This window comes from Enterobacter wuhouensis (assembly GCF_004331265.1).
GTDB lineage: Bacteria > Pseudomonadota > Gammaproteobacteria > Enterobacterales > Enterobacteriaceae > Enterobacter > Enterobacter wuhouensis.
Map to the genome: position 1 here is coordinate 223,686 of NZ_SJOO01000001.1, position 114,495 is coordinate 338,180.

Consider the following 114,495-nt stretch of genomic DNA (forward strand, 5'->3'; position numbering starts at 1 on the left):
TAACGAATGTAGATGTCCGGGGTAACGGGTTCGATAAAGTGGTCGTAATAGGCCAGCACCGCCGGGACAATGCCGCAGGCACCGTTGGTCGGTGCAGTGACAACGCGGCCACCCGCGGCGTTTTCTTCGTTAACCGCCAGGGCGAACATGTTTACCCAGTCAACCACGTTCATCGGATCGTTAGAGAACTTGTCGGTCGTCACCAGCATACGGCGCAGCGCGGAGGCGCGGCGCGGCACGCGCAGCGGACCCGGCAATACGCCTTCGGTATTCATCCCACGATCGATACAGGCGCGCATGGTTTGCCACACGTTTGCAAAATAGTCTTCAATCTCTTTTTTGCTGTGCAGCGCCAGTTCGTTCTGCATCACCATGCCCGAAAGCGACAGGCCGGTCTCTTTGCAAAATGCCAGCATTTCGGCGGCAGACTTAAACGCGTAGGGTACGTTTACGTCATCTGCGCTGTCTTTGCCAAAATGCTCCTCATCAACGATAAAGCCACCGCCGATGGAGTAGTAGGTTTTGCTGTAAATCTCTTTTTCGCCGTTCCAGGCGTGAATGGTCATGCCATTTTCGTGCAGCGGCAGGTTGTCGCTGCGAAAACGCATGCCGTCATCCTGTGGGAAATCCACTTCGCGCTGGCCGTTAGCCAGCAGCAGGCGACCGCGTGTTTCTACGTCGCGGATGAATGCCGGAATGGCATCAATATCAACGGTGTCCGGCATGTTGCCCGCCAGACCCATAATAATGGCGATATCGGTGTGGTGGCCTTTACCCGTTAATGACAGCGAGCCGTAGACATCCACGGCAACGCGGGTAACGCTTTCCAGTAATCCTTTTTCGACCAGATCATCGACGAACTGTTTACCGGCCTTCATCGGCCCTACAGTGTGGGAAGAAGAAGGACCAATCCCCACTTTGAACATGTCGAATATACTAATCACTTTCACACTCCTGACAGGGTTACCGGGGTTCCAGTAACGATGTTATAACTGCGCATAGTGTAAGAGGGAACACCAACCTCGGCTTAACTATTCACATGAATTAAACTAATGGTTAACGATGGTTTTGCTAATAGCGCGACAGCGATCGCAAACCTGACAGAAGAGGGCGGAATGTAAAGTATAGTCAAGGCTTCAGGCCGATTTGCAGAGCCAGCTCACGAATGATGCCCGCCGTCATGCCCCAGACAAAATAATGCTGATACCAGGAAAGCCACACCCGATGATCGTGTCCGCGGCGATGAATATCAAGAGGGTGATAGCGGCTCAGTCGAAGCGCTTCTTCCAGCGGCATTTCAAATACCGCCGACACTTCATCGACGCTGGCGTGATAGTGAAGATTGGGCGGAATAATTCCGACGACGGGCGTAACCTGAAATCCGGTCACGCTGTCGACCGGCGGCAGCACGCCGACGATCTCGACGGATTCGGGTGGAATGGCCACTTCTTCCTGCGCTTCCCGCAGCGCGGCGGCAATCAGCGAGGCGTCGGTGCTGTCCACCGCGCCGCCCGGAAAGGCGACCTGGCCCGCGTGTTTGCGCATATGCGGCGATCGCTGCGTGAGCAGCAGGCCCGGCTGTTCGCGCCGCACCACGGGGATTAGCACCGCCGCCTGCCGCTGATTCAGGGCTTCACGGTTCACCTGGGGACGTAAAAGCTGGAAGCGCGACAGAAAATCATCCAGCGTCAGGTTCTCTTTTTCCACCCGTTAGTTCTCCAGCTGTTGAAGGATACGGTTAACTTTATCAAAGGTTTCCTGATATTCCGCCTCGACCTGGCTATCGGCCACGATGCCGCCGCCCGCTGAGCAGTATAGATTGCCGCCGCTGGCCGTCAGGGTGCGGATGGTGATACTGGTATCCATGGTGCCGCACAGGCTCACGTAGCCGATGCTGCCGCACCAGGCGTTGCGGCGGTGCGGCTCCAGCTCATCGATGATCGCCATCGCCCGCACTTTTGGCGCACCGGTGATAGAGCCGCCCGGGAACGCGGCGCGCAGCAGATCGCAGGCAGTGCGGGACGCAGGCAGACGGGCGGTAATGGTGCTCACCAGATGATGCACCGCCGGGAAGGGCTCCACAACGAACAGCTCGGGAACGCGCACGCTGCCCGGTTCAGCAACGCGTCCGATATCATTGCGCATCAGATCGACAATCATCAAATTCTCCGCGCGGTCTTTCGGTGAGGCCGCCAGCCTTTCTGCCTGCTGACGATCGGCTGCCGGGTCGGCAAGACGCGGCAGGGTGCCTTTGATAGGGCGCGTCTGAATGGTGCCGTCGGCCAGATGGATAAAACGCTCCGGTGACAGGCTCAGAATGGCGCCCTGTTCCAGACGTAAGAATGCGCTGAACGGTGCCTTATTGCTTGCGTTGAGGCGGGTAAACGCCTGCCACTCGTCTCCCCGATAGGCTGCCTGGAAACGCTGGGCAAGGTTCACCTGATAACAGTCGCCGCTTTGCAGGTACGCCTGAACGCGCGAGAATTTTTCTGCATACTCCTGCGCCGTCATGTTGGAGCGCCAGCCTGAGGTTAGCGTGAAGGTCTGTGTCGGCGCAGGCTGTTGCGCCTCAAGCCACGCCAGACGTGCCTGCACGTCATGATGGCTCAGCAGGGAAACCGTTTTTTTCTGATGATCGACAATTAGCGCCCAGTCATACAGCCCCACGGCCATGTCTGGCAGGGAAATATCAGCCTGCGCATGCTCCGGCAGCGTTTCGAAACGGCGACCCAGATCGTAACCAAACAGGCCCAGCGCGCCGCCCTGAAAGGGGAGATCCGGGTTAGGCGTGGCAGATAAGCCCAGCGCATTAATGGCTTGCTGAAGCTGCATCAGCGGATCGTCCGCTAACGACAGGTCATCGGTTGTAAGCGTCTTTAGCGGATCGGCGACCAGAATATCAAACCGGCTGTAGGGGTGATCCGCATGGCCGGAATGGAGCAGCATCGCGTAAGGAAGATGGCTCAGGCGAGCAAACCAGAACGTCGCGGCGTCAGCGCGCCAGGGCAAGGTAATAACAGTGGGGAAGCGTAGGTTCATGTGTGGCATACTACCGGGCAGCGTGAAATAATTAGCGCGAATAATTTAGCAGGAGTTGACGATGTTTGCAGGTTTACCTTCTCTCAGCCATGAACAGCAGCAGAAAGCCGTTGAACGTATCCAGGAGCTGATGTCCCAGGGGATGAGCAGCGGACAGGCGATTACGGTTGTCGCTCAGGAGATTCGCGCCAGTCATTCCGGCGAGCGGATCGTGGCGCGATTCGAAGATGAAGATGAAGATCCGGAAGAGTAATCGGGCTTATACCGCCGCGATAATCTTGATCTCAACCTTATACTCCGGCTTCATCAGCGTGGCCTGTACGGTGCAACGTACAGGCGCGTGACCCGCCACCACCCATGCATCCCAGGCTTTGTTCATCGCCGCAAAATCGTCTTTATTGGCCAGGAAAATCGTCGCATCCAGAATGCGGGATTTGTCGCTGCCCTGTTTTTCCAGCACCGCATCAATTTGCGCCAGGGTATTCGCCGTCTGTTCGAACGCATCCGCGTCCAGGTTTGACGGTACACCGGTGTAGTAAAGCGTCTGATTGTGGATCACAACATCAGACCAGCGGGCCTCGGCGTCAATGCGCACAATTGTCATAAAGGTTTCCTCGTTATTTTGCGTAATCAGGCGGCAAGACTGCCATATTGTTCTCCCGTCGTCACTATTTGGGCTGGCACAGGACGGGTTGGGCTGACATAATCCCTGTGCAAAAATACAGTGAGAGAGCACCGTGGCAGACGATTTTTCCCCTGAAGGTCAATTAGCGCAGGCGATCCCCGGCTTTAAGCCCCGCGAGCCCCAGCGGCAGATGGCGCACGCCGTCGCCGACGCCATCGAAAAGGCCCAGCCGCTGGTGGTCGAAGCCGGCACCGGCACGGGTAAAACGTACGCCTACCTTGCTCCGGCCCTGCGCGCGAAAAAGAAGGTCATCATTTCGACCGGGTCAAAAGCGCTGCAGGACCAGCTCTACAGCCGCGATTTGCCCACGGTGGCAAAGGCGCTGAAGTACAAGGGGCGTCTGGCATTGCTGAAAGGGCGCTCTAACTATCTCTGCCTGGAGCGCCTTGAGCAGCAGGCGCTGGCGGGGGGTGACCTGCCGGTACAAACCCTGAGCGACGTCATCGTCCTTCGGGCCTGGGCGAACCAGACCGAAGAGGGCGATATCAGCACCTGCGCGAGCGTGCCGGAAGACTCTCCCGCCTGGCCGCTGGTCACCAGCACCAACGACAACTGCCTCGGCAGCGACTGCCCGCTGTATAAAGACTGCTTTGTGGTGAAGGCGCGTAAAACCGCCATGGATGCTGACGTCGTGGTGGTTAACCATCACCTGTTCCTCGCTGACATGGTGGTCAAGGACAGCGGCTTCGGCGAGCTGATCCCCGAAGCGGAGGTGATGATCTTCGATGAAGCGCACCAGCTCCCGGATATCGCCAGCCAGTATTTCGGCCAGTCGCTCTCCAGCCGCCAGCTGCAGGACCTGGCGAAAGATTTCACCATTGCCTATCGCACCGAATTAAAAGACACCCAGCAGCTGCAGAAGTGCGCCGACCGTCTGGCGCAAAGCGCGCAGGATTTCCGCCTGCAGCTCGGCGAGCCGGGCTATCGCGGCAACCTGCGCGAGCTGCTGGCAGATAAAAATATCCAGCGCGCGCTGCTGCTGCTGGATGATGCGCTTGAGCTTTGCTACGACGTGGCAAAGCTGTCACTCGGACGCTCCGCGCTGCTGGATGCGGCTTTCGAGCGCGCCACGCTCTACCGCGGGCGGCTCAAGCGGCTGAAAGAAATTAACCAGCCGGGCTTCAGCTACTGGTATGAATGTACCTCCCGCCACTTTACGCTGGCGCTGACGCCGCTCACCGTAGCGGATAAGTTCAAAGAGGTGATGGCGCAAAAGCCCGGCAGCTGGGTCTTTACCTCCGCCACGCTGTCGGTGAATGACGATCTGCACCATTTTACCGAACGTCTGGGCATTGAGCAGGCCGAGTCGCTGCTGCTGCCAAGCCCGTTCGATTATGAAAAACAGGCGCTGCTCTGCGTGCCGCGCAATCTGCCGCTGCCGAACCAGCCGGGCGCGGCGCGTCATCTCGCCGCGATGCTGAAACCGATGATTGAGGCCAACAACGGCCGCTGCTTCATGCTCTGCACCTCCCACGCCATGATGCGCGATCTGGCCGAGCAGTTCCGCGCCACCATGACCCTGCCGGTACTGCTGCAGGGGGAAACCAGCAAAGGCCAGCTGTTACAGCAGTTTGTCTCCGCCGGTAACGCTCTGCTGGTGGCGACCAGCAGCTTCTGGGAAGGCGTAGACGTGCGCGGTGATGCGCTCTCACTGGTCATTATCGACAAACTGCCCTTTACCTCTCCGGACGATCCGCTCCTGAAAGCGCGAATGGAAGATTGCCGCCTGCGCGGGGGCGATCCTTTCGATGAGGTCCAGCTGCCGGATGCGGTGATTACGCTCAAGCAGGGCGTTGGGCGCCTGATCCGCGACGTTACCGATCGCGGCGTGCTGGTTATCTGCGACAACCGCCTGGTGATGCGCCCCTATGGCGCTACGTTCCTGGCAAGCCTGCCGCCGGCCCCCCGCACGCGGGACATTAAACGCGCGGTTCGTTTCCTGGCAAACCCAACGGCGGAGTAATTTGCACCGGAGTGTGCTAAGATGCGCGCCATTTTGTGACTGACCATTGCGAGAGCGCGACAACTGATGCGAATTCTGGCTATTGATACCGCAACAGAGGCCTGTTCCGTTGCCCTGTTGAACGACGGTGCTATCTCTGCTCATTTCGAAGAGTGCCCACGGGAACACACCCAGCGCATTCTGCCGCTGGTGAAAGACATTTTAACCCGCGGCAACGCCTCCTTAACCGATCTCGACGCGCTGGCCTATGGCCGCGGCCCGGGCAGCTTCACGGGCGTCCGCATCGGCATTGGCATTGCGCAGGGGCTGGCGCTGGGCGCTGAGTTGCCGATGATCGGCGTCTCCACCCTGGCGACCATGGCGCAGGGGGCGTGGCGTATGACCGGCGCCACCCGCGTGCTGGCCGCCATTGACGCCCGCATGGGCGAAGTGTACTGGGCCGAATATACCCGTGACGAGCAGGGCGTCTGGCACGGTGAGGAGACCGAAGCGGTGCTCAAACCTGAAGCCGTTACCGAGCGTCTGAAAGCGCTGACTGGCGAATGGGCGACGGTAGGCACGGGCTGGCCTGCCTGGCCGGAGATGGGGAACGACACCGGGCTAACGCTGGTGGGCGGCAACATGCTTCTGCCCGCTGCGGAAGATATGCTCCCGATCGCCTGTCAGCTGCTTGCGGCAGGAAAAACCGTTGCAGTTGAACAGGCTGAGCCAGTTTATTTGCGAAACACGGTCGCCTGGAAGAAACTTCCGGGCCGCGAGTGAATCTCAGTAACAGGAACTGAGAAAAAGGAGTCGCATCATGGCGGTTCAGACTAAAGTTGTACGCCTTTTCATGGCAGGCGTTGTTGCCATAGCGTTGAGCGGGTGCGTCACCGTTCCTGATGCGATAAAGGGCAGTAGCCCTGCGCCACAGCAGGATCTGGTGCGCGTAATGAATGCGCCTGAGCTGTACGTCGGCCAGGAGGCGCGCTTCGGCGGCAAGGTGATCGAGGTGCAAAACCTGCAGGGGAAAACCCGTCTGGAGATTGCAACCGTACCGCTGGACAGCGGCGCGCGGCCTGCTTTGGGTGAAGCCTCCCGCGGACGCATTTATGCGGACGTCAGCGGTTTCCTCGATCCGGTCGATTTTCGCGGACAGCTGGTCACCGTCGTTGGCCCCATTACCGGTTCGGTACAGGGTAAAATCGGCAGTACCCCATACAAATTCATGACCATGCAGGTTAACGGCTACAAGCGCTGGCGTATTGCGCAGCAGATTGTGATGCCGCCGCAGCCGATCGATCCGTGGATGTGGGGCCCACACCCCTACCGCTATGGTTATCCGGGCTGGGGCTGGTATAACCCGGGTCCGGCACAGGTTCAAACGATCGTAACTGAGTAACTTACTGTTATTATTAAGAAAGAGACAGCGGCTCAGCCGCTGTCTCTGTTTTTTTACGGATAAAATGAAAAAAAAGAGTGACGCGCTTCGCAACCTGCAATCTGAACAATTAATAAACTGGTACGCTGAGTTAATATAATGTTAACAAACTGTTTATTAACGGGGCTGTGATGACGACGAACACTCATTTCAGAGGTGATGCATTGAAAAAGGTTTGGCTTAACCGTTATCCCGCAGATGTACCTGCGGAGATCAATCCTGACCGTTATCAATCCCTGGTTGAATTATTTGAACACTCGGTTCGGCGCTATGCTGACCAGCCCGCCTTCGTGAATATGGGCGAGGTGATGACCTTCCGCAAGCTGGAAGAGCGTAGCCGGGCGTTTGCTGCGTATTTACAGGAAGGGCTGGGGCTGCAGAAAGGGGACCGCGTCGCGCTGATGATGCCGAACCTGCTGCAATATCCGGTGGCGCTGTTCGGGATACTGCGCGCGGGCATGATCGTCGTTAACGTCAACCCGCTCTATACCCCGCGCGAGCTGGAGCACCAGCTGAATGATAGCGGCGCGGCGGCGATTGTCATCGTCTCTAACTTTGCCCACACGCTGGAAAAAGTGGTCGACAAAACCCAGGTGAAGCACGTCATCCTGACGCGCATGGGCGATCAGCTTTCCACGGCCAAGGGCACGCTGGTGAACTTCGTCGTCAAATACGTAAAGCGCCTGGTGCCAAAATATCACTTGCCGGATGCCATCTCCTTCCGCCGCGCGCTGCATGCCGGCTACCGCATGCAGTATGTCAAACCGGAGGTGGTTTGTGAGGATCTGGCGTTCCTGCAGTACACCGGCGGAACGACGGGCGTCGCCAAAGGCGCGATGCTTACCCACCGCAACATGCTGGCAAACCTTGAGCAGGTGAACGCCACTTACGGGCCGCTGCTGCATCCGGGCAAAGAGGTGGTGATCACCGCGCTTCCGCTGTACCACATTTTCGCGCTGACCATGAACTGCCTGCTGTTTATTGAGCTGGGCGGTCAAAACGTGCTGATCACTAACCCGCGCGATATTCCGGGGCTGGTTAAAGAGCTGGCGAAATACCCGTTCACCGCGATGACGGGAGTCAATACCCTGTTCAACGCGTTGCTGAACAACAAAGAGTTCCAGCAGCTTGATTTCTCCACGCTGCACCTCTCCGCAGGGGGCGGGATGCCGGTTCAGCAGGCCGTTGCCGAACGCTGGGTCAAGCTCACGGGGCAGTACCTGCTGGAGGGCTATGGCCTGACCGAATGTGCGCCGCTGGTGAGCGTTAACCCGCACGACATCGACTACCACAGCGGCAGCATTGGCCTGCCGGTGCCGTCCACGGAAGCCAAATTGGTGGATGATGACGATAACGAGGTCGCACCGGGCGAGCCCGGCGAACTGTGCGTTAAAGGGCCGCAGGTGATGCTGGGCTACTGGCAGCGTCCTGACGCGACGGACGAGATCGTCAAAGACGGCTGGCTCCACACCGGCGATATCGCGGTGATGGATGAAGAAGGCTTCCTGCGCATCGTTGACCGCAAGAAAGACATGATCCTTGTCTCCGGCTTTAACGTCTATCCGAATGAGATCGAAGACGTGGTCATGCAGCACAGCGGCGTGCTTGAGGTCGCGGCAGTGGGCGTGCCTTCCGGAAGCAGCGGTGAGGCCGTGAAGATTTTTGTGGTCAAGAAAGATCCTTCACTCACCGAAGAAGAGCTGGTAACGTTTTGCCGACGCCAGCTGACGGGCTACAAGGTGCCAAAGCTGGTGGAATTCCGCGATGAGCTGCCGAAATCCAACGTCGGTAAGATATTACGACGAGAATTACGTGACGAAGCCCGTGGCAAAGTAGACAATAAGGCCTAAGTTGCACGTTAATCGCCCAGACGCCGGTTAAGCCGGCGTTTTTTATGGGCGCAAACAAAAGAGAAAACGATTTGAATTACCAGATGATCACGACCAACGACGAGCTGGCTTCGCTGTGCGAGGTGACGCGCGACTATCCTGCCATCGCCCTGGACACCGAGTTTGTCCGTACGAGAACGTATTACCCGCAGCTGGGCCTGATTCAGATGTTCGACGGTAAGCATGTCTCGCTGATCGACCCCCTCGGCATTACCGACTGGACGCCAATGCGTGAACTGCTGCTGGATACGAGCGTCACCAAATACCTGCACGCGGGCAGTGAAGATCTGGAAGTGTTTCTGAATACCTTTGGCATCATGCCGCAGCCGCTGATTGACACGCAGATCCTCGCCGCGTTTAGCGGACGCCCGCTCTCATGGGGCTTTGCCGCCATGGTGGAGGAGTATACCGGCCTGACGCTGGATAAAAGCGAATCCCGTACCGACTGGCTGGCGCGCCCGCTCACGGAGCGTCAGCTCGACTATGCGGCGGCCGACGTCTTCTACCTGTTGCCAATTGCCGGTCAGCTAATGAAAGAAGCGGAAGCGTCCGGCTGGCTGGCTGCCGCGCTGGACGAGTGCCGAATGACCCAGCAGCGCCGTCAGGAACTGGTCGATCCAAAAGACGCCTGGCGCGACATCACTAATGCCTGGCAGCTGCGCACGCGTCAGCTGGCCTGCCTGCAGCTGCTGGCCGACTGGCGGCTGCGTAAGGCCCGCGAGCGCGACCTGGCGGTGAACTTTGTGGTGCGTGAAGAGCACCTTTGGGCCGTTGCGCGCTACATGCCGGGCAGCATGGGTGAGCTGGACAGCATTGGCCTCTCCGGGAGCGAAATCCGTTTCCACGGCAAAACGCTGCTCGCGCTGGTGGCGAAGGCGCAGCAAACCGCGGATGAAGACCTGCCGGAACCGCTGCTGAACCTGATGGATATGCCGGGCTATCGCAAGGCATTTAAAGATATTAAAGCGCTGGTGCAGGAAGTGGCTGCTGAAAGCAAGCTGAGCGCGGAGTTACTGGCCTCGCGTCGCCAGATTAACCAGCTGCTGAACTGGCACTGGAAGCTGAAGCCGCAGAATGGCTTGCCGGAGATGGTAGCAGGGTGGCGCGGTGAACTGATGACTGAACGTCTGAATAAATTACTCGAATCCTACCCGCGTTAAGAAACTGTAGCCCCGGTAAGCGCAGCGCCACCGGGGGATTGCCGGGCGGCGCGATGCTTGCCCGGCCTACAAAATCACAAACGATTAACGCGACTCTTCCGCCTCTGGCAGCGTAACGTTCAGCTCCAGAATCGAAATATCCCCGTCTTTTTGCTCCAGCTGCACGGTGACCATCTCCGGATCAATCTGCACGTACTTACAGATCACTTCCAGAATGTCCTTGCGCAGCTGCGGCAGGTAATGCGGCTCGGCGTCGCTGCGACGACGCTCCGCAACGATAATTTGCAGACGCTCTTTTGCGATGTTGGCGGTGCTTTTTTTCCGCGAGAGAAAAAAGTCCAGTAATGCCATAACTTATCCTCCGAACAGGCGTTTGAGGAAACCTTTCTTCTCTTCTTCAATGAAGCGGAAAGGACGTTCTTCTCCCAGCAGACGGTCAACGGTATCGGCGTAAGCTTTACCTGCATCTGCCATTGTATCCAGAATCACTGGCTCACCCTGGTTAGAGGCGCGCAACACGGACTGATCTTCCGGGATAACGCCAACCAGCTTGATGCGCAGGATTTCGAGCACGTCTTCCATGCTCAACATGTCACCTTTGTTCACGCGACCCGGGTTGTAGCGGGTCAGCAGCAGGTGCTCTTTAATCGGCTCCTGACCATTTTCCGCACGGCGGGATTTGGAGGCGAGGATACCGAGAATGCGGTCTGAGTCACGTACGGACGAGACTTCTGGGTTGGTAGTGATGATTGCTTCATCTGCGAAGTAGAGCGCCATTAGCGCACCGGTTTCGATACCGGCAGGGGAGTCACAAACGATGAAGTCGAATTCCATCTTCTTCAGCTCGTCGAGGACCTTTTCTACGCCTTCGCGGGTCAGGGCATCTTTATCACGCGTCTGAGAGGCCGGAAGAATGAAGAGGTTCTCGGTGCGTTTGTCTTTAATCAGCGCCTGATTAAGCGTAGCATCGCCCTGAATGACGTTAACGAAGTCATACACGACGCGACGTTCACAACCCATGATCAGGTCGAGGTTACGCAGGCCGATATCAAAATCGATAACGACGGTTTTCTTTCCCTTCTGGGCCAAACCAGTAGCGATGGCCGCGCTGGAGGTGGTCTTGCCAACGCCTCCTTTACCCGAAGTAACAACAATAATGCGTGCCATAGAAATTCCTTGTTAAAAAGGGATCAATTCAACGGTTGAACGGTCAACGCGTCATCTGCCAGCAGCAGACGAGCCGCCTTGCCATAAAATTCGGCTGGGATCTTGTCGCTCAGCCAATATTCACCTGCGATGGACACCAGTTCCGCCGTCAGATGAGTACAAAATATTTGTGCTTCCCGATCGCCACTTGCGCCTGCGAGCGCTCGCCCACGCATCATACCGTAAACGTGAATGTTGCCATCCGCAATCAGCTCAGCGCCTGCGCTGACGTGGCTTGTAACAATCAGATCACAGTTTGGCGCATAAATACGCTGACCGGAACGAACCGGCACATCAATCATTCGCGTTTTTGTGACCGACGTAACGTTCTGCACCGGAGGAGGGGGCGTTGGCACGGCTGCAGGCGCCGGACGCGGGGCTTTTTCTTTTCCCTCGGTCAGAAGCGGTAACCCTGCGCGGTCAATTTCTGCTTTCAGCTCAGCATCTTTGCAGCCGCTGATGCCCACAATGCGCAGCCCGGTTGATGACACCGCCTGCTGGAGACGCGTCCAGTTAACCGGAGCATCCAGACCGCTCACATTGACGACAACGGGGGCATGTTTCAGAAAGGCGGGAGCCTGGGCGATTTTGTCTTCTAACGCCTGACGAATAACCTCGGGTTTTGCATCATGCAAATGAACCACTGATAAGGTGAAGCTACTGCCTTTAAGCTCGATGGGCGTGTTTGACATCCTGGCCTTACTCAATTTGCTATTAACCGCAACAAGTCGATGCGATATTCCGAAGAGTATCAGGCATGTTATAGTCAGGAGTATATTGAGGCAAGCAACCACCCATTAATTCAGAGTAAAAACATGTTTTGTGTGATCTACAGAAGTACAAGCCGCGACCAGACCTACCTTTATGTCGAAAAGAAAGACGATTTTTCCCGCGTGCCTGAAGAATTAATGAAAAGTTTTGGCCGTCCTCAGCTGGCGATGCTGCTGCCGCTGGACGGACGTAAGAAACTGGTCAGTGCCGATCTGGATAAAGTGAAAGCCGCATTAACCGAACAGGGCTATTATTTACAGCTTCCGCCACCACCCGAGAATTTATTAAAACAGCATCTTGAGGTGAACGGGAAAAAATAGCTCCGGACACAACACATCAACCGTTTAGGGGTCGACCATGTATCAACATCATAACTGGCAGGGTGCATTACTGGATTATCCCGTGAGTAAAGTGGTTTGCGTCGGCAGCAACTACGCAAAACATATTCAGGAAATGGGCAGCGCGACGCCAGAAGAGCCGGTGCTGTTCATTAAGCCTGAAACCGCGCTGTGCGATATTCGACAGCCGCTGGCGCTGCCGCAAGGGCTGGGCTCCGTTCATCATGAGGTTGAGCTTGCGGTTCTGATTGGTGCGACGCTGCGTCAGGCCTCTGAAGAGCATGTGCAGAAAGCCATTGCCGGCTACGGCGTTGCGCTGGATCTCACGCTGCGCGACGTGCAGGCTAAGATGAAAAAAGCCGGACAGCCGTGGGAAAAAGCCAAGGGCTTCGATAACGCCTGTCCGATTTCTGGTTTTGTGCCGGTAGGCGAGTTTACCGCCGATCCACAGGACACGCCGCTTGCGCTCAAGGTGAACGGTGAGATCCGCCAGCAGGGGACGACTGCCGATATGATCCACAAGATCGTGCCGCTGATCGCCTACATGAGCCGCTTCTTTACCCTTAAGCCGGGTGATGTGATCCTCACCGGTACGCCCGAGGGCGTTGGCCCGCTCAGCGGCGGCGACGAGCTGGAGGTCAGTTTTAACGGCCTGTCGCTGAAAACCCGCGTGCTGTAAAAGCAACTTGCCGCCTGATATGGGCGGCAAAACTTGCATCAACGTGCCAGACTCGTTATAAGGTGCGCTTTCTTTTGACGTGTGGACATCCTGATGAACGACATTCCTTTCTGGCAAAGCAAAACTCTCGACGAAATGACCGACGCGGAGTGGGAATCGTTGTGCGACGGCTGCGGGCAGTGCTGCCTGCATAAGCTGATGGATGAAGATTCCGACGAGATCTATTTCACCAACGTCGCCTGCAAGCAGCTGAACATCAAAACCTGCCAGTGCCGCAACTATGAGCGTCGCTTTGAATATGAGCCGGACTGTATAAAGCTGACCCGCGAAAACCTGCCGACCTTTGAGTGGTTACCGCACACCTGCGCGTATCGCCTGCTGGCGGAAGGAAACGATCTGCCGACATGGCATCCGCTGCTGACGGGATCTAAAGCGGCGATGCACGGTGAGCGTATCTCCGTGCGCCACATCGCGGTGAAAGAGTCCGAGGTGCGGGACTGGGAAGACCACATCATGAATCACCCTAACCGCTGATAATAAAAAACCCGCCGAGGCGGGTTTTTTATTATGCGCTGTTGTGTCGGGTGGCGCTGCGCTTACCCGACCTACAAAACCGTAGGCCCGCGCAAGCGAAGCGCCGCCGGGCAACTTAGCGCCCAAAAAGATCGCGTTTCTTCGGCTTAAACGGCTGGGCAATCAGCACCAGCAGCGCCACGACGAAGTAGGCGACAAAAATGCCCACCAGCCACTGCGGCATCTCCAGCGTCAGGAATTCCCACTGGCGCACGGAGCAGTCGCCGGAGGCGACGAACACCTGCGGCAGCCATTTGTCCAGCGGCAGCCAGCTCGGGAAGCGGGCGGCAAAATCGCAGGTCATAAACGGTGACGGATGCAGCTGCATCATGGTGTGCTGCCAGGACAGCTCAATACCTTTCCAGGCGCTGTACAGCCAGATGGCAATACCGACATAGCGTAACGGTGATTTCGGGGCAATCGCGCCCACCAGACCCGCACCCATGATGCCGAACAGCGCACAGCGTTCGTAGATACACAGCACGCAGGGATTCAGCCCCATGACGTGCTGGAACCACAGTGCGACCATTTCCAGCGCAAAGGCGGTTAGCGCCATTAACAACCACGCTCCACGACCGCGGGAGCACTGGTTCAAAAATCTCAACATAATCATTTCCCTGGAACATGCTTGGAAAGCGCAGTGTAAACCAATTCTTTTTTCGCGCCAGCGCTACCTGACGAAATAAAACGTAATCGGATGTTTATCATGCGAAAAGGCAAACGGGCAGCGAACTGCCCAATTTACCGGGTTCAATGCGCCGCAAGTATACCCGCTTGCATTAACCAGTGCGTATAAGGAATGAGGGTAAATTTGACGCACAACAAGCCAACGATCGTCAGCACCAGCGTATAGGGCAGCGCCATCCACACCATTCTTCCATAAGAAAGCCGTATGAGCGGCGCAAGGGCGGAAGTGAGCAGGAACAGGAACGCGGCCTGGCCGTTTGGCGTCGCGACCGACGGCAGGTTGGTTCCGGTGTTGATCGCGACCGCTAGCAGCTCAAACTGTTGGATGCTGATTACGCCTTGCTCCATTGCCGCCTTCGCCTCGTTGATATACACCGTGCCCACGAAAACGTTATCCGAAATGGACGACAGCAAGCCGTTGAACAGATAAAACAGAGAGAGCTGTGCGTCGGGCGCGGCCTGCAGAACATAGGCAATAATCGGCGCAAACAGGTGCTGATCGATAATCACCGCGACCACGGCAAAAAACACCGCCAGCAGCGCGGTAAACGGCAGGGCTTCGGTAAACGCTTTGCCGATGGCGTGCTCGTCCGTCACGCCGCTAAAGGTGGTGGCGAGAATAATGACCGACAGGCCAATTAACCCCACCTCAGCAAGATGAAAAGCCAGGGCGGCGATAAGCCAGACGCCAATGATCCCCTGAGCAATCAGGCGCAGCGTATCCTGACGGGTGCGCTGACGGCGACTTTGCTCGTCGAATTTGTGCAGCTCTTGCCGCACCGTTTCGGGCAGCGTTGTTCCGTAGCCAAAGGCGCTAAATTTCTCCACCAGAATACAGGTAGTCAGGCCGCAGAGCAGCACAGGTAGGCTGACAGGCGCCATGCGGAGGAAAAACTCGCCGAAATTCCATTCCGCCGCTTTCGCAATGATCAGGTTCTGCGGTTCCCCGACCATCGTCATCACGCCGCCCAGCGCCGTGCCCACGCCCGCGTGCATCATCAGGCTCCGGAGGAAGGCGCGGAACTGCTCCAGCACGTCACGGTTATGTGCATCGACATGGCTGTCATCCTGCAAATCCTCACCGGGGCGAGAAGAGGCTACGCGATGATAAATCCCGTAAAAACCGACGGCGACGCTGATCACCACGGCCACCACCGTCAGGGCATCCAGGAAAGCCGAGAGAAATGCGGCCGCGAGGCAAAAGGCCAGCGACAGGATCGTTTTCGACGGGATGCTCAACAGCAGGCGGGTGAAGATAAACAGCAGCAGCTGCTTCATAAAGTAGATGCCGGCGACCATAAACATCAGCAGCAGGAGCACTTCGAGATTAGACGCCAGCTCGTGCTTAACATGCTCGGCGCTGGTCATACCTATTATCACGGCTTCAAAGGCCAGCAGGCCACCGGGGAGTAACGGGTAGCACTTCAGCGCCATCGCCAGAGTGAAGATAAACTCCGCCACCAGCAGCCATCCGGCAATAAACGGGTCCACGAAAAAAAGGATGGGGTTAACGACCAGGAATACCAGAAGTACCAGTTTGTACCAGTCAGGCGACTGGCCTAAAAAATTGCGCCATAGTGCGCGCCCAAATGAAATTTCCACGACAGACGTCCTTCCCCGTCAGGTGAGACAAAACATCAGTATACGCAAAATCTGGCGGGAGAGGGGCACAAAGCCCGTTTGTAAATTACGCAGAAATGAAACGGCGATCCCTCTTTTCTCTCTCTGCTGCGCTACCTGCGTCTGCACGCCTCTGGTATGATGAGTCCAATTTGCTAAAGCTGTGTAATGGAAATCTCACTATGGTCATTAAGGCGCAGAGCCCGGCGGGTTTCGCGGAAGAGTACATCATTGAAAGCATCTGGAATAATCGTTTCCCCGCGGGGTCTATTCTTCCGGCTGAACGCGAACTCTCTGAACTGATTGGCGTCACTCGCACCACGCTGCGAGAGGTTCTCCAGCGACTGGCGCGCGATGGCTGGTTGACGATTCAGCACGGCAAGCCAACGAAGGTGAACAACTTCTGGGAAACGTCCGGGCTGAATATTCTTGAAACGCTCGCCCGTCTCGACCACGAAAGCGTGCCGCAGCTGATTGATAATCTGCTCTCGGTGCGTACCAACATCGCGACTATCTTTATCCGTACCGCGTTCCGCCAGCATCCGGAAGATGCGCTTGCGGTGCTTGCCAGTGCGAACGAAGTGGAAGATCACGCCGATGCGTTCGCCACCCTCGACTACAACGTTTTTCGCGGTCTGGCGTTTGCCTCCGGCAACCCGATTTATGGCCTGATCCTGAACGGCATGAAAGGGCTGTATACCCGAATTGGTCGTCACTACTTTGCCAATCCGGAGGCCCGCAGCCTGGCGCTCGGTTTTTACCATAAGCTGAGCAAGCTCTGCACCGAGGGTTTACACGACCAGGTCTATGAAACGGTTCGTCGCTACGGCCACGATTCCGGTGAAATTTGGCATCGTATGCAGAAAACCCTGCCGGGCGATTTGGCGATTCAGAGCCGCTAAAGAAAAAACCTCTCATATGAGAGGTTTTTTTCGTCGGGTGGCGGCTACGCCTTACCCGACCTACGGGTCTTGTAGGCCCGGTAAGCGTAGCGCCACCGGGCAAAAAAACTGCACTACAGCGTATTCAACCGCGCCGGGCACCGCTCCAGCAGCTCGACGCTGCCGTCTTCGTTCTGCTGCTCCAGCAGCACGTCAAACCCCCACAGACGATGCACATGCTTCAGCACCTCTTTACGCCCCTTATCCAGCGGCGCGCGGTTGTGCGGAATATAGCGCAGCGTCAGGGAGCGGTCGCCGCGCAGGTCCACGTTCCACACCTGAATGTTCGGCTCAAGGTTGCTCAGGTTGTACTGGGAAGAGAGACGAGAGCGGATCTCGCGGTAGCCCTCTTCGTTGTGGATGGCTGAAATCTCAAGGAAGTTATTTCTGTCATCATCCAGCACGGTGAAGAAGCGGAAGTCACGCATGATTTTCGGCGACATAAACTGGCTGATAAAGCTTTCGTCCTTAAAGTCGCGCATGGCGAAATGCATCGTTTCCAGCCAGTCCGATCCGGCAATGTCCGGGAACCAGTATTTGTCCTCTTCCGTCGGCGACTGGCAGATGCGCTTGATGTCCTGGAACATGGCGAAGCCAAGGGCGTACGGGTTGATGCCGCTATACCACGGGCTGTTATACGCCGGCTGGAACACCACGTTGGTATGGCTGTGCAGGAACTCCATCATGAACCGCTCGGAGACTTTTCCTTCGTCATACAGGTGGTTAAGAATGGTGTAGTGCCAGAAGGTCGCCCAGCCCTCGTTCATCACCTGGGTCTGTTTCTGCGGATAGAAATACTGGCTCACCTTGCGCACGATGCGCAGGATCTCGCGCTGCCACGGCTCAAGCAGCGGCGCGTTTTTCTCCATAAAGTAGAGCAGATTCTCCTGCGGCTCGGATGGATAGCGACGCGCTTCGGCGACCGTTTTCTCCTCCTCACGCTTCGGCAGGGTGCGCCACAGCATGTTCACCTGGCTTTGCAGATACTCCTCGCGGCTTTTCTGACGGGCTTTCTCCTCCTGCAGGGAGATCTTCTGCGGGCGCTTGTAGCGGTCTACGCCGTAGTTCATCAGCGCGTGGCAGGAGTCGAGCAGCTTCTCCACCTCATCAACGCCGTAACGCTCTTCGCAGTCGGTTATGTATTTCCGGGCGAAAATCAGGTAATCGACGATGGAGCTGGCATCCGTCCAGCTGCGGAACAGGTAGTTATTCTTGAAAAACGAGTTGTGTCCGTAGCAGGCGTGCGCCATCACCAGCGCCTGCATGGTAATGGTGTTCTCTTCCATCAGATAGGCGATGCACGGGTTGGAGTTTATGACGATCTCATACGCCAGCCCCTGCTGCCCGTGCTTGTACAAGCGCTCGGTTTCAATGAACTTTTTGCCGAACGACCAGTGGGGATAGTTAATCGGCATCCCCACGCTGGAGTAGGCATCCATCATCTGTTCGGAAGTAATAACTTCGATCTGGTGAGGATAGGTATCCAGACGGTACAGCTTCGCGACACGGTCGATCTCGGCAAGGTAGACATCCAGCAGCTCGAAGGTCCAGTCGGGTCCATCGCTCAGACGTGTGCTGTCCCTGGACATGGAATCAATAGTAGCCATTAGCGCGCCCTCATTGTGGGTGCTCTCTCTGTCTGGAGAGCCTCCTTTCAAGCATAGATCAACGTGTTAAAAAGCGTGCTGTAGCAGAAATTTTTTCTTCGCGATTTTTCATTTTTGATTCGACAAAAAATGCCGCTGGCGCAGGATTTTATGCTGGTTAAAAATGACGCGCAGCACGAGATCGCAAATAAGCACTTTCCCCGTATACAGGGGAAGATGTGAGGTAAGTCACCATAAAAAAGTCGTATGTTGAATAATATTTTCAACTAGGTTATCAATCTGTAATCAGTTGATTGTTCTTTTGCACATTATGGAGTGGCTATGCGTGTTGTCATACTGGGAAGTGGCGTCGTTGGCGTGACCAGCGCCTGGTATTTAAGTCAGGCGGGGCATGAGGTGACGGTTATCGACAGGGAAGCCGGCCCGGCACTGGAAACCAGCGCGGCGAATGCGGGGCAAATCTCACCGGGCTATGCGGCCCCGTGGGCAGCGCCCGGCGTGCCGCTGAAGGCCATCAAGTGGATGTTCCAGCGCCATGCGCCGCTGGCCATCAGCCTGGACGGCACGCAGTTCCAGCTCAGGTGGATGTGGCAGATGCTGCGCAACTGCGACACCCGCCACTATATGGAAAACAAAGGCCGCATGGTGCGCCTGGCGGAATACAGCCGCGACTGCCTGAAGGCCTTACGCACCTCGACCGGCATCGAGTATGAAGGACGCCAGGGAGGCACCCTGCAGCTTTTCCGCACCGAGCAGCAGTATGAAAACGCCACCCGCGATATCGCCGTGCTCGAAGATGCAGGCGTACCTTATCAGCTGCTGGAGGCCAGCCAGCTGGGGCAGGTGGAGCCCGCGCTGGCGGACGTGGCGCACAAGCTGACGGGCGGCCTGCGCCTGCCCAACGACGAAACCGGCGACTGCCAGCTTTTCACCCAGCGACTGGCGCAGATGTGCGAGCGGGCCGGGGTAAAATTCCGCTTCAACACCTCCGTCGACAAGCTCCTGTCGGAAGGCGAAAAAATTTACGGCGTGAAGTGTGGCGAAGAGGTGATCAAGGCCGATGCCTACGTGATGGCGTTCGGCTCTTACTCTACCGCCATGCTGAAGGGCATCCTTGATATTCCGGTCTATCCGCTAAAAGGCTACTCGCTGACCATTCCGGTGAAAGAGGAGAGCGGTGCGCCCGTGTCGACCATTCTTGATGAAACCTACAAAATCGCCATTACCCGCTTCGACAACCGCATCCGCGTGGGCGGGATGGCGGAAATCGTTGGCTTTAACACCGAGCTGCTGCAGCCGCGCCGTGAAACGCTGGAGATGGTGGTGGGCGATCTCTTTCCGCGCGGTGGGTTTGTGGAACAGGCTACGTTCTGGACCGGGCTGCGCCCGATGACGCCGGACGGCACGCCGATTGTCGGGCGCACGCCGTTTAAAAATCTGTGGACCAACACCGGACACGGCACGCTCGGCTGGACCATGGCCTGCGGCTCCGGCCAGCTGTTAAGCGATTTGATTTCGGGGCGCACGCCGGCAATTCCGTTTGACGATTTAAGCGCCGCACGCTATCAATCAGGGTTTACCCCATCGCGTCCACAGCACCTCCACGGCGCGCATAGTTAAGGAGTCGTCATGTCCCGTCCCATTCTGGCCCAGCTGGATCTGCAGGCTCTGAAGGATAACCTGCAGATTGTTCGCCGCGCTGCGCCAGGCTCACGCGTCTGGTCGGTGGTCAAAGCGAACGCCTACGGCCACGGTATCGATCGTATCTGGAGCGCGCTCAGCGCCACCGACGGCTTTGCGCTGCTGAATCTGGAAGAGGCCATACTGCTGCGCGAGCGCGGCTGGAAGGGGCCGATTCTGCTGCTTGAGGGCTTCTTCCACGCCGACGATTTGCCGTTGCTGGATAAGTATCGCCTGACGACCAGCATTCACAGCAACTGGCAGGTTAAAGCCCTGCAGGATGCGAAACTGCAGGCGCCGCTGGATATCTACCTTAAGGTGAACAGCGGCATGAATCGCCTGGGCTTCCAGCCCGAGCGCGTGCATACGGTCTGGCAGCAGCTGCGCGCCCTGAAAAACGTGGGTGAAATGACCCTGATGGCGCACTTTGCCGATGCCGAAAGGCCGGACGGCATTACCGGGGCGATGGTGCGCGTGGAACAGGCGGCGGAAGGGCTGAACTGCCCGCGCTCGCTCTCGAACTCGGCGGCCACGCTGTGGCATCCGGAAGCGCATTACGACTGGGTGCGTCCGGGAATCATTCTTTACGGCGCATCACCTTCCGGGCAGTGGCAGGACGTGGCCAACAGCGGCCTTAAGCCCGTGATGACGCTGCGCAGCGAGATTATCGGCGTGCAGACGCTCAGGGCGGGCGATACCGTAGGCTACGGCAGCCGCTACCGCGCGGCGGGCGAGCAGCGCATCGGCATCGTGGCGGGGGGCTATGCAGACGGTTATCCGCGTATCGCACCGACCGGGACCCCCGTATGGGTGGACGGCGTACGCACGGGCACCGTCGGGACAATCTCGATGGATATGATGGCGATCGATTTAACCCCGTGCCCGCAGGCGGGCATCGGCTCGCCGGTCGAGCTGTGGGGGAATGAGGTCAAAATCGACGAAGTGGCTTCCGCTGCGGGCACGGTTGGGTATGAACTGATGTGCGCCCTGGCACCGAGAGTGCCGGTTGTGACGGTGTAACGAATGGTTGTGTCGGGTGGCGCTAGCGCTTACCCGACCTACGTTCGAGGGTTTTGTAGGCCGGGTAAGGCGAAGCCGCCACCCGGCAAAAAAACTACTCGGTTTCCTCTTCCATCGGCCTGACGCCGACCTTGCGCACCGCGTTATCTTCTTTTTCAGCAACGGTCCAGATCATCCCGGCAAACTCAACCTGGTCGCCCACGACGGGCGCCGCGCCCAGCAGCTGCTGAATGATTTCCCCAAGCGTTTGCTGCCGATCGCGGTACTCCATTCCTTCATCCAGGCCGTAAATTAGCGCCACGTCGGCAAACTTCGCGTTGGCTTCCAGAATAAAATCGCCGAAGAAACGCTGGTCCAGCGCCACGGGTGGAGACTGGCTGAACAGCTTGCCGAGCGCGGGGAGATCGCGCTCGCGGCCAATCACGCACAGGATATCGCCTTCACGCAGGCGGGTGCTGCCGGTCGGATGCAGCAGAACGTTATCGCGGAACAGGGCCGCAATGCGCGTTTCTGCGGGCATATGCAGATCGCGCAGCGAGGCGCCCACGCACCATTTATCGGCGCTCAGCTGATACACAAACTGCTCCCACGGATTCTCCGGGTGAATATCCAGCCCCACGCGAGAAACCGGCCAGCCGACGGGCGGGACCACGACTTTGGCTTTTTTCGCCGCCCATCCCAGAGAGGTTCCCTGGAACAGCAGGGAAACCAGCACCACGAAGAACGCCACGTTGAAGAACAGTCGCGAATTATCCAGACCTGCCATCATCGGGAAAACGGCAAGGATGATCGGCACCGCGCCGCGCAAGCCTACCCAGCTGATAAAGACGCGCTCGCGCAGGTTAAAGCCGCGGAACGGCAGCAGGCCGGCAAATACCGACAGCGGACGCGCAAAGAAGATCATCCACGCCGACAGAATCAGCGCCGGAACGGCGATCGGCAACAGGTCGGATGGCGTCACCAGCAGGCCCAGCACGAGGAACATGCCGATCTGCGCCAGCCAGGCCAGGCCGTCGAAGTTCTGCAAAATAGCGTGGCGGTTGCGAATTGGACGGTTGCCCAGCAGGAAGCCGCACAGATAAACGGCAAGAATACCGCTGCCGTCCAGCGCCGTGGTTACGGCAAATATCAGAATACCGCCGCTCAGGGCCAGCAGGGGATAAAGCCCCGCCGGCAGCGAAATCCGGTTGATCATCTGCTGCAGCAGATAGCCGCCGGCCAGACCGATGATAATGCCCAGCCCGAACTGCTGGAGGATATGCCAGGCAAACATCCAGCTCAGCCCGGTTTCGTGCTGCTGGATCATTTCAATCAGCGTGATGGTGAGAAAGACCGCCATCGGGTCGTTACTACCGGACTCAATCTCAAGCGTAGAGCCCACGCGCTCGTTCAGCCCTTTGCCGCCAAGCAGCGAGAACACGGCTGCCGCATCGGTTGAACCGACAATCGCGCCAATCAGCAGCCCTTCCATCATATCCAGCTTAAACAGCCACGCCGCCATCATCCCCGTCAGCCCCGAGGTAATCAGTACGCCGACGGTTGCCAGCGACAGCGCAGGGCCCAGGGCAACGCGAAAGGAGCTCGCCTGGGTGCGCATCCCGCCGTCCAGCAGGATCACCGCCAGCGCGAGGTTACTCACCATGTAGGCGAAGGGGTAGTTATCGAATGGGATACCGCCAATGCCATCGATGCCGGCCAGCATGCCGATGGCAAGAAAAATAACGAGAATGGGTATGCCGAGACGCGATGAAAAGGAACTCAATAAAATACTAAAGGTTACAAGCACAGAACCCAAAATGAAAAGACTGATTATCGCTGCGGCATCCAATGTTTTCTTACTCCCACCTCAATGTTAACGCTGTTATTAAAACCCTAACATATTAACGACAGAAACAGCGTTTTATTAAGGCGTTTAACGGCTTTTTTATGCCTTTATGACAGGATGACCGCTGATGGTTAACCGACTGCCTGAATTATCATGGTTCAGGCGGGCGTGTGCGCCTAGCGCCAGGGTGACGGTCTGCTGCTCATGGCCAAAATCCAGTCCCGTAATGACGGGGATATCCAGCCTGGAGCGGATAAAATCAATCATCGTTTCTAACGTGTAGCCTGCATCGTAGTCGTTAGGTGCCGAACCGCTAAAGCTGCCCAGGACAATTGCCGACTGGCGCGCCAGTATCCCGGCATGGTAAAGCTGCAGGAGCATACGTTCTACGCGGAACGGATGTTCGTTGATATCCTCCAGCACCAGTATGCCGTCCTCAATCTGCGGCAGCCAGGGCGTGCCAATCAACGACACCAGCATGGCCAGATTGCCGCCCCACAGCTGGCCTTCACATTCCCACTGCGGGCCGCTGCCTTGCCACTCTACGCTGTAGGTAGGGTTTTGCAGCGCCCGCCAGAAATGATCGCAGGTGAAGGCGTCCAGCTCCGGCGCGCCGAAGTTGCCGGCCAGCATTGGCCCGCTAAAGGTGATGACGTTGTGCAGGGCGAGCAGGCCGAGCTGGATCGCGGTGAAATCGCTGTGCCCGCAAATCAGCAGCGGCTCCTGCTGCTGACGCGTGGCCAGCCCTTGCCAGTCGATGCTCTCCAGCAGGCGGCTTGCCCCGTACCCTCCGCGGACGGCCAGCACGATATTGTCGCTACCCTTCAGGTTCGCCAGTGCGTTGATATCATTCAGCCTCTGCGCCTCCGTTCCGGCAAAGCGCTGCTGGCGGCGGGGGATAATTGTCTGATTTTCTACCCGGTGCCCGGATTCCAGTAAGCGCTGAACGCCCCGCTGCGCCGCGTCCTGGTTGATGCAGTAGCCGGACGGCGCGATGAGATGAAACTGAGACATGGCAATTCCTTGCTGAATGAGAAACTAATTGTCTATATCATGCCGCTTATACGCCGCTCGCTTCAAGAGGCGGCGCACCGCGACGATCGGCTATAAGGATAGATGACGTGAAATTGAGATGGTTTGCTTTTTTGGTGGTGTTGCTTGCTGGCTGTAGTTCGAAACATGACTATCAAAACCCGCCCTGGAACCCGGAAGTGCCGGTTAAACGGGCCATGCAGTGGATGCCGATCAGCGAAAAAGCCGGTAAAGCCTGGGGCGTTAGCCCGCGCCTGGTGACGGCAATCATCGCCGTCGAGTCAGGCGGTAACCCAACGCTTGTCAGCAAATCAAACGCGGTGGGGCTGATGCAGCTTAAAGCGTCAACGGCAGGGAAAGAGGTCTATCGCTATATGGGCTGGAGCGGCCAGCCGTCGACCAGCGAGCTGAAAAACCCGGAACGTAACATCTCGATGGGGACCGCCTATCTGAGCATTCTGGAACATGGCGTGCTGAAGGGAATCGACGATCCCGAGGTCATGCAGTACGCGCTGGTGGTGTCTTACGTTAACGGTGCAGGGGCGCTGCTGAGAACCTTCTCGTCGGACCGTAAGGAAGCGATAGAAGAGATTAACGGCATGGATAAAGACGAGTTCTTTGAGCATGTGGTGAAAAACCATCCCGCACCGCAGGCTCCTCGCTACATCTGGAAAGTTCAGAAAGCAATGGATGCCATGTAATGCCGATGTCGGGCGGCGAGCGCGCTGCCCGACGCCGCCTACAGAACCTTGTTTGCCCGTTCCCGAGCTTCTCGTTCCAGAGAGAAAATAATGCGCTGCAGCTCGCGCTCTGCTCCTGGCCCCACGTTCAGAAAGCGGAAGCTCAGGCGCGGCGTGGTGATGGTTTCGTTTTTGCTGTCCACCACTTTACGCTCGCTGATGGCAATCAGCTGCGCATCAAAGTAAAACCGTCCCCAGCCTGCCATATCCAGTTCTATCTGCGTAAAGCGCATGCCTTCTACCAGCCCCTCTGGCTTGGGCGTGTCCATCAGGGCTCCCATACCGCCCAGCGACAGGTCGAAAAGGCGGAAACGGATCTCTTTTTTGTCCGGCATTTTCGCTTTGCAGAAGTAAGCGGGGTGCAGCGGGGCGCTGATGCGGAAGTATTCCCGCCGCTGTACAAACCAAAGGTTATCCGGGAGCGGCGTGACAAAGGCAGGAAGCCCCTGGAATTCGCTCAGCTCCAGCCGGGGCAGAACAAACTCAACCTTCGCGCCGTGGGTCTCGGCCATCACCGAGATTTTTTCAGCCCGCAGGGCGGCACGGTTTTCATATTCCTGGCTGCCCAGGTCGATGACCAGACGGTCCGATGAGGCATCAAGGATCTTGCTGATAAACTGACTGGCAGACCAGCTGATGCGCAGCGGTACCTCTCCCTTTTGCAGGTCGCGTAATACCCCTAATACAGCCAGCGGATTTTGCTTCAGGAACTGCTCACTGTAATTACTCACGCCAGATGGCTCCTCGATGTGTGACAGACTGTCTTTGCGTTATCGGCAATCTGAAATGAAACTTAATACAAACCGATGAGTTTTTTTCAGTGTAGCCGCAATTTAAGTCGGTGAGATAAAACCGGTTTTCCAGCGGTCGCCTATACTTAAGTTACCTGCGCGGGAGGGCTTCTGCGCACGCGTTAAACCTTTATGAGGGCATCGCTATGGGTATCATCGCCTGGATTATCTTTGGTCTAATTGCTGGCGCTATCGCCAAACTCATCATGCCGGGAAATGACGGTGGCGGCTTTATACTGACCTGTGTTCTCGGGGTCGTGGGGGCGGTCGTTGGCGGCTGGCTGGCGACGATGTTTGGACTTGGTGGCAGCATTAGCGGCTTCGACCTGCACAGCTTCCTGGTGGCCGTCGTGGGTGCCATTGTTGTGCTGGTGGTATTCAGATTGCTCAGACGAGCATAAGAACGCGTAAAATGGCCCTCCTGCGAGGGCCGTTTTTTTGTGTACGCTGATGAAATGTGGGCCGGGTAAGGCGCAGCCGCCGCCCGGCAATTTTGCCTATTGCGCCACGCGGTTTGTGGCCGCAGCACCGTCATTCGCCGCTGGCGGATTTTCCGGCACCGTATCGCACGGCTTCTCTTTCGGGCAGACGCGATCCAGCATCTTCAGCGTCACGCCGTTGCTCCAGCCAAATCCATCCTGAAGCGGATATTCCCCGCCGCCACCGCCCGTTCCGGTAGACGAAACGTCGTACTTCTCTACCAGCTTCTGCTGGCGATCGTAGGTGTGCTGAACATTTTTCAGGAAGCGCCAGGTCACGTCCATCGCCACCTTATCCTGACCATAGTTTTGCAACCCTTCAGCCGCAACCCACTGTAGCGGTGCCCAGCCGTTTGGTGCATCCCACTGCTGGCCGCTGTTGACGGTGGTCGTGGAAATACCCCCCGGTTTCAGCAGACGTGAGGCCGTGGCGGATGCCACCTTATCGGCGCGGTTTTGCGCCGCCGCCTTCACGTATAGCGGGAAGAGGGCGGCCGCCGTCAGCGGGTTACGGACCTTTTTGCTCTTCAGATCGTAATCGGCATACCACCCCTCTTTTTCATTCCACAGGTGGGCTTCAATGGCCTTCTGGCGGGCCGCTGCCAGCGCCTCATACCTGCTGGCCCCTGCGGCATCGCCGCCGTCCTGGCTTGCCCGCGCCAGCAGTTTTTCCATCTTAAACATCAGGGCGTTCAAATCCACCGGCACGATGCTGGTCGTACGGATCGTGCCAAGCTTTTGCGGGTCGTCCATCCAGCGGGAGCTAAAGTCCCAGCCGGAGGCGGCAGCCGATCGCAGGTCGCGGTAAATCTCCGCAGCCGGACGGTCTGGATTACTTTTGGCGGTCGTGACGTCATCCAGCCAGGACTCCGGACGCGGCGTATCCCGATCGCCCCAGTAGCGGTTGAGAATGGCGCCGTCATCCAGCTTCACCACGCGTTTACCGACTTGTCCAGGCTGCAGCGCATCCGCACCCTCCATCCAGTAGGCATACTCTTTTTCCATCTGCGGACGATATTTTTTCAGGGCATCGCTGTCGTGTGTTGCCAGCAGCTCGACCATCATTGCGAAAAACGGCGGCTGCGAACGGCTCAGATAGTAGCTTCGGTTGCCGTTAGGGATATGGCCGTAGGTGTCAATTTCATACGCGAAATTGTCCACCATATCGTTAATTTTGTCCCAGTGTCCGCTCTCGGCCAGGCCCAGCATGGTGAAATAACTGTCCCAGTAGTACACCTCGCGAAAGCGTCCGCCGGGCACCACGTAGGGCTTCGGCAACGGCAGGAGAGAATCCCATTTACCGGCTTTATCGGTTGTGCGGGTTAATACCGGCCAAAGCCCGTCAATGTGTTCCCGCAGGCTCTGCCCGGAAGGCGGGGTGTATTTTTCGCCCTCGCCGGGGAGCGTAAAATTCACGTCAACAAAGTGGCGCAAATCAAATCCGGACTGCTTACGCTGCATGCGGTAGTCGGCGAGGATCGTCAGCGGATCGCTCTTCGGCACCGCGTCGGCAAAGGTCTTTTGATCGGGGAAAAGTTTGGCGCTCTGAACATCGTTAAAGAGGGGGCCGAGCAAAATATCAGGTGGATTGGTTTGGCCAGATGCCATCTCTTCAGCATAACCCAATGCGGTAACACCGAGTAGTGCGCCCCCCAGCGCAAGCTGTAAAACGGTGGGGCGTAGTGCACGAGGTCTTATCATCGGTTCGTCTCCTGTCTTCACTGAGCAGCGTGACCGCTGTTGTCAATTACCTGAAAACCTTAGACGAATATGGCCGGCTTCGCGTGTCGAATATCCCATTTTTCGAACAACCGGACAATTTACCGTCCCGATAAGCAGTTGCATCTGTACGGTGAATTTGTCACGAGAATGGATATAAATAAATTATAATCCCCAGAAATAATAAGCGAAGGACAGCCGGGGAATTATGGTGCGCGAAGGGGAGGTAATAATGTGAGATGACCTCCTTTTTAGTCAGTAATTATTCAAGAATTACTCCTTGGCGATCACATAAATTAAAAATCATAATCACAATGGCAAAAAACATAATGGTACGCGCCGCCCCGTTTATACCAAATAGTCACACTCATCGTTTGGGTGTTTATTTTTTATAATCAGGATGGATTCTATGAAATTAAAGAAAACGGTAATTCTGATGAGCGTCCTCTATTCTGGCGCTCTGTTCGCGGCACAATCCTCGACAAGCGTTGAGGAAAAGCTGGCGCAGCTTGAAGCGCAAATTCAGGCGCTGAAGCAACAGCAGGCCAAAACGGTGGTCGTGGAGTCTGAAGAGCCGGTAAAAAAAGACGCGCCGCTAAAGCTGACGCTTTCAGGTTTTGGTGATATTAAATTCTATGGTGACGTTGAATTCAATATGGATGCCGCTAGTAAAACGGGCAGCCTGACGTCTATTAAACAAAGCGCTAATAACGACTGGGCGCCGGGAGATAAAGAGCGCTGGGATATAAACGGACGTATTCTGCTCGGTTTTGACGGCTATCGAAAAATGGATAACGGCAATTTCGCCGGGTTCTCGGTACAGCCGCTGGCCGATCTGTCCGGACAAATGAACCTTGATGATGCCGTATTCTTCTTCGGCACGGAAAATGACTGGGAAATTAAAGTCGGACGCTTCGAAGCCTATGACATGTTCCCGCTTAATCAGGATACCTTCGTTGAATATTCGGGTAATACCGCAGACGATCTCTATAGCGATGGCTACGGCTATATCTATATGCTGAAAGAGGGGCGTGGCCGTAGCGACAGCGGCGGAAACTTCCTGATGAGCAAAACGCTGGACAACTGGTATTTCGAACTCAACACCCTGCTTAAGGACGGCAGCGATCTTTACGTCGATCGGCGTTACCACGGCGTGGAGCTTGAAAACGACAAAAACGTGGCCTACGTGCGCCCGGTGATCTCCTGGCAGGAAGGGGCCTTCTCCACGGCGGTCGCCATGGAGACAAACCTGGTCAACAACGCGTACGGATACCGCGACGATGCGGGGCGATGGGTGGATCAGTCCGAACGCACCGGGTACGGCTTTACCCTGACCTGGGACGGGCTAAAAGACGATCCTGAAGACGGTATTGTCACGAACCTCAATACCGCGTATCTGGATGCGACCGGCGAAACTGACTTCACCGCCGGGATTAACGGCCTGTGGCATAACTTCGAGCTGGGCTATATCTACGCCCACAACGAAATCGACGAGTTCAACGCCTCAACCTTTGATGCTGACTGTGAAAACGACTGCTGGATCGCCGATCCCGGCGAGTATGATATTCACACCATCCATACCTCGTACCTTATCCCTGACATGATGAAGATGAAAAACTTCAACATTTATCTGGGGGCGTATGCCTCATGGGTGAATGCTTCGCCGAAAGAGGGTAAGGATAAAAACGACGATCGCTACGGCGGCCGCGTGCGCTTTAAATACTATTTCTGATGCATCACGCCGGTCAGACCTCTTCCGGGGTCTGACTCACTTCCCGCAATGTACCCGGCGCCTGTCCGATAATACGCTTAAAGGCCCGGCTGAAGGCCGCCAGCGAGCCGTAGCCCAGACGTAAGGCCACGGTTTCGATAGGCTGATGTTCATGGCGAATGTACTGAATCGCCAGGCGCATTCTCAGTTCGCTGAGATATTTCGCCGGCGTTGTGCCCGTCGCCGCGAGAAACCGTTCGGCAAATACGGAACGTGACGTGCCGGCTTCCTTCGCCAGGTCTGCCACGCTCCAGTTCAGTCCCGGCTGCTGGTGCATGGCGTAAATCGCCCGGCTGAGTCTGGGGTCGCGCAACACCTGTACCCAGCCGGTGGCTTTTCCGCATCCTGCCTCCACCCAGCCGCGCACGATCAACGCTGCGACCACGTCGGCAAGGCGGGCAAGGATCCCGGCATAGCCAACCTGACGGGTCATGGATTCTCTCTCCATCGCCGCCAGCAGCGGGTGAATTTCCGGCCAGGTCGACATCAACCGGCTGACCATCATCACCTCCGGCATCGCCTTGATCAGCGGCTGCATGCCACCCAGTTCAAAATCCATGCATCCGCTGAAAATGACGGTGTTGTCACTCTCCGGGCACGGCTCGCAGGTGATGGCGCACACCGAGCTGCAGATAGGCTCACTCGGAAATGCGTTGACCGGCGTGAGGGTGGCCTGTTCGTCGGAAAGCAGGGCATGGGCGTTACCGTTCGGGATAAAGAGCGCATCACCGCCGCTTAACGCAAACGTCGCGCCGCTCTCCGTGCGCAGGATCGCGCTGCCGTGGCTGACGAAGTGAAATTGCGCCTTGCCGGGAGCCTGATGAAACGCAACGCCAAACGGCGCGCTGGCTTCAATCCGGCGATATTTAACGCCTGACAGGCGCATGCCGCGCAACAGCTCGCTGATTAAATCGGGTGACTGAACGGTCATCGACGCAACTCCGGACGAATAATCAATAAGTGGAGATTATATGTCATAGATCGTCCACGGTGAACCCACTATTCTTTTGCGACATTAGTCACATTTTTATAACGGGAGTACAACAGATGAATTCATGTGTCGCGGCGAGAGAGGCTGTAGCGCCCGCAAAACCCGCCTGGCGGGCCGTCTATTCCCTGGGGCTGGGCGTCTTTGGCCTGATTACGGCTGAGTTTTTGCCAGCGAGTTTGCTTACGCCGATGGCGGCCAGCCTGGGCGTAACCGAGGGGATGGCCGGGCAGGCCGTGACCGCGACCGCGCTGGTGGCGCTGGTCACCGGGCTGCTGATTACCTCGGCCACCAAAAGCATCGATCGCCGCTGGGTACTGATGTTCTTCTCGGTGCTGCAGATTATCTCCAGCCTGCTGGTCGCGTTTGCGCCCACGCTGCACGTCCTGCTGATGGGGCGCCTGCTGCTGGGGATCGCCATCGGCGGATTCTGGGCCATGTCGACCGCCACGGCGATGCGGCTGGTGCCTGCCGACAAGGTGCCGAAAGCGCTGGCGGTGATCTTTTCCAGCGTGTCGATTGCAACGGTCGTGGCTGCACCGCTGGGCAGCTATCTGGGCAGCCTGATCGGCTGGCGCAACGTCTTTATTCTCTGCATCGTGCCGAGCATGGTGGCGCTGCTGTGGCAGCTCTGGGTCCTGCCGTCGATGAAGCCCGAAAGCAGCGGTAGCCTGGGCACGCTGTTCCGCGTGCTGCGACGTCCGGGCATGATCGGCGGTATGCTGGCGACCATCCTCATCTTCAGCGGCCACTTTGCCTTCTTCACCTACCTGCGCCCGTTCCTGGAAACGGTCGGGCAGGCGAGCGTGGAGAGCATATCGCTGATCCTGCTAGGCTTTGGCCTCGCGAACTTTGTCGGGACCTCTATCGCCGGACATCTGCTGGCTCGCAGCCTGCGCCTCACGCTGGCGCTGGTGCCGTTCGTAATGGGCGTGCTGGCGCTGACCATGGTGGCGTTTGGTCATCTGGCGATGCTTGATGGGCTGCTGGTCGCGCTGTGGGGCTTTGCCTTCGGCCTGGTGCCGGTGGGGTGGTCTACCTGGCTTGCCACCACGGTTCCTGATGAAGCGGAAAGCGCAGGCGGCCTGCTGGTGGCCTCCATTCAGTTTGCCATCGGTGCCGGAGCGGCAGGCGGCGGGGCGGTGTTCGACCTCAACGGCGCCAGCGGCGTGTTTGCCGGCAGCGGGCTGCTGCTGGTGACCGCAATGGTGATTGTGTTGATGGGCGTGAAGGTGAAGGCGGAGTGAGGAATTTTCCTTTGTGATTGGTAGGCCGGGTAAGCGCAAGCGCCACCCGGCTCCGGTTTACAGTCCTTTATTCTCCATCAGCACCGCCAAATCAACGAGGCGGTTTGAGAATGCCCACTCGTTGTCATACCAGGCCAGGATCTTAACCATGTTGCCGCCAATCACCAGCGTCGACAGGCCATCAATAATGGAAGAGCGCGGATCGCCCTGGTAATCGCTCGACACCAGCGGTTCATCGCTGTAGCCCAGAATACCCTTCAACGGGCCGCTGGCCGCAGCCTGACGGAAGGCGTTGTTCACCTCGTCGGCGGTCACCTCCCGGCTCAGCGTCACGGTCAAATCCACGATGGATACCACGGGAACCGGAACGCGCAGGGAATAGCCGGTCAGCTTGCCGTCCAGGGACGGGATCACTTTCCCCAGCGCCTTAGCGGCACCGCTGGAGTAAGGCACAATCGACAGCGCTGCCGCACGCGCGCCGCGCAGATCTTTCTCCGGCTGGTCGTGCAGCGCCTGGCTGTTGGTGTAGGCGTGCGTGGTGTTCATCAGGCCGTGTTCGATACCAAACTGCTGATGCAGCACCTGCGCCGCCGGAGCCAGCCCGTTGGTCGTGCAGCTTCCGTTACTGACAACGTAATGTTGAGAAGGATCGTACAAATCGTGGTTCACGCCCATCACTACCGTCAGGTCATCATTCTTGCCGGGGGCGGAGATAATCACGCGCTTAGCCCCGCCGCGGGTGATATGCACGGCCGCTTTCTCACGCTCGGTGAAGAAGCCGGTGGCTTCAATCACCACATCGACGCCCGCGTCTCGCCACGGGATATTCGCCGGATCGCGTTCGCTAAATACGGTAATGCGATTGCCGTCAACCTGCAGCGCGCCGTCCGCCGCTTCAACGGGCACCGGCAGCGTGCCGAGCAAAGAGTCATATTTGAGCAGATGGGCGAGGGTTTTGCTGTCCGTCAGATCGTTTATCGCCACAATCTGCAGATCCGCGTTGCCCAGCGCCGCGCGCAGGACGTTACGTCCGATACGGCCGAAACCGTTAATACCGACCTTAACCATAATGCACTCCTTATCTGTGTTGTCTGGAGTCACTGTAGGCTTCGGGATGTGTGGCGTAAATGACAAAAAAGGATCAGATTACGCCATCCTGCGGCAGTGGAAGCGCTGGCGATACTCGCCCGGCGTGAGGTGGAGCTGTTTTTCAAACACGCGGCGCAGGTTGATGCTGGTACCAAACCCGCTTTTCTCCGCAATCGTATCAAGCGGTTCCCGGGTCTGCTCGAGAAGCTGACGGGCGGCAGCGAGGCGAGCCTCGGATACGTAGCGGGCGGGTGAGGCACCGGTTTCACGGGTAAACACGCGGGTGAAGTTGCGCGGGCTCATGGCGACTTTTTCCGCCAGCTTTTCTACGCACAGGTCGGCGGTCAGGTTTTGCAGGATCCAGCCCTGCAGCTCGCTGATAGGGCCGCTTGCGCCAGACTGCTGCAGGTTATAGCGGCTGAACTGCAGCTGACCGCCGGGGCGGCGCAGATACATCACCATATCCTGCGCCACGTCGCGGGCGAGGGAAAATCCATAGTCATCTTCAACCAGCGCCAGCGTCAGGTCAAACCCGGAGCTGACGCCGCCGGAGGTCCAGATGGGGCCATCCTGAATATAGAGCGGTCCCCCCTCCACCCTGATGGACGGGTAGGCGGCCTGCATGGTCTCCAGCAGCCGCCAGTGGGTCGTCGCGCGTCGGCCATCGAGCAGGCCCGTCTGGGCCAGCAGCATCGCGCCGCCGCAGATGGAAGCAACGCGGCGGGCGTGCGGGGCAGCAAGATGCAGCCAGTCCACCACGGCGGTGCTCTCCAGCGCGTTCATGCCGCGCCCGGTAATGATGATGGTATCCAGCGGTTCACGCGGATCAAGCTCCGGCAGGCGGTAGTCCGCGAGCAGGTTCAGGCCAGACTGGCCGTGTATCACCTGATGGGGCTGCGTGGTGGCGATGATAATACGGTAGCAGGGACGCGCGAGGCCTTCCGGGTGCAGCCGGTTGGCCTGCATCAGTATGTCGGCGATACCGGCGGCTTCGAACAGCATGCCGCCGTCAGGAACGATAATCAGGATTTTCTTCATGTCCTGAAAAGTATCTTTATTGCAGAATAAGTCAAGCGGCAGGCGAGGGGGCTGGCTCCTGCGCGTGAACCTTTTTCATTGGAATAACGGCAATAATCACCGCGCCCAGCACCAGGAACCCGGCCACCATGAAGATCCCGGCGTTAAAGTTCCCCGTGACGTCCTTCATCCAGCCCATCAGCAGCGGACCCAGCGCCGCGCCGGTCATCCCCGTGGCGTTAATCACCGCGATACCCACCGCCCGGGCGCGCAGGGAGATATAGCGGTCCGGCGTGGTCCAGAAAATCACCATCGCGGCAAAGGCGCCCGCCGAGGCCATGACGATTCCGGTGAACTGGAGCAGGGGGGTGACGCTGGTGGCGGTCATGATCCAGCCCGCGGCGGCAAACAGGTACGGCAGCAGGGTATGCACTTTACGCTCGTTCAGGCGATCCGAACGCTTGCTCCACCACACCATGGCGACAATGGTGCACACCTGCGGAATAGCGCTGAGAATGCCGATGGTCACGTTGCTGCTGGTTTCGTTAAAGCTGCGCAAAATCAGCGGCGTCCAGACGCTGAGCGCGCTGAGGGTGTTAGTTAAGCAGAAGTAGGCCACGGTGTAGAGGATGATGATTGGCGTGAACAGCTCGCGCGCCAGGCTGCGCTGCGGCAACGCCGACGCGCTTGCCGCCTGTTGCGTTTTCTGCAGCGCGATTTTGTCGGCTTCCAGCATCTCGTGCAGGCAGGCCTTATCGTCCTCGGTTAACCATTTTGCCGTTGAAGGACTGTCATCCAGCCAGAACCACACCACCAGCCCCAGCAGTACGGACGGGAATCCTTCCAGCAGGAACAGCCACTGCCAGCCCTTCAGGTTGAGCAGGCCGTCCATATTCAAAATGTAGCCTGAAGCCAGCGAGCCGAGCGCCATAGTGACCGGCATCGCAATCATAAACAGAGCGTTGGCGCGGGCGCGGTAGTGGGCCGGGAACCAGTAGGTTAAATACAAAAGTAGCCCAGGCAGAAAGCCGGCTTCGGCAATCCCCACCAGCATGCGCAGCACGTACAGGCTGTTTGGTCCGGTGGCGAACATGGTGGCGGTAGAGGCAATGCCCCAGATCACCATCAGGACGGCAATCCAGCGCCGCGCGCCCACGATGCTCAGCATGATGTTGCTCGGAATACCGCAGATGACGTACATCACGTAAAACAGGGTGGTCGCCAGACCAAACATGGTGCTGGTGAGGCCCAGATCTTTACCCATCGTCAGGCCAGCAAAGCCAATGTTGATACGGTCCAGGTAGGAGAACACAAACAGGATGAATAAAAATACGATGAGGCGACGGAACAGTTTCTTAATAACGGCTTGCTGACGCGGATCCAGAGGCGATTGAGCAGGAGGTGCGTTCATGAAAAGCTCCACATTGCGATTATTAGTATGAGCGTGCAGGTCGGCTAAACGTATAGAAAACAGCCAGCCCTATCGTCAATTTATTGTTCAATAAATGATACGTAATTGTTAATTAGATAGCATTTATGAATCATATTGCGATCGGGATCTCTACTCGCTGACGGTAAGTAGCTGAAACCGCTTTCAACGCCCCAATGCTGCTATAGCCGTCACCGCTTCACAGGGTATAATCGCTTCATCTGCCGCCTGTTTTGGTAAGGAAACGCATGAGCACGCAAAAAAAAACCACTGAGGATCGGGACACCGACCCTGCCTTTCATCGCGAGGAGTTTCCGTTTTACTGGATCGTTAACGTCTACGCGCGCTACACGCAAATTATGGAAATCACGCTGAAAAAAGCCCAGCTGGACGTCTCCGGGTTTCGCGTGCTGATGGTGACGCACCAGTACGGTAAGGCCAGCATTTCCCAGATTGCCGAGTACGCCATGGCAAAGATGCCCACCGTGACCAAAATTGTCGGCCGCCTGCGCGATGATGGTCTGGTCACCACCGCCAGCAGCGAACAGGACGCCCGGGTAACGGAGGTGATGCTCACCGACGCCGGACGGCAAAAAGTCGAAGAGGCGATGGCCCAGGCGAGCAAGGTTTTTGAGAAAGGCTTCAAGGGAATGAGCAGCAGCCAGGTGGCAAAAATGAACCTGTCGCTCTCAAAAGTGCTGGATAATCTCAACGAACTTTGACGGCAAAAAGACCGAATAACAAATTTGTGACCCGCGTAGACCTTTCATCTAATTCACTGAAATAACTCAATTTTATCCGACGCGTCGCGATGAGGCTTCATCGCGTACGCTCGCGTCCTCACGACCTCTTTTGCTTTATTTTTCATCACTCTGTGCGATTAACCATGACAATAAAAAGGTTAATGGAGTGTTGCGCATTGGTAAAATTAACGTGAAACATTACTTGAATTTTCATCTAATTCTTCCATGATTGACCTAACGTTAGTCAGGACAAAAAGAGAGCAACGACTCTCGGCCTGAATGTGATTCGTTTTTTCTGGTTAAGGTGTTAATCATGAAGCCAGTCTTAAAGAGCAATGGTTATGTTGAGCAGTTTACCCTCGGTTCGGGCGATCTCAGCTTTGCGGTGAAAGATACGCTCGACGTCGCCGGACATCGCACCCGGGCGGGATGCCCTGCGCTGGCAGCCGCACCCGTTGCAGAACGGCATGCGGACGTTGTCGCCACGCTGCTGGACGCGCGCTGCGTGCTGACCGGCAAAACCACGCTGCACGAGCTGGCCTTCGGCGTGACCGGCATTAACCCGCGCTGCGGTACGCCGGTTAACCCGCTATACCCGGCGCTGATCCCCGGCGGCTCCTCCAGCGGCTCGGCGGCGGTAGTGGCGTCCGGCGAGGTGGACTTTTCTCTCGGCACCGATACCGGCGGCTCGGTGCGCATGCCCGCCGCCTGCTGCGGCGTGATTGGCCTTAAGCCGGGCTACGGCGTGCTAAGCCGTAACGGCGTCATGCCCGAACAAAGTTCGCTTGACTGCGTGGGCGTGTTTGCGGCGCAGGCAGGCGTGCTGCGTCAGGCGATGACGCGCCTGGCAGTCCCCGTTGGGGAACCTCTTACCGAACTCCCTTCGATGGCCTTTGTGCTGGCAGCAGAGCCCGATATCGACGCCTGTCTTCTTGATGTCCTCTCTCTGGCCGGGATTACGCCTGGCGAAGCCACGCTGCCGCTGCTGGAAGACGCGCACCGCGCCGGACTGACGCTGATAAGCCACGAAAACTGGCTGGCGCTGGGGCCGATTCTGGCAAGCAATGCGGTCTCACCCGACGTCGCCTCGCGTATCCGCGCAGGGGCAGACGTCAGCGCAGAGGCGCTGCGGCGCGCCGAGCGCATCCGCACCGACTTTACCGCTCAGGTGGACGCGCTGCTTGCCGAGAACCCGCTGCTGGCGCTGGCAACGCTGCCGGAACTGCCGCCAACGCTGCGGGAGGCGGAAGATCCGCTGAGCGTGGTTAACCTGACGCGCCTGGTGCGGCCGTTCAACCTGAGCGGCCACCCTGCAGTTACCTTACCCGTCGGCGAAATCGACGGTCGTCCGGTCGCCCTGCAGCTTATCGCCCGCAAAGGGAACGACGGCTTGCTGGTGCAGGCTGCCGAATGGCTTAGCCAGCGACGACGTCACTAGCCCTCACATTTCTTTTTTTAGCCTGATGACTCAGTGAGTTCGACTCATTGCGGCCTCGCTCGTCCCAGGCGCGCCGCAGAAAACTATCTGGAGGATGCTATGTCTGCCGTACATGTCCGTGAGGAGCTGGTTCCGCTGCTGGGTGATGTAGCTACCCGCAGCCACGAATTTGAGCATCAGCGTCATATTTCTGACGATGTCATTTCCCGCTTTAAGCAGGTCGGGGTGTACCGCGCGCTGGTTCCCAAACTGTACGGCGGAGACGAATGCTCCCCGGCGCAGTTTTGTGAACTGATCGAACAAATCTCGACCGCCGACGGTTCGGCGGGCTGGGTGGCAAGCTTCGGCATGAGCCCGTTTTATCTCGGCGCGCTGCCGCCGGATACCCTCAGGGAGCTGTATCGCGACGGGCCTGACGTGGTGTTTGCGGGCGGCATCTTCCCGACGCAAAAAGCGCGGCAGGCAGACGGCGGGTATCGCGTGAGCGGCCGCTGGAGCTTCGCCAGCGGCAGCATGGGGGCATCGGTGCTCGGCGTCGGCATTTTGCCGGAAGGTGACCAGCCGTTACCCCGCATGGCGGTGCTTCCGCGCGCCAGCGTGCAGATTGACCCGGTGTGGGACACCGTCGGCCTGGCCGGCACCGGCAGCCACGATCTGGTTGTCGACGATGCCTTCGTGCCCCACGAGTGGACCTTCGTGCGCGGCGGATCGCTGAACCTTGAGGGGCCGCTCTACCGTTATCCGGTGCTGTCCCTCGCCACGCAGGTGCTGTCCGTTGTCGCGCTTGGCGTGGCGCGCGCCGCGCTCAATGAAATCTACGCTATCGCCCATCGCCAGCAGTCGGTCACCGGCGCGCCGCGCCTCGCGGAGCGACCGCAGGCGCAGATGCAAATCGCCCACAGCGAAGCCGAACTGCGCTCCGCCCGCGCCTGGTTCTATGACGCCATCGACGAGGTCTGGCAGTGCCTGCTGGCGGGGGACGATCCGAGCTGCGAGCAGATCAACGCCCTGCGCCTCTCGTCCACCCACGTGACCCGCGTGGCCGCCGAGGTGGCGCGTCAGGCGCTGGCGCTGAACGGGATGGGCGGTGTCACCATGACCAGCCCGCTGCAGCGCTACGTGCGCGACACGATGGTGATTACCCAACACGCCTTTATGGGCGACCTCTCGTACCTCAACGCCGGGACGGTCTTTTTTGGCGGCAAACCGCTGCCAGGTTACCTGTGATGTTTAACCCAAGGAGCAAAAGATGAGCCAGCTACCAACCTTACGCGTGCTGTTTTGCATCGGCGTAAACCAGAACTTTTTTGACGCAGGCCAGGCCGAAGCCAAACAGGTGTGGGCCGCATTCGGCGTGATGATGAAGGGCATTGAAGAGACGCAGGGCATCCGCGTCATCGGCAACATGGACGATGACCAGCTGATGGTCGGGCCGTCCACCGCCGCGCCGTGGACCACCTACGTGCTGGTCGACGCCGAGCGTCTGGAAAACGTGGCCGCCGTGTGCAATCTGTTCCGCACCACGCCCGTGGGCGACGGCGGCAGCAGGCTGTGGAAGTACTGCAAAATCGAGGCCCGCGTGGGTCGCGAACTGATTATTCAGAGCTAGCCATGAACGCCCTGGATGCGCTGCGCTTGCAGCAGCTTGAAGATTGCCAGGCCGCCCGCGTCTGCATCAGCGACTACATGCGCCTGTGCGACAGCCTCGACGCTCCCGAAACCGTGCGGGCGATTGGCGCGCTGTTTACCGCTGACGCCTGTTGGGAAGGGGTGGGTGAGCCCTACGCTTCGCGGCTCGGTCGGCATCAGGGGCGAGAGGCCATCGAAGCGATGATGGCGGGCTATGTTCGCCAGCCCGCGCATTTTGCCCTCAACGCCCATTTTCTCTGCTCGGAGGCCCTGCGGCACGCGCCGGACGGGCAGCTCAAAGGCCGCTGGCTGATGCTGCAAACCTCGGCCTTTAGCGCCGGCGGCGCGCACCTGAACGCGGCAGAAATTTGCGTCACCTTTGTCCGCGGCGAAAACGGAATGGCGATGGACCACTTCACCACCCGCAATCTGTTCAGCAGGCCGGTCGATCGCTGGCACGCCGCGGATGCCTTACCCGTACCGGATAAAACATGACTGGCAGGAGACTGGATATGCAATGCGACCACCTCATTAACGTAAAAAATATCGATACCGTGCCGGCACGTTCAGAGATTGCCGCGCTGGTGAAGCACGACCGCGTGCACACCTCGCTCTACACCTCGGACGACCTGTTCCAGCTGGAGCTGGACCGGATCTTCGGCAAGACCTGGGTCTGGGTGGCGCACGCCAGCGAGATCCCTGAAACCGGCAGCTTTAAAACGACCGAGATCGGCACGCAGCCGGTGATTGTGGTGCGGGACCGTAAAGGCACCGTCCATACGCTGCTGAACCGCTGCCGCCACCGGGCGGCAACCGTCTGCGAACACCGCAGCGGCAAAACCAACAGCTTTGTTTGCCCGTATCACGGCTGGGGCTACGCGCTGGACGGCAGCCTTCGCGGCGTGCCGCATCCGGAAAGCTATGCCGACCAGCTGGAAAAAGGCGAGCTGGGGCTGGTATCCCTGCGCACCGAGCAGTACGCGGGCATGATCTTCGCCACCTTTAACGACCAGATTGAGCCGCTGGAGGATTTCCTCGGCGCGGCGAAAAAATGGATGGATCTGTTCATGAAGCAGGGGGCGGGCTACCCGATCAAAACCGGGCCAGCGCACCGCTTTCGCTTCCCCGGCAACTGGAAAATCCAGCTGGAAAATACCACCGACGGGTATCACTTCCCGGTGGTTCACCGCTCGTTTTTAAGCTCCGTCGATAAGCAAACCGAAGAGATGCTCAACTTCGTGGACGGCAGCGGCTACGTCGAAGACCTGGGCAACGGCCACAGCGTGATGGTGATGATCCCCGAGCTGGTGGATCTGGAGGCCAACCTCGATGCGCCGATCCCGGAACGCTTCAGCGAGCTGGCCGACGCGCTGCGCGCCGAGCACGACGAAGCGCAGGTGCGCCGCATCGTGCGCGCGGTCGGCGGTTCCGGCTTTAACCTCAACATCTTCCCGAATATCGCCTGTTCAATGGCCTTCTTCCGCGTCCTCCAGCCGGTGTCCGTCAGTGAAACCGAAATTCACCACGCGGTAATCACGATGGACGGCGGGCCGGACGTGGCTAACCAGGCGCGCCTGCGCCTGCACGAGCACTTTCAGGGGCCGATGGGCTTCGGCACGCCGGACGACTCCGAGGCCTGGGAGCGCGTTCAGCGCGGAGCCACGTCGGGGGAGGATCTCTGGATCATGCTCAACCGCGGGCTGGCGGGGGATTACCGCACCGACGACGGACTGCGCAGCGACGTCAGCGCCGAAACCGGGATGCGCGCCGCCTACCGGCAGTGGAAAAAGCTCATGATGGAGAACGAACAATGATGACGTCAGATTCTGCACTCTTTACCGCGATGGCGGTGGTCAACCTGGAGGGCGATCTGCTCGACCAGGGCGAGTTCAACGCCTGGCTGGATCTGTGGCAGCGCGACGGCCTGTACGTCGTGCCTATCGACCCGGCTGAAACCGATTTTAAAAACACCCTCAACTACGCCTGCGACGACCACCACATGCGCGAGAAGCGGGTGACGCGCCTGTACAGCGGCGAATCCATCTCCACCACGCCGCGCGCCCGCACGCTGCGCACGCTGTCGCGCTTTCGCGTGCTGGAGGCGAATGACAACACGATTGTGGTGCGCGGGGCGCAGTCCCTGTGGGAGCACCGCAAAGGCCACAGCCGCCACTACGCGGCGGATATCACCTGGCATCTGCGGCAGCAGGGCGAGCGCTGGCTGATCCAGCAAAAAGTGATCCGCCTGGTGAACAGCGACGATGTGCTGCACAGCATCGGCTACATCCTTTGAGGAAATACGCATGACGCAAACCGTATTAGTGACCGGGGCGGCGGCCGGTCTCGGCAAGGTTATTGCCGCCAGCCTTCTGGAGCAGGGTTTTCAGGTGGTGCTGACCGACGTCGACGCCGCGCGCGCGCAGCAGGCTGCGGACGAGCTGGATAACGGCAGCGTGCTGGCGCTGGGGCTGGATATCCGCCAGCCGCAGGATTTCGACCGCGCGCTGGACGCCACCGTTGCCCGGTTCGGCAGCCTTGACGTGCTGGTGAACAATGCCGCGCTCACCCTCGCCACGCCGGTGATGGAGATCGGGGTCGACGAATTCGACCGGGTGCTTTCCACCAACCTGCGCGGCACCTTTGTCGGCTGCCAGACGATGGGGCGCTATTTCGCCAGCCGCGGCTATGGCCGAATCATCAACCTGGCCTCGCTCGCCGGACAAAACGGCGGCACGGCATCAGGTGCGCACTATGCGGCCTCTAAGGGCGGCATTTTAACGCTCACCAAGGTCTTTGCCCGCGAGCTGGCTAAATCCGGCGTGACGGTTAACGCCGTTGCGCCTGGGCCGATGGATCTGCCGGTGGTGCATACCCTGGTGCCGGAAGAAAAAATGGCCGGACTGCTGGCGATGATCCCGGTGGGCAAGCTCGGCGAAGCGGAATTTATCGCGCAGGCCGTGGCGCTGCTGGCTTCACCTCAGGCGTCGTTTGTCACCGGGGCGACCTGGGACATCAACGGCGGCCTGTTTATGCGCTAAGGAGCCCCCATGCTGACTTTGCAGATTATCAGGCGTGAGCTGCAGGGCGATGTTGTCCTGCTGACGCTGGCGCACGCTGAAGGGTTGCCGCTTCCGGCGTTCAGCGCCGGAGCGCATATCGACCTGCATCTTGCCGACGATTTGGTTCGCCCGTACTCCCTGTGCGGCGACCCGCAGGACCGCCATCACTACCGGCTGGGCATACTGAAAGAGGGAGGCTCAAAGGGCGGATCCTTGGCCGTACACGCTCTGCAGGAAGGGGATGCGATTGCCGTTAGCGAACCGCGCAACCTGTTTGCGCTGGACGCGGGCGCGGCGCATACCCTGCTGATCGGCGGCGGGATCGGCATCACCCCGATGCTGTCGATGGCCGCCGAGCTTCATGCTGCCGGGCGCAGCTTTGCGCTGCACTACTGCGCCCGTTCGCGCGCGCAGGCGGCCTTTGCTTCACACCTGGACGCGTCGCCGTATTCGCCCCATCTGCACTTCAGCGATGAGCAGCGCATGGATCTTGCCGCCGTGCTGCGCGACGTGCCGCCCAACACCCATGTGTACGTGTGCGGCCCGTCGCGGCTGATGGAGGCGGTCAACGCGCAGGCGTTAGCCAGCGGCTATGCGCCGGAGCAGATCCACCAGGAGTGCTTCAGCGCCGAGGTCGAAACCGGCGGGGAAGCCTTTGAGGTGGTCGCTGCCGCGAGCGGCATCACCGTGACGGTGCTGGAAAACCAGACCATCGTCGAGGCGCTGGCGCTGGCCGGGCTAAAGGTCAACGTCTCCTGCAAACAGGGGATCTGCGGCAGCTGCCTGACTGACGTAATCGAAGGTGAGCCGGATCACCGCGATCGCTACCTCACCGACGAAGAGAAGGCCGAAGGCGACCAGATGTTGCTCTGCTGCTCCCGCGCGAAGTGCGGGCGTTTAGTCATCGATCTGTAAGGGGACTCCCATGACACTGCAAACTGAATTTCGTAATGCGATGGCCCAGCTCGGCAGCGCCGTGTCGGTGATCACCACCGACGGCCCGGCGGGCAAGTTCGGCTTTACCGCTTCTGCCGTCTGTAGCGTGACCGACCAGCCGCCAACCCTGCTGGTCTGCATGAACCGCAACTCCTACGCGCACGAACACTTTCGCCGCAACGGCGTGCTGTGCGTGAACGTCCTCTCCAGCCACCATCAGGCGCTGTCGGGGGTCTTTGCCAACGCCAGCCTGCGGTCTGAGGAGCGCTTTCTTCACGACAGCTGGCAGGTGATGAACAGCGGCGCGCCGGTGCTCAGCTCGTCCGTCGCCAGCTTCGACTGCCTGATTGCCGACTGCCACGAGGTCGGCAGCCACTCGGTCTTTTACTGCCAGGTACAGGCCATTCGCATCAGCGAGCAGCCGCGCGGGCTGGTCTACTTCAACCGTCGTTACCATGCCGTCGGGCATGACATTGAGGCGTAGCTTTTTTCCTGACCACAGGGGTAATGCGTAATGAGCAATGTCGTCACAGAACAAAAAATCACCGCGAAGGTGGGTCAGGATGCCAGCCAGATGCGCAGGCTGGTGATTGCCTCCGTGCTGGGGAATGCGCTCGAGTGGTATGACTTTTTCCTCTACGGCACCGCCGCGGCGCTGGTGTTTGGGCCGCTGTTCTTCCCGGTCGGGGGCGATCCGCTGCAGGGCACGCTGCTGGCGTTTTCCGGTTTCGCGGTGGGCTTTTTGGCCCGTCCGCTGGGCGGCATCGTCTTCGGCCACATCGGGGACAGATACAGCCGCAAGATGACGCTGATCATGACCCTGACGCTGATGGGCGCCACGACCTTCGTCATTGGCCTGCTGCCGACCTATGCGCAGATCGGATTCTGGGCGCCGCTGACGCTCATCATCCTGCGCTTCTTGCAGGGCGTGGCCTCCGGCGGCGAGTGGGGCGGCGGGGTGCTGATGCTGAGCGAGAACGCCCCGGCTTCGCGTCGTGGCTACTACACCGCCTGGAGCCAGATGGGCGTCTCCGGCGGGTTTGTCCTCTCGGCGTTTGCCTTTTACCTGGTGCAGCAGCTGCCGGAATCCGATTTTATGCGCTGGGGCTGGCGCGTGCCGTTCCTGCTGAGCATCGTCATCTTTTTAGTGGGCGTCTATATCCGCAAAAACATCCGCGAGAGCAGGGCGTTCACCGAGGCGAGGCCGGAAGAGAAGCACGAGAAAATTCCGCTGCTGATCCTGGTACGCGACCACCCGAAAGCGCTCCTGCAGGCTATCGCCCTGCGCCTGCCGGAGAACGGCGCGTCATACATCTTCTTCACCTTCTCGGTGGTCTACGCCAGACATATCGGCATCAGCACCGGGGACATTATCAGCGCCGTCACCCTGGCGATGCTGGTGGAGTTCTTCTCGATTCTGTTCTGGGGGGCGCTGTCGGATCGCATCGGCCTTAAGCCGGTCTATTACATCGGCGCGATCGGCCTGCTGGTGATGGCCTTCCCGTTCTTCTGGCTGCTCTCTACCGGCAGCTACGGCTGGATCATGCTCGCCATGTTCCTCGGCCTGCCGTTCTGCCACGGGGCGATGATCGGCACCCAGCCCTGCATTATGAGCGATCTCTTCCCGGTGCGGGTGCGCTACTCCGGGCTGGCGCTGGGGCACGAGGTCGGGTCGATCTTCTCCGGCGGCCTGGGCCCGATGCTGGCGGTGGCGCTGCTGATCGAATTTGACGCCTCCTGGCCGGTCTCCCTACTGCTGATGGTTTACGCGCTTCTGGCGTGGATTGCGCTGCGCAGCCTGCCGTCCCAACACGAGGAAAAACAATGATTGATAAAAGGATAACGGACATTGACCGCGCGGTGGCGGACGTCTTTGACGGCGCGGTGGTGATGGTGGGGGGCTTTGGTCCCGCCGGACAGCCGGCGGAACTGCTGGACGCGCTGATCCGCCGCAGGCCGCGCGAGCTGACCCTTATCAGCAACAACGCCGGAAACGGCGACTACGGCCTGGCGGCGCTGCTGAAGGCCGGATGCGTGAAAAAGGTCGTGTGCTCCTTCCCGCGCCAGGTGGACTCCTGGGTGTTTGACGATCTCTATCGTCGGGGGGAGGTCGCGCTGGAGCTGGTTCCACAGGGCAATCTCGCCGCGCGCATTCAGGCCGCAGGCTCGGGGCTGGGCGGGATCTTCACGCCGACCGGCTTCGGCACGCAGCTGGCCGAGGGCAAAGAGACGCGCCGCATCGACGGCAAGGATTACGTTTTCGAAACGCCGCTGAGGGCCGACTTCGCGCTGATCAAGGCGCTGAAGGCCGACCGCTGGGGCAACCTGGTGTTTGACAAAACCGGGCGCAACTTTGGCCCGATCATGGCGACAGCCGCCGCCTGCACCATCGCGCAGGTGAGCGAGACGGTGGCGCTGGGCGAGCTGGACCCGGAAGCGGTGGTGACGCCGGGGATTTTTGTCCAGCGCGTGGTGCAGGTCGCGACCGCACGCAAGGAGTCCGCATGAACACATTAACCCCCCAGCAGCTGGCGCAGCGCATTGCGCGGGACATTCCGGAAGGGGCGTACGTCAACCTCGGCATCGGGATGCCGACACGCATCGCCAATTATCTTCCCGCCGACCGCGAAATCTTCCTGCACAGCGAAAACGGCATCCTGGGCATGGGGCCCGCACCTGCGCCCGGCGAAGACGATCCCGAGCTAATCAACGCCGGCAAGCAGCCCGTCACCCTGCTGGCCGGGGGCTGCTATTTCCACCACGGCGACTCCTTCACCATGATGCGCGGCGGTCATCTCGATATCTGCGTGCTCGGTGCCTATCAGGTTTCCGCGCGCGGCGATCTGGCGAACTGGAGCACCGGGGAACCCTCGTCGATCCCGGCCGTGGGCGGGGCGATGGACCTGGCGATTGGCGCGAAGAAGGTATTTGTGATGACCGAACACCTCACCAAAAGCGGCGTCTGCAAAATCGTCGAAACCTGCACCTATCCGCTGACCGGGATGGCCTGCATCGACCGGATCTACACCGACATGGCGGTGATGGACATTACGGAACAGGGCGTGGTGGTGCGGGAACTGTTTGGCGATATCACGGCCGACTATCTGCGGTCCGTCACGCCCGTGACGCTGACCTTCGCGCTGTTTAATGACGATGCTACGGCATAAGGCGGGAGAGCCTATGGATCTGGAATACCGACTGGACGGCCCGAGCGATGCCCCGCTGCTGGTGCTGTCGAACTCCCTCGGCACGACGTACGGGATGTGGGAAGCGCAGATGCCTGCGTTTACACAGCATTTTCGCGTGCTGCGCTACAACACGCGCGGGCACGGGCGTTCTCCGCTGCCGCCGGGGGGCGTAAGCCTGGCGTCGCTCGGCAACGATGTTATTGCTCTGCTGGATCGCCTGGGCGTGGAGCAGGCTCATTTTTGCGGGATATCGCTGGGCGGCATGACGGGGCTGTGGCTGAACCACCATGCGCCGGAACGTTTTCATCGTCTGGTGGTGGCCAACACTGCCGCAAAAATTGGCGAGCCGGAAGGCTGGCGGCAGCGCGCCGCGCTGGTGCGTCAGCAGGGGATGGCCCCGGTCGCAGCCACGGCGGCCGAACGCTGGTTTACGCCCGCTTTCCGTCAGCGCCACCCGGAAGCGGTGCAGCCGCTGATCGACGCCCTGGGTGAAACCTCGCCTGAGGGCTACGCCGCCTGCTGCGACGCGCTGGCACTCGCCGACCTGCGGAACGACGTGCAGGCCATGCCGCGCCCGATGCTGGTGATTGCCGGAGACGAGGACCCGGTCACTACGCTACGCGACGCAGAACGGCTGGTGGAGGATGCTCCGCAGGCGCGCTGCCTGGCCCTGCCCGCCTCACATCTTTCTAACGTGGCCTGCGCCGGGGTGTTTAGCCAGTACGTCACACGCTTTTTAACCGCAGGAGCACAGCATGAGTATCACCGTTGAATCCATCGCCTGTTGGCTGGTGGATATTCCGACCGTTCGCCCGCACAGGCTGTCGATGGCGACCATGGGCTGCCAGACGCTGGCCCTCGTGCGCATGACCTGCGCGGAGGGCGTGGTGGGCTGGGGCGAAGCCACCACCATCGGCGGCCTGAGCTATGGGGCGGAAAGCCCGGAGGCGATCAAATCCGCCGTCGAAACCTACCTGTCACCGCTGCTCTGCGGCAAGACCTTCAGCGGCCCGGCGGCGCTGGCGCACGTTATGAACGCCAGCGTGAAGGGCAATACGTTTGCGAAGTCAGCCCTTGAAACCGCGTTTCTGGACGCGCAGGGAAAAGCGCTGGGCGTGCCCGTTAGCGCGCTGCTCGGCGGGGCGCTGTGCGAGCGGCTGCCGGTGCTCTGGACGCTGGCCAGCGGCGACACGGAAAAAGACATCGAGGAGGGCAGGCGCCTGCTGGCGGAAGGGCGGCACGACGCCTTCAAGCTCAAGATTGGCGCGCGGGATCTGGCGACGGATATTCGTCACGCGCTGGCCATTAAGTCTGCGCTGGGCGACGAGGTCAGCATCCGCGTGGACGTCAATCAGGCCTGGGATCTGACGACCGCCGTAAAAGGGATGCGTCAGCTTCAGGACGGCGGTATCGACCTGGTGGAACAGCCGATCCCGCTCTGGGACAGGCAGGGCCTCATTACCCTCAGTCAGCGCTTTGAGGTGCCGATTCTGGCGGATGAGGCGGTCGGCACCAGCCACGACGGCTACGCCCTGGCAAACGGCGGGTTTACCGGCGCGTACGCCCTAAAAATTGCGAAAGCAGGCGGCCCCGTGCAGGCGCTGAAGCTGGCGCACGTCGCGCAGGCGGCGGGCGTGGCGCTTTACGGCGGCACCATGCTGGAAGGCACCGTCGGAACCCTGGCCTCTCTGCACGCCTGGTCCACGGTCCCGATGCGGTGGGGGACAGAGATGTTTGGCCCGCTGCTGCTAAAAGACGACGTCGTGGTGCGCCCGCTCGACTTTAGCCGGGGACAGGTCACGCTGCCCTCCGGCCCGGGTCTGGGCATCGACATCGACACCGATAAATTGCGCCACTACGCGCGCCCGTAAGGAGCTTTCATGCTGTTCAAAGTCGAAATGACCGTCAACATACCGGCCTCGCTGCCGGCGGAGCAGGCAGATGAGATCAAAGCCAAAGAGAAGGCCTATTCGCAGCGCCTGCAGCGTGAAGGCAAGTGGCTGCACATCTGGCGGGTGGTCGGGCAGTACGCCAACGTCAGCATTTTTGACGTGGCGGATAATCAGGAGCTGCACCTGCTGCTGACCGGGCTGCCGCTCTATCCGTACATGGACATCAGCGTGCAGCCGCTCTGCGCGCATCCCTCATCAATACATAACGCATAACAGCCCATACCCTACACAACCGAGGAACCTGCAATGTCAAAGAATCCTGCACATCAGTCCGAACTCGAAACCCTGCTGGCGATCGGCAGCGGCCTGAACGCCGACGGGGGTAACGAACGCTTTAAGGCCATCATGCACCAGCTGTTGAGCGACCTGTGCAATACCATCAAAACGTTCGACATCACCGACGAAGAGTTCTGGATCGCCGTTAACTATCTCAACGAGCTGGGCGAGCGCAAAGAAGCGGCGCTGCTGGCGGCGGGCCTGGGCCTGGAGCACTATCTGGACATGCGTGCCGATGAAAAAGAGGCGGCGGCCGGAAGCGAAATCGGCACGCCGCGCACCATCGAAGGGCCGCTCTACGTTGCCAACGCGCCGCTGAGCCAGGACTTTGCGCGCATGGATGACGGCAGCGAGAAGGCCGAGGCGATGTGGCTGCACGGCAAGGTGACTGACCTTGAGGGGAACCCGGTGCCCGGGGCGATTGTGGATATCTGGCACGCCAATACCCATGGCGGTTATTCGTTCTTCGACCCGTCGCAGAGTGAATATAACCTGCGTCGTCGCGTTAAGACGGCAGCCGACGGCACCTACGCTGCGCGCAGCATTGTGCCGTGCGGCTACGGCTGCCCGCCGGATGGCCCAACGCAAAAATTGCTCAACGGGCTGGGCCGTCACGGCAATCGTCCGGCGCATATCCACTTTTTCGTCTCTGCGCCGGGCTTTAAGCATCTGACCACGCAAATCAACCTCAGCGGCGACCAATACCTGTGGGACGATTTTGCCTTTGCTACCCGCGAAGAGCTGATTGCCGATCCGGTGAAAATTACCGACGGCACCGTTGCCCGCGAGCGCGATATCCCTGGGCCGCATACGGAAGTGCGTTTTGATTTTGTCCTGGTGACGGCGGCGGGAAGCGCCGACGAGGAGCGCGGCAAGCGCGCCCGCGTGAAGGAGTAACGATAGCGGGCAGCGTATCAGCGCTGCCCCTGTTTTTGGCAAAGCAAAGCGATTTAAGTTCTTTGTTATTTCAGGCGTTTTCGCAGATCGTCAGCACATATTATGACTGACGAAAATGGCGTCTGAAAGAATGGGTAAACGAAGTACGCTCTATCTAAACGAAGGCCAGCGGGAACATATTCACCGCCTCTCGGCCTCGCTGCTGTGGCGAAGCGAGCTGCCGACCTGGCTGTTAATTATCGCTATTTATGGCGGCTGGTTTACCACCCTGATGTTCTGGCAAACGCTCGGCCTGCTGCCCGCCACGCTGTTGCTTATCTGGTTTACCGCCTGGTATATGTCGCTCCAGCATGAGCTGATCCACGGGCACCCAACCCGCATCGCCTGGCTTAACGCGCTGTTCGGCGCGATGCCGCTGGCGGTCTGGTATCCGTATGGCCTGTACCGCGATTCGCACCTGGCGCACCATCGCCACGATAGTCTGACCGTGCCGGTGGACGACCCAGAGTCCTACTATTTCACCCGCGAGAGCTGGGCGCGCTTTTCCCCCTGGCAGAAGCGTGTTATCCATGCGCGCAATACTTTCGTCGGACGGCTGCTGCTGGCCCCGCTGCTGGATATTCTGCAGACGCTGGGCGGCGCGGCGGGGGCGTTTCGCCATCTGCGCTGGCGCGCGATGGGAATGTGGCTGACGCACGGACTGCTGCTGGCGGGGCTTTTCGCCTGGATGATCGGCGTCGGTTTCTCGCCCGTCTGGTTTGTGCTGGCCGTAAGCTATCCCGCGCTGGCGCTCACCAAAGTGCGCTCTTTTCTTGAACACCGCGCGGCGGACGATCCGCTGGCGCGCTCGGCGATCAACGAGGCCGGGGTATTCTGGCGGGTATTGTTTCTGAATCTTAACTACCATTCAGTGCATCACGATTTACCCGGCATTCCCTGGTACGGGCTGAAGACAATCTACCTCCACGGCCGGGAGGCTTACCAGCAGCGTAACCACGGCTTTCTGGTTAAGGGATACGGCGAATGGCTGCGCCGGTTCTGGGTCAGGCCGGTAGACGTCACCGTTCATCCGGGCGTTAAGCGAGGAGAGGAGCATGAGTAAGCTGATGGCGTTTCCGATGTACGACGTCAATCGGGCCGATACCGACGCGCTATGGCGGACGATACAAAGCCTGCTGTTGGCGCGCAGCATAACGGTGGCGGCGTCGCCGGATCAAGACCTGCTCTCACTCTGGCAGCAGCCCGATCTGGCGCTGAGCCAGACCTGCGGCTACCCGCTGATGACGGCGCTGCCGGACGTGCAGGTAGTCGGCTGTTTTCACTACGCCGCGCCGGGCTGTGAAGGGATTCACTACCGCAGTTTTCTGGTCGTGCGCGAGGAGGATAAGCACCGGACGCTGGCTGACTTTCGCGGGCGACGCGCGGTGTGTAATTCGCCGGATTCGCAGTCGGGCTACAACGTGCTGCGCAAAAAGATCGCGCTTGCTGCGGTAAACGACTATTTCTCATCAGTGACGTTCAGCGGCAGCCACCGACAGTCGCTGGTCGACGTAGGGCGTGGGGCAGGCGATATCGCCGCCATTGACTGCGTGACCTATGCCCTGCTGCAGCGTCATGAGCCGGCGCTGCTGGCGGGGCTGGCCGTGATAGAGCGTACGCCGCTGACCCCCGGCCTGCCGCTGATTACTGCCCGTCAAACCTCTCACGCGACGCTCCAGGCTATTCGCGACGCGCTTAACGAGCTGGTCAACAACCCGGAATACCGGGAAGTGTGCAGGGCGGTGCTCATCGGCGGGTTTAGCGAGGTGACGCGCCAGGCCTATTACCAGCTGCTCGACTGACGCGTTTATCGGAGGACTAGAGCGGACGAATGTCCTTTGAGCGCAGCCTGACGTTTACGGGCACCGATTTATAAGAGGGTGTTCCGCTCTCTTTATCAAGGTAATCAAGCGGTACCAGAACGTTCGCCTCCGGATAGTAGGCGCCCACGGTGCCGGGCGCAATGCTGTACTCCACCACGGTAATATCATTTAGACGCTGAACGCTGCCCGGCAGCGCGGTTTCGATATCCACCCGGTCCCCGTGCTCCAGCCCTAACCGCGCCATATCCTCTTCGTTCATAAACAGCACGTCGCGACGGCCAAACACGCCGCGGTAGCGGTCGTCCAGAGCATAAATGGTGGTGTTGTACTGGTCATGGCTGCGCAGCGTAATCAGGCGCAGAAGGTTATCGCCTACGCCCCGCGCATTTTCGTCCACGCCGTCAAACACGGAGAACATCGCCTTGCCCGTAGCCGTGGGCCAGACGCGCTGCGTGGGCGGCAGCGGCATCCGGAAGCCACCCGGGATGCGAATGCGCGCGTTGTAGCCCTCAAATCCCGGAATGGTTTGCTCAATCAGGTCGCGGATCAGATCGTAATCCGCCACCAGATCCATCCAGCCCACCCGGGTGTGGCTGAGGGTGGCTTTTGCCATCCCGGCCACGATAGCAGGCTCAGCGCGGATCGACGGTGAGGCGGGCTTCAGCTTCCCGGACGACGCATGGACCATCGACATGGAGTCTTCCACGGTAATGGACTGACGTCCCGTCTCCTGAATGTCCAGTTCAGTGCGGCCAAGACACGGCAGAATATAGGTTTCTTTGCCAACCAGCAGGTGCGTGCGGTTCAGCTTGGTGCCGATGTGAACGCTCAGATCCAGCGTGTTCATCGCCGGAAATCCCCTCTGGTGATCGGGCATCGCCACGGCGAAGTTACCGCCCAGGCAGATCAGCGCTTTTGATCGCCCGTCGATCATTGCCTGCGTGGCTGCCACCGCATCGTGACCGTGTTGGGAAGGGGGTTCAAAGCCGAAAACCGCCTTCAGGCGACCCAGAAAAGCGGGCGTCGGTTTCTCGGTGATGCCAACGGTTCGGTTTCCCTGCACGTTGGAGTGGCCGCGCAGGGGGCAGATCCCCGCGCCTGGCTTGCCGATATTGCCGCGCATCAGCAGCAGGTCGGCAATCAGGCGGACGTTTGCCGTGCCTTTGTTATGCTGGGTGATCCCCATGCCGTAGGTGATGATGGTGGCGTTCGATTTGGCGTACGCATCGGCGACGGTTTTCAGCTCCGCCCTGGCTAAACCGGACTCGCGTTCGATGGCTTCCCACGTCGTCTGCGCGATGTCTGCGGAAAACGCGTCGAAGCCCTGAGTGTGGGCGGCGATAAAGGCGTTATCCAGCGTGCCGCCCTGCGCCGCTTCTCGTTCCAGCAGGTGTTTGGCGATCCCCTTCAGCGCCGCGGCATCACCGCCCGCCTTGACCTGAAAATAGGTTGAGGCGATATCGGTTGAGCTGTAGGTGGCCATTTCAATCAGGCTTTGCGGATCGGCGAACCGTTCAAGGGCCCTTTCACGCAGCGGATTGAAAACGATAATCGGCACGCCGCGGCGCGACAGCTCGTGCAGGGTACCCATCATGCGCGGATGGTTAGTGCCGGGGTTGTGCCCGATGGAAATTACCAGTTCGGTTTTGTCGAAATCATCAAGCGATACCGTGCCTTTACCGATGCCAATAGAGCGGGGCAGCCCGACGCTGGTGGCTTCGTGGCACATGTTGGAGCAGTCCGGGAAGTTATTGGTGCCATATTCGCGGGCGAAAAGCTGAAACAGGTAGGCCGCTTCGTTGGAGGCGCGACCGGAGGTGTAGAATTCAACACTGTCCGGCTCGAGTCCGCGCAGGATCTCCCCGATGCGCTCAAAGGCTTCATCCCATTCGACGGGGCGGAAAGTGTCGCTCGATCGGTCATAGCGCAGGGGGCGCGTCAGTCGACCATAGCCTTCCAGCTCAAAGTCAGATTTTGCCAGCAGCGAGGTGACGGTATTTTCCGCCAGAAACGCCGGCGTTACGCGTTTGCTGGTGGCCTCCCAGGTGACGGCCTTCGCGCCGTTCTCGCAGAACTGAAACGTCGATTTATGCTCTTTATCGGGCCACGCGCAGCCCGGGCAGTCAAAACCGTCGGGCTGGTTGGTGCGCAGCAGGGTAGCAGGGGCGTCCAGCGTGTCCATCTGGGTGCGTACCGCAATGGCCGTGGCCTTAAGCGCGCCCCAGCCGCCAGCAGGGCCGTCGTAGTGTCTGATTCCGGGAACGGCGCGTTTTTTGGTCTTCATCTGGACTCCTGCTGGATAGGTTATCAGATGAATTCTACACCGGTTTGTTTAACAAAATGACAACAAAAATGGATCGTCTCGGGCCGAAAAAATGAAGCCTGCCGACAAATAAAAAGGCCTCGATAAAAATCGAGGCCTTTTAAAATCAAAATCGAATTAGACGTTGAACAGGAAGTTCATCACGTCGCCATCTTTGACGATGTAATCTTTCCCTTCTGCACGCATCTTGCCGGCTTCCTTCGCACCCTGTTCACCTTTATAGGTGATGAAGTCTTCGAAGGCGATAGTCTGCGCGCGGATGAAGCCCTTCTCGAAATCGGTGTGAATTTTACCCGCCGCCTGAGGCGCAGTTGCGCCGACAGGGATAGTCCATGCGCGCACTTCTTTCACGCCAGCGGTGAAGTAGGTTTGCAGGTTCAGCAGTTCGTAGCCTGCGCGGATCACGCGGTTCAGGCCCGGTTCTTCCAGACCCAGCTCTGCCATGAACTCTTCACGGTCGGCGTCGTCCAGCTCGGCGATGTCGGACTCAACCGCTGCGCATACCGCGACAACCACAGAGCCTTCACCCGCGGCGATTTCACGCACTTTGTCCAGGTATGGGTTGTTCTCGAAGCCGTCTTCGTTCACGTTGGCGATGTACATGGTTGGCTTCAGCGTCAGGAAGCTCAGGTATTTGATTGCCGCCTTGTCTTCTTCCGTCAGGTTTTTCAGCGCGCGCAGCATGCCCGCGTTTTCCAGCTGCGGCAGGCATTTTTCCAGGGCAGCCAGTTCCGCTTTAGCGTCTTTATCGCCGCCTTTGGCTTTCTTCTGCACGCGGTGAATCGCACGTTCGCAGGTGTCGAGGTCAGAAAGGGCCAGCTCGGTGTTGATGACGTCGATGTCGTCAGCCGGGTCCACTTTGTTATTTACGTGGATAATGTTGTCGTTTTCGAAGCAGCGCACCACGTGGCCGATGGCTTCGGTTTCACGGATGTTGGTCAGGAACTGGTTGCCCAGGCCTTCACCTTTGGACGCGCCTTTTACCAGGCCCGCGATGTCCACGAACTCCATGGTGGTTGGCAGAATGCGCTGCGGCTTTACGATTTCCGCGAGCTGATCCAGACGCGGATCGGGCATTGGAACAACGCCGGTGTTAGGTTCGATGGTACAGAACGGGAAGTTCGCCGCTTCAATACCCGCTTTGGTCAGGGCGTTAAAGAGGGTGGATTTGCCCACGTTTGGCAGACCGACGATACCGCATTTGAATCCCATTTCTAAATCACCTTAATATCTTGATAATCAATCCGTTAGATATAACCGATTGAAGAAAAGTAAATAACTTTGCCTATTATACACGTAACCTGCATGCCGCGCGGTAAAAAAGCCGCGCAGGGCGGATTATTGCGCTTTGAAGGCGTGTAAGCGGTTAGTCGCTTTTGTCAGGCCATCCTGAAGCCAAATTTCGGTGCAGCGCGCCGCTTCGTCTACCGCTTCGTCTATTAATTTCTGCTCAGAAACCGGTGGCTTACCCAGCACGAAACCGACAACTTTGTTTTTATCGCCCGGATGCCCGATTCCCACGCGCAAACGGTGGAAATTCGGGTTATTGCCCAGCTTGCTGATGATGTCTTTCAGACCGTTGTGTCCGCCATGACCGCCGCCAAGCTTGAACTTTGCCACGCCCGGGGGTAAATCAAGCTCATCGTGAGCCACCAGGATTTCGTCCGGGTTGATGCGATAAAACGTCGCCATTGCCGCCACGGCTTTGCCGCTCAGGTTCATAAAGGTCGTCGGCACCAGCAGGCGCACATCGGCACCGGCGAGACTGATGCGTGAGGTATACCCGTAGAATTTCGGTTCTTCACGCAGGGGAGCACGTAACCGCTCGGCCAGCAGATCGACGTACCAGGCACCGGCGTTGTGGCGGGTGGCTGCATACTCTGCGCCCGGGTTGGCGAGGCCGACAATCAGTTTAATCGTCACGATTTCATTCCTATGGGTTCCAGATCTGGCGCGTAGTTTACTGTCTGAGGCGCCGCTTGACAAAGTTCTGCACCCTGAATGCCAAATAGCAAATAATTACTCATTTGAACCATTAGAATTTCAAGCTGTTCAAGGCGTTATTTGTAAACTTTTGTCTTGGCGTTGTCCGTAAATGTGATCATTCACGCAACTCATATAAGCGGTGTTGTCTATACTTTACACACAAGGAATAGGGACTTATTCCCTACAACCCAGGTTCCGGAGGTGACATATGAAACGCAAAAACGCTTCGATACTCGGTAACGTACTGATGGGGTTGGGACTGTTCGTGATGGTAGCCGGTGTGGGTTACTCTATTTTAAACCAATTGCCACAGCTTGACCTCCCGCAATACTTCGCGCACGGCGCGGTGCTGAGTATTTTCCTCGGTGCGGTATTGTGGCTCGCCGGAGCACGCGTGAGCGGTCACGAGCAGGTCAGTGACAGATACTGGTGGGTGCGCCATTACGATAAACGTTGCCGCCGTGACCAGCATAAGCACGGCTAGTGCTTTTGAATAAAGAACATAAAAACGACTCTGTTTAGAGTCGTTTTTTTTTGCTTTGACTCTTCTCGTGGCGATCTAGAGATCGGCTAACGCGGCTTCGCGGTTTGGATAAAACGCGAGACGCCCTGGGATCGGCTGCACGCCAGCGCGGGCCATCGTGCGCAGTGGCTGGAACTCCAGGTTGCTCACCCGCAGCTCGCAGCCCTCCGGCAGGCGCGCAACAAAGCGCTGGAACGCATCCAGACCGCCAGCATCCAGCACCGGTACGGCATCCCACTTCAGCACCACAATCCGCTTGCCCTGAATGCGGGACTCAAGGTCGCTAAACAACCCCTCGGCGGCGGCGAAGAACAGCGGGCCAATCACGCGCAGCACCAGTACGTCATCCGGGACCTCAACGTTAACCGGTGAAAGCCGCGTCATCTGCGCGATGCGGCGCATAAACAGCAGTGAGGCCAGCACGATACCCACGCTGATGGCGATCACCATGTCAAACAGCACGGTCAGCGACATACAGATAAGCATCACGATGATGTCGTCTTTCGGCGCGCGACGCAGCAGGTTCACCACCTTATGGGCCTCGCTCATATTCCAGGCCACCATCAGCAGCAGCGCCGCCATTGCAGAGAGCGGGAGCCAGGAGAGGAGCGGAGCGAGGATCAGCAGCGCCATTATCACAAGTAAGGCGTGAATGACCGCCGAAATTGGTGATGTCGCTCCCGCGCGGACGTTGGCAGCGGAACGGGCAATGGCTGCCGTAGCCGTAATGCCGCCGAAGAATGGCGCGATGATGTTCCCCAGCCCCTGACCGACCAGCTCGCTGTTGGCCTTATGCCTGGTGCCGGTCATACCGTCCAGCACCACCGCGCAGAGCAGGGACTCAATCGCCCCCAGCATCGCCATTGAAAACGCGGCGGGCAGCAGGGCACGCAGCGAATCCCAGCTCAGCGTGAACGTCGAGCCCGGCATATCCCACGGCAGTACCAGCTGCGGCAACAGCTGCGGAATACCGCTGCCCTGCGAGCCGTCAGCCAGAATATAGTGGAACTGTGAGCCAATGGTCGCCACATGGCCGCCGAGCATATTCACAATCGCCATCACCCCACAGCCGAGCAGCAGCGCAGGGAGGTGGCCCGGAAGGCGAATGCCCAAGCGAGGCCAGACGATCAGCGTGCCCAGGGTCACGATGCCGATAGCCGCATCGCCAAGGTTGGCCGTCGGCAGCGCCATGAACAGCGCCCCCACTTTTTGCAGATAATGTTCAGGCACGTGAGCCATCTGCAGCCCGAGGAAATCCTTGATCTGCATGGTACCGATGGTAATCCCAATCCCGGATGTGAACCCCAGCGTCACGGAAAGGGGGATATATTCAATCAGCCGGCCAAAGCGGGCGAGACCGAACAGGATCAAAATGACGCCGGACATCAGGGTGGCAACCAGCAGGCCTGCCAGACCAAACTGCTGCGAAACGGGGTAGAGGATCACCACAAAGGCGGCGGTCGGGCCGGAGACGCTGAAGCGGGACCCGCCCGTCAGGGCAATCACGATCCCGGCCACGGCGGACGTGTACAGGCCGTACTGCGGCGCAACGCCGCTGCCAATCGCCAGCGCCATCGCCAGCGGAATGGCGATAATCCCGACGGTAATCCCGGCAATCAGGTCACGCACAAAGCGTGACGAGGTGTATTTCTCTTTCCAGCAGGCGTCGATGAGGGCGCGAAAGGGCAGAACATGTGAGGAAGTTAATTTTTTCACAATTCTCTATCATCCGTGTGCGCATCATCTGTCATGTGAATGGCAGGTGAAGGAGGCATTGATCATACAAATAAAAACTATAAACAAAAAAACCCGCCGCAGCGGGTTTTTTAGCCGTGTTCGATCAGTGTTCGAACATTGCAGAGATCGATTCTTCGTTGCTGATACGACGAATCGCTTCGGCCAGCATCCCGGACAGGGTCAAAGTACGTACGTTTGGCAGCGCTTTGATTTCGTCGCTCAGTGGGATGGTATCGCACACCACAACTTCGTCGATAACGGAGTTGCGGAGATTATTCACTGCGTTACCGGAGAAGATCGGGTGAGTCGCATAAGCAAATACGCGCTTCGCACCACGTTCTTTCAGCGCTTCTGCTGCTTTGCACAGCGTACCGCCGGTATCGATCATGTCGTCAACCAGCACGCAGTCACGGCCCGCCACGTCACCGATGATGTGCATCACCTGAGAAACGTTAGCGCGCGGACGACGCTTGTCGATGATCGCCATGTCGGTATCGTTCAGCAGCTTAGCGATAGCACGGGCACGTACCACGCCGCCGATGTCCGGAGAAACCACGATTGGGTTGTCCAGGTTCAGCTGCAGCATGTCTTCCAGCAGGATTGGGCTGCCGAATACGTTATCAACCGGAACGTCGAAGAAGCCCTGGATCTGCTCTGCGTGCAGGTCAACGGTCAGGACGCGGTCAACGCCAACGCTGGACAGGAAGTCAGCGACAACTTTAGCAGTGATTGGCACGCGCGCGGAACGGACGCGACGGTCCTGGCGGGCATAGCCAAAGTAAGGGATTACGGCAGTGATACGACCTGCGGAAGCACGGCGCAGGGCGTCGACCATAACAACCAATTCCATCAGGTTGTCGTTCGTTGGAGCACAGGTGGACTGGATGATGAAAATATCACCACCGCGTACATTTTCGTTAATTTGTACGCTGACTTCGCCGTCGCTAAAGCGACCTACAGCGGCGTCGCCGAGGGAAGTGTACAGGCGGTTGGCAATACGTTGTGCTAGTTCCGGGGTGGCGTTACCAGCAAAAAGCTTCATATCAGGCACGAGAAGAACCTCAGGCATGCGTCCAGTGGTGGATAACCTTCGCCAAAAACTGTGCGGGCCAGGCGAATGCTATCCAGGCGGTGTATTAAAGAGCGCGATGCAACGTCTGGAACAGGGTGACGTTGTCACCGAAACTCAGTCTGCGCCAGTATGGCCTGCTGTAGGGGGGAGGTGTTCATCCCGCGTGCTACAAAACCATGCAGCCAAACTGGCGCTTGCTCAAGCACCTGACGAGCGGCGGACTCGGTGTCAAATTCAGCAAAGACACAGGCCCCTGTACCAGTCAGGCGCGACGGCGCGTATTCTAACAGCCAGGAAAGCACCGCATCAACCTCGCGAAAACGTTTTCTTGCGATAACCTCGCAATCGTTGCTGAATTCACAATTTAATAACGTTTCTATTGACCGTACCGGGGTATCTCTTTTCAGGTCAGGATCTTTGAAGATCACCGGGGTCGGAATGCTCACGCCAGGGTGGGCAACCAGATACCATTTTTCCGGCGGCTCGACCGGCGTGAGGATCTCGCCCACGCCTTCGGCAAAAGCCGCATGGCCGCGAACAAAAACGGGTACATCTGCGCCTAACGTCAGGCCGAGTGTCGCCAGTTCGTCCGTCGATAGCCCGCAGCCCCAGAGATGATTCAGCGCAACCAGCACGGTAGCCGCATTGGAAGAACCTCCACCCAGACCGCCGCCCATCGGCAGGCGCTTCTCGATGCCGATATCCGCGCCGCTTCCCGCTGGCAGACGGCCAGAATCTGCCGCGGCTTTCATCAGCAGGCGCGCGGCGCGCACGATCAGGTTATCGTCGTGCTCCACGCCTTCAACCGGCGTCAGCAGGCAAATCTGCCCGTCATCGCGCAGCGACACCGAAAGGGTGTCGCCATAGTCAATAAACTGAAACAACGTCTGCAGGGTGTGATACCCGTCAGCGCGCTGCCCGGTGATGTACAAAAACAGGTTCAGTTTTGCGGGAGAGGGCCACTGGGTCATCATTTAACGATCCAGTTGTCCATTTTCAGCTTGATTCGCTGGCTGCCCTGCGTCAGCTCCATATTGGACGGCAGCGCGGGTTGAGTGTTGCTGTCGTAGCCGCTGTATACCACTTTCCAGGTTTTGCCGTTCTGCGCGTAGTTGACCTGGCTCAGGCGGTACTGGTCGTCAAGCGTATAGTCGGTGGCGTCACCCGGCAGGCCGAGGATCCACTGGCGCAGGCTGTTCAGCGGAATCGGCATTCCGGTCAATTTGCCAATCATCTCTTCGGCATCGGTCGCGGTATAGTGCTGGCCTTTGTTATCGGTGATCTGCGCTTCACCCGGCCTGGCGAGAAGCTCAAGCTCGGTGCTGCCCAGCGGGTTGAGCAGCAGCAGACGATAGCGATCCTGCCCCGTTTGCTGCCAGAAGAAGCGGGCATAAACCTTCTGGTCGTCAGAGAGATAAGCAAACGCGCCGCGCGTCTGGTACTGGCTTAATTTCAGCACGTCCTGCTGGTGCTGGCGCCACTGCGGCGAGTCAGGGCTTTTGCCTGGACCTTTTGGCTGAGTGACGGTACAGGCGGTCAGAACCAGGGCTGCCAGAGGCAGCAGGCGAATCAGTCGGGTCATAATGAAGGCAAATCCTTGAGATACGTTGCAGTTATAACCGTTAATGCTAGCGTTGAAGGATGCCACCGTCTACGTTCAAATTATCTCAAAGCGCTATCTAACCTATTACTCCGAAAGGGTGCAGTCTCTTTTATTGATCTCGCGCATCCTGTATGATGCGACCTGCTAACCTTATTAACGCTGGTACTACTCCCGCTCAACATGACCCTATTAGCACTCGGCATCAACCACAAAACGGCCCCGGTTTCACTGCGAGAACGCGTTACGTTTTCGCCGGATACGCTCGACCTGGCGCTGGACAGCCTGCTTGCACAGCCCATGGTGCAGGGTGGGGTGGTGCTCTCGACGTGCAACCGTACCGAACTGTATTTAAGCGTGGAAGAGCAGGACAACCTGCACGAAGCGTTAATCCGCTGGCTATGCGACTACCACAACCTCAACGAAGAAGAGCTGCGCAACAGCCTGTACTGGCATCAGGATAACGATGCGGTCAGCCATCTGATGCGCGTGGCCAGCGGCCTCGATTCGCTGGTGCTCGGCGAGCCGCAAATTCTCGGTCAGGTGAAAAAAGCCTTTGCTGATTCGCAAAAAGGCCACCTGAAGGCCAGCGAGCTGGAACGTATGTTCCAGAAGTCCTTCTCCGTGGCGAAGCGTGTGCGAACCGAAACCGACATTGGTGCCAGTGCGGTTTCTGTTGCTTTCGCAGCCTGCACCCTTGCGCGTCAAATCTTTGAATCTCTGTCGACCGTCACCGTGCTGCTGGTGGGAGCGGGCGAAACCATCGAGCTTGTGGCGCGCCATCTGCGCGAGCACAAGGTGAAAAAGATGGTTATCGCTAACCGTACCCGCGAACGTGCGCAGGTGCTGGCGGACGAGGTGGGCGCAGAGGTCATTGCGCTGAGCGACATTGATGAACGCCTGAAAGAGGCAGACATCATCATCAGCTCTACCGCCAGCCCGCTGCCGATTATCGGCAAAGGGATGGTGGAGCGCGCGTTAAAATCCCGTCGTAACCAGCCGATGCTGCTGGTCGATATCGCCGTCCCGCGCGATGTTGAACCGGAAGTGGGCAAGTTGGCTAACGCCTACCTTTACAGCGTGGACGACCTGCAAAGCATCATTTCGCACAACCTTGCCCAGCGTAAAGCGGCAGCGGTGCAGGCGGAAACGATTGTCGAGCAGGAAACCAGCGAGTTTATGGCCTGGCTGCGCGCGCAAAGCGCCAGCGAGACTATCCGCGAGTATCGCGGACAGGCGGAGCAGGTGCGTGAAGAACTGACCGCCAAAGCGCTGGCTGCCCTCGATCAGGGCGGCGACGCACACGCGATTATGCAGGATCTGGCACGGAAACTGACCAATCGCCTGATCCATGCCCCAACCAAATCTCTTCAGCAGGCAGCCCGAGACGGGGATGATGAACGCCTGACTATTCTGCGCAACAGCCTCGGGCTGGAATAGCGCTCAATACCCATTTTCTATTACAAGGTGCCTTTACGCCCATGAAGCCTTCTATCGTCGCCAAACTGGAAGCTCTGCACGAGCGCCATGAAGAAGTCCAGGCGCTGCTCGGCGATGCCGGGACTATTGCGGACCAGGAACGTTTTCGCGCGCTGTCGCGTGAGTACGCGCAGTTAAGTGATGTTTCAAAATGCTTTACCGACTGGCGACAGGTCCAGGACGATATCGAAACCGCGCAGATGATGCTCGACGACCCTGAAATGCGCGAAATGGCGCAGGAAGAGCTGCAGGAAGCAAAAGCGCGCGCGGAAGAGATGGAGCAGCAGCTCCAGGTGCTTCTTCTGCCGAAAGATCCTGACGACGAACGTAACGCGTTTGTGGAAGTTCGCGCCGGGACGGGCGGTGACGAAGCCGCGCTCTTTGCCGGCGATCTGTTCCGCATGTACAGCCGCTACGCTGAAGCGCGCCGCTGGCGCGTGGAGATCATGAGCGCCAACGAAGGCGAGCACGGCGGTTTCAAAGAGGTTATCGCCAAGATCAGCGGCGACGGCGTGTATGGTCGCCTGAAGTTCGAATCCGGCGGTCACCGCGTGCAGCGCGTGCCTGCCACGGAATCACAGGGACGCATTCACACCTCGGCCTGTACGGTTGCGGTGATGCCTGAGCTGCCCGAAGCGGAACTGCCGGATATTAACCCGGCGGATCTGCGTATTGATACCTTCCGCTCCTCCGGCGCGGGCGGTCAGCACGTTAACACCACCGACTCCGCCATCCGTATTACGCACCTGCCAACCGGCATTGTGGTGGAGTGTCAGGACGAACGTTCCCAGCACAAAAACAAAGCCAAGGCGCTTTCCGTGCTCGGCGCGCGAATCCGTGCGGCAGAAGTGGCGAAGCGCCAGCAGGCGGAAGCCTCTACTCGCCGTAACCTGCTCGGCAGCGGCGATCGTAGCGACCGTAACCGTACCTATAACTTCCCGCAGGGCCGCGTAACCGACCACCGCATCAACCTGACGCTGTACCGTCTGGATGAAGCGATGGAGGGCAAGCTCGATATGCTGATTGAGCCTATCGTGCAGGAATACCAGGCCGACCAGCTGGCGGCGCTGTCCGAGCAGGAATAATGGATTTTCAACACTGGTTACGCCATGCCGCCAGTGCGCTTTCTGAGAGTGAGAGCCCGAAGCGCGACGCCGAAATTTTGCTGGAGTACGTCACGGGAAAAGCCCGTACGTACCTGCTGGCTTTCGGTGAAACCGAGCTGACCGCCGAACAGCAGGCGCAGCTTGACGCATTGCTGCTCCGCCGTAAAACGGGCGAACCGGTGGCGCATCTGGTCGGCGAGCGTGAGTTTTGGTCGCTTCCGCTGTACGTCTCGGCGGCGACGCTGATCCCACGCCCGGACACCGAGTGTCTGGTGGAGCAGGCGCTGGGGCGCCTGCCCGACGCGGGCTGCAGTATTCTCGATCTCGGGACCGGCACGGGGGCTATCGCGCTGGCGCTGGCCAGCGAGCGGCCAGACTGCACGGTGACGGCGGTGGACGTAATGCCCGACGCGGTGGCGCTCGCGCAGCGTAACGTGGAACGCCTCGGGCTTCGTAACGTGACGGTTCTGCAAAGCAGCTGGTTTACCGCGCTTGAGAACCGCGCGTTTGCGATGATTGTTAGCAACCCGCCCTACATCAACGAAGATGACCCGCACCTTGCGCAGGGGGATGTTCGTTTTGAGCCGCTCACCGCGCTGGTAGCCGCCAATGCGGGTTTGGCCGATCTTGACCATATTGTGACAATGTCACGTACACATCTGCTTCCCGGCGGCTGGCTGCTGGTGGAACACGGCTGGACGCAGGGTGAAGCCGTGCGCGCGCTGTTTACGAAGGCAGGTTACGCCGCGGTGGAAACCTGCCGCGATTACGGCGGCAACGAACGCCTGACGCTGGGGCAGTGGGCATGAGCCTGTTTAGCGTGCTGATTACGGTGCACCTGATCTCCGTTGCGCTGACCATCGGCTTTTTCATCGTCCGCTACGGGTGGCGTTACAGCAATAACCCGCTGATCGACGCCCGCTGGGTGCGCATAGCACCGCATTGTATCGACACGGTGCTGTTCCTTTCCGGCGCAGGGTTAATGTGGAAGACCGGCTATCTGCCATTTACTGATAAAGGCGCATGGCTGACTGAAAAGCTGTTTGGCGTTATCATCTACATCGTTTTGGGTTTTATCGCGCTTGGGCGTCGTCGTCCGCGCAGCCAGCAGACCGGTTTCATCGCCTTTCTGCTGGGTCTGGTGGTGCTGTACATCATCATTAAACTCGCCACCACAAGAATACCGTTACTGGGGTAAGTCATGAGGTCCTTAGCCGATTTCGAATTTAATAAAGTGCCGCTTTGCGATGGCATGATCCTGATTTCGGAGATGATCCGCGACGATTTTACGTCGCAGTACGTCTACGATGAGCTGGAAAGCCTGGTCAGCCTGGCGCGCGAAGAGATCAACGAGGCGCGTCCGCAGGACTGGCAGCTTGAAAAGCTGATTGAGCTTTTCTACGGCGAATGGGGTTTCTGCGATACGCGCGGCGTGTATCGCCTGTCAGACGCATTATGGCTGGACCAGGTCTTAAAAAATCGTCAGGGCAGCGCGGTTGCGCTGGGATCCATTCTGCTGTGGGTTGCGAACCGTTTGGATATTCCGCTGGTGCCGGTGATTTTCCCGACGCAGATGATCCTGCGCGCGGAGTGGTTGGACGGCGAAATGTGGTTAATCAACCCGTTTAACGGCGACACGCTGGATGAGCACACGCTGGACGTCTGGCTGAAAGGCAACATCAGCCCGGTGGCAGAGCTGTTTAACGAAGATCTCGACGAGGCGGATAACGCGGAAGTGATCCGCAAGCTGCTGGATACGCTGAAATCAGCGCTGATGGAAGAGCGTCAGATGGAGCTGGCGCTGCGGGCCAGTGAGGTGCTGCTGCAGTTTAATCCGGAAGATCCGTACGAAATTCGCGATCGCGGCCTGATCTATGCCCAGCTCGACTGCGAGCACGTGGCGCTGAATGATTTGAGCTATTTCGTCGAGCAGTGCCCGGAAGATCCGATCAGCGAAATGATCCGCGCGCAGATTACCGCTATCTCGCACAAACAAATTACACTGCATTAATCTTAATTCCGATTCACACCTGAATAAGGCGATCCTATGAAACAAAAAGTGGTTAGCATTGGTGATATCAAGGTAGCAAACGACCTGCCGTTCGTGCTGTTTGGCGGTATGAACGTGCTGGAATCCCGCGATCTCGCCATGCGTATCTGCGAGCACTACGTGACCGTGACCCAGAAGCTGGGCATCCCGTACGTGTTCAAAGCCTCTTTTGATAAAGCCAACCGCTCCTCCATCAACTCTTACCGCGGCCCGGGCCTGGAAGAGGGGATGAAGATTTTCCAGGAGCTGAAGCAGACCTTTGGCGTGAAAGTGATCACCGACGTGCACGAAGCCTCCCAGGCGCAGCCGGTGGCCGACGTGGTTGACGTGATCCAGCTTCCGGCGTTCCTGGCTCGCCAGACCGACCTGGTTGCCGCGATGGCGAAAACAGGTGCCGTGATCAACGTGAAAAAACCGCAGTTCGTGAGCCCTGGCCAGATGGGTAACATCGTCGATAAGTTTATCGAAGGCGGCAACGACCAAATTATCCTCTGCGACCGCGGCGCTAACTTCGGTTACGACAACCTGGTTGTTGACATGCTGGGCTTCAGCGTGATGAAAAACGTCTCCGGCCAGTCTCCGGTGATTTTCGACGTGACCCACGCCCTGCAGTGCCGCGACCCGTTTGGCGCAGCCTCTGGCGGCCGTCGTGCGCAGGTGACCGAGCTGGCGCGCGCCGGTATGGCGACCGGCCTGGCAGGCCTGTTCATTGAAGCCCACCCGGATCCGGCTAACGCGAAATGCGACGGCCCGTCCGCGCTGCCGCTGGATAAGCTTGAGCCGTTCCTGAAGCAGATCAAAGCGATTGACGATCTGGTGAAGAGCTTCGACGAGCTGGATACCAGCAACTAATAAAAAAACCCGCTTCGGCGGGTTTTTTTATGGGTTTATTGCCGGGTGCGCTGCGCTTACCCGGCCTACAATACCCGTTGGCCCTGCAAGCGAAGCGCCGCTGGGCAAAAAGGCTACGCAAATATCGTCATCAGATACGCAATAAACAAGGCCATATGCGCCGCGCCGTTCAGCACGTTGGTACGCCCGGTGGAGAACGAAATCTGGCACAGCAGCAGCGACGCCACCATCACAATCATCTCAGGCGCGCCCAGCGCAAACTGCAGGTCGTTGCCGGTCATAAAGGCAATCAGCGTCACCACCGGAACGGTCAGCGATATGGTCGCCAGTACGGAGCCGAAGAACAGGTTCATTGCGCGCTGCACCTGATTGTTCAGCACCGCTTTCAGTGCGCCCAGACCTTCAGGTGACAGGATAAGCAACGCAACCAGGAAGCCGGTAAACGCCACCGGCGCATTCAGCTCGGTTAACAGCGTCTCCAGCGGATTGGCGTTCATCTTGGTGACGGCGATAACCGCAACCAGATGCACAATCAGCCAGACGGTGTGCCACGCGCTGCTGTGGGCTGACGGCTTGCCGTGGTGCGGGTCATCGTCGTCGCCGTCATCTTCATGCTCGTAAACAAACAGGCTCTGGTGCGTTTTGGTTTGAATCAGCAGGAACACGCCGTACATGGCGGCAGAAATCAGCGCGACCAGCAGGGCCTGACCGGTGGTGAAATTTGCGCCCGGCAGCGCCATGGGGAACACAAGCACGATAATAGCCAGCGGAAACAGGGCAATCAGGTACTGCTTAATACCAAACAGGTTCATGTACTGGGTCGCGAATTTGCGTCCGCCCAGTAAAAGAGAGAAGCCGACCAGACCGCCGGTGACGATCATAATGATGGAGTAGAGCGTGTCGCGCATCAGCGTCGGCGCGGCATCCCCGGTGGCCATCAGCGCGGAAATCAGGCTGACTTCAAGAATAACAACGGAAAGGCTGAGAATTAACGATCCGTACGGTTCGCCCAGGCGGTGGGCCAGAACATCGGCATGGCGAACGACGCTAAAGGCGCTGGTTAAAATACCCACCAAAGCAAGAATATTGATACCGACCACCACTGGCAGTGACTGACTGCTTCCCCAGAAGACCAGCACAGCCAGTGCCAGAACCGGGAAAATGAGCGACGTCTCCTTGTGGCGGGTTTTTACCGCCTCATGTGCTGCTGTCATGTGCTTCTCCATCAATGCAGGTAATTGTAATTATAGATAGAATTTTGAGGTCATTAAACTAACAGATCTCTGTTTAATACCGTTGAATGTTTACTTAATTTTACCGTTAAGAGGATATTCTTATTCTAATAGTTATAAAAGGCATTTATTGATTAATAAACATTAAATAACAATCAATTATCTTATTGGTTTGCGCATAATTCAAATCACCCTGGCACACTGCCGCATCGTCGACCACACTTATCTCTTTAGCAAAAAGAGAGGTTATCGATGCCCTACAAAACGAAACGTGAATTACCCGATAGCGTACAGCACGTGCTTCCCGCCCATGCGCAGGATATCTACAAAGAAGCCTTTAACAGCGCCTGGGATCAATACAAAGATAAGGACGACCGACGCGATGACGCCAGCCGCGAAGAGACCGCGCACAAAGTCGCCTGGGCCGCAGTTAAGCATGACTATGAAAAAGGAGACGACGATAAATGGCATAAAAAGAAATAGCCGCCACATAATGAGCTGCCTCAATTTTGACTTTTCAGGCGGTTGAACTTCCGCTGTATTGCAACTGGTCTGTGAATTGCTTATCGTTATTTCACTGCTGGGAAAATGACCAGCACATAATGTCGGGAAGGCGAATTACAGATGTCGCAAGGAAGCATGCAGTGGCGGAGGTGTAATGTGTTAACGCGTGATTTCTTAATGAAGGCAGATTGTAAGACGGCATTTGGTGCTATTGAGGAATCGCTCCTCTGGTCGGCTGAACAACGTGCGGCGTCGCTTGCCGCCACGCTTGCCTGCCGCCCGGACGCTGGTCCGGTATGGATTTTTGGCTACGGTTCGCTGATGTGGAACCCGGCCCTCGAGTTTGTTGAATCGGCAACGGGCACGCTCCCTGGCTGGCATCGCGCCTTTTGCCTGCGCCTGACCGCCGGACGCGGCAGCGCGTGCCAGCCGGGACGCATGCTTGCACTGAAAGAGGGCGGACGCACCACGGGCGTCGCTTACCGCCTGCCGGATGCGACGCTGGAAGACGAGCTAACGCTGCTCTGGAAGCGCGAAATGATCACCGGCTGCTATATGCCGACCTGGTGCAAGCTGGAGCTGGACGACGGTCGCACCGTGAATGCGCTGGTGTTCATTATGGACCCGCGCCATCCGCTGTACGAAGCGGATACCCGCACGCAGGTGATTGCTCCCCTCATTGCGGCCGCAAGCGGGCCGCTCGGCACCAACGCGCAGTATCTTTTCTCCCTCGATCAGGAGCTGACGCGCCTTGGCATGAAGGACGATTGTCTGAATGAGCTGGTGACGAAGGTGAAGGCCCTGCTGGAAGGAAACCTGATGCGTCCAGGCTTTGCCTGACGCGACGCCCGGCTGCGTTAACAGACCGGGCGTGAGCTTTATGCCGCAACGTAGCTGACGGAATGTTCAAGTGACTGGCTGTGGCTGTCGATCAGAACGTCCCACGTGCCGGTATAGGGCACGGTCAGCCACGCCTTATCGTCCTGCACGGTCAGAATATCCGCCTGCGTATGCTTCTGCGCTTTCGAACTCATCAGATGAATGCGACAGCGCTCTGAGCAACGTACTACCACCGTATCCCCGCCAAACAGCTTCAAACTTGTTTTAACCAGTGCCATATTTTACCCCGTAGTTTTTGCCCATCCCGAGCGTGATATTGTTCACAATTCGCTCATGGCATAACACCAAAGGGGAGAGGGTGGGATGCTGATTTTGATCAAAAAATGGCATAACGTTTAAACAAAAATGACAAAATGCCTGAAAGCATTCAGCTGACGCGCGTTTACCCTGCTAAACGCGCGCCGAAAGAAAATTAAATGCGGAAATGACCGGCGGTCTCAGCAAGGTCGCCCGCCTGACTCTGCAGCGCGCTGGCCGCGGCAGCTGACTGCACCACCAGTTCGGCGTTCTGCTGCACCATGCGGTCAAGGTGCGTTACCGCGTGGTTGATCTCGTGAATGCCTTTCATCTGCTCGCGGGTGGCAATCGAGATCTCACGCATAATCCCGGAGACGCTACCGATGCTGGAGCGGATCTCATCCATGCTTTCTCCGGCCAGATGCACGTAGCGCGAACCCGTTGCCACGCTGTCGGTTGTGGAATCGATAAGGGATTTGATCTCTTTCGCCGCCTGAGCGCTGCGGCTGGCGAGGTTTCGCACTTCGCCAGCCACCACCGCAAATCCGCGCCCCTGCTCGCCCGCCCGCGCGGCTTCCACCGAGGCGTTCAGCGCCAGGATATTGGTCTGGAAGGCAATGCCGTCAATCACGCTGGTAATATCGCCGATTTTCGCCGACGCCACCTCAATCGACTGCATGGTGCTGATGGCCTGAGAAACAACCTCTCCCCCGCGCGAGGCTGCCGCAGAGGCTTTGCTTGCCTGATCGTTGGCTTGCGCCGCAGACTCGTTTGACTGGGTAACGGAGGCGGTGATCTCCTCCACGGCACTGGCCGTTTCACGCAGGCTGGAGGCCGCCTGTTCCGTACGTCCCGAGAGATCCTGGTTCCCGGCGGCAATCTCACGCGCGGCATTTTTCACCGAGGCGCTGGCATCGCGCAGCTGCACCATCACCACCGACAGCTTGTCGCTGAAGGCGTTGAAAGCCTGCGCAATCTGCGCCACCTCGTCTTCGCCGTGGTCAGGTAGACGCTGCGACAGATCGTTGGTGCCGTTGGCAATATTGTTCATTGCGTCGCGGATTTCGGATAAACGCTTCAGCAGGCGGGCGATCAGAACGTGAACAACAGCACCGCTTAGCAGAGCGAGGATCGCCAGCGACAGCGCGGAGGCTTTCAGCAGCGAGCGCATGCCGGACGTCGCGTCATTACTGTCGAGCGCAACCACCAGCAGCCAGTGCGTGCCAGGCACGGCGGTGGCAATGAAGGTTTTCTCCGCCCCGCTGAACGTCCCGTCGACCGGATGACCGCTTTTCAGCGCGGCAAAGTCCGTACCCCTGAGGGTTTCAGAGAAAGGTTTAAGCGTCAGCGCCGGATCGCTGGCGGCAATCACGGTGCCGTCGCTGTCGAGGAGCAGCCCGCTGCTTGCCGGCGTCGGGTGAATACCGCGCACGTTAGCCACCACGCTATCCATCGCGACATCACCAGCGACGACTGCCTTCAGCGAACCGTTCTCTTTTACCGGTACGGCAAAGGTCACCACCAGCTTACCGGTTCCGGCATCGACGTATGGCGCGGTCACCACCGGACCATCGCTGCTCACCGCCTGCTGATACCAGGGGCGGATGGTGGGATCGTAATCTGCAGGCACGCCGGCAGGATCGGAAAATTTCGCCGTTTTGCCGGCATAGCCGACGTAGACGTTGGTAAATCCTCCCGCCTGGGCAAGCTGCTTAAACACCGGAACCGGATCGTCGCTCAGCGCAACGCTCTGGGCGGAGGCAATCACGGTCATTTTAGCGTTTACCCAGTCCGCAATCGCCATGTTATGGCTTGCGCTGGTGCTGGTCAGAATATCGCGCTGCGACTGCTGGTTGTCCTGGCGTGTGACCTGGAAGTTTATAACGGTGTTAAGAAGAAGGGCGACGATCAGGCAGCCTGTCGTCGCAGCAATGATACGAGCACGAATCGATCTGAACATAAGTGAAATACCTGCGGTGTTGTTTCCATGCCTATCGGCACGCGCGCAGGTAAACTTGATGCTGAAACCGCGTCCATAAGAAAATAATATTTTTACGGGTTTACTATTAAAAAGTTAATACTTTATCTGCGGTCAGCGTCCATTCGGCCAGCTCAACGAGGGTGCCAATTTCCACTCCGTCAATCAGCGGCAGCGCGGTGATGCCGCGTCCGTCAGTGCAGGTCTTGCACAGCTTCACGGGAACATGCTGCGCGGTCAGGATCTCCAGCATCTGCTGAATATTGTAACCCTCTACGGGTTTTTGCCCCTTTAATCCTGCCGTGACGGCGTCCGACATTAAAAAGAGGCGTAGATCGAGCTCAACGTCCTTATCGCGCAGCGCGATGGCCAGACGCAGGCTGTTAAAAAGGGATTCGCTGCCGTATGCCGCACCGTTGGCGACGATCACAATCTTTTGCATGTTGACTCCTGTTCTTTAAAAGGCACGAATATTGCTTTCTCTTCTGAGCATATCGATTCAGGAGAGTAAGCATGACACGAATAGCTGACGATTGGCTCCTGCGCGCAGGCGTGCTTCGCCGGGAACAGCTCCGCAGGCTGGCGCAGCTGGGCGTGCTGGTGAGCGGCATCAGCCGGCTGGTGCACATGCTCCAGTGCGAGCGCGGGGCGTCTAACGTCTGGCTCTGCTCACAGGGTAAGCTTTACGCCCTCGAATGCAAAGCCAGTCGGGCTCTGGTAGATGAAAATCTCGCGGCGCTGTACGCCATTCTGAACACCCAGGTTCCGATGCCGGGCAGTATCGTCTGCGAACGTATCGCCAGCGCGCTGCTTTGCCTTGAGACGCTTGCCGTCCTGCGTGACGGGGTCAATGCGCAAAGCGTGACTGCACCGCAGGCGATGGAGCATTACTGCCGCATGCTTCGCCACCTGCTCGGTATTGTGCCACAGCTCAATGACAGCATTGACGATCCGCACATTGCCGGACGCTTCGTCGCGCTTTACAGTCTGATGCAGGGGAAGGAGCTGGCAGGACAAGAGCGGGCGCTGGGGGCCATCGGCTTTACGCAGGAATTTTTCAACGATGAAACCCGCCAGCGCCTGGTCGATCGTATCGACGGGCAGCAGGCCTGCTTTGAGATTTTTTTATCCCACAGCGATGCAGAGATTCAGAACGCTTTTTACCTGAACTGCCAGCCCGATCGTGAAATCGAACGGCTCAGGCGCGTGGCCTGCACCCGCCAGCCAGCTGCGGACAACGGCGATACCGCCCTGAACTGGTTTGCCCTGCAAACCGCCCGTCTTGAGCATCTGCGCACGCTGGAAGAGAACGTCATTGCCGATCTGATGCTTGAGGTGGATAAGCGCCTCCATTGTGACGATGGGCGCACCGCCGCGGCGGAGATGGTTGACGATCCCCTGGCGCATTTCCCGGATAAACCCTTGCTGCCGCTGGTTCGCCAGCAGGCGCGTGAGATTGACCAGCTTTCACGCCAGCTGGCGTCGCTGCGCGACACGCTGGAAGAGCGCAAGATCATCGACAAGGCCAAAAGCGTGCTGATGACGCATCAGAATATGAGTGAGGAACAGGCGTGGACGGCGCTGCGAAAGATGGCGATGGACAAAAATCAGCGCATGGTGGATATCGCCCGCGCGCTGCTCACCGTAAAGCGCTTATGGCAGATAACACCAAAGGAGTAATTGCACAATCAGCGGGCATTTTCTGCCTGATTGAGGTGCGTAAAGACGACTAGCCCCGCCTGCAAACGTCACAAATACAAGGAATTGAAAGCTGGCATCCCCCTTGCATTAAGAGATTAACCATTTTCGACAATGCGCCAACGGCGGTGCATGTGTCTTCGGGATAAAGGCGTCCAGCGGTGCTTCGGCATCGTCGGGCGCTTTTTTTTGTCTTTTTTTCAGGAGCGGTTATGGCGGAGTGGTCGAGAAGACGGTTTTTGCAGGCCAGCATGCTGGCCGGTGGCGCCATGCTGTTACCGGGCGCCATGCAGGCGGCCTGGGCGGCAGGATCGGATAAACCCGAGCAGGAGACGGTGCGCGTTGGGTTCATCCCGCTGACCGACTGCGCGCCGGTGGTTATCGCGGCGCTGAAGGGCTTTGATAAAAAATACGGCATCACGATTATGCCTACCAAAGAGGCGAGCTGGGCGGCGGTGCGCGATAAGCTGGTGGCCGGTGAGCTGGACGCCGCGCATATCCTCTACGGCCTGCTGTACGGGCTGGAGCTGGGCATCGCGGGCAAGCCGCAGCGGATGGCGAACCTGATGACCCTCAACCAGAACGGCCAGGCCATAACGCTCTCCAGCGATCTGGCGGAGAAGGGCGTGCGCGATCTCGACGGCCTGAAGACGCTGATCGGAGGGCAGGCGCCGGGCACCTACACCTTTGCGCATACCTTTCCAACCGGGACGCACGCCATGTGTCTTTACTACTGGCTGGCCAGCGCCGGGATCGATCCGTTCGACGACGTCCGTACCGTGGTCGTGCCACCGCCTCAGATGGTCATGAACATGCGCATCGGCAATATGGTCGGCTTTTGCGTCGGCGAGCCGTGGAACGAGCGCGCCATTAACGACCGCATCGGCTTTACCGCCGCCACCTCGCAGTCCATCTGGGCCGACCATCCGGAGAAAATTCTCGGCACGCGCCGCGACTGGGTAGAGAAAAACCCGCACACCGCGCGGGCGCTGGTGAGCGCGGTGATGGAGGCGGCGCGCTGGATCGATGCCTCCCCGGAAAACAAGCGCGAGACCGCGCGGATCCTCTCCCGCCGCGCCTGGCTCAACTGCAAAGAGCAGTACCTCACCGGGCGCATGCTGGGCGAATACGACAACGGCATTGGCAGGCGCTGGCAGGATGCCCATCCGATCCGCTTCTTCAATGACGGTGCCGTGAGCTACCCGTATCAGTCCGACGGCATGTGGTTCCTGACCCAGTTCCGCCGCTGGGGCTTGCTCAAAGCGGCGCCGGACTATGCCGCCATCGCGCAGCGAATTAACCAGACCGCGGTATGGCAGGATGCCGCGGCGGCGGTAGGCGGGATTTCGGCCCCGTCATCACCGTATCGCAGCAGCACATTGATGGACGGCACCGTCTGGAACGGCACCGATCCGGAAGGCTACGCCAACCGATTCACCATTCACCGTAAAGGGGCCTGATTATGCAGCATCTGCAAAGTACGAAATCCAGACAAGAGACGCCGGTGAGTGGGGAAGTGATTACCCTGCCTCCCGTGCAGGTGCGACGTCGCGCCCCGGCGCTTGCGCGGCGCATGAACGACCTTTTACAGCGTATGATTCCGGCGCTGCTTGGGCTCGGGCTGCTGATCCTGCTCTGGGAGCTGGCGGCGATGAATAGCAAAGGCTTCCCGACGCCGCTCAGTACCCTGGATTCCGCCATTACCCTGTTCGCCGATCCATTTTATCGCGACGGGCCAAACGACATGGGCATCGGCTGGAACGTGCTTGCCTCGCTGCAGCGCGTGGCGGTGGGCTTTGGCCTGGCCGCCGTGGCCGGTATTCCGCTCGGTTTTCTCATCGGCCGCTTCACCTTTTTCTCGCGCATGTTCAATCCGCTGATTGCGCTGCTGCGCCCGGTCAGCCCGCTGGCCTGGCTGCCAATCGGCCTGCTGCTGTTCCAGAAAGCGGAACCCGCGTCCAGCTGGACCATTTTCATCTGCTCAATCTGGCCGATGGTGATCAACACGGCTGAAGGCGTGCGCCGCATTCCGCAGGACTACCTCAACGTCGCCCGCGTGCTGCAGCTTTCCGAGTGGACCATCCTGCGCCGCATCCTCTTCCCGGCGGTGCTGCCTGCGGTGCTGACCGGGGTGCGTCTCTCCATCGGCATCGCCTGGCTGGTGATTGTCGCCGCTGAAATGCTGACCGGCGGGCTGGGCATCGGCTTCTGGATCTGGAACGAGTGGAACAACCTCAACGTTGAAAACATTCTCATCGCCATCGTCATCATCGGCGTGGTCGGGCTACTGCTGGAGCAGGGGCTGATGCTCATCGCCCGCCGCTTTAGCTGGCAGGAAAAATAAGGAGCGAACATGAAACCATTAATTCAGGTCCAGGCCGTGAGCCAGCGTTTTTCCACCGCCAGCGGCGAGTTTCTGGCGCTGCAAAACGTCTCTTTTGATATCCACGAAGGGGAAACCGTGAGCCTGATTGGCCACTCCGGCTGCGGCAAATCGACGCTGCTGAACCTGATCGCCGGTATTACGCTGCCGACGGAGGGCGGGCTGATTTGCGACAACCGCGAAATCGCCGGGCCGGGGCCGGAGCGTGCGGTGGTGTTCCAGAACCACTCCCTGCTGCCGTGGTTGACCTGCTTCGACAACGTGGCGCTGGCGGTGGATCAGGTGTTCCGCAAGACCATGAGCAGGGCCGAGCGCAAGGCGTGGATTGAGCACAACCTCGACCGCGTGCAGATGGGGCATGCCCTGCACAAGCGTCCGGGGGAGATCTCCGGCGGCATGAAGCAGCGCGTCGGGATTGCCCGCGCGCTGGCGATGAAGCCGAAGGTATTGCTCATGGACGAACCGTTCGGCGCCCTGGATGCGCTCACGCGAGCGCACCTGCAGGACTCGGTAATGCAAATTCAGCAGGCGCTGAACACGACGATTGTGCTTATCACCCACGACGTGGACGAGGCGGTGCTGCTTTCTGACCGCGTGCTGATGATGACCAACGGCCCGGCGGCCACGGTAGGCGAGATCCTGCATGTTGACCTGCCGCAGCCGCGCAGCCGGGTGCAGCTGGCGGACGACAGCCGCTACCACGCGATGCGCCAGCAGATCCTCCATTTCCTTTATGAAAAACAGCCCAAAGCGGCGTAATGAGGGCACCCCGATGCGACTGGTCATTATCGGTAATGGGATGGCAGCAACGCGGCTGATAGCCTCGCTCACCGGGCGTGCTCCCGGTCGCTTTGCAATCACCGTAATCGGCGACGAACCTGAACACGCCTATAACCGCATCCAGCTCTCGCCGGTGCTGGGTGGCGAAAAGCGGGCGGAGAATATTTATCTGCACGATGAAGGCTGGTACCAGGCTCAGGGCGTGACGGTGCTTCGCGGCGAGAAAGCGATCGCTGTCGACGTGAATAAGCGCGAAGTGGATACCACCGTTCGCACGCTGGGCTGGGATGCGCTGGTATTCGCCACCGGGTCAACGCCGTTTGTGCCGCCGATCCCCGGCGTCGATGCGCCCCATGTGTTCACGTTCCGTACCCTGAAGGATACCCGCGCCATCCAGAGGAACGCCGGTCCGGCGGTGGTGCTGGGAGGCGGGGTGCTTGGCGTGGAGGCGGCAGCGGCGCTTGCACGGTCGGGTGACAACGTCACGCTCGTTCATCGCGGCTCCTGGCTGATGGAACAGCAGCTGGATCGGCAGGCGGGCGTACTGCTGGAGGAGGCCCTGGCGGAGCGTGGCGTTCGCTGTGAGCTTGCATCCGGCATCAATACGATTACCGACGCGTCCGTAACGTTGCTCAGCGGACGCAGCGTCCCGGCCACGCGCGTGGTGCTGGCGACCGGCGTGCAGCCTAACGTCACGCTGGCAAAAGCCAGCGGCATACGCTGCGCGCGCGGTATCGTGGTGGATCACCAGATGCAGGCCTCCGCACCGAACGTCTACGCCATCGGCGAGTGCTGCGAAATTGACGGCCAGACGTTTGGCCTGATAGCCCCCTGTCTGGCGCAGGCGGAGATCCTCGCCGCGCGGCTGGCCGGGGACGTCACCGCGCCCTTTGCCCTGACCGACAGCGGCGTGCGTCTCAAGGTAACAGGCATTGAGCTGTTCAGCCTCGGGCGTGCGGCAGAGCAGGAGGGCGACGTGGTCTGGAGCTCATGGGACCCGCTCACCCGTCACTACCGGCGCTTGCTGATCCATCGGGGGGCGCTGGCAGGCGTGCTGCTGATGGGCGACTGCCGCAGCGCGGCAACATTCACCGATTTACTGGCAACGGCTGCTCCCGCGCATGCGGACTGGCTGTTCGATCGCTTCACGACGACGCAACCGCAGGTTGCAGGACAGAACGCTATGACAAAACCTACGCTGGCGGTGGTTGGACACGGTATGGTCGGCCATCATTTTCTCGAAGAGTGCGTGAACCGCAATTTACACAGGCAGTACCAGATTGTCGTCTTTGGCGAAGAGCGTTACGCCGCCTACGATCGCGTGCATCTGTCAGAGTATTTTGGCGGGCGCAGTGCGGCATCGCTCTCGCTGGTGGCGGGGGATTTCTTTGCCGACAACGGCATTGAGCTGCGCCTGTCGCAGCAGGTGGTCGCCATAGATCGGGACGCGCGCGTCGTGCGTACCGCCAGCGGGCACGAAACCCACTGGGATAAACTGGTGCTGGCGACAGGATCGTTTCCGTTTGTTCCCCCGGTGCCGGGCAACGACCTGCCCGGCTGCTTTGTCTACCGTACGCTCGACGATCTGGACCGCATTGCCGCCCATGCCGAGTGTGCCCGTCGCGGGGTGGTGATTGGTGGGGGACTGCTGGGGCTGGAAGCAGCAAACGCCCTGAAGCAGCTGGGGCTAGAAACGCACGTGGTGGAATTTGCGCCCAACCTGATGGCGGTCCAGCTGGACGGCGACGGCGCGACAATGCTGCGTAAAAAAATTGAGGCGCTTGGCGTCGGCGTTCACACCAGTAAGGCCACCACGGAAATCGCTCCAGCGGATGGCGGGCTGGTTCTTAGCTTTGCCGACGGTGAACGGCTGGAAACGGACATGGTGGTCTTCTCTGCCGGGATACGCCCGCAGGATGCGCTGGCGCGCAGCAGCGGGTTAACCACCGGCGAACGCGGCGGGATCTGTATTGACGATCGCTGCCAGACCTCCGACGGGGACGTTTTTGCCATCGGCGAATGCGCGCTGTGGGAGGGCAAAATTTATGGGCTGGTCGCGCCAGGCTACCAGATGGCGCGCGTTGCCGCGGCCGCTCTCGCGGGCGAGGATAGCGCATTCGCCGGCGCGGACATGAGCACGAAGCTTAAGCTTCTCGGCGTGGACGTGGCTTCATTTGGCGACGCGCACGGCAGAGCGCCGGGGGCGTTGAGCTATCAGTGGACCCACGGTCCGCAGCAAATCTACAAAAAGATTGTGGTCAGCCCTGACGGTAAACGCCTGCTCGGCGGCGTGCTGGTGGGCGACGCCAGCGAATACGCGACGCTGGTGCAGATGATGCTTAACGGCATCAGCCTGCCAAAAGAGCCGGAAACCCTGATCTTACCCGCATTGTCAGGCAGCGCACCAAAAGCGCTCGGCGTGGCGGCGCTGCCGGAAAGCGCGCAGATATGTTCCTGCCACAACGTCAGCAAAGGCGATATCTGTCGGGCGGTGGGCGCGGGCGCGGCGGATATCGGCGCCGTCAAGCAGTGTACGAAAGCGGCCACCGGCTGCGGGGGCTGCAGCGCGCTGGTGAAGCAGGTGATGGAGTATCAGCTTGCCGCGCAGGGCGTGGAGGTGAAAAAGGACATTTGCGAGCACTTCCCGTACTCGCGTCAGGAGATTTACCACCTGGTGCGCGTCAACCATATCCGCACCTTCGACCAGCTTATCAGCCGCTACGGTCAGGGGCACGGGTGCGAAATCTGTAAGCCGCTGGTGGGGTCGGTGCTGGCCTCCTGCTGGAACGAGTATCTGTTGAAGCCGGCGCACCTGCCGCTGCAGGACACCAACGACCGCTATTTCGCCAATATTCAGAAGGACGGGACGTATTCCATCGTGCCGCGCATGCCCGCGGGGGAAGTGTCCGCCGACGGGCTTATCGCCATCGGCCAGATTGCGAAACGCTATCGTCTGTACAGCAAGATCACGGGCGGGCAGCGTATCGATCTGTTTGGAGCCACGCTCGAACAACTGCCGGAAATCTGGCAGGCGCTGGTGGCGGCGGGCTTCGAGACCGGGCACGCGTACGGTAAATCGCTCCGCACGGTGAAATCCTGCGTCGGGTCGACCTGGTGCCGCTACGGCGTTCAGGATTCCACCGGGCTGGCGGTGAAGCTGGAGCACCGCTATAAGGGGCTGCGCGCGCCGCACAAGATCAAAATGGCGGTATCCGGCTGCACCCGCGAGTGCGCTGAGGCGCAGAGTAAAGACGTGGGGGTTATCGCGACGGATAAGGGCTGGAACCTCTACCTGTGCGGTAACGGCGGGATGAAGCCGCGTCACGCGGATCTCTTTGCCAGCGATCTGGACGATGAAGCGCTGATCCGCACCGTCGACCGTTTCCTGATGTTCTATATCCGCACCGCGGATCGCCTGCAGCGCACCAGCACCTGGATGGACAACCTTGAAGGCGGCATTGACTATCTGCGCGAGGTGATTCTCGACGACAGCCTGGGAATTGCCCACGAGCTGGAGCAGGAGATGGCGCGCGTGGTGGAAACCTACCGGTGCGAATGGCAAACCACGCTTAACGATCCTGACCGGCTGGCCCTGTTCCGCACGGAGGTTAACCGTCAGCCAACCGAGGGCAACAAGCGGTGGCAGGAGATGTGCGCTATCGACGAAATCCCGGAGCAGGCGGGCATCGGCGCTCGCCTGGGACGCAAGCACATTGCGCTGTTCCGCTTTGGTGAATCGGTCTATGCGCTGGACGATCTGGAGCCCGGCAGCGGTGCGAACGTGCTCTCGCGCGGGATCCTCGGCGATGCGGGCGGCGAGCCGGTGGTGATTTCGCCGCTTTACAAGCAGCGCATTCGCCTGCGCGACGGATGCCAGGTCGACAGCGGCGAGCCTGCCGTGCGCGCCTGGCCGGTGAAAATTGAAAACGGCAGGGTGTGGGTCGGCAACGATGCGCTGGTGATGCGCGCGGAGGCCTCATGAATGAAACCCGGACGACGTGCCCGTACTGCGGGGTAGGCTGCGGCGTGATTGCTAGCGTAGCGGGCGAAGAGGTCAGCGTGCGGGGAGATGAACGCCACCCGGCAAACTTCGGACGGCTTTGCGTAAAAGGGTCGGCGCTGGGGGAGACCACGGGACTGCACGGTCGCCTGCTGCGCCCCGTGTTGGACGGTCAGGAGGTTGAGTGGGGGCGGGCGCTGGAGGCGGCGGGAGAGCGGCTACGGCACGTTATCGATACCTGGGGGCCGCAGGCCGTGGCGTTTTATGCCTCCGGCCAGCTGTTAACCGAGGACTATTACGCCGCCAACAAGCTGATGAAAGGGTTTATCGGCGCGGCGAACATTGATACTAACTCGCGGCTCTGCATGTCCTCGGCGGTGGCGGGCTACAAGCGCGCCTTTGGTGAAGACGTGGTGCCGTGCAGCTATCACGACGTTGAAAACAGCGATCTGGTGGTGCTGGCCGGGTCAAACGCCGCCTGGACACATCCGGTGCTGTACCAGCGGCTGGTGCAGGCCAAACGGGCTAATCCGGCAATGAAGGTGGTCGTCATCGACCCGCGAAAAACCGCCACCTGCGATATTGCCGACCTGCACCTGGCGCTCGCGCCCGGCAGCGACGCCGCGCTGTTTGTCGGGCTGCTCAACCTGATTCAGGGAACGGACGACTGGCCGATCGCCCGCGTTGCGGCGTTTTGCGGCCTCGCGGCGAAGGACGTCGGCACGTTTTACGACTGGTTTATGACCGCCCCCCGCGCTGTCACGCTCTACACCATGGGGATCAACCAGTCGACGAGCGGCAGCGACAAGTGTAACGCCATCATCAACGTCCATCTCGCCAGCGGAAAATTCAACCGTCTGGGCTGCGGCCCGTTTTCGCTGACCGGACAGCCAAACGCGATGGGCGGGAGAGAGGTAGGCGGGCTGGCGAATCAGCTCGCCGCGCACATGGGCTTTGAGCCGGACGATCTTTCCCGCGTCGCCCGCTTCTGGGGTACCGAGAGGCTGGCGCAAACGCCGGGCCTCATGGCGGTCGAGCTGTTTGATGCCATCGCCCGCGGAGAAGTGAAAGCCGTGTGGATCATGGGCACCAATCCTGCGGTATCCCTGCCGGACAGCCATGCCGTGTGTCAGGCGCTGGCACGCTGCCCGCTGGTGATTGTCTCAGAGGTGATGCAGGAGACGGATACCAGCCGCTTCGCCCATATCCGTTTTCCGGCGCTGGGCTGGGGCGAGAAGAACGGTACGGTGACGAATTCAGAACGGCGTATCTCGCGCCAGCGCGCCTTCCTGCCCGCCCCCGGGGACGCAAAACCCGACTGGTGGATAATCGCGCAGGTTGCGCAGCAGCTGGGCTTTCGCGAGGCGTTTGCCTGGCAGCATCCTCAGGAGATCTTCTGCGAACATGCGGCGCTCTCGGCCTTTGAGAATGACGGCGCGCGGGCGTTTAACCTGCGCGATCTTGCCGCATTAACCCGCGAGGAATGGGATGCGCTTGCGCCTTACCAGTGGGCGGCAGGGGATTTTCCGCACAGGCGGATTGTGCCCGTAGAGCCCCGGCTTCATGAAGCGAGCGTGGATGCGCTCTATCCGCTGATGCTCAATAGCGGGCGTATCCGCGATCAGTGGCACACCATGACCCGCACGGGCTATGTGCCGCGGCTGATGCAGCATATCGCTGAACCGCGCCTTGAGATCTGTTCTGCCGATGCGGGGCGTTTCGCACTGGGCGACGGGGCGCTGGCGCGGATAAGCTCCCCGCGCGGGGTGATGGTCGCCAGGGTCCATATCAACGACGGACATCGGCCCGGGGAGATATTTGTGCCGATGCACTGGAACGGGCAGTTTGCGCGTCAGGGAAAGGTGAACGCGCTGGTGGAGGGGCGCTGCGATCCGCTTTCAGGCCAGCCGGAAAGTAAACAAACGGCCGTCAGGATCGCGCCCTGGCAGCCCGGCTGGCAGGGGGAGCTTTACGCTCGCGCGTTGCCCGAACTGCCGACTGCCGTCTACTGGTGGCGTAAAGCGTCGCATCTGACGGTGGCGAGCGATAACCCCCTTCTGGAGTGGGTTCTGGCACACTGCGGGAAGCAGGGCTGGCAGCTGCAGATCGCGCAAACCGGCGAACGCTGCAGCGTGCTGGCCTGGCATAACGGCGAACTTATGCTCGGCTTTTGGGAAGCAACCGCGCGACCCGAGCTGGCGCATGCGTTTATTGAAGAAGCGTTTCGTCATCCCCCCGCCGATCTTGCCGGGCGGCATGCGCTGCTGCACGGTCAGCGTCCCGGCGAGCGCGTCGATCCCGGGCGCATTGTCTGTAGCTGCTTTAGCGTGGGGGAAAATACGATTTGCGAGGCGATTGCCGGCGGCTGTGATTCTGCGGCGGCGCTCGGGGCAGCCTTGCGGTGTGGAACCCACTGCGGTTCGTGCGTGCCGGAGCTGAAGGCGTTGTTAGGGGCGAAGAGGTAAAGGCGTCGGGTGGCGCTCGCGCTGACCCGACGGACGGTTTCAGGTTATTCCTGAAATTTCCATTAAGACTGTAATTCACTCCTGAAGGCGTTAACATGATAAGACTATCTTTGAAAAACACAGGCACGTAATTCCGACGTTGAGAGCTGTATCGTCCCACATTCGTTCGCTGTTTTTACTCCTCCTGATTACGGCCGGAGCCGTTCACGGTGCGCCCAATTCCTTTGTGCAGCAGGCGCAAAACCCCTTTGATAACAATGGCGATGGCCTGCCGGATCTGGGTCTGGCACAACCTTCGTCGCAGGGTGAAAAGCATCTGGCGGAGATGGCTAAAGCCTTTGGTGAAGCCAGCATGACCGATAACGGCCTTACTACCGGCGAGCAGGCCCGGCAGTTTGCCTTTGGCAAGGTGCGCGATGCCGTAAGCGGTGAGGTGAACCAGCAGATAGAATCCTGGCTTTCGCCGTGGGGGAACGCCAGCGTCAACCTGCTGGTGGATGACGAGGGTAAATTCAACGGCAGCAGCGGAAGCTGGTTCATCCCGTGGAACGATAACAATCGTTACCTGAGCTGGAGCCAGCTCGGGCTGACGCAGCAAACCGACGGTCTGGTCAGCAATGCCGGCGTCGGGCAGCGCTGGGTCGCCGGACGCTGGCTGCTGGGCTATAACACCTTTTACGACAATCTGCTGGACGAAAACCTGCAGCGCGCCGGGCTGGGGGCTGAAGCGTGGGGAGAAAACCTGCGCCTGTCGGCTAACTATTATCAACCCTTTGCCGGCTGGCGCGACAGCTCCGACGTGCAGGAGCAGCGCATGGCGCGCGGGTACGACATCACCGCCAAGGCCTGGCTGCCGTGGTTTCACCACCTGAACACCAGCGTCAGCTTTGAACAATATTTTGGTGATAACGTCGATTTGTTCGATAGCGGAACCGGCTATCACAACCCGATGGCGGTCAATCTTGGGCTGAACTACACCCCCGTCCCGCTGGTGACGCTGACGGCGGCGCATAAGCAAGGGGAGAGCGGGGTGAGTCAGAACAACCTTGGGCTAAAGCTCAACTATCGTTTCGGCGTGCCGCTGGTGAAGCAGCTTTCTGCGGGGGAAGTGGCCGCCACGCGCTCGCTGCGCGGCAGTCGCTACGATTCACCGGAAAGGGACAGCCTGCCGGTGATGGAGTTCCGCCAGCGCAAAACGCTGTCGGTCTATCTTGCGACGCCGCCTTGGGATCTGAAAGGAGGCGAAACCGTCATGCTGAAGCTACAGATACGCAGCACCCACGGGGTTCGTCAGCTGCACTGGCAGGGTGATACGCAGGCGCTGAGCCTGACGGCACCGTCGAACAGCACCAGCAGCGACGGCTGGAGCGTGATTATGCCGGCATGGGACGAACGCGAAGGCGCGAGTAACCGCTGGCGGCTGTCGGTGGTGGTGGAAGATAAGGATGGGCAGCGCGTCTCATCCAATGAGATCACGCTAGCTGTGGTGCAACCGCTGGTAGCATTACCGGATGACGATCCACGGTGGAAGCTGCTGCCGGACGAATAACGTTAGAAAATACGTTCCTGATGGACCCACACGGCGGCTTCAACGCGGGATTTCAACTTCATTTTCTTCAGCATGTGCTTCACATGCACCTTAACCGTGCTTTCGGTGATATCAAGACGGCGGGCGATCATTTTGTTCGGCAGGCCCTGGGCAATCAGCTTCAGGATATCGCGCTCGCGCGGCGTAAGCTGGCTGACGTCACGATCTGAGGTGGCGCGGTTCGCGCGCAGGCTGGCGGCCAGCACCGGCGTTAACGCTTCGCTCAGGACCATCTCACCGGCGGCGGCCTGCTGCAGCGCCTTGAGCAGATCTTCCGGCTCCATATCCTTGAGCAGATAGCCGTCCGCGCCGCGTTTCAACGCCGTGACCACATCCTCTTCGTGATTTGAAACGCTAAAGACCACTACGCGGCCAGAAAGGGATTTTTCGCGCAGCTTGTCGAGCGTTTCCAGCCCGTTCATGCCCGGCATATTGAGATCGAGCAGGATCAAATCAGGATCGAGCGATTCGGCAAGCTCAATACCCTGTTCGCCGTTGCTGGCTTCGCCAACGACGGTGATATCTGGCGCCATGCTGACCAGCTGTTTTACGCCGGTGCGCAGCATCGGATGGTCGTCGATCAGCAGGATTGAGGCCGGTTCCTGATTAGTCATGGTTTTCTCCTTGAGAAGTTATAAGCGGTTTTTCGGGGATAAAGGTGACCACAACTTCTGTGCCTCCCGTCTCTCTCCGGCGAACCTGGCAATCACCGCGCAGGCTTTGCGCGCGGTCACGCATGATGATTAAACCATAGTGGTTAGTTCGTTCGGCATTTTCCGGCACGCCGTAGCCGTTGTCCTGAACCGCGAGCTTCACCTGATTATCGTGCTGGCTAACGGTTACCGTTACCGCCGTCGCGCCGGAATGTTTGAGCACGTTGCTCAGGGCTTCACGGGCAATCTGCAGTACGTGAATGGCCTGATGAGAGGGGACAAAACGCGGCGGCAGCTGGTAGTCGAGCTTCACCGGGAATCCCAGTCGGGCGCTAAATTCGTGGCAGCTGGATTCGAGCGCAGGGCGCAGGCCCGGCTCCGTCAGCTGCAGCCGGAAGGTCGTCAGCAGCTCGCGTAGCTGCACCCAGGAGGTGTTCAGCTCGTTGCGGATTTGGCTGAGCAGTTGCTTATTGCTCTCAGGCATATCGGCATCCTGCATTTGCAGGCAGCTCACCTGCATTTTCATACACGAGAGCGACTGCGCGATCGAGTCGTGAAGCTCGCGGGCGATGGTGGCACGCTCCTCCATCACGATCAGCTGCTGCTGTTTTTCCTGATGCCTGTCGAGTGCCAGCGTCGCCGTCAGCTGTTCAACCAGGGTATCCACAAGCTGCTGCTGGTCGTGGCTAAGGTGACGTCCCGTGGGCAGCGTCGCCAGCAGTATGCCGTACTGAGTGTGGCTGTCGGTGAGGCGCCATTTGAGCGTGGTGCCGCCGGTGGTCAGCTGCGGTAGCCCGCGCGGGCAAAGGTGACAGCCCTTGTCATCGCAGGACATATCCGACTGGCAGGTAAATTCCTGGTGGTTCTCTTCGTCTTCAATATCGTAGACCCGCAGTTCGAGGTCGTGCAGAAGCGTCAGGTTTTGCAGGCCGTTGAGTACCGGCGAGAGACGCTCGCACAGCGGCACCTGCATATGCAGACGACGGTTGGCCTGCCACAGGAAAGAGAGTATTTCGTTTTTCTGCTCAAGCCCGGCGGTTTTTTCCTGCACCCGTTTTTCCAGCACCGCGTAGCTTTCAGACAGCTCTTCAGACATGGTATTGAGCGCCTGACCCAGCATGGCCATTTCGTTACGGCCGCTGATGTGGGCCCGCTGGGTGAAGTCACGGTCCGTTACGGCGCGGGCCATCGCCAGCAGCTGTTTCCACGGGTTTAACAGGCGGGCGCGCAGCCAGACGATGGTAAAAATTAACAGCAGCCCCATAAACAGGGCCATAGCGCGGTGAACCATGACCACGCGGTCGATGCGCAGCTCGGTCGTTTGGTCGAAAGAGGAGACCAGAGCATCAATACGGGAAACAAAACCGGCAACGTCCTTCGCCACCGTTTCGGCCTGCTGCGCCTGCTGTAGCCCCGGCCTGAGCTGGGTGTGCCAGTAATTTTGGAGCGATTTGAGCTGAGGCTCCTGACCGTCGCGCATGGCGGCTCTTTCCAGCTCGGCGCTGAATGCCGTCCGCTCCATTTCGTCGATCAGTACCCGATCGTCCGGCGTTAAGGGAACCGACGCCAGCAGCCGGTAACTCTGCATACGCAGCGATCCTGCCTCGTTAATGGCATGTGCATTACCCTGCACGCCCTGTACCAGCCAGCCAGAAATAGCCATGCCGGTCACACCGATAGCGGTAGACAGCAAGACGATAAGCGCCAGCTGGTTCACTAGCGTCAACGGTGATAAACATCTTCTTAACATAGCGTTGCCGGGCTCCTGACGTGGCCTGCTTGCAGGAATGGCGTTATTCTCATGCATACCCTGGAGTATACCCATACCAATAAAGGATTACCTCTAAATTGCCAGTGGGGTAGCGGTTGGGGGGAGGGAACGGCAGGGGGGCTTCATAGCCGTGAAAAACCACATCTTTTTTACCGGATCATCCTACTCACTAAGGAGCATGACTTTTTTTTCGCCGCAAAACCACCCACTTTTCCTTTGATTTATATCAACTTACCGCCGCTCTAAAACCCTAATGTTTGCAGCATCTTTCAAGAATCAGAGGTGTCTATGAGTCACTCATCCGCTCCCGAAAGGGAAAGTGGTTCCGTTATTACCGACTGGCGTCCGGAGGACCCGGCATTCTGGCAACAGCGTGGCCATCGTGTAGCAAGCCGTAACCTGTGGATTTCCGTTCCCTGCCTGCTGTTAGCGTTTTGCGTCTGGATGTTGTTTAGTGCTGTTGCGGTAAACCTGCCCAAAGTTGGCTTTACCTTTACCACCGATCAGCTGTTTATGTTAACCGCGCTGCCGTCGCTGTCGGGAGCGCTTTTGCGCGTGCCTTACGCCTTTATGGTGCCGGTCTTTGGCGGTCGCCGCTGGACGGCGTTCAGCACCGGGATCATGATCGTTCCTTGCGTATGGTTAGGGTTTGCGGTGCAGGATACCTCTACGCCGTTTAGCGTGTTCGTGATCATCTCTCTGCTGTGCGGCTTTGCGGGTGCAAACTTTGCGTCGAGCATGGCGAACATCAGCTTCTTCTTCCCGAAAGCGAAGCAGGGCGGTGCGCTGGGTATTAACGGCGGCCTGGGCAACATGGGCGTGAGCGTGATGCAGCTGATTGCGCCGCTGGCGATCTCTGTCTCCATCTTCGCGGCCTTTGGCGGCGGTGGCGTGACGCAGCCGGACGGTTCATCTCTGTTCCTTGAGAATGCGGCCTGGATTTGGGTTCCGTTCCTGGTGGTCTTTACGCTGGCATCCTGGTTCTTTATGAACGATTTGTCAGCGTCGAAGGCCTCCCTGAGCGAGCAGCTTCCGGTACTGAAACGTGGGCACCTGTGGGTGATGGCGCTGCTCTATCTGGCAACCTTTGGCTCGTTCATCGGCTTCTCCGCCGGTTTCGCGATGCTGTCGAAAACGCAGTTCCCGGAAATTCAGATCCTGCACTTTGCGTTCTTTGGTCCGTTTATCGGCGCGCTGGCGCGTTCTCTGGGCGGGATGATTTCTGACCGTCTGGGCGGAACCCGCGTGACCCTCATGAACTTCGTGGTGATGGCTGTCTTCTGCGCGCTGCTGTTCCTGACGCTGCCGGTCGACGGGCAGGGCGGTAACTTCCTCGCCTTCTTCGGCGTGTTTATGGTGCTGTTCCTGACGGCCGGGCTGGGAAGTGCGTCTACCTTCCAGATGATCTCCGTCATCTTCCGTAAGCTGACCATGGACCGCGTTAAGGCGCAGGGCGGCAGTGAAGAGCAGGCGATGCGTGAAGCAGCGACCGACACGGCCGCTGCCCTGGGCTTTATCTCTGCGATTGGCGCCATTGGCGGCTTCTTTATCCCGAAAGCGTTCGGTATTTCGCTTGACCTGACCGGCTCACCGGCAGGGGCAATGAAAGTATTCCTCGTCTTCTACATCGCCTGCGTAGTGATTACGTGGCTGGTGTATGGCCGTAATACCAAGAAAAAATAAGTAAGATTGATTATCCGTTTGCGCGGCCTCAGTGCCGCGCTTTTTTTATTACGTATTTAGTTACAACATACTTATCTGTTTTCACAGGCGCGCCGCGGGTAACACTGCGATCGCTATCGCATTACAGGCGTCTCTACCCCTTAATACCTAAGATGTTAAATGCTGCCCCGCTTTTTGTACGATAAATAGAGAATATCCTTATAAATCATTAATATAAAAAATCAAAAAATATACCGCTTTGGTGGTATTCGACGTAATACCTCCCTTAACAGACCCCGTCCGCCTTGATCGTTATCAATTCTCACCATCTTTCATAGCGTTACCTTCGCTGCAAATCAGCAATGTCGATTTAGAGAGCCACAGGCTCCACACAGGAGATACCCGATGAGCAAATTTTTGGACCGGTTTCGCTACTTCAAACAGAAGGGTGAAACTTTTGCCGATGGGCACGGCCAGGTTCTGGAGACTAACCGGGACTGGGAAGACGGTTACCGCCAGCGCTGGCAGCATGACAAAGTCGTCCGTTCTACCCACGGCGTAAACTGCACTGGCTCATGCAGCTGGAAGATTTTCGTCAAAAACGGGCTGGTGACCTGGGAAGTGCAGCAGACGGACTATCCGCGCACGCGCCCGGACCTGCCAAACCACGAACCGCGCGGCTGTCCGCGCGGCGCGAGTTACTCCTGGTATCTCTACAGCGCTAACCGCTTGAAATACCCGTTGATGCGCAAGCGCCTGATGAAAATCTGGCGTGAAGCGAAAGCCCAGCACAGCGATCCGGTTGATGCCTGGGCATCGATTATCGAAGACGCCGACAAAGCGAAAAGCTTTAAGCAGGCACGCGGTCGCGGCGGCTTCGTGCGTTCCTCATGGAAAGAAGTCAACGAGCTGATTGCCGCCTCTAACGTCTATACCGTAAAAACCTACGGCCCTGACCGCGTAGCGGGCTTCTCGCCAATCCCGGCGATGTCGATGGTCTCTTATGCCTCCGGCGCGCGCTACCTCTCCCTGATTGGCGGGACCTGCCTGAGCTTCTATGACTGGTACTGCGACCTGCCGCCTGCGTCTCCGCAGACCTGGGGCGAGCAGACCGACGTGCCTGAATCCGCCGACTGGTATAACTCCAGCTACATCCTGGCCTGGGGCTCTAACGTTCCTCAGACCCGTACCCCGGACGCACACTTCTTTACCGAAGTGCGCTACAAAGGCACCAAGACCGTTGCGATTACCCCTGACTACGCCGAAATCGCGAAGCTGTGCGACCTGTGGTTAGCACCGAAGCAGGGTACCGATGCGGCAATGGCGCTGGCGATGGGCCACGTGATGCTGCGCGAGTTCCACCTGGACAAGCCTAGCCAGTACTTTACCGACTACGTGCGTCGCTACACCGACATGCCAATGCTGGTGATGCTGGAAGAGCGTGACGGCTACTATGCCGCGGGCCGTATGCTGCGCGCCGCTGACCTGGTGGATGCGCTGGGTCAGGAAAACAATCCACAGTGGAAAACCGTTGCCTGCAACAGCAGCGGTGAGCTGATTGCGCCAAACGGCTCTATCGGCTTCCGCTGGGGCGAAAAAGGCAAGTGGAACCTGGAACAGCGCGACGGTACGTCCGGTGAAGAGACCGATCTGCGCCTGAGCATGCTGGGCAGCCAGGACGAGATCGCGGACGTGGGCTTCCCGTACTTCGGCGGGGAAGGGACCGAGCACGTTAACAAAGTGGAGCTGCAAAACGTCCTGATACATAAGCTGCCGGTGAAACGCCTGCAGCTGGCCGACGGTTCAACCGCGCTGGTCACCACCGTGTACGATCTGACCATGGCTAACTACGGCCTCGATCGCGGCCTGAACGACGAAAACTGCGCAACCGGCTACGACGAGGTGAAAGCGTACACCCCGGCGTGGGCTGAGCAGATCACCGGCGTTCCGGCGGCGCAGATCACCCGCATCGCGCGTGAATTTGCAGAGAACGCCGACAAAACCCACGGTCGTTCGATGATTATCGTCGGTGCCGGTCTGAACCACTGGTATCACCTCGATATGAACTATCGCGGCCTGATCAACATGCTGATCTTCTGCGGCTGCGTTGGCCAGAGCGGCGGCGGCTGGGCGCACTATGTGGGCCAGGAAAAACTGCGTCCGCAGACCGGCTGGCAGCCGCTGGCGTTTGCCCTCGACTGGCAGCGTCCGGCACGCCACATGAACAGCACCTCCTACTTCTATAACCACTCCAGCCAGTGGCGCTACGAGACGGTTACCGCGCAGGAATTACTGTCGCCGATGGCGGATAAATCCCGCTACAGCGGCCACCTGATTGACTTCAACGTTCGCGCTGAACGCATGGGCTGGCTGCCGTCTGCACCGCAGCTGGGTACCAACCCGCTGCGCATTGCGGAAGAGGCGAAGAAAGCAGGCATGACGCCGGTGGATTACACCGTTAAATCCCTGAAGGAAGGCTCCATTCGCTTCGCGGCGGAACAGCCTGAAAACGGTAAAAACCATCCGCGCAACCTGTTCATCTGGCGCTCCAACCTGCTCGGTTCTTCCGGTAAGGGCCACGAGTTTATGCTGAAGTATCTGCTCGGAACCGACCACGGTATTCAGGGTAAAGATCTCGGCAAGCAGGGCGGCGTGAAGCCTGAAGAAGTGGAATGGCAGGATAACGGCCTGGACGGCAAGCTGGATCTGGTGGTGACGCTGGACTTCCGTCTGTCCAGCACCTGCCTGTACTCCGATATCGTTCTGCCAACGGCAACCTGGTACGAAAAAGACGACATGAATACCTCGGATATGCATCCGTTTATTCATCCGCTGTCTGCTGCCGTTGACCCGGCGTGGGAATCCAAAAGCGACTGGGAAATTTACAAAGGCATCGCCGAGAAATTCTCCGAAGTCTGCGTAGGTCACCTGGGCAAAGAAACCGACGTGGTGACGCTGCCGATCCAGCACGACTCCGCCGCCGAACTGGCGCAGCCGCTGGACGTGAAGGACTGGAAAAAAGGCGAGTGCGACCTTATCCCGGGCGTGACCGCGCCGCACATCATTCCAGTTGAGCGTGACTACCCGGCGACCTACGAGCGCTTTACCTCTATCGGCCCGCTGATGGAGAAAATCGGCAACGGCGGTAAAGGGATTGCCTGGAATACCCAGAGCGAAATGGATCTGCTGCGTAAGCTCAATTACACCAAGGCAGATGGCCCGGCCAAAGGCCAGCCGATGCTGAATACCGCGATTGATGCTGCGGAGATGATCCTGACTCTGGCTCCGGAAACCAACGGCCAGGTGGCCGTGAAGGCCTGGGCCGCGCTGAGTGAGTTTACCGGTCGTGACCACAAGCATCTGGCCCTGAATAAAGAAGACGAGAAAATCCGCTTCCGCGATATCCAGGCCCAGCCGCGCAAAATTATCTCCAGCCCGACCTGGTCAGGCCTGGAAGACGAGCACGTTTCCTATAACGCAGGCTATACCAACGTTCACGAGCTGATCCCGTGGCGCACCCTGACCGGTCGTCAGTCTCTGTATCAGGATCACCAGTGGATGCGTGATTTCGGTGAGAGCCTGCTGGTGTACCGTCCACCAATCGACACCCGCTCGGTGAAGGCGGTGATGGGCGAGAAGTCCAACGGTAATCCGGAGAAAGCGCTGAACTTCCTCACGCCGCACCAGAAGTGGGGTATCCACTCCACCTACAGCGACAACCTGCTGATGCTGACGCTGGGTCGCGGTGGTCCGATTGTGTGGATGAGCGAAGCCGATGCCAAAGATCTGGGCATTGTGGATAACGACTGGATTGAGGTGTTCAACACCAACGGTTCGTTAACCGCGCGTGCGGTGGTGAGCCAGCGCGTTCCGGCGGGAATGACCATGATGTACCACGCGCAGGAACGTATCGTGAACATTCCTGGCTCAGAAATTACCGAGCAGCGCGGCGGTATTCACAACTCGGTCACCCGTATTACGCCGAAGCCAACCCATATGATCGGTGGCTATGCGCAGCTGGCCTACGGCTTTAACTACTACGGCACCGTAGGATCTAACCGCGATGAGTTCGTGGTGGTACGTAAGATGAAGAATATTAACTGGTTAGACGGCGAAGGTAATGATCAGGTACAGGAGAGCGTAAAATGAAAATTCGTTCACAAGTCGGCATGGTGCTGAATCTGGATAAATGCATCGGCTGTCACACCTGCTCAGTCACCTGTAAAAACGTCTGGACCAGCCGCGAAGGCACCGAATACGCCTGGTTCAACAACGTGGAAACCAAGCCGGGCACCGGCTTCCCGACCAACTGGGAAGACCAGGAGAAATACAAGGGCGGCTGGATCCGCAAAATCAACGGCAAAATTCAGCCGCGCATGGGTAACCGCGCGATGCTGCTGGGTAAAATCTTCGCTAACCCGCATCTGCCGGGCATTGACGATTACTACGAGCCGTTTGATTTTGACTATCAGAACCTGCATAACGCAGCGGAAGGGAAACATCAGCCGATTGCCCGCCCTCGCTCGCTGATTACCGGTCAGCGCATGAACAAGATCGAAAAAGGCCCGAACTGGGAAGACGATCTGGGCGGCGAGTTTGAGAAGCTGTCGAAAGACAAAAACTTCGAGAACATGCAGAAGGCGATGTACGGCCAGTTCGAAAACACCTTCATGATGTACCTGCCGCGCCTGTGCGAGCACTGCCTCAACCCGGCGTGCGTGGCGACCTGCCCGAGCGGCGCCATCTACAAGCGTGAAGAGGACGGCATCGTCCTGATCGACCAGGACAAGTGCCGCGGCTGGCGTATGTGTATCACCGGCTGCCCGTACAAAAAAATCTACTTCAACTGGAAGAGCGGCAAGTCAGAGAAGTGCATCTTCTGCTATCCGCGCATCGAAGCCGGTATGCCAACCGTCTGTTCAGAAAGCTGCGTGGGCCGTATTCGCTACCTAGGCGTGCTGCTGTACGACGCGGACGCGATTGAAACGGCAGCGAGCACCGAGCACGAGAAAGACCTTTATCAGCGTCAGCTGGACGTGTTCCTCGATCCTAACGATCCGAAAGTGATCGAGCAGGCGCTGAAGGACGGCGTGCCGCAGAGCGTGATCGACGCTGCGCAGCAGTCGCCGGTGTACAAAATGGCAATGGACTGGAAGCTGGCCCTGCCGCTGCATCCGGAATACCGCACGCTGCCGATGGTCTGGTACGTGCCGCCTCTGTCACCGATTCAGTCTGCCGCCGACGCGGGCGAACTGGGCAGCAACGGCATTCTGCCGGACGTCGAAAGCCTGCGTATCCCGGTTCAGTACCTGGCAAACCTGCTGACCGCAGGCGATACCCAGCCTGTACTGCTGGCGCTGAAGCGTATGCTGGCGATGCGCCACTTCAAACGTACCGAAACCGTCGACGGCGTGATTGACACCCGTGCGCTGGAAGAGGTGGGTCTGACCGAAGCGCAGGCGCAGGAGATGTACCGCTACCTGGCGATTGCCAACTACGAAGACCGTTTCGTGGTGCCGAGCAGCCACCGCGAACAGGCTCGCGAAGCCTTCCCGGAAAAAAGCGGATGTGGCTTTACCTTCGGTGACGGTTGCCACGGTTCAGACACGAAATTCAACCTGTTCAACAGCCGCCGCATCGACGCGATGGATGTGACCAGCAAAACGGAGCCGCACCAATGATTGAACTCGTCATTGTTTCGCGTCTGCTCGAGTACCCGGATGCTGCGCTTGCGCAGCATCAGCAGGAACTCTTTGATGCACTCGCGTCATCTGAAAACCTGGACAAAGAGGACGCTCAGAAGCTGGGCGTTTTCCTCCGCGATCTGTTAGCCCGCGATCTTCTGGACGCGCAGGCGGACTACAGCCAGCTGTTCGATCGCGGTCGCGCCACCTCGCTGCTGCTGTTTGAACACGTTCACGGTGAATCCCGCGACCGCGGTCAGGCGATGGTGGATCTGATGTCCCAGTATGAGCAGCACGGCCTGCAGCTTGACAGCCGAGAGCTGCCCGATCATCTGCCGCTGTACCTGGAATATCTGGCGCAGCTGCCTAAAGAAGAGGCGCTTGGCGGCCTGCAGGACATCGCACCGATTCTGGCGCTGCTAGGCGCGCGTCTTCAGCAGCGTGAAAGCCGCTACGCCGTGCTGTTCGACCTGCTGATGAAGCTGGCAAACGCATCGGTCGACGGTGAAAAAGTGGCGGAGAAAATTGCGGATGAAGCCCGCGACGACACTCCGCAGGCGCTGGACGCGGTCTGGGAAGAAGAGCAGGTGAAATTCTTTGCTGACCAGAAGTGCGGCGAGTCTGAAATCTCTGCTCACCAGCGTCGTTTTGCCGGGGCCGTTGCTCCGCAATATTTGAATATCTCTAACGGAGGACGGCAATAATGCACTTCCTGAATATGTTCTTCTTTGACATCTACCCGTATATCGCGGGCACCGTGTTCCTGGTGGGAAGCTGGCTGCGTTATGACTATGGCCAGTACACCTGGCGTGCTGCCTCCAGCCAGATGCTGGACCGCAAGGGGATGAACCTGGCGTCTAACCTGTTCCACATCGGGATCCTGGGCGTGATTGCAGGCCATGCATTCGGAATGTTGACGCCGCATTGGATGTATGAAGCGTGGTTGCCGCTGGAAGTGAAACAGAAGATGGCAATGTTCGGTGGCGGTGCTGCGGGTCTTATGTGTCTGGTTGGCGGCCTGTTGCTACTTAAACGCCGCCTCTTCAGCCCTCGCATTCGCGCTACGACAACCCCAGCAGATATTCTGGTGATGTCGGTACTGGTTATCCAGTGTGCGCTGGGTCTGCTGACCATTCCATTCTCTGCGCAGCATATGGACGGCAGCGAAATGATGAAGCTGGTCGGCTGGGCGCAGTCCGTCGTGACCTTCCACGGCGGTGCGTCTGAACACCTGGACGGCGTGGCGTTTATTTTCCGCATGCACCTGGTGCTCGGCATGACCCTGTTTGTGCTGTTCCCGTTCTCTCGTCTGGTACACATCTGGAGCGTGCCGGTGGAATACCTGACGCGCAAATACCAGATTGTGCGTGCCCGCCGCTAATTTACCGTTTTGACCCTAACCCCGCGCTCGCGGGGTTTTTTTTCGCCCCAGCCAAGATTATTTCCCGCCGCCGCGAACAGGATCAGCGCGCCGCCCGCCAGCTGCGTGAGGTTTAGCGAATGTCCAAACACCAGGTTGTCGACCACAAGTGCCACCACCGGATAGATAAACGATAGCGAGCCGGTAATGGGCGTCGGCAGTTTCTGAATGGCGCTATAGAGCAGCTGGTACATGATGCCGGTATGGACAATGCCTAACGTCAGCAACATTGGCCAGGGGAAGTCACCGGATAGTGTTGGCATGCTCGCAAATGGCAAAAGCATCGCTACGCCCGTCAGCACCTGTATAAAAGCGATGTGCTGCGGTGCGATGGACCTGAGCTTTCGGGCAATGATTGCCGTCAGCGCATAGAAGAAGGCTGCACCCAGGGCCAGGCCGATCCCGACAAGCCATTCCTTGCTGTGCGCGCCGCTCAGCTCGCTGGAGAGCAATATCACTACGCCACCAAAGGCGAGGAACAGCCAACCCCACTTCACCAGACTCACGCGCTCGCCTAAAAGCATGCCCATCATGACCAGCATGAACGGCTGGGTGTTATACACCACGGTAGAAAGCCCAATAGAGATCCGTTCGTAGGCGGCGAACAGTAACAGCCAGTTCACCACTAATGCCACGCCGCCCAGAATGGCCAGCAGCAGCGTGGTGCGGGTAAGGGGGCTAAAGGGCTTTTGACTTACCCGAATAAAAATAAAAAGCGCGACTGCCCCGATAAGGCAGCGCCAGAACACCACTTCCGTCACCGGCAGGCCGCTGAGTAAAACAAACGCGCCTATAGAGCCGGAAATCAACATCGCCAGGCACATTTGCCAGACGCCTTTTTGTAAATCGCCCATCATTCACCTCCTGATTAATGACGTTATTGTCGAAAATCGCTGTCGGGTTTTACAGGGGTGAGATAAGGTGAAATGCAGTAATGCCTTTTTTTAATTAGGAGGAAACGATGGAATGCCTTCTCGATGATATCGACCGACAAATTTTAGCCTGTCTGGTCGAGGATGCGCGCATGTCCCTAAAGGTGCTCAGTGGTCGCGTTGGCCTGACCTCGCCCAGCACGGCAGAGCGTCTGAAACGGCTTGAAGAGCGGGGCGTGATTCAGGGGTATGGTGCGCGGGTGAATCTGGCTGCGCTGGGGTATACGTTGCAGGCGCTGGTGCGCGTGCGGCCATTGCCGGGGTTGCTCCAAAAGGTGGATAAATACATTCAGGCGATGCCAGAGTGTATTGAGAGCGACAAGGTGACGGGGGAGGATTGCTTTGTGATCAGGCTGGTGGTGCGATCCATAGAGCAACTCGACGCGTTGCTGGACGGCCTGGCGGAACATGCACAGTGTAATACGTCGATTGTGAAGAGTTCTCCGGTGAAACGTCGTTTGCCGCCGATGTAGGTTTCTGTCGCCGGGTGGCGGCTGCGCCTTACCCGGCCTACGAAGGCGGACGCGTTTCGAGTTTATTATGATTTTAGGTTTTACTGGCAGTGATGGTGGTGGGGGAAGGATTACTCGGCGCGTTGCGCCTCGCCCTTCGGGTCGTTGCCTGCGGCAACGCTTTCTCGCTGCGCTCGAATCGAACCTTAGTCGAAGCTTCTCATCCTTCCCCGTTACGGAAAAGCACGATGCCTGGTGCGAATAGAAGGTTTAGAGCGATCTGGAAGCGATGGTGGTGGGGGAAGGATTCGAACCTTCGAAGTCGATGACGGCAGATTTACAGTCTGCTCCCTTTGGCCGCTCGGGAACCCCACCAGGGGTAATTCATATTTTGAGGTCGTGCTGAGAGATGGTGGTGGGGGAAGGATTCGAACCTTCGAAGTCGATGACGGCAGATTTACAGTCTGCTCCCTTTGGCCGCTCGGGAACCCCACCACGGGGTAATGCTTATACTGGCCTGCTTCCTGTTGGGAAGCGGGGCGCATCATATCAAATGAGACGCCCCTGTAAAGCATTCCTTTAGGAAAAAGAGGCCGTTTGCCTGCTTTTTATCCGTAAAGGTGCAAAGCTAATCAATTCATTTTCCGAAGGATTAAAGAATAATCGTTCTGTTGCCGTACACAAAGACGCGCTGACCCAGCACCTGGTAGAGCGCGCGGCTCAGCACGTTTTTCTCAACGTCACGTCCGGCGCGCATCATATCTTCAGCCGTGTAGGTGTGATCCACGTGAATTACGTCCTGCATGATGATTGGACCTTCATCCAGATTATCATTCACGTAGTGCGCGGTCGCACCGATGATCTTCACGCCGCGCTCATACGCCTGGTGATACGGGCGTGCGCCAATAAAGGCCGGCAGGAACGAGTGGTGAATGTTGATAATCTTGTTCGGGAAACGTGCCACGAAGGACGGCGTCAGTACGCGCATGTATTTTGCCAGCACCACGTAGTCGGGATTATGCGCTTCAATAGCCTGCGCCATCAGATCGTCGTGCTCTTCACGAGTATGGCCTTCATGGCTCACCAGTTCGAACGGAATATCAAACCGCTCTACCAGCGTGCGCAGCGTCTCATGGTTGCCAATAACGGCAGCAATTTCAACGTCCAGCCCGCCGTAATTGGCTTTCATCAGCAGATCGCCGAGGCAGTGTGCTTCTTTGGTCACCAGGATCACGATGCGGCGGCGACCAGCCGGGGTGAGTTCGCGCACGGAGCCTTCCGGCAGGGCACTGTCAAGGTCGGCAAGCAGGGTGGTGTCGTTGAAAATCCCTTCCAGCTCGGTACGCATAAAGAAGCGGCCGGTACGGTGGTCAACGAACTCGTTGTTCTGCACGATATTCAGTTCATGCTTGTAGCAAATATTGGTAATTCGTGCGATCAGCCCCTTTTGGTCGGGACAGATGGTGCGCAGAACTTTACGTTGTAGTGATTGCATCGCCGGGAAATCCTGTTTGTGTATTTGCGAAGTCTGGGTTGTCAGGCGTTACTGCCCGCAACACTTTTTGAATTTTTTACCTGAACCACATGGGCAGGGATCGTTACGACCAAACTGTGGGCGCGTTCCGTCAATATAATACCATTGCCCGCTTTCCTTTAAGAACCGGGAACGCTCGATAATGGCGCCTGGCTTATTTTGCTCGATGAAACGGGCAACGAAGCTGACGAAACCTTCGCCTTCACGATCGCCCGGGGCGGACTCATAGACCGTGAGGCCAAGCCATTGGGTATTGGCGAACCCGGTTTCGATATCCTGCCTGAAATCGCCTGCATGGCAGGACGGATGCCAGGTTTTAATCAGGTAGTCTGCGTCTTTGATCACAAAAGCAGTATACCGTGAACGCATAAGGTGTGACGGGTCTGGTGCAACCTGTTCGCCGGAAAGATATCGCTGGCAACATAGGCTATACTCCAGAGCGCTACCACAGGGGCAGAGTTGAGACACGATTCTCTTCCTGGAACAAAAAATAAAGGCGTTAAACGCTTCGGGTAGCACCATGTTAACCGAGCAGTTGCGTTGACGCTATGTCGGGAATCCAGGGGAAGTAAAACAGGGCTAATGAGAAAAGTTAAAGTTGGACTGGCGCTGGGCTCAGGTGCAGCCCGGGGATGGTCGCATATCGGGGTGATCAACGCCCTGAAGCAGATGGGCGTTGAGATTGATATTGTTGCCGGGTGTTCTATAGGGTCGCTGGTTGGGGCTGCCTACGCCTGCGGTAAACTCCCTGAACTGGAAGGCTGGGTCCGTTCCTTCAGCTATTGGGATGTACTCCGCCTGATGGATCTCTCCTGGCAACGGGGTGGGCTGCTGCGCGGTGAACGCGTGTTTAACCAGTTCCGCCAGATTATGCCTCTCGAAGATTTCACTCATTGTCAGATGCCTTTCGGCGCCGTTGCGACGAACCTCAGTACGGGACGTGAGCTTTGGCTTACCGAAGGCGATCTTCACCTTGCCGTTCGCGCGTCCTGCAGCATACCTGGACTGATGGCACCTGTTCCGCATAATGGCTACTGGCTGGTCGATGGTGGGGTCGTGAACCCGGTTCCCATCTCCCTGACGCGCGCAATGGGGGCCGACATCGTGATCGCCGTAGACCTACAGCATGATGCGCATCTGATGCAGCAAGACCTGATGCCCGTAAATTTGCACAGCGATGAGTCCGAGGTTGAAAAATTGGCCTGGCACGAACGCCTGCGCGGGCGGATTGGCCGCATGGCTGCGCGACGCGCAGTTACCGCCCCTACGGCAATGGAAATTATGACAACATCAATCCAGGTGCTTGAGAATCGCCTAAAACGAAATCGTATGGCAGGCGACCCTCCAGATATTCTGATTCAGCCGTTTTGTCCGCAAATCTCGACCCTTGATTTCCATCGGGCTGAGGCCGCCATCGCAGCGGGCTCCGTAGCCGTCGAAAAGAAAATGGACGAATTGTTGCCATTTGTGCGAACCGCACTTTAAGCATCTATTTTTGATTACTTCAGCAAAATCTGACAGGCGATAGTGCCGATACCATGCCACTATTTAGTAACTGTCAGCCAGGGGAGGATTCATGACGCAGCCATTGGCCGGAAAACATATATTGATTGTTGAAGACGAACCCGTTTTCCGCTCGCTGCTGGATTCATGGTTGTCATCATTGGGGGCTATAACCCTTCTTGCTGAGGACGGGATCGACGCGCTGGAAAAAATGGCGAATGCTACCGCCGATCTGATGATCTGCGATATTGATATGCCGCGGATGAATGGGCTCAAGCTGGTCGAACACTTACGTAACGAAGGTGATACGACGCCTATCCTCGTGATTTCCGCCACAGAAAATATGGCCGATATCGCCAAAGCATTACGTCTGGGCGTTCAGGATATTCTGCTGAAACCCGTAAAGGATTTGAACCGCCTACGAGAAACGGTTTTAGCCTGTCTTTATCCAAATATGTTTAATTCCCGCGTGGAGGAAGAGGAACGCCTCTTCCAGGACTGGGACGCACTGGTCAGTAACCCACTTGCCGCCGCAAAATTATTGCAGGAGCTTCAGCCGCCGGTTCAACAAAACCTCTCTCACTGTCGAGTAAATTATCGACAGCTGGTGGCTGCCGATCAGCCTGGTCTTGTGCTTGATATTGCCCCGCTGTCCGATTCCGACCTGGCATTTTATTGTCTGGACGTCACGCGGGCAGGGGATAATGGAGTATTAGCAGCCCTGTTGCTTCGTGCACTATTTAATGGACTGCTCCAGGAGCAGCTGTCACATCAGGGACAACGGCTTCCTGAGTTAGGCAGTTTGCTTAAACAAGTTAATCATCTTTTCCGGCAGGCCAATTTACCAGGGCAATTTCCACTGTTGGTGGGGTATTACCATAGTGGGCTGAAAAATCTGATCCTGGTGTCTGCCGGACTAAACGCGTCACTGAATACCGGAGAGCATCATATTCAGGTAAGCAACGGCGTACCGCTGGGGACATTAGAGACGGCTTATCTTAATCAGATTAGCCATCGCTGTTCATCCTGGCAGTGCCAAATTTGGGGGGCTGGAGGACGGCTTCGCTTAATGTTGTCCACGGAATAAGCAGTTGGATATTATTCGTGAGAATGCTTTACCTCTGTTTTCTCCGGGGTGCTACTATCACGGCCCAGATTCATGCGTATTTGTCTTAATTGATCGGCAACGCGTTCTTTTCAGACCCGGACTGTAGGGTAAGACTGATATACTCAACGCGTTATTTAATGCATAAAGTTCAAAAGTTGAACAGCTCAGGAGAATTTCAATGGCTGCCCTTAATTCGAAAGTCAGAAAGGCCGTTATCCCGGTAGCGGGATTGGGGACCAGGATGTTACCAGCAACTAAGGCGATTCCTAAAGAGATGCTGCCTTTGGTTGATAAGCCATTAATCCAGTATGTCGTGAATGAATGTATCGCTGCAGGTATTACTGAAATTGTGCTGGTTACGCATTCATCCAAAAACTCTATCGAAAACCATTTCGATACAAGTTTTGAACTTGAAGCAATGCTGGAAAAACGTGTTAAACGTCAGCTGTTGGCTGAAGTTCAATCTATTTGTCCGCCTCACGTAACCATTATGCAGGTTCGTCAGGGGCTGGCTAAAGGGCTGGGCCATGCCGTATTGTGCGCACACCCTGTAGTGGGCGACGAGCCTGTTGCCGTTATTCTGCCAGACGTTATTCTGGATGAATTCGAATCTGACCTGTCACAGGACAACCTGGCAGAGATGATTAAACGCTTCGACGAAACGGGCAGCAGCCAGATTATGGTTGAGCCGGTGGATGACGTTACCGCTTACGGTGTCGTTGACTGTAAGGGTGTGAACCTGGAACCCGGTGAAAGTGTTCCGATGGTAGGTGTGGTTGAGAAGCCAAAAGCTGACGTAGCGCCTTCAAATCTGGCCGTGGTTGGCCGTTATGTCCTGAGCGCAGAAATCTGGCCACTGCTGGCGAAAACCCCTCCTGGAGCGGGTGATGAGATCCAGCTGACCGACGGTATCGATATGCTGATCGAGAAAGAAACCGTTGAAGCTTACCATATGAAAGGTAAGAGCCATGACTGCGGCAATAAACTCGGTTATATGCAGGCGTTTGTCGAATATGGTATCCGCCACAATACCCTGGGTGAAGAATTTAAAGCCTGGCTGAAAGATACCATGGGTATTAAAAAATAATCCTGGCTGGCAATGAACAAAACCGGTGTGGCGATGCCCACCGGTTTTTTTATGCCCATAACACCCTGTTGAAGGTATGGACTGTAAAAGTGCTTAAATAGCCGCTTGTCGCTATATGACAGAGTGTAAGGGGATGTTCCCGGTAAATTGCAGACACAAAAAATCCCGCATTAAGCGGGATTTTTAAGAATCAGTCCTGATTAATCCTTGATCAGGAAGTCATCCAGTTGTTTACCCTGCTCGTCCATCGCTTTCTTGATAACAGCTGGGGTACGGCCCTGGCCTGTCCAGGTTTTCTCTTCGCCGTTCTCATCGATGTAGCTATATTTAGCCGGGCGAGCAGCGCGTTTAGCTTTGGTGCCGGTTTTAGCCGCAGCCATGCTGTTCAGCAATTCGTTTGGATCGATACCATCAGCAATCAGCATTTCGCGATATTGCTGCAGTTTACGCGTACGCTCTTCAACTTCTGCTGCAGCTGCGCTTTCTTCTTCGCGACGTTCATTAACGACAACTTCTAATTTTTCCAGCATTTCTTCAAGCGTTTCGAGGGTGCATTCTCTTGCTTGCGCACGAAGAGTACGGATGTTGTTCAGAATTTTAAGTGCTTCGCTCATTGTAGTAATCTCAAACTTATAATGGGGGTGGTTTGTTGTCCTAATAATAGAGCCATACATTCAGTTGTGCAATAGCCTGGAATGTAAGGAATTCAAAAAATACTAAATTATCGCCGCTATTATTAATTACGCTAACTTAAATTTCATCCGCAGTATGGCCGCTTGTTATCACCCAGGCCGCCTCAACCCGGTTGTTTGCATGTTTTTTTTGTGACATTTACCGCAGGAATTATAGTTGCGGCGGATAAATATCAGCCTTTTGTATTACTTCGGTATAGCCGTGTCCGGGTAGAAATAGTTAATAAATAGTGAATTTTAAGGAACGTGGATTCCAGTATAAAAAGAAGTGTTATGTTTCCCCGAATGCATAACTTAATGACCTGGGTTAATGCCATTACTGCATGTTTTAACGCATTATTTTCTTAATCTGCTGCAAGTTATCTCTCCTCAAAGCCGCATACTCTGTGCGGTCTGTCGCTGATGGCGAGACAAAATATGGTACAATGAACCATCGGGAATATTACACATTGATTAGGGTTTTACGACCAATGGCACAACTTTATTTCTACTATTCGGCAATGAATGCAGGGAAATCTACGGCGCTACTGCAATCCTCTTACAATTATCAGGAACGGGGCATGCGTACCGTTGTTTACACCGCTGAAATCGACGACCGATTTGGTGCGGGGAAGGTGAGCTCACGGATTGGGCTCTCTTCTCCTGCGCGGCTTTATAATCCGCAGACCGACCTGCTGCAGGATATCCGCGCGGAAAATGCGTCACAGCCTATTCACTGCGTGTTAGTTGATGAAAGCCAGTTCCTGACGCGAGAGCAGGTTCATGCGCTTTCTGAGGTCGTTGACGAACTTGATATTCCCGTTCTTTGCTATGGGCTGCGCACAGATTTCAGGGGCGAGTTATTTCCCGGTAGCCAGTATTTGCTAGCCTGGTCAGATAAGCTTGTTGAACTGAAAACGATCTGTTTCTGCGGGCGTAAAGCCAGCATGGTGCTGCGTCTGGACCAGTCGGGAAAACCCTATGCAGACGGCGAGCAGGTGGTGATAGGAGGCAATGAACGCTATGTATCGGTCTGCCGTAAGCACTATAAAGAAGCGCTGGCCGTGGGCTCTCTGACAGCGCTTCAACACGACAACCGCCGGTAATGCGTTGTTGAAATTATTTGCCAGAATTGAGATATAAAAAAACCCGCCAGTGGCGGGTTTTTTATCGGGCTGTCAATCAGGCGCTTTTCTTCGCTTTTTTGTCAGCTTTTACGACAGGTGCTTCTACTTTCACACCCGCAGTTTCACCTTCTTTGAACTCACGACCGTAGTAGGTATCCAGCAGGATCTGTTTCAGCTCGGAGATCAGTGGGTAGCGCGGGTTCGCACCGGTACACTGGTCATCGAAGGCATCTTCAGACAGCTTATCTACGTGAGCAAGGAAGTCAGCTTCCTGAACGCCTGCTTCGCGGATAGATTTAGGAATACCCAGCTCGGCTTTGATGCTGTCGAGCCATGCCAGCAGTTTCTCAATCTTCGCCGCAGTACGGTCGCCCGGTGCGCTCAGACCGAGGTGGTCAGCGATTTCAGCGTAGCGACGACGTGCCTGAGGACGGTCGTACTGGCTGAATGCAGTCTGCTTGGTTGGGTTGTCGTTAGCGTTATAACGGATAACGTTGCTGATCAACAGGGCGTTCGCCAGACCGTGAGGAATGTGGAACTGGGAACCCAGCTTGTGTGCCATTGAGTGGCAAACACCCAGGAAGGCGTTCGCAAACGCAATACCGGCGATGGTTGCGGCACTGTGTACACGCTCACGCGCTACTGGGTTTTTAGACCCTTCGTTGTAGGACGCCGGCAGGTTTTCTTTCAGCAGTTTCAGAGCCTGCAGCGCCTGACCGTCAGAGAACTCAGAAGCCAGTACGGAGACATATGCTTCCAGCGCGTGAGTCACGGCATCAAGACCACCGAACGCACACAGTGACTTAGGCATATCCATGACCAGGTTGGCATCAACGATAGCCATATCTGGGGTCAGTGCGTAGTCAGCGAGCGGGTATTTCTGGCCTGTCGCATCGTCAGTCACAACTGCAAACGGCGTAACTTCTGAACCGGTACCGGAAGTGGTGGTAACGGCGATCATTTTCGCTTTTACGCCCATTTTCGGGAACTTGTAGATACGTTTACGGATGTCCATAAAGCGCAGCGCCAGTTCTTCGAAGTGCGTTTCTGGGTGCTCGTACATAACCCACATGATCTTCGCGGCGTCCATTGGGGAACCGCCGCCCAGAGCGATAATCACATCTGGTTTGAAGGAGTTCGCCAGTTCAGCACCTTTACGCACAACGCTCAGGGTTGGGTCAGCTTCAACTTCAAAGAAAACTTCAGTTTCAACGCCGGACGCTTTCAGAACAGAGGTAATCTGGTCCGCGTAGCCGTTGTTGAACAGGAAGCGGTCGGTCACGATCAGCGCACGTTTGTGGCCATCGGTAATCACTTCATCCAGCGCGATTGGCAGAGAGCCACGGCGGAAGTAGATAGATTTCGGAAGTTTGTGCCATAACATGTTTTCAGCTCGCTTAGCAACGGTTTTCTTGTTGATCAGGTGTTTTGGACCAACGTTTTCAGAGATGGAGTTACCACCCCAGGAACCACAACCCAGAGTCAGGGAAGGTGCGAGTTTAAAGTTGTACAGGTCACCGATACCACCCTGTGACGCAGGGGTGTTGATCAGGATACGTGCCGTTTTCATCATCTGGCCGAAGTGAGCAACGCGTTCTGGTTGGTTATCCTGGTCAGTGTACAGGCAGGATGTGTGACCGATACCGCCCATGGCAACCAGCTTCTCAGCTTTCTCTACCGCATCGTCGAAATCTTTCGCGCGGTACATCGCCAGAGTAGGGGACAGTTTTTCGTGAGCAAACGGCTCGCTTTCATCAACAACAGTGACTTCACCAATCAGAATCTTGGTGGTCGCCGGTACGGTAAAGCCTGCGAGCTCAGCAATTTTGTATGCTGGCTGGCCAACGATAGCGGCGTTCAGCGCGCCGTTTTTCAGGATGATGTCCTGAACCGCTTTCAGCTCTTTGCCCTGCAGCATATAGCCGCCGTGGCTGGCGAAACGTTCGCGAACAGCATCGTATACGGAATCAACAACGACAACAGACTGCTCGGATGCACAGATGACGCCATTGTCGAAGGTTTTGGACATCAGAACAGAAGCAACGGCACGTTTAATGTCTGCGGTTTCGTCGATGACGACAGGGGTGTTACCTGCGCCAACGCCGATGGCTGGCTTACCGGAGCTGTATGCAGCTTTAACCATACCAGGACCACCTGTCGCCAGGATCAGGTTAATGTCCGGGTGATGCATCAGCGCGTTGGACAGCTCAACGGAAGGTTGGTCGATCCAGCCAATCAAATCTTTTGGCGCGCCAGCGGCAATTGCAGCCTGCAGAACGATATCCGCGGCTTTATTCGTGGCGTCTTTCGCACGCGGGTGCGGGGAGAAAATGATTGCGTTGCGGGTCTTCAGGCTGATCAGCGATTTGAAGATGGCAGTAGACGTCGGGTTAGTGGTTGGAACGATACCGCAGATGATGCCGATAGGTTCAGCAATGGTGATGGTACCGAAAGTGTCGTCTTCAGACAGTACGCCACAGGTTTTCTCATCTTTATAGGCGTTGTAGATATACTCAGAAGCGAAGTGGTTTTTAATCACTTTGTCTTCTACGATACCCATACCGGATTCAGCAACGGCCATTTTAGCGAGAGGGATTCGAGCATCTGCAGCAGCCAGAGCGGCAGCGCGGAAGATTTTATCAACCTGTTCTTGGGTGAAATTGGCATATTCACGCTGGGCTTTTTTCACGCGCTCGACGAGTGCGTTCAGTTCAGCGATATTGGTAACAGCCATAATGCTCTCCTGATAATGTTTAAACTCTATTAGTAAACCAGCGCTCGATACGTCAGACAGTATAGTCAGAGCCGATACCACTTGCGTAACACACAGTAAAACAACGGGTTACTTTACACTCCAGCGCACTAATTTACTAAAAGAGCCTTACCTTAGCATCATCCCTTTTTGATAGGTTTCCCCTTCTGGGGTGTAATCAAGATTACTCACTTCTGAGTACGAAAATCATGATCTACGTCAATTTTCTCCCAAGCTGATACCTTTCAGCAGGGTTATTTTGAAGAGATTATTCCACTGTTAAATAATTACGTAACTATTGGAAGTGACGCTATCATTGATTCTACAAATGTTTAACATCATGAAATGATAACGTTTTGGAACAGATTTCTGGTGAAGTGTGCTGATAAAAAGCGTATCTTCACCGCGGTTTTACTCGTACACCATCTCAGCCTCTGGACATGCTCATTAGCGGAGCTAAATGTGATTCAAACGCTTTTTGATTTCCCTACATATTTTAAGTTTTTTATCGGATTGTTTGCGCTGGTTAACCCGGTAGGGATCATTCCTGTCTTCATTAGTATGACCAGCTACCAGACGGCAGCCGCCAGGAACAAAACCAACCTGACGGCAAACATGTCCGTGGCCATCATTTTGCTGACGTCGCTTTATCTGGGGGATGGCATTCTGCAGGTGTTCGGGATTTCTATCGACTCTTTCCGTATCGCGGGCGGGATCCTGGTTGTCACCATTGCCATGTCGATGATCAGCGGTAAGCTTGGCGAGGATAAACAGAACAAGCAGGAAAAATCAGAAACCGCCGTTCGAGAAAGTATCGGCGTTGTGCCGCTGGCGTTGCCGCTCATGGCCGGCCCGGGGGCAATTAGCTCCACCATCGTGTGGGGGACTCGCTACCACAACCTCATGCACCTGATTGGGTTCTCCGTTGCGATTGCGCTTTTTGCGCTCTGCTGCTGGGGCGTTTTTCGCATGGCACCCTGGCTGGTGCGTTTGCTGGGGCAGACGGGGATCAACGTTATTACCCGTATAATGGGTCTGCTGTTGATGGCGCTTGGTATTGAATTCATTGTCACTGGCATAAAAAGCATCTTCCCCGGATTATTGCACTAGAGATTTCATATGAAACAACGGAGCCAGCGGCTCCGTTTTTTTTACGTCATTATCAGCAAATCATATAAATAAAGTTGAAATGTGCGTAAGCCATAATTAATTCTACTAATAATAGCCTTTGGTTTAATATCAGAAGGTTACATATTACGTCGCCCCTTGCCTGCGCATAAATCCTTCGATCGCTCTGTTATTTTAGTCACATGATACTCTGGGGCTTGCTGAGAGATAACCGAAATGATATTAGTAATTTCAACGTTCCCTTAGATGAATGTGCTAAATAATAACCAGTTGTTAAGTTTTCGTACAATTCGAGTCGATGATAGCGCAGCGACGCTCTTGTAGAGATAATTTTCTCTATCTAATTGAATATCAAGATTTTTGTCTGGTATTGGATGTCTGGCAGGGCTGCCCCCAAAGAATCGGCAATCGCCGTAAAAGAGAATTGCTTAACAAATTTGCAAAATGTATTGGCGCGAGATTAAGCCATTTGGTACTTTCCGGCCTTATATTTTGTAACCTGAAAAAAGAAGATGAGAATTATTTTCATATAGCCATCTTCTCCAGTATCAAACGCACGGCTTAGATAGGGTAGGCGTGTGAAGAATCGACGCAAGACAGCCGAACGAGCCGTCAGTAATAAAGAAGTCGGTGATAGCAAGAAGTAAAAAAAGAACCTGACAGTAGCAAAAAAAACTCCTGCGCTGTACAGGCCCCAAAAGGGGATTACACAGCTGGCGAAGGCCAGTAATTATAATGAGTGGAGTATCAACACAATGTCCATCATCACAAAAAAAAGTCTGTTAGCAGCGGGAATTTTTACTGCGCTAATCGCGGGCAACGTTGCAATGGCTGCAGACGTTCCGGCAGGGGTACAGCTGGCTGAAAAACAGACGCTGGTACGTAATAACGGTGCGGAAGTTCAGTCTCTTGACCCGCACAAAATTGAAGGTGTTCCTGAGTCTAACGTTAACCGCGATCTGTTCGAAGGTCTGCTGGTCACTGACGTAGACGGCCATCCGGCTCCGGGTGTGGCAGAAAAATGGGAAAACAAAGATTTCAAAGTCTGGACATTCCATCTGCGTAAAGATGCGAAATGGTCCGATGGTACGCCGGTTACCGCCGAAGATTTCGTTTATAGCTGGCAGCGCCTGGCGAATCCAAACACCGCCTCTCCTTATGCGAGCTATCTGCAGTACGGCCACATTGCCAATATCGATGATATCATCACCGGCAAAAAGCCTGTCACCGATCTGGGCGTAAAAGCCATTGACGCTAACACCTTCGAAGTCACGTTGAGCGAACCTGTTCCGTACTTCTATAAGCTGCTTGTTCACCCGTCTGTCTCTCCAGTGCCAAAAGCGGCCGTAGAAAAATTCGGTGAGAAATGGACCCAGCCTGCAAACATCGTCACTAACGGTGCCTACAAACTGAAGGCCTGGGTCGTGAACGAACGTATCGATCTGGAGCGTAATACCAATTACTGGGATAACGCCAAAACGGTCATTAACCAGGTGACCTACCTGCCAATCTCTTCTGAAGTGACCGACGTTAACCGCTACCGCAGCGGCGAAATCGACATGACCTATAACAACATGCCGATTGAACTGTTCCAGAAGCTGAAAAAAGAGATCCCGAAAGAAGTGCATGTTGATCCGTACCTGTGTACGTACTACTACGAAATCAACAACCAGAAAGCGCCATTCACCGACGTGCGCGTGCGTACCGCACTTAAGCTGGCATTGGATCGCGACATCATCGTTAACAAGGTGAAGAACCAGGGCGATCTGCCAGCATACAGCTACACGCCTCCGTACACCGACGGAGCTAAACTGACCGAGCCAGACTGGTTCAAAATGACCCAGGAACAGCGTAACGCCGAAGCGAAAAAACTGCTGGCTGAAGCGGGTTACACCGCCGATAAGCCGCTGACCTTCAGCCTGCTGTATAACACCTCTGACCTGCATAAAAAGCTGGCTATCGCCGTTGCGTCCATCTGGAAAAAGAACCTGGGTGCGAACGTGAAGCTGGAAAACCAGGAGTGGAAAACCTTCCTGGATAGCCGTCATCAGGGCACCTTTGATGTGGCGCGTGCGGGCTGGTGTGCGGATTATAACGAACCGACATCCTTCCTGAACACCATGCTGAGCGACAGCTCAAACAACACCGCGCACTATAAGAGCCCGGCGTTTGACAAGCTGATTGGCGACACGCTGAAAGCGACCGACGAGGCGCAGCGTACCGAGCTGTACTCTAAAGCCGAGCAGCAGCTGGATAAAGACTCCGCGATCGTTCCGGTTTACTACTACGTTAACGCCCGTCTGGTTAAGCCGTGGGTAGGGGGTTACACCGGTAAAGACCCGATGGATAATATCTACGTTAAAAACTTGTATATTATCAAGCATTAATGGCAATGAGTGGGGCGGGCATACTCGCCCCACGGTGTCTAACCAACGTCACATTATATAGGCACACGCCAGAAGGTACGGGCAATGTTGAAATTTATCCTACGTCGCTGTCTTGAAGCGATTCCAACGCTATTTATTCTCATCACGATTTCATTCTTTATGATGCGTCTCGCGCCGGGAAGTCCATTTACCGGTGAACGTACGCTGCCGCCAGAGGTTATGGCGAATATCGAAGCGAAATACCATTTAAACGATCCTATCTCCACCCAGTACTTCAATTATCTGAAGCAGCTGGCGCACGGTGATTTTGGCCCGTCATTTAAATATAAAGACTATTCCGTTAATGACCTGGTAGCGTCCAGCTTCCCGGTATCGGCTAAATTAGGTGCTGCGGCATTCTTCCTGGCCGTCATTCTCGGCGTCACTGCCGGCGTTATCGCCGCATTAAAACAAAATACCAAATGGGATTATGCCGTAATGGGGGTCGCAATGACCGGGGTGGTTATCCCCAGCTTCGTTGTCGCGCCGTTACTGGTGATGATATTTGCCATCACGCTGAAATGGCTGCCCGGAGGCGGCTGGAACGGCGGGGCGCTGAAGTTTATGATTTTGCCGATGGTGGCATTATCTCTGGCATACATTGCCAGTATTGCGCGTATCACCCGTGGGTCGATGATTGAGGTTCTGCACTCCAACTTCATTCGTACCGCGCGCGCTAAAGGGCTGCCGATGCGTCGGATTATCTTCCGTCATGCGCTCAAGCCTGCGCTGCTCCCCGTGCTCTCCTACATGGGGCCGGCGTTCGTGGGTATCATTACGGGTTCAATGGTCATCGAAACCATCTACGGCCTGCCGGGTATTGGCCAGCTGTTCGTTAACGGTGCGCTTAACCGCGACTACTCGCTGGTATTGAGTCTGACGATCCTCGTCGGTGCATTAACCATCCTCTTTAACGCCGTGGTTGATGTGCTGTATGCCGTTATCGACCCGAAAATCCGTTACTAACTGGAGCACGCCATGATGTTGAGTAAGAAAAACAGCGAGGCGCTGGAAAACTTCAGTGAAAAACTGGAAGTAGAAGGCCGTAGCCTCTGGCAGGACGCCCGTCGCCGCTTCATGCATAACCGTGCAGCGGTCGCCAGCCTGGTTGTACTGGTGATCATCGCGCTGTTTGTGACCCTGGCACCGATGCTGTCGCAGTTCACCTATTTCGATACCGACTGGGGCATGATGTCGAGCGCGCCCGACATGGAGTCCGGGCACTATTTCGGCACAGATTCATCAGGCCGTGACCTGCTGGTTCGCGTGGCGATTGGTGGCCGTATCTCCCTGATGGTCGGCATTGCCGCCGCGCTGGTGGCGGTGATCCTCGGCACCCTTTACGGCTCTCTTTCTGGCTACCTGGGCGGTAAAGTCGACTCCGTGATGATGCGTATGCTGGAGATTTTAAACTCCTTCCCGTTCATGTTCTTTGTGATCCTGCTGGTGACCTTCTTTGGTCAGAACATCCTGCTGATCTTCGTCGCCATCGGGATGGTTTCCTGGCTGGATATGGCGCGTATCGTGCGCGGTCAAACCTTGAGCCTCAAACGCAAAGAGTTTATCGAAGCGGCGCAGGTTGGCGGCGTGTCGACCGGCAACATCGTTGTTCGCCATATTGTTCCAAACGTGCTGGGCGTGGTGGTGGTGTATGCCTCGCTGCTGGTGCCAAGCATGATCCTGTTTGAATCTTTCCTGAGCTTCCTGGGTCTGGGTACGCAAGAGCCGCTGAGCAGCTGGGGCGCACTTCTGAGCGACGGCGCAAACTCGATGGAAGTCTCTCCGTGGCTGCTGCTGTATCCGGCGGGCTTCCTGGTGGTGACCCTGTTTTGTTTCAACTTTATCGGCGATGGCCTGCGTGATGCCCTCGATCCGAAAGACCGTTAAGGAGCGCCGTCATGACAATTATTGAAACGGCAACTGCGCCGCAGGTGCAACAGCAGGGCAACGTGCTGCTGGATGTGAAAGACCTTCGCGTCACCTTCAAAACGCCGGATGGCGATGTCACCGCCGTCAACGATCTCAACTTTAACCTGCGCGCAGGCGAAACGCTGGGGATCGTGGGGGAATCTGGTTCGGGTAAATCCCAGACGGCGTTCGCGCTGATGGGGCTGCTGGCATCAAACGGCGTGATTGGCGGTTCGGCGACATTTAACGGTCGCGAGATCCTCAATTTGCCCGAGCAGGAGCTGAACAAGCTGCGCGCCGAGCAAATTTCGATGATTTTCCAGGACCCAATGACGTCACTGAACCCGTACATGCGCGTGGGCGAGCAGCTGATGGAAGTGCTGATGCTGCATAAAGGACTGGGGAAAGCCGAAGCCTTTGAAGAGTCCGTCAAAATGCTGGACGCGGTGAAAATGCCGGAAGCACGCAAGCGCATGCGCATGTATCCGCATGAGTTCTCAGGCGGTATGCGCCAGCGCGTGATGATCGCAATGGCGCTGCTGTGCCGGCCAAAGCTGCTGATCGCCGATGAGCCGACCACTGCTCTTGACGTCACCGTTCAGGCGCAGATCATGACCCTGCTTAACGAGCTTAAGCGCGAATTCAACACCGCCATTATCATGATCACCCATGACCTGGGCGTAGTTGCCGGTATCTGCGATAAGGTACTGGTTATGTACGCCGGGCGCACCATGGAGTACGGCCAGGCACGCGACGTGTTCTATCAGCCAGCCCACCCGTATTCCATTGGCCTGCTGAACGCCGTTCCGCGACTGGATGCGGAAGGCGAATCTCTGCTGACGATCCCGGGTAATCCACCCAACCTGCTGCGTCTGCCGAAAGGCTGTCCGTTCCAGCCGCGCTGCCCGCACGCGATGGAAATCTGCAACAGCGCGCCGCCGCTGGAAGAGTTTGCACCAGGCCGTCTGCGCGCCTGCTTTAAGCCGCAGGAGGAGCTGGTATGAACGCATTAGACGAAAAAAGAAACGTGCTGCTTGAGATAGCCGATCTGAAAGTGCACTTTGATATTAAGGACGGCAAGCAGTGGTTCTGGCAGCCCGCCAAAACGCTGAAAGCGGTTGATGGCGTTACGCTGCGCCTGTACGAAGGGGAAACCCTGGGCGTGGTGGGCGAGTCCGGCTGCGGGAAGTCGACCTTTGCGCGCGCCATTATCGGCCTGGTTAAGGCCACCGACGGGAAGGTCGCCTGGCTGGGTAAAGACCTGCTGGGCATGAAGCCGGACGAGTGGCGCAACGTGCGCAGCGACATCCAGATGATTTTCCAGGACCCGCTGGCGTCGCTCAACCCGCGCATGACCATTGGGGAGATTATTGCCGAGCCGCTGCGCACTTATCATCCGAAGATGGCGCGTCAGGAAGTCCGCGACCGCGTGAAGGCGATGATGCTGAAAGTAGGGCTGTTGCCTAACCTCATTAACCGCTACCCGCATGAATTTTCCGGCGGTCAGTGCCAGCGTATCGGTATTGCGCGTGCGCTGATCCTTGAACCGAAGCTGATCATCTGTGATGAGCCGGTTTCGGCGCTGGACGTGTCAATTCAGGCGCAGGTGGTCAACCTGCTGCAAAAACTGCAGCGCGAGATGGGGCTGTCGCTGATCTTCATTGCGCACGATCTGGCGGTCGTGAAGCACATTTCTGACCGCGTGCTGGTGATGTATCTGGGCCATGCCGTGGAGCTGGGTACCTACGATGAGGTGTATCACAATCCGCTTCACCCTTACACCAAAGCCCTGATGTCCGCGGTGCCTATTCCAGACCCCGATCTGGAAAAAAATAAAACCATCCAGCTTCTGGAAGGAGAACTCCCGTCACCGATTAACCCGCCTTCCGGCTGCGTATTCCGCACGCGCTGCCCGATGGCCGGGCCGGAATGTGCGAAAACACGACCGGTTCTTGAGGGCAGTTTCCGACATGCGGTTTCCTGCCTGAAAGTAGACCCGTTATAATCGCAAGGGCTGACATGATGTCAGCCCTTATCTTTTTGCGAGGTTACCGTGTCGCGATTATTTACGTCGGTCCGTCAGCGGCTTTATCATCTTTTATTCGATCCTAAAACCTTTTCCGGTCGCCGCTTTGAAGGGCTTTGCGGGCTGTTTGCGCTGCTCAGCGTCATTATCATTTTTATTGAATCCGGTGCCGGGACGCAGTATCACCTGACGTTTGATGAATGGCACGTTTTTGTCTGGCTGGAACTGATTGTTACCCTCGTCTTTACCCTTGAATATGTACTGAGGACAATCACCTGGCCGAATCCGACAAAATACGTTTTCAGCTTCTGGGGATTTATTGATTTAGCCACCATCTTGCCGCTTTACGTGATGTGGCTCTGGCCGGAAATTAGCCTGAACTATGTCTTCGCCTGGCGCGCGATGCGGGCAATTCGCGTGTTGCGTATCCTCAAGCTGCTGCGATTTATGCCGTCGTTACGGGTGTTCTGGAGTGCGATAGTCAGCGCGCGCCACCAGCTGATCCTCTTCTATTCGTTTATCGCTATCGTGATGATTGTCTTTGGCTCGCTGATGTATTTAATCGAAGGGCCGAAATACGGTTTTTCCACGCTGAATGCGTCAGTTTACTGGGCTATCGTGACGGTCACGACCGTTGGCTACGGCGATATCACTCCGCACACGCCGCTTGGGCGCATCGTTGCTTCCGTGCTGATCCTGATAGGTTATTCTGTGATCGCAATCCCGACGGGGCTGATTACCACTCACATGAGCAGCGCGTTCCAGAGCCGCAA

At 57.6% G+C, this 114,495-nt stretch carries 104 protein-coding genes, 2 tRNA genes, 1 other RNA gene and 1 pseudogene (2 of these 108 running past the window's edge); 69 read left to right on the forward strand and 39 right to left on the reverse strand.

Translation table 11 applies throughout. The features are described from left to right. From sdaA to pabB, 3 genes are all read right to left on the reverse strand, one after another. Positions 1-944, reverse strand: the 5' portion of a protein-coding gene (sdaA, locus tag E0L20_RS01230) for an L-serine ammonia-lyase (RefSeq protein WP_131632305.1). It extends 421 nt beyond the left edge of the window; the window shows 944 of its 1,365 coding nt (coding positions 1-944); its start codon is at positions 942-944; its stop codon lies off the left edge, out of view. Positions 945-1,128: 184 nt separating this feature from the next. Then, positions 1,129-1,707, reverse strand: a complete 579-nt coding sequence (locus tag E0L20_RS01235; protein ID WP_131632306.1) for a CoA pyrophosphatase — start codon at positions 1,705-1,707, stop codon at positions 1,129-1,131. 3 nt (positions 1,708-1,710) lie between these two features. Next, positions 1,711-3,039 carry an aminodeoxychorismate synthase component 1 gene (gene pabB, locus E0L20_RS01240; protein WP_131632307.1) on the reverse strand — a complete coding sequence of 443 codons (1,329 nt, stop codon included), beginning with the start codon at positions 3,037-3,039 and terminating at the stop codon, positions 1,711-1,713. 61 nt (positions 3,040-3,100) lie between these two features. Between pabB and E0L20_RS01245 the strand changes: the two genes are divergently transcribed. Beyond that, complete coding sequence (locus E0L20_RS01245; protein ID WP_023336068.1) at positions 3,101-3,292, forward strand: YoaH family protein; 192 nt, start codon at positions 3,101-3,103, stop codon at positions 3,290-3,292. Positions 3,293-3,298: 6 nt separating this feature from the next. Here the strand turns inward: E0L20_RS01245 and E0L20_RS01250 are convergent, their stop codons facing one another. Further along, entirely contained in the window at positions 3,299-3,643 is a 345-nt protein-coding gene (locus E0L20_RS01250; protein ID WP_028013528.1) for a RidA family protein, read from the reverse strand. 133 nt (positions 3,644-3,776) lie between these two features. Here E0L20_RS01250 and yoaA point away from each other — a divergent pair, with 133 nt between their 5' ends. The 5 genes from yoaA to rnd all read left to right on the forward strand — a co-directional run bounded on the left by yoaA (position 3,777) and on the right by rnd (position 10,156). Further along, on the forward strand, positions 3,777-5,687 hold the full coding sequence (yoaA, locus tag E0L20_RS01255) for a DNA repair helicase YoaA (RefSeq protein WP_131632308.1): 1,911 nt from the start codon (positions 3,777-3,779) through the stop codon (positions 5,685-5,687). 66 nt (positions 5,688-5,753) lie between these two features. Continuing rightward, positions 5,754-6,449, forward strand: coding sequence for a tRNA (adenosine(37)-N6)-threonylcarbamoyltransferase complex dimerization subunit type 1 TsaB (gene tsaB / locus E0L20_RS01260; protein WP_131632309.1), 696 nt, complete (start codon positions 5,754-5,756; stop codon positions 6,447-6,449). A 37-nt stretch (positions 6,450-6,486) separates the two neighbouring features. Beyond that, positions 6,487-7,068, forward strand: coding sequence for a Slp family lipoprotein (locus tag E0L20_RS01265; RefSeq protein ID WP_131632310.1), 582 nt, complete (start codon positions 6,487-6,489; stop codon positions 7,066-7,068). 203 nt (positions 7,069-7,271) lie between these two features. Further along, the gene (fadD, locus tag E0L20_RS01270; protein WP_131632311.1) at positions 7,272-8,957 is read left to right on the forward strand and encodes a long-chain-fatty-acid--CoA ligase FadD; all 1,686 of its coding nucleotides are present in this window, start codon (positions 7,272-7,274) and stop codon (positions 8,955-8,957) included. Between the two features lie 83 nt (positions 8,958-9,040). Beyond that, positions 9,041-10,156, forward strand: coding sequence for a ribonuclease D (gene rnd / locus E0L20_RS01275; protein ID WP_131632801.1), 1,116 nt, complete (start codon positions 9,041-9,043; stop codon positions 10,154-10,156). 84 nt (positions 10,157-10,240) lie between these two features. Here rnd and minE read toward each other — a convergent pair whose 3' ends face one another. From minE to minC, 3 genes are read right to left on the reverse strand one after another with little or no spacing between them, the layout of a single operon-like run. Then, on the reverse strand, positions 10,241-10,507 hold the full coding sequence (minE, locus tag E0L20_RS01280; RefSeq protein ID WP_003859937.1) for a cell division topological specificity factor MinE: 267 nt from the start codon (positions 10,505-10,507) through the stop codon (positions 10,241-10,243). Between the two features lie 3 nt (positions 10,508-10,510). After that, entirely contained in the window at positions 10,511-11,323 is an 813-nt protein-coding gene (gene minD / locus E0L20_RS01285) for a septum site-determining protein MinD (protein WP_131632312.1), read from the reverse strand. A gap of 23 nt (positions 11,324-11,346) precedes the next feature. Then, entirely contained in the window at positions 11,347-12,054 is a 708-nt protein-coding gene (gene minC / locus E0L20_RS01290; protein ID WP_131632313.1) for a septum site-determining protein MinC, read from the reverse strand. A gap of 123 nt (positions 12,055-12,177) precedes the next feature. Here minC and E0L20_RS01295 point away from each other — a divergent pair, with 123 nt between their 5' ends. From E0L20_RS01295 to E0L20_RS01305, 3 genes are all read left to right on the forward strand, one after another. After that, a complete protein-coding gene (locus E0L20_RS01295; protein ID WP_131632314.1) occupies positions 12,178-12,453 on the forward strand; it encodes a YcgL domain-containing protein in 276 nt (91 codons plus the stop codon). A gap of 37 nt (positions 12,454-12,490) precedes the next feature. Continuing rightward, complete coding sequence (locus E0L20_RS01300; protein WP_131632315.1) at positions 12,491-13,150, forward strand: fumarylacetoacetate hydrolase family protein; 660 nt, start codon at positions 12,491-12,493, stop codon at positions 13,148-13,150. Between the two features lie 93 nt (positions 13,151-13,243). Continuing rightward, a complete protein-coding gene (locus E0L20_RS01305) occupies positions 13,244-13,684 on the forward strand; it encodes a YcgN family cysteine cluster protein (protein ID WP_131632316.1) in 441 nt (146 codons plus the stop codon). 115 nt (positions 13,685-13,799) lie between these two features. On the opposite strand, the gene dsbB is transcribed toward E0L20_RS01305, so the two are convergent. After that, on the reverse strand, positions 13,800-14,330 hold the full coding sequence (gene dsbB, locus E0L20_RS01310) for a disulfide bond formation protein DsbB (protein ID WP_131632317.1): 531 nt from the start codon (positions 14,328-14,330) through the stop codon (positions 13,800-13,802). Positions 14,331-14,473: 143 nt separating this feature from the next. Continuing rightward, the gene (nhaB, locus tag E0L20_RS01315) at positions 14,474-16,012 is read right to left on the reverse strand and encodes a Na(+)/H(+) antiporter NhaB (protein WP_131632318.1); all 1,539 of its coding nucleotides are present in this window, start codon (positions 16,010-16,012) and stop codon (positions 14,474-14,476) included. A gap of 200 nt (positions 16,013-16,212) precedes the next feature. Between nhaB and fadR the strand changes: the two genes are divergently transcribed. Further along, positions 16,213-16,932 (forward strand): fatty acid metabolism transcriptional regulator FadR, encoded by a 720-nt coding sequence (gene fadR, locus E0L20_RS01320; RefSeq protein ID WP_014884259.1) that lies wholly within the window; start codon positions 16,213-16,215, stop codon positions 16,930-16,932. A gap of 113 nt (positions 16,933-17,045) precedes the next feature. On the opposite strand, the gene E0L20_RS01330 is transcribed toward fadR, so the two are convergent. Beyond that, positions 17,046-18,578 (reverse strand): SpoVR family protein, encoded by a 1,533-nt coding sequence (locus tag E0L20_RS01330; RefSeq protein ID WP_131632319.1) that lies wholly within the window; start codon positions 18,576-18,578, stop codon positions 17,046-17,048. Between the two features lie 321 nt (positions 18,579-18,899). Between E0L20_RS01330 and E0L20_RS01335 the strand changes: the two genes are divergently transcribed. From E0L20_RS01335 to E0L20_RS24245, 3 genes and pseudogenes are all read left to right on the forward strand, one after another. Then, positions 18,900-20,198, forward strand: a complete 1,299-nt coding sequence (locus E0L20_RS01335; protein WP_131632320.1) for a D-amino acid dehydrogenase — start codon at positions 18,900-18,902, stop codon at positions 20,196-20,198. Between the two features lie 9 nt (positions 20,199-20,207). Further along, positions 20,208-21,278 (forward strand): catabolic alanine racemase DadX, encoded by a 1,071-nt coding sequence (dadX, locus tag E0L20_RS01340; RefSeq protein WP_131632321.1) that lies wholly within the window; start codon positions 20,208-20,210, stop codon positions 21,276-21,278. 16 nt (positions 21,279-21,294) lie between these two features. Then, positions 21,295-21,435: pseudogene (locus E0L20_RS24245) on the forward strand (hypothetical protein); the annotation flags it as partial. Here the strand turns inward: E0L20_RS24245 and E0L20_RS01345 are convergent. Together E0L20_RS01345 and ldcA are read right to left on the reverse strand one after the other, a co-directional pair. Next, positions 21,373-23,106, reverse strand: coding sequence for a potassium/proton antiporter (locus E0L20_RS01345; RefSeq protein WP_131632322.1), 1,734 nt, complete (start codon positions 23,104-23,106; stop codon positions 21,373-21,375). The pseudogene E0L20_RS24245 and the gene E0L20_RS01345 overlap by 63 nt on opposite strands. A gap of 96 nt (positions 23,107-23,202) precedes the next feature. Further along, positions 23,203-24,117: a muramoyltetrapeptide carboxypeptidase gene (gene ldcA, locus E0L20_RS01350; RefSeq protein ID WP_131632323.1), complete on the reverse strand. Its 915-nt coding sequence runs from the start codon at positions 24,115-24,117 to the stop codon at positions 23,203-23,205. Positions 24,118-24,224: 107 nt separating this feature from the next. On the opposite strand from ldcA, the gene emtA reads away from it, so the two are divergent. Further along, positions 24,225-24,836 carry a membrane-bound lytic murein transglycosylase EmtA gene (gene emtA / locus E0L20_RS01355; RefSeq protein WP_131632324.1) on the forward strand — a complete coding sequence of 204 codons (612 nt, stop codon included), beginning with the start codon at positions 24,225-24,227 and terminating at the stop codon, positions 24,834-24,836. A gap of 38 nt (positions 24,837-24,874) precedes the next feature. On the opposite strand, the gene ycgR is transcribed toward emtA, so the two are convergent. Next, on the reverse strand, positions 24,875-25,606 hold the full coding sequence (gene ycgR / locus E0L20_RS01360) for a flagellar brake protein YcgR (protein WP_131632325.1): 732 nt from the start codon (positions 25,604-25,606) through the stop codon (positions 24,875-24,877). A gap of 206 nt (positions 25,607-25,812) precedes the next feature. Between ycgR and E0L20_RS01365 the strand changes: the two genes are divergently transcribed. Then, positions 25,813-26,067 carry a GlsB/YeaQ/YmgE family stress response membrane protein gene (locus tag E0L20_RS01365; RefSeq protein ID WP_131632326.1) on the forward strand — a complete coding sequence of 85 codons (255 nt, stop codon included), beginning with the start codon at positions 25,813-25,815 and terminating at the stop codon, positions 26,065-26,067. 96 nt (positions 26,068-26,163) lie between these two features. On the opposite strand, the gene E0L20_RS01370 is transcribed toward E0L20_RS01365, so the two are convergent. Beyond that, positions 26,164-27,846: an alpha,alpha-trehalase gene (locus tag E0L20_RS01370; protein WP_131632327.1), complete on the reverse strand. Its 1,683-nt coding sequence runs from the start codon at positions 27,844-27,846 to the stop codon at positions 26,164-26,166. Between the two features lie 427 nt (positions 27,847-28,273). On the opposite strand from E0L20_RS01370, the gene E0L20_RS01375 reads away from it, so the two are divergent. Beyond that, a complete protein-coding gene (locus E0L20_RS01375; RefSeq protein WP_131632328.1) occupies positions 28,274-29,596 on the forward strand; it encodes a carbohydrate porin in 1,323 nt (440 codons plus the stop codon). 13 nt (positions 29,597-29,609) lie between these two features. Here the strand turns inward: E0L20_RS01375 and E0L20_RS01380 are convergent, their stop codons facing one another. Then, positions 29,610-30,566 carry an AraC family transcriptional regulator gene (locus tag E0L20_RS01380; protein WP_131632329.1) on the reverse strand — a complete coding sequence of 319 codons (957 nt, stop codon included), beginning with the start codon at positions 30,564-30,566 and terminating at the stop codon, positions 29,610-29,612. 116 nt (positions 30,567-30,682) lie between these two features. Here E0L20_RS01380 and E0L20_RS01385 point away from each other — a divergent pair, with 116 nt between their 5' ends. Continuing rightward, positions 30,683-31,870 carry an MFS transporter gene (locus E0L20_RS01385; RefSeq protein WP_131632330.1) on the forward strand — a complete coding sequence of 396 codons (1,188 nt, stop codon included), beginning with the start codon at positions 30,683-30,685 and terminating at the stop codon, positions 31,868-31,870. Between the two features lie 57 nt (positions 31,871-31,927). On the opposite strand, the gene gap is transcribed toward E0L20_RS01385, so the two are convergent. From gap to hpaX, 3 genes are all read right to left on the reverse strand, one after another. Further along, positions 31,928-32,938 (reverse strand): type I glyceraldehyde-3-phosphate dehydrogenase, encoded by a 1,011-nt coding sequence (gene gap / locus E0L20_RS01390; protein WP_131632331.1) that lies wholly within the window; start codon positions 32,936-32,938, stop codon positions 31,928-31,930. A gap of 78 nt (positions 32,939-33,016) precedes the next feature. Further along, positions 33,017-33,997, reverse strand: coding sequence for a GlxA family transcriptional regulator (locus tag E0L20_RS01395; protein WP_131632332.1), 981 nt, complete (start codon positions 33,995-33,997; stop codon positions 33,017-33,019). Between the two features lie 31 nt (positions 33,998-34,028). Then, a complete protein-coding gene (hpaX, locus tag E0L20_RS01400) occupies positions 34,029-35,387 on the reverse strand; it encodes a 4-hydroxyphenylacetate permease (protein WP_131632333.1) in 1,359 nt (452 codons plus the stop codon). Between the two features lie 266 nt (positions 35,388-35,653). Here hpaX and E0L20_RS01405 point away from each other — a divergent pair, with 266 nt between their 5' ends. The 19 genes from E0L20_RS01405 to E0L20_RS01495 all read left to right on the forward strand — a co-directional run bounded on the left by E0L20_RS01405 (position 35,654) and on the right by E0L20_RS01495 (position 51,364). Beyond that, positions 35,654-36,127 carry a MarR family winged helix-turn-helix transcriptional regulator gene (locus E0L20_RS01405; RefSeq protein ID WP_131632334.1) on the forward strand — a complete coding sequence of 158 codons (474 nt, stop codon included), beginning with the start codon at positions 35,654-35,656 and terminating at the stop codon, positions 36,125-36,127. Positions 36,128-36,461: 334 nt separating this feature from the next. Beyond that, the gene (locus E0L20_RS01410) at positions 36,462-37,586 is read left to right on the forward strand and encodes an amidase (RefSeq protein ID WP_131632335.1); all 1,125 of its coding nucleotides are present in this window, start codon (positions 36,462-36,464) and stop codon (positions 37,584-37,586) included. Between the two features lie 99 nt (positions 37,587-37,685). Next, the gene (locus E0L20_RS01415; protein ID WP_131632336.1) at positions 37,686-38,813 is read left to right on the forward strand and encodes an acyl-CoA dehydrogenase family protein; all 1,128 of its coding nucleotides are present in this window, start codon (positions 37,686-37,688) and stop codon (positions 38,811-38,813) included. 22 nt (positions 38,814-38,835) lie between these two features. Next, entirely contained in the window at positions 38,836-39,195 is a 360-nt protein-coding gene (locus tag E0L20_RS01420) for an IacB protein (protein ID WP_131632337.1), read from the forward strand. Between the two features lie 2 nt (positions 39,196-39,197). Then, on the forward strand, positions 39,198-39,710 hold the full coding sequence (locus tag E0L20_RS01425; protein ID WP_131632338.1) for a nuclear transport factor 2 family protein: 513 nt from the start codon (positions 39,198-39,200) through the stop codon (positions 39,708-39,710). A 17-nt stretch (positions 39,711-39,727) separates the two neighbouring features. Next, positions 39,728-41,029 (forward strand): aromatic ring-hydroxylating oxygenase subunit alpha, encoded by a 1,302-nt coding sequence (locus tag E0L20_RS01430; protein ID WP_131632339.1) that lies wholly within the window; start codon positions 39,728-39,730, stop codon positions 41,027-41,029. Beyond that, positions 41,029-41,508: an aromatic-ring-hydroxylating dioxygenase subunit beta gene (locus E0L20_RS01435; RefSeq protein ID WP_131632802.1), complete on the forward strand. Its 480-nt coding sequence runs from the start codon at positions 41,029-41,031 to the stop codon at positions 41,506-41,508. Before E0L20_RS01430 ends, E0L20_RS01435 begins: the two co-directional genes overlap by 1 nt. A gap of 10 nt (positions 41,509-41,518) precedes the next feature. Next, positions 41,519-42,253, forward strand: coding sequence for an SDR family NAD(P)-dependent oxidoreductase (locus E0L20_RS01440; protein ID WP_131632340.1), 735 nt, complete (start codon positions 41,519-41,521; stop codon positions 42,251-42,253). 9 nt (positions 42,254-42,262) lie between these two features. Beyond that, the gene (locus tag E0L20_RS01445) at positions 42,263-43,189 is read left to right on the forward strand and encodes a PDR/VanB family oxidoreductase (protein WP_131632341.1); all 927 of its coding nucleotides are present in this window, start codon (positions 42,263-42,265) and stop codon (positions 43,187-43,189) included. Positions 43,190-43,199: 10 nt separating this feature from the next. Continuing rightward, positions 43,200-43,694 (forward strand): flavin reductase, encoded by a 495-nt coding sequence (locus tag E0L20_RS01450; RefSeq protein ID WP_131632342.1) that lies wholly within the window; start codon positions 43,200-43,202, stop codon positions 43,692-43,694. Positions 43,695-43,784: 90 nt separating this feature from the next. Then, positions 43,785-45,038: an MFS transporter gene (locus E0L20_RS01455; RefSeq protein WP_165500679.1), complete on the forward strand. Its 1,254-nt coding sequence runs from the start codon at positions 43,785-43,787 to the stop codon at positions 45,036-45,038. Beyond that, positions 45,035-45,718, forward strand: coding sequence for a 3-oxoacid CoA-transferase subunit A (locus E0L20_RS01460; RefSeq protein ID WP_131632344.1), 684 nt, complete (start codon positions 45,035-45,037; stop codon positions 45,716-45,718). The genes E0L20_RS01455 and E0L20_RS01460 overlap by 4 nt, the downstream gene beginning before the upstream one ends. Next, a complete protein-coding gene (locus tag E0L20_RS01465) occupies positions 45,715-46,377 on the forward strand; it encodes a 3-oxoacid CoA-transferase subunit B (protein WP_131632345.1) in 663 nt (220 codons plus the stop codon). Before E0L20_RS01460 ends, E0L20_RS01465 begins: the two co-directional genes overlap by 4 nt. 13 nt (positions 46,378-46,390) lie before the next feature. Next, on the forward strand, positions 46,391-47,170 hold the full coding sequence (gene pcaD / locus E0L20_RS01470; protein ID WP_131632346.1) for a 3-oxoadipate enol-lactonase: 780 nt from the start codon (positions 46,391-46,393) through the stop codon (positions 47,168-47,170). Further along, positions 47,154-48,269, forward strand: coding sequence for a muconate cycloisomerase family protein (locus tag E0L20_RS01475; RefSeq protein WP_131632347.1), 1,116 nt, complete (start codon positions 47,154-47,156; stop codon positions 48,267-48,269). Before pcaD ends, E0L20_RS01475 begins: the two co-directional genes overlap by 17 nt. A gap of 9 nt (positions 48,270-48,278) precedes the next feature. Next, positions 48,279-48,563, forward strand: a complete 285-nt coding sequence (gene catC / locus E0L20_RS01480; RefSeq protein ID WP_131632348.1) for a muconolactone Delta-isomerase — start codon at positions 48,279-48,281, stop codon at positions 48,561-48,563. A gap of 33 nt (positions 48,564-48,596) precedes the next feature. Continuing rightward, on the forward strand, positions 48,597-49,523 hold the full coding sequence (gene catA, locus E0L20_RS01485) for a catechol 1,2-dioxygenase (protein WP_131632349.1): 927 nt from the start codon (positions 48,597-48,599) through the stop codon (positions 49,521-49,523). Between the two features lie 130 nt (positions 49,524-49,653). After that, a complete protein-coding gene (locus E0L20_RS01490) occupies positions 49,654-50,625 on the forward strand; it encodes a fatty acid desaturase (RefSeq protein WP_131632350.1) in 972 nt (323 codons plus the stop codon). After that, positions 50,618-51,364 carry a phosphate/phosphite/phosphonate ABC transporter substrate-binding protein gene (locus E0L20_RS01495; RefSeq protein WP_131632351.1) on the forward strand — a complete coding sequence of 249 codons (747 nt, stop codon included), beginning with the start codon at positions 50,618-50,620 and terminating at the stop codon, positions 51,362-51,364. The genes E0L20_RS01490 and E0L20_RS01495 overlap by 8 nt, the downstream gene beginning before the upstream one ends. Positions 51,365-51,380: 16 nt before the next feature. On the opposite strand, the gene E0L20_RS01500 is transcribed toward E0L20_RS01495, so the two are convergent. The 3 genes from E0L20_RS01500 to pth form a co-directional block, all read right to left on the reverse strand. Then, a complete protein-coding gene (locus E0L20_RS01500) occupies positions 51,381-53,669 on the reverse strand; it encodes an FdhF/YdeP family oxidoreductase (RefSeq protein WP_131632352.1) in 2,289 nt (762 codons plus the stop codon). Between the two features lie 156 nt (positions 53,670-53,825). After that, complete coding sequence (gene ychF / locus E0L20_RS01505) at positions 53,826-54,920, reverse strand: redox-regulated ATPase YchF (RefSeq protein WP_131632353.1); 1,095 nt, start codon at positions 54,918-54,920, stop codon at positions 53,826-53,828. Positions 54,921-55,046: 126 nt separating this feature from the next. Next, positions 55,047-55,631, reverse strand: coding sequence for an aminoacyl-tRNA hydrolase (pth, locus tag E0L20_RS01510; RefSeq protein ID WP_062932920.1), 585 nt, complete (start codon positions 55,629-55,631; stop codon positions 55,047-55,049). 271 nt (positions 55,632-55,902) lie between these two features. Here pth and ychH point away from each other — a divergent pair, with 271 nt between their 5' ends. Then, positions 55,903-56,178, forward strand: a complete 276-nt coding sequence (gene ychH / locus E0L20_RS01515) for a stress-induced protein YchH (RefSeq protein WP_131632354.1) — start codon at positions 55,903-55,905, stop codon at positions 56,176-56,178. Between the two features lie 75 nt (positions 56,179-56,253). On the opposite strand, the gene dauA is transcribed toward ychH, so the two are convergent. From dauA to lolB, 4 genes are all read right to left on the reverse strand, one after another. Beyond that, positions 56,254-57,933, reverse strand: a complete 1,680-nt coding sequence (gene dauA / locus E0L20_RS01520) for a C4-dicarboxylic acid transporter DauA (RefSeq protein ID WP_131632355.1) — start codon at positions 57,931-57,933, stop codon at positions 56,254-56,256. Positions 57,934-58,057: 124 nt separating this feature from the next. Beyond that, the gene (gene prs / locus E0L20_RS01525) at positions 58,058-59,005 is read right to left on the reverse strand and encodes a ribose-phosphate diphosphokinase (RefSeq protein WP_003856663.1); all 948 of its coding nucleotides are present in this window, start codon (positions 59,003-59,005) and stop codon (positions 58,058-58,060) included. 125 nt (positions 59,006-59,130) lie between these two features. Then, positions 59,131-60,000, reverse strand: a complete 870-nt coding sequence (ispE, locus tag E0L20_RS01530) for a 4-(cytidine 5'-diphospho)-2-C-methyl-D-erythritol kinase (RefSeq protein ID WP_131632356.1) — start codon at positions 59,998-60,000, stop codon at positions 59,131-59,133. After that, positions 59,997-60,608 (reverse strand): lipoprotein insertase outer membrane protein LolB, encoded by a 612-nt coding sequence (gene lolB / locus E0L20_RS01535; RefSeq protein WP_131632357.1) that lies wholly within the window; start codon positions 60,606-60,608, stop codon positions 59,997-59,999. The genes ispE and lolB overlap by 4 nt, the downstream gene beginning before the upstream one ends. 201 nt (positions 60,609-60,809) lie before the next feature. Between lolB and hemA the strand changes: the two genes are divergently transcribed. The 6 genes from hemA to kdsA are packed head-to-tail and all read left to right on the forward strand — an operon-like array spanning position 60,810 to position 66,113. Then, the gene (gene hemA / locus E0L20_RS01540; protein WP_131632358.1) at positions 60,810-62,066 is read left to right on the forward strand and encodes a glutamyl-tRNA reductase; all 1,257 of its coding nucleotides are present in this window, start codon (positions 60,810-60,812) and stop codon (positions 62,064-62,066) included. Between the two features lie 41 nt (positions 62,067-62,107). After that, the gene (gene prfA / locus E0L20_RS01545) at positions 62,108-63,190 is read left to right on the forward strand and encodes a peptide chain release factor 1 (RefSeq protein WP_131632359.1); all 1,083 of its coding nucleotides are present in this window, start codon (positions 62,108-62,110) and stop codon (positions 63,188-63,190) included. After that, positions 63,190-64,020 (forward strand): peptide chain release factor N(5)-glutamine methyltransferase, encoded by an 831-nt coding sequence (prmC, locus tag E0L20_RS01550; protein ID WP_131632360.1) that lies wholly within the window; start codon positions 63,190-63,192, stop codon positions 64,018-64,020. Before prfA ends, prmC begins: the two co-directional genes overlap by 1 nt. Then, positions 64,017-64,409, forward strand: coding sequence for an invasion regulator SirB2 (gene sirB2, locus E0L20_RS01555; RefSeq protein WP_131632361.1), 393 nt, complete (start codon positions 64,017-64,019; stop codon positions 64,407-64,409). Before prmC ends, sirB2 begins: the two co-directional genes overlap by 4 nt. Before the next feature lie 3 nt (positions 64,410-64,412). Further along, the gene (sirB1, locus tag E0L20_RS01560) at positions 64,413-65,222 is read left to right on the forward strand and encodes an invasion regulator SirB1 (protein ID WP_131632362.1); all 810 of its coding nucleotides are present in this window, start codon (positions 64,413-64,415) and stop codon (positions 65,220-65,222) included. 36 nt (positions 65,223-65,258) lie between these two features. Then, positions 65,259-66,113 (forward strand): 3-deoxy-8-phosphooctulonate synthase, encoded by an 855-nt coding sequence (gene kdsA, locus E0L20_RS01565; RefSeq protein WP_131632363.1) that lies wholly within the window; start codon positions 65,259-65,261, stop codon positions 66,111-66,113. A 113-nt stretch (positions 66,114-66,226) separates the two neighbouring features. Here kdsA and chaA read toward each other — a convergent pair whose 3' ends face one another. Next, entirely contained in the window at positions 66,227-67,327 is a 1,101-nt protein-coding gene (gene chaA, locus E0L20_RS01570; protein ID WP_131632364.1) for a sodium-potassium/proton antiporter ChaA, read from the reverse strand. A gap of 270 nt (positions 67,328-67,597) precedes the next feature. Here chaA and chaB point away from each other — a divergent pair, with 270 nt between their 5' ends. Both chaB and E0L20_RS01580 read left to right on the forward strand, forming a co-directional pair. Continuing rightward, positions 67,598-67,828 carry a putative cation transport regulator ChaB gene (gene chaB, locus E0L20_RS01575; RefSeq protein WP_131632365.1) on the forward strand — a complete coding sequence of 77 codons (231 nt, stop codon included), beginning with the start codon at positions 67,598-67,600 and terminating at the stop codon, positions 67,826-67,828. 177 nt (positions 67,829-68,005) lie between these two features. Further along, positions 68,006-68,689 carry a gamma-glutamylcyclotransferase gene (locus E0L20_RS01580; protein WP_131632366.1) on the forward strand — a complete coding sequence of 228 codons (684 nt, stop codon included), beginning with the start codon at positions 68,006-68,008 and terminating at the stop codon, positions 68,687-68,689. Between the two features lie 38 nt (positions 68,690-68,727). Here E0L20_RS01580 and E0L20_RS01585 read toward each other — a convergent pair whose 3' ends face one another. The 3 genes from E0L20_RS01585 to E0L20_RS01595 form a co-directional block, all read right to left on the reverse strand. Further along, positions 68,728-68,967, reverse strand: coding sequence for a DUF1883 domain-containing protein (locus tag E0L20_RS01585; protein WP_131632367.1), 240 nt, complete (start codon positions 68,965-68,967; stop codon positions 68,728-68,730). A 194-nt stretch (positions 68,968-69,161) separates the two neighbouring features. After that, on the reverse strand, positions 69,162-70,946 hold the full coding sequence (locus tag E0L20_RS01590; RefSeq protein ID WP_131632368.1) for a methyl-accepting chemotaxis protein: 1,785 nt from the start codon (positions 70,944-70,946) through the stop codon (positions 69,162-69,164). A 106-nt stretch (positions 70,947-71,052) separates the two neighbouring features. Then, a complete protein-coding gene (locus E0L20_RS01595; protein ID WP_131632369.1) occupies positions 71,053-71,406 on the reverse strand; it encodes a DsrE/DsrF/TusD sulfur relay family protein in 354 nt (117 codons plus the stop codon). Positions 71,407-71,477: 71 nt separating this feature from the next. On the opposite strand from E0L20_RS01595, the gene nasR reads away from it, so the two are divergent. The 7 genes from nasR (at position 71,478) to E0L20_RS01630 (ending at position 83,839) form a co-directional block, all read left to right on the forward strand. Next, complete coding sequence (gene nasR, locus E0L20_RS01600) at positions 71,478-72,644, forward strand: nitrate regulatory protein NasR (RefSeq protein WP_131632370.1); 1,167 nt, start codon at positions 71,478-71,480, stop codon at positions 72,642-72,644. Between the two features lie 230 nt (positions 72,645-72,874). Continuing rightward, entirely contained in the window at positions 72,875-74,122 is a 1,248-nt protein-coding gene (locus E0L20_RS01605; protein ID WP_131632371.1) for a CmpA/NrtA family ABC transporter substrate-binding protein, read from the forward strand. 2 nt (positions 74,123-74,124) lie between these two features. Next, complete coding sequence (ntrB, locus tag E0L20_RS01610; RefSeq protein WP_131632372.1) at positions 74,125-75,006, forward strand: nitrate ABC transporter permease; 882 nt, start codon at positions 74,125-74,127, stop codon at positions 75,004-75,006. Positions 75,007-75,015: 9 nt separating this feature from the next. Beyond that, positions 75,016-75,804, forward strand: a complete 789-nt coding sequence (locus E0L20_RS01615; RefSeq protein WP_131632373.1) for an ABC transporter ATP-binding protein — start codon at positions 75,016-75,018, stop codon at positions 75,802-75,804. Between the two features lie 13 nt (positions 75,805-75,817). Then, positions 75,818-79,807, forward strand: a complete 3,990-nt coding sequence (nirB, locus tag E0L20_RS01620; protein WP_131632374.1) for a nitrite reductase large subunit NirB — start codon at positions 75,818-75,820, stop codon at positions 79,805-79,807. Continuing rightward, entirely contained in the window at positions 79,804-82,290 is a 2,487-nt protein-coding gene (locus E0L20_RS01625; protein WP_131632375.1) for a nitrate reductase, read from the forward strand. Before nirB ends, E0L20_RS01625 begins: the two co-directional genes overlap by 4 nt. A 130-nt stretch (positions 82,291-82,420) precedes the next feature. After that, complete coding sequence (locus tag E0L20_RS01630; protein WP_131632376.1) at positions 82,421-83,839, forward strand: YchO/YchP family invasin; 1,419 nt, start codon at positions 82,421-82,423, stop codon at positions 83,837-83,839. Between the two features lie 2 nt (positions 83,840-83,841). On the opposite strand, the gene narL is transcribed toward E0L20_RS01630, so the two are convergent. Then, positions 83,842-84,492, reverse strand: coding sequence for a two-component system response regulator NarL (narL, locus tag E0L20_RS01635; RefSeq protein ID WP_003856701.1), 651 nt, complete (start codon positions 84,490-84,492; stop codon positions 83,842-83,844). After that, entirely contained in the window at positions 84,485-86,281 is a 1,797-nt protein-coding gene (narX, locus tag E0L20_RS01640; protein WP_131632377.1) for a nitrate/nitrite two-component system sensor histidine kinase NarX, read from the reverse strand. Before narX ends, narL begins: the two co-directional genes overlap by 8 nt. Positions 86,282-86,590: 309 nt before the next feature. Here narX and E0L20_RS01645 point away from each other — a divergent pair, with 309 nt between their 5' ends. From E0L20_RS01645 to narI, 5 genes are all read left to right on the forward strand, one after another. Continuing rightward, positions 86,591-87,985 (forward strand): NarK family nitrate/nitrite MFS transporter, encoded by a 1,395-nt coding sequence (locus E0L20_RS01645; RefSeq protein ID WP_131632378.1) that lies wholly within the window; start codon positions 86,591-86,593, stop codon positions 87,983-87,985. Positions 87,986-88,369: 384 nt separating this feature from the next. Beyond that, complete coding sequence (locus E0L20_RS01650; RefSeq protein ID WP_131632379.1) at positions 88,370-92,113, forward strand: nitrate reductase subunit alpha; 3,744 nt, start codon at positions 88,370-88,372, stop codon at positions 92,111-92,113. Next, complete coding sequence (gene narH / locus E0L20_RS01655) at positions 92,110-93,645, forward strand: nitrate reductase subunit beta (protein ID WP_131632380.1); 1,536 nt, start codon at positions 92,110-92,112, stop codon at positions 93,643-93,645. Before E0L20_RS01650 ends, narH begins: the two co-directional genes overlap by 4 nt. Next, positions 93,642-94,352, forward strand: a complete 711-nt coding sequence (narJ, locus tag E0L20_RS01660) for a nitrate reductase molybdenum cofactor assembly chaperone (protein ID WP_131632381.1) — start codon at positions 93,642-93,644, stop codon at positions 94,350-94,352. Before narH ends, narJ begins: the two co-directional genes overlap by 4 nt. Next, on the forward strand, positions 94,352-95,029 hold the full coding sequence (narI, locus tag E0L20_RS01665; protein ID WP_131632382.1) for a respiratory nitrate reductase subunit gamma: 678 nt from the start codon (positions 94,352-94,354) through the stop codon (positions 95,027-95,029). The genes narJ and narI overlap by 1 nt, the downstream gene beginning before the upstream one ends. Here narI and E0L20_RS01670 read toward each other — a convergent pair. Continuing rightward, complete coding sequence (locus E0L20_RS01670; protein WP_131632803.1) at positions 95,026-95,922, reverse strand: DMT family transporter; 897 nt, start codon at positions 95,920-95,922, stop codon at positions 95,026-95,028. The genes narI and E0L20_RS01670 overlap by 4 nt on opposite strands. Positions 95,923-96,029: 107 nt before the next feature. Here E0L20_RS01670 and E0L20_RS01675 point away from each other — a divergent pair, with 107 nt between their 5' ends. Beyond that, positions 96,030-96,473, forward strand: coding sequence for an Lrp/AsnC family transcriptional regulator (locus E0L20_RS01675; RefSeq protein WP_131632383.1), 444 nt, complete (start codon positions 96,030-96,032; stop codon positions 96,471-96,473). A gap of 93 nt (positions 96,474-96,566) precedes the next feature. Here the strand turns inward: E0L20_RS01675 and E0L20_RS01680 are convergent. From E0L20_RS01680 to E0L20_RS01700, 5 genes are all read right to left on the reverse strand, one after another. Then, positions 96,567-96,697: non-coding RNA, RtT sRNA (locus E0L20_RS01680), on the reverse strand. A 45-nt stretch (positions 96,698-96,742) separates the two neighbouring features. After that, a tRNA-Tyr gene (locus tag E0L20_RS01685) sits at positions 96,743-96,827 on the reverse strand. A gap of 35 nt (positions 96,828-96,862) precedes the next feature. After that, positions 96,863-96,947 (reverse strand) — tRNA-Tyr (locus E0L20_RS01690). Positions 96,948-97,104: 157 nt separating this feature from the next. Next, the gene (gene purU / locus E0L20_RS01695; protein WP_131632384.1) at positions 97,105-97,947 is read right to left on the reverse strand and encodes a formyltetrahydrofolate deformylase; all 843 of its coding nucleotides are present in this window, start codon (positions 97,945-97,947) and stop codon (positions 97,105-97,107) included. A gap of 48 nt (positions 97,948-97,995) precedes the next feature. Next, positions 97,996-98,454 (reverse strand): YchJ family protein, encoded by a 459-nt coding sequence (locus E0L20_RS01700; protein WP_131632385.1) that lies wholly within the window; start codon positions 98,452-98,454, stop codon positions 97,996-97,998. A 114-nt stretch (positions 98,455-98,568) separates the two neighbouring features. Here E0L20_RS01700 and rssA point away from each other — a divergent pair, with 114 nt between their 5' ends. The 3 genes from rssA to galU all read left to right on the forward strand — a co-directional run bounded on the left by rssA (position 98,569) and on the right by galU (position 101,684). Beyond that, a complete protein-coding gene (rssA, locus tag E0L20_RS01705; RefSeq protein WP_131632386.1) occupies positions 98,569-99,471 on the forward strand; it encodes a patatin-like phospholipase RssA in 903 nt (300 codons plus the stop codon). A 91-nt stretch (positions 99,472-99,562) separates the two neighbouring features. Beyond that, the gene (gene rssB, locus E0L20_RS01710) at positions 99,563-100,576 is read left to right on the forward strand and encodes a two-component system response regulator RssB (protein WP_131632387.1); all 1,014 of its coding nucleotides are present in this window, start codon (positions 99,563-99,565) and stop codon (positions 100,574-100,576) included. A gap of 199 nt (positions 100,577-100,775) precedes the next feature. After that, the gene (gene galU / locus E0L20_RS01715; protein ID WP_131632388.1) at positions 100,776-101,684 is read left to right on the forward strand and encodes a UTP--glucose-1-phosphate uridylyltransferase GalU; all 909 of its coding nucleotides are present in this window, start codon (positions 100,776-100,778) and stop codon (positions 101,682-101,684) included. A gap of 200 nt (positions 101,685-101,884) precedes the next feature. On the opposite strand, the gene hns is transcribed toward galU, so the two are convergent. Next, positions 101,885-102,298, reverse strand: coding sequence for a histone-like nucleoid-structuring protein H-NS (gene hns / locus E0L20_RS01720; RefSeq protein ID WP_131632389.1), 414 nt, complete (start codon positions 102,296-102,298; stop codon positions 101,885-101,887). Between the two features lie 548 nt (positions 102,299-102,846). Between hns and tdk the strand changes: the two genes are divergently transcribed. After that, entirely contained in the window at positions 102,847-103,461 is a 615-nt protein-coding gene (tdk, locus tag E0L20_RS01725) for a thymidine kinase (RefSeq protein WP_131632390.1), read from the forward strand. Between the two features lie 76 nt (positions 103,462-103,537). Here tdk and adhE read toward each other — a convergent pair whose 3' ends face one another. Then, entirely contained in the window at positions 103,538-106,216 is a 2,679-nt protein-coding gene (gene adhE / locus E0L20_RS01730) for a bifunctional acetaldehyde-CoA/alcohol dehydrogenase (RefSeq protein WP_131632391.1), read from the reverse strand. A gap of 480 nt (positions 106,217-106,696) precedes the next feature. Here adhE and E0L20_RS01735 point away from each other — a divergent pair, with 480 nt between their 5' ends. The 7 genes from E0L20_RS01735 to E0L20_RS01765 all read left to right on the forward strand — a co-directional run. Continuing rightward, positions 106,697-107,344 (forward strand): YchE family NAAT transporter, encoded by a 648-nt coding sequence (locus E0L20_RS01735; protein ID WP_131632392.1) that lies wholly within the window; start codon positions 106,697-106,699, stop codon positions 107,342-107,344. 773 nt (positions 107,345-108,117) lie between these two features. Beyond that, the gene (gene oppA / locus E0L20_RS01740) at positions 108,118-109,749 is read left to right on the forward strand and encodes an oligopeptide ABC transporter substrate-binding protein OppA (protein WP_131632393.1); all 1,632 of its coding nucleotides are present in this window, start codon (positions 108,118-108,120) and stop codon (positions 109,747-109,749) included. A gap of 84 nt (positions 109,750-109,833) precedes the next feature. Continuing rightward, a complete protein-coding gene (gene oppB / locus E0L20_RS01745) occupies positions 109,834-110,754 on the forward strand; it encodes an oligopeptide ABC transporter permease OppB (RefSeq protein ID WP_131632394.1) in 921 nt (306 codons plus the stop codon). A 12-nt stretch (positions 110,755-110,766) separates the two neighbouring features. Then, complete coding sequence (gene oppC / locus E0L20_RS01750) at positions 110,767-111,675, forward strand: oligopeptide ABC transporter permease OppC (protein ID WP_131632395.1); 909 nt, start codon at positions 110,767-110,769, stop codon at positions 111,673-111,675. An 11-nt stretch (positions 111,676-111,686) separates the two neighbouring features. After that, positions 111,687-112,700: an ABC transporter ATP-binding protein gene (gene oppD, locus E0L20_RS01755; protein ID WP_131632396.1), complete on the forward strand. Its 1,014-nt coding sequence runs from the start codon at positions 111,687-111,689 to the stop codon at positions 112,698-112,700. Continuing rightward, a complete protein-coding gene (gene oppF / locus E0L20_RS01760) occupies positions 112,697-113,701 on the forward strand; it encodes a murein tripeptide/oligopeptide ABC transporter ATP-binding protein OppF (protein ID WP_131632397.1) in 1,005 nt (334 codons plus the stop codon). The genes oppD and oppF overlap by 4 nt, the downstream gene beginning before the upstream one ends. Positions 113,702-113,749: 48 nt before the next feature. Then, positions 113,750-114,495 carry the 5' portion of an ion transporter gene (locus E0L20_RS01765; RefSeq protein ID WP_131632398.1) on the forward strand. It continues 91 nt past the right edge of the window, so only the first 746 of its 837 coding nucleotides appear in the window; the start codon lies at positions 113,750-113,752; its stop codon lies beyond the right edge, outside the window.

What these genes read in the sequence shown, in the direction of transcription:
- oppF (WP_131632397.1), top strand. Translation starts at nt 112,697, where the DNA reads ATGAACGCATTAGACGAAAAAAGAAACGTGCTGCTTGAGATAGCCGAT.
- E0L20_RS01380 (WP_131632329.1), bottom strand. Translation starts at nt 30,566, where the DNA reads ATGACCGTTCAGTCACCCGATTTAATCAGCGAGCTGTTGCGCGGCATG.
- E0L20_RS01415 (WP_131632336.1), top strand. Translation starts at nt 37,686, where the DNA reads ATGTCTGCCGTACATGTCCGTGAGGAGCTGGTTCCGCTGCTGGGTGAT.
- hns (WP_131632389.1), bottom strand. Translation starts at nt 102,298, where the DNA reads ATGAGCGAAGCACTTAAAATTCTGAACAACATCCGTACTCTTCGTGCG.
- fadR (WP_014884259.1), top strand. Translation starts at nt 16,213, where the DNA reads ATGGTCATTAAGGCGCAGAGCCCGGCGGGTTTCGCGGAAGAGTACATC.
- E0L20_RS01615 (WP_131632373.1), top strand. Translation starts at nt 75,016, where the DNA reads ATGAAACCATTAATTCAGGTCCAGGCCGTGAGCCAGCGTTTTTCCACC.
- E0L20_RS01305 (WP_131632316.1), top strand. Translation starts at nt 13,244, where the DNA reads ATGAACGACATTCCTTTCTGGCAAAGCAAAACTCTCGACGAAATGACC.
- E0L20_RS01450 (WP_131632342.1), top strand. Translation starts at nt 43,200, where the DNA reads ATGACACTGCAAACTGAATTTCGTAATGCGATGGCCCAGCTCGGCAGC.
- nirB (WP_131632374.1), top strand. Translation starts at nt 75,818, where the DNA reads ATGCGACTGGTCATTATCGGTAATGGGATGGCAGCAACGCGGCTGATA.
- adhE (WP_131632391.1), bottom strand. Translation starts at nt 106,216, where the DNA reads ATGGCTGTTACCAATATCGCTGAACTGAACGCACTCGTCGAGCGCGTG.
- E0L20_RS01395 (WP_131632332.1), bottom strand. Translation starts at nt 33,997, where the DNA reads ATGAAGAAAATCCTGATTATCGTTCCTGACGGCGGCATGCTGTTCGAA.
- E0L20_RS01440 (WP_131632340.1), top strand. Translation starts at nt 41,519, where the DNA reads ATGACGCAAACCGTATTAGTGACCGGGGCGGCGGCCGGTCTCGGCAAG.
- nasR (WP_131632370.1), top strand. Translation starts at nt 71,478, where the DNA reads ATGACACGAATAGCTGACGATTGGCTCCTGCGCGCAGGCGTGCTTCGC.
- E0L20_RS01605 (WP_131632371.1), top strand. Translation starts at nt 72,875, where the DNA reads ATGGCGGAGTGGTCGAGAAGACGGTTTTTGCAGGCCAGCATGCTGGCC.
- E0L20_RS01430 (WP_131632339.1), top strand. Translation starts at nt 39,728, where the DNA reads ATGCAATGCGACCACCTCATTAACGTAAAAAATATCGATACCGTGCCG.
- E0L20_RS01365 (WP_131632326.1), top strand. Translation starts at nt 25,813, where the DNA reads ATGGGTATCATCGCCTGGATTATCTTTGGTCTAATTGCTGGCGCTATC.
- E0L20_RS01265 (WP_131632310.1), top strand. Translation starts at nt 6,487, where the DNA reads ATGGCGGTTCAGACTAAAGTTGTACGCCTTTTCATGGCAGGCGTTGTT.
- ispE (WP_131632356.1), bottom strand. Translation starts at nt 60,000, where the DNA reads ATGATGACCCAGTGGCCCTCTCCCGCAAAACTGAACCTGTTTTTGTAC.
- galU (WP_131632388.1), top strand. Translation starts at nt 100,776, where the DNA reads ATGGCTGCCCTTAATTCGAAAGTCAGAAAGGCCGTTATCCCGGTAGCG.
- dsbB (WP_131632317.1), bottom strand. Translation starts at nt 14,330, where the DNA reads ATGTTGAGATTTTTGAACCAGTGCTCCCGCGGTCGTGGAGCGTGGTTG.
- ychF (WP_131632353.1), bottom strand. Translation starts at nt 54,920, where the DNA reads ATGGGATTCAAATGCGGTATCGTCGGTCTGCCAAACGTGGGCAAATCC.
- E0L20_RS01625 (WP_131632375.1), top strand. Translation starts at nt 79,804, where the DNA reads ATGAATGAAACCCGGACGACGTGCCCGTACTGCGGGGTAGGCTGCGGC.
- E0L20_RS01670 (WP_131632803.1), bottom strand. Translation starts at nt 95,922, where the DNA reads ATGGGCGATTTACAAAAAGGCGTCTGGCAAATGTGCCTGGCGATGTTG.
- oppB (WP_131632394.1), top strand. Translation starts at nt 109,834, where the DNA reads ATGTTGAAATTTATCCTACGTCGCTGTCTTGAAGCGATTCCAACGCTA.
- E0L20_RS01675 (WP_131632383.1), top strand. Translation starts at nt 96,030, where the DNA reads ATGGAATGCCTTCTCGATGATATCGACCGACAAATTTTAGCCTGTCTG.
- narJ (WP_131632381.1), top strand. Translation starts at nt 93,642, where the DNA reads ATGATTGAACTCGTCATTGTTTCGCGTCTGCTCGAGTACCCGGATGCT.
- minD (WP_131632312.1), bottom strand. Translation starts at nt 11,323, where the DNA reads ATGGCACGCATTATTGTTGTTACTTCGGGTAAAGGAGGCGTTGGCAAG.
- narL (WP_003856701.1), bottom strand. Translation starts at nt 84,492, where the DNA reads ATGACTAATCAGGAACCGGCCTCAATCCTGCTGATCGACGACCATCCG.
- sirB1 (WP_131632362.1), top strand. Translation starts at nt 64,413, where the DNA reads ATGAGGTCCTTAGCCGATTTCGAATTTAATAAAGTGCCGCTTTGCGAT.
- ntrB (WP_131632372.1), top strand. Translation starts at nt 74,125, where the DNA reads ATGCAGCATCTGCAAAGTACGAAATCCAGACAAGAGACGCCGGTGAGT.
- narI (WP_131632382.1), top strand. Translation starts at nt 94,352, where the DNA reads ATGCACTTCCTGAATATGTTCTTCTTTGACATCTACCCGTATATCGCG.
- E0L20_RS01410 (WP_131632335.1), top strand. Translation starts at nt 36,462, where the DNA reads ATGAAGCCAGTCTTAAAGAGCAATGGTTATGTTGAGCAGTTTACCCTC.
- hemA (WP_131632358.1), top strand. Translation starts at nt 60,810, where the DNA reads ATGACCCTATTAGCACTCGGCATCAACCACAAAACGGCCCCGGTTTCA.
- E0L20_RS01335 (WP_131632320.1), top strand. Translation starts at nt 18,900, where the DNA reads ATGCGTGTTGTCATACTGGGAAGTGGCGTCGTTGGCGTGACCAGCGCC.
- oppD (WP_131632396.1), top strand. Translation starts at nt 111,687, where the DNA reads ATGACAATTATTGAAACGGCAACTGCGCCGCAGGTGCAACAGCAGGGC.
- E0L20_RS01375 (WP_131632328.1), top strand. Translation starts at nt 28,274, where the DNA reads ATGAAATTAAAGAAAACGGTAATTCTGATGAGCGTCCTCTATTCTGGC.
- chaB (WP_131632365.1), top strand. Translation starts at nt 67,598, where the DNA reads ATGCCCTACAAAACGAAACGTGAATTACCCGATAGCGTACAGCACGTG.
- E0L20_RS01385 (WP_131632330.1), top strand. Translation starts at nt 30,683, where the DNA reads ATGAATTCATGTGTCGCGGCGAGAGAGGCTGTAGCGCCCGCAAAACCC.
- minC (WP_131632313.1), bottom strand. Translation starts at nt 12,054, where the DNA reads ATGTCAAACACGCCCATCGAGCTTAAAGGCAGTAGCTTCACCTTATCA.
- lolB (WP_131632357.1), bottom strand. Translation starts at nt 60,608, where the DNA reads ATGACCCGACTGATTCGCCTGCTGCCTCTGGCAGCCCTGGTTCTGACC.
- E0L20_RS01245 (WP_023336068.1), top strand. Translation starts at nt 3,101, where the DNA reads ATGTTTGCAGGTTTACCTTCTCTCAGCCATGAACAGCAGCAGAAAGCC.
- purU (WP_131632384.1), bottom strand. Translation starts at nt 97,947, where the DNA reads ATGCAATCACTACAACGTAAAGTTCTGCGCACCATCTGTCCCGACCAA.
- oppA (WP_131632393.1), top strand. Translation starts at nt 108,118, where the DNA reads ATGTCCATCATCACAAAAAAAAGTCTGTTAGCAGCGGGAATTTTTACT.
- E0L20_RS01645 (WP_131632378.1), top strand. Translation starts at nt 86,591, where the DNA reads ATGAGTCACTCATCCGCTCCCGAAAGGGAAAGTGGTTCCGTTATTACC.
- prmC (WP_131632360.1), top strand. Translation starts at nt 63,190, where the DNA reads ATGGATTTTCAACACTGGTTACGCCATGCCGCCAGTGCGCTTTCTGAG.
- catC (WP_131632348.1), top strand. Translation starts at nt 48,279, where the DNA reads ATGCTGTTCAAAGTCGAAATGACCGTCAACATACCGGCCTCGCTGCCG.
- E0L20_RS01475 (WP_131632347.1), top strand. Translation starts at nt 47,154, where the DNA reads ATGAGTATCACCGTTGAATCCATCGCCTGTTGGCTGGTGGATATTCCG.
- E0L20_RS01490 (WP_131632350.1), top strand. Translation starts at nt 49,654, where the DNA reads ATGGGTAAACGAAGTACGCTCTATCTAAACGAAGGCCAGCGGGAACAT.
- rssA (WP_131632386.1), top strand. Translation starts at nt 98,569, where the DNA reads ATGAGAAAAGTTAAAGTTGGACTGGCGCTGGGCTCAGGTGCAGCCCGG.
- catA (WP_131632349.1), top strand. Translation starts at nt 48,597, where the DNA reads ATGTCAAAGAATCCTGCACATCAGTCCGAACTCGAAACCCTGCTGGCG.
- narH (WP_131632380.1), top strand. Translation starts at nt 92,110, where the DNA reads ATGAAAATTCGTTCACAAGTCGGCATGGTGCTGAATCTGGATAAATGC.
- tsaB (WP_131632309.1), top strand. Translation starts at nt 5,754, where the DNA reads ATGCGAATTCTGGCTATTGATACCGCAACAGAGGCCTGTTCCGTTGCC.
- sirB2 (WP_131632361.1), top strand. Translation starts at nt 64,017, where the DNA reads ATGAGCCTGTTTAGCGTGCTGATTACGGTGCACCTGATCTCCGTTGCG.
- E0L20_RS01300 (WP_131632315.1), top strand. Translation starts at nt 12,491, where the DNA reads ATGTATCAACATCATAACTGGCAGGGTGCATTACTGGATTATCCCGTG.
- E0L20_RS01420 (WP_131632337.1), top strand. Translation starts at nt 38,836, where the DNA reads ATGAGCCAGCTACCAACCTTACGCGTGCTGTTTTGCATCGGCGTAAAC.
- prfA (WP_131632359.1), top strand. Translation starts at nt 62,108, where the DNA reads ATGAAGCCTTCTATCGTCGCCAAACTGGAAGCTCTGCACGAGCGCCAT.
- E0L20_RS01495 (WP_131632351.1), top strand. Translation starts at nt 50,618, where the DNA reads ATGAGTAAGCTGATGGCGTTTCCGATGTACGACGTCAATCGGGCCGAT.
- pabB (WP_131632307.1), bottom strand. Translation starts at nt 3,039, where the DNA reads ATGAACCTACGCTTCCCCACTGTTATTACCTTGCCCTGGCGCGCTGAC.
- E0L20_RS01585 (WP_131632367.1), bottom strand. Translation starts at nt 68,967, where the DNA reads ATGGCACTGGTTAAAACAAGTTTGAAGCTGTTTGGCGGGGATACGGTG.
- ychH (WP_131632354.1), top strand. Translation starts at nt 55,903, where the DNA reads ATGAAACGCAAAAACGCTTCGATACTCGGTAACGTACTGATGGGGTTG.
- E0L20_RS01435 (WP_131632802.1), top strand. Translation starts at nt 41,029, where the DNA reads ATGACGTCAGATTCTGCACTCTTTACCGCGATGGCGGTGGTCAACCTG.
- narX (WP_131632377.1), bottom strand. Translation starts at nt 86,281, where the DNA reads ATGTTAAGAAGATGTTTATCACCGTTGACGCTAGTGAACCAGCTGGCG.
- oppC (WP_131632395.1), top strand. Translation starts at nt 110,767, where the DNA reads ATGATGTTGAGTAAGAAAAACAGCGAGGCGCTGGAAAACTTCAGTGAA.
- E0L20_RS01500 (WP_131632352.1), bottom strand. Translation starts at nt 53,669, where the DNA reads ATGAAGACCAAAAAACGCGCCGTTCCCGGAATCAGACACTACGACGGC.
- E0L20_RS01445 (WP_131632341.1), top strand. Translation starts at nt 42,263, where the DNA reads ATGCTGACTTTGCAGATTATCAGGCGTGAGCTGCAGGGCGATGTTGTC.
- kdsA (WP_131632363.1), top strand. Translation starts at nt 65,259, where the DNA reads ATGAAACAAAAAGTGGTTAGCATTGGTGATATCAAGGTAGCAAACGAC.
- pcaD (WP_131632346.1), top strand. Translation starts at nt 46,391, where the DNA reads ATGGATCTGGAATACCGACTGGACGGCCCGAGCGATGCCCCGCTGCTG.
- tdk (WP_131632390.1), top strand. Translation starts at nt 102,847, where the DNA reads ATGGCACAACTTTATTTCTACTATTCGGCAATGAATGCAGGGAAATCT.
- E0L20_RS01295 (WP_131632314.1), top strand. Translation starts at nt 12,178, where the DNA reads ATGTTTTGTGTGATCTACAGAAGTACAAGCCGCGACCAGACCTACCTT.
- E0L20_RS01455 (WP_165500679.1), top strand. Translation starts at nt 43,785, where the DNA reads ATGCGCAGGCTGGTGATTGCCTCCGTGCTGGGGAATGCGCTCGAGTGG.
- E0L20_RS01595 (WP_131632369.1), bottom strand. Translation starts at nt 71,406, where the DNA reads ATGCAAAAGATTGTGATCGTCGCCAACGGTGCGGCATACGGCAGCGAA.
- rssB (WP_131632387.1), top strand. Translation starts at nt 99,563, where the DNA reads ATGACGCAGCCATTGGCCGGAAAACATATATTGATTGTTGAAGACGAA.
- rnd (WP_131632801.1), top strand. Translation starts at nt 9,041, where the DNA reads ATGATCACGACCAACGACGAGCTGGCTTCGCTGTGCGAGGTGACGCGC.
- E0L20_RS01460 (WP_131632344.1), top strand. Translation starts at nt 45,035, where the DNA reads ATGATTGATAAAAGGATAACGGACATTGACCGCGCGGTGGCGGACGTC.
- E0L20_RS01465 (WP_131632345.1), top strand. Translation starts at nt 45,715, where the DNA reads ATGAACACATTAACCCCCCAGCAGCTGGCGCAGCGCATTGCGCGGGAC.
- dadX (WP_131632321.1), top strand. Translation starts at nt 20,208, where the DNA reads ATGTCCCGTCCCATTCTGGCCCAGCTGGATCTGCAGGCTCTGAAGGAT.
- chaA (WP_131632364.1), bottom strand. Translation starts at nt 67,327, where the DNA reads ATGACAGCAGCACATGAGGCGGTAAAAACCCGCCACAAGGAGACGTCG.
- gap (WP_131632331.1), bottom strand. Translation starts at nt 32,938, where the DNA reads ATGGTTAAGGTCGGTATTAACGGTTTCGGCCGTATCGGACGTAACGTC.
- E0L20_RS01590 (WP_131632368.1), bottom strand. Translation starts at nt 70,946, where the DNA reads ATGTTCAGATCGATTCGTGCTCGTATCATTGCTGCGACGACAGGCTGC.
- E0L20_RS01650 (WP_131632379.1), top strand. Translation starts at nt 88,370, where the DNA reads ATGAGCAAATTTTTGGACCGGTTTCGCTACTTCAAACAGAAGGGTGAA.
- E0L20_RS01250 (WP_028013528.1), bottom strand. Translation starts at nt 3,643, where the DNA reads ATGACAATTGTGCGCATTGACGCCGAGGCCCGCTGGTCTGATGTTGTG.
- E0L20_RS01425 (WP_131632338.1), top strand. Translation starts at nt 39,198, where the DNA reads ATGAACGCCCTGGATGCGCTGCGCTTGCAGCAGCTTGAAGATTGCCAG.
- hpaX (WP_131632333.1), bottom strand. Translation starts at nt 35,387, where the DNA reads ATGAACGCACCTCCTGCTCAATCGCCTCTGGATCCGCGTCAGCAAGCC.
- E0L20_RS01405 (WP_131632334.1), top strand. Translation starts at nt 35,654, where the DNA reads ATGAGCACGCAAAAAAAAACCACTGAGGATCGGGACACCGACCCTGCC.
- minE (WP_003859937.1), bottom strand. Translation starts at nt 10,507, where the DNA reads ATGGCATTACTGGACTTTTTTCTCTCGCGGAAAAAAAGCACCGCCAAC.
- E0L20_RS01330 (WP_131632319.1), bottom strand. Translation starts at nt 18,578, where the DNA reads ATGGCTACTATTGATTCCATGTCCAGGGACAGCACACGTCTGAGCGAT.
- E0L20_RS01370 (WP_131632327.1), bottom strand. Translation starts at nt 27,846, where the DNA reads ATGATAAGACCTCGTGCACTACGCCCCACCGTTTTACAGCTTGCGCTG.
- ldcA (WP_131632323.1), bottom strand. Translation starts at nt 24,117, where the DNA reads ATGTCTCAGTTTCATCTCATCGCGCCGTCCGGCTACTGCATCAACCAG.